The organism is Flagellimonas sp. 2504JD4-2, assembly GCF_053642935.1.
Window position 1 is genome coordinate 57672 of the sequence record NZ_JBSIOV010000002.1, and the last position, 115343, is coordinate 173014.

Here is a 115343-nt window from a genome sequence, read left to right on the forward strand (position 1 = left end):
ATGTATACAACCCTGAAAATCTTGAAAGAATCAAAAGTTTTACCTACGGTGAAAGCCGTGAAGGCTGGGGCCTCTGCAACGACGGTAGCAAATTGTTCAAAAGCGACGGCACGGAAAGGATCTGGTTCTTGGACCCTGCTACCTTGGAGGAACAGGGGTATATCGAAACCGTGACGAACAAATCCATTTTCAACAAGGCCAACGAATTGGAATATGTGGATGGAAAAATCTATGCCAACGTATATCAGAAAGAAAGCATGATGATCATTGATGCAACTTCCGGAGCCATTGAAGGGGTCATCAATTTTGGGGGATTAAAAAGCAAGGTGAAAAAAGGCGCGGACTGGGACGATACCAATTCCGTACTCAACGGAGTGGCCTACCATCAAGAACGCGGTACTTTTTTCGTGACCGGTAAAAACTGGGACAAACTCTTTGAGATCAAAATCCGTAAGAAAAACTAATGCATTCCTATACCGAGGTTTTTGAGGTAGCTTCTGAAGATTTGGATGAACTCGATCATGTAAACAACATCAGGTATGTAGAATGGATACAGGGTGCCTCTAAAAAGCATTGGTTCAAGGCAACGGACATTGCAACTAGAAAAGACTTGGTATGGGTAGTGAAGAATCATAATATCACCTACCTTAAATCGGCCAGATTGGGAGACAGCATACAAATACATACCTATATTAAGGAAACCAAGGGACCTATTTCAAAAAGAGTGGTAGAAATCAAAAACAATAAAACCGGTGCACTACTAGTTAAAGGTATTACGGAGTGGTGCTTATTGGATGCCACCACCTTCAAGCCCAAACGGGTTCCCAAAGCTGTCCAAGATCTATTCAACAAAGCATGAAATGTTCCCTGGTCAAATCTTCTGCCCTACTTTCCCTACTGGTTCTGGCCATTTCATGGAGCTCGTGCCGAAAGGATTTTGATTACGTTCCCAGCTCTGGCAATCTGCAATTTTCCAAGGATACCGTTTTTCTAGATACCATTTTCACCAATATTGGCAGTGCTACCTATACCCTAAAAGTATATAACCGCAGCAGCGAGGACGTTTTAATTCCGTTTGTAGGCTTGGAAACCGGGCAATCCAGCAGCTACCGACTCAATGTTGATGGACAAGCGGGAAAAGAATTCAATGATGTGCCCCTATTGGCGAAGGATAGCCTCTTTGTATTCATCGAGACCACCTTTGATGTATCCCAAACCCCGGAAAACGAGTTTTTGTACACAGAGGGCCTCTTGTTCGGCTCAGGAGATAGTCAACAAACGGTAGAATTGGTCACCCTGGTCAAGGATGCAGTGTTCTTGTATCCTGCAACCCTGTCCAATGGCACAAAGGAAACTCTGGTGCTTGGTCTGGATGAAAACGGCAATGAGATCCGTGTGGAAGGTTTTTATATGGAACCGGGTGAATTACAGTTCACCAACGAAAAACCTTATGTGATCTATGGTTATGCAGCCGTACCGGAAGGAAACACCTTGACCGTCGATGCTGGAGCCCGGGTACATTTTCATAACAATTCAGGTCTTTTGGTCAGTTCTGGTTCCTCCTTGCATGTGAATGGACTATTAAGCGATGATCCCGAGCTTCTGGAAAATGAAGTGATTTTTGAAGGTGACAGACTTGAGCCCACTTATGCCGATGTCCCGGGACAATGGGGAACGGTATGGCTTCGTGAAGGCAGTATCGATAACCAGATCAACCATCTGACCCTAAAAAATGCCACCATTGGACTCCGCGCTGAAGGTGACGGAGTACTTTCAAACCCCATATTGACCTTAAGGAACTCCCAGATAAGCAATAGCGTCAGCAACAACATTTGGGCGATTACCTCTTATATTGTGGCAGAGAATAGCGTTTTGGGTGGTTCCGGAAGCAGTTCCTTTTACGGCAACAATGGTGGAAAGTATCGGTTCACCCACTGCACTTTGGCCAATTATTGGAACAATGGCATCCGTACCTGGCCTACGTTGGCTTTGGACAACTTCTCCACCAATTCCACCCAAGCCCTGGAGGAAGCCACTTTTATCAATTGTATAGTTGATGGCAGTATGAGACTTGAACTTTCATTTCAGCGGGATTCTGGTGCTGACTTCAATATTAGCTTCGAAAATTCCATGATACAGTTTAATGATTCCGACAATCAGTTCGAAGGAAATCCACTTTATGATTTTTCAGATACAGGTTTGTATCAAAATATAGTGCTGAACGAAGACGCGGATTTTACCGCTCCTTTTCAAGATCAATTTACCATCGGAGAAAATTCTGCCGCGATCAATGCTGCAAATCCGAACATAATTCCTGCTATTCCGATAGACATTTTAGGAAATGACCGTAGCCCAAACCCTGACATTGGGGCGTACGAATTTGTTATAGAAAATTAGTTTTTCTCAAAATTTTATGAGAAAAATCACATGAAATGCCTGATTTTGAGGGAAATCCATAGTTTTTTTAAGGGAAATCTGCAATAGGTTTTTTCAACTCGTTAGTATCTTGCACCCAGTACGTTACCTATGGATTACACCTATGCCATAATCGATTCCTGTGCTGCCTCAAAGCTTCAGTTACAACTTCATATGGAAGAGTATGGAGATTTTAACTGTGTAGGACACGCTCGGGATTCTCAAGAGGGCATGAATACCATTTTAAAGTTTACCCCCGATATGGTATTGATCAACCTCAACGAAAATGGTATGGAACATTTTCAGATGGTAACCGAACTCAATCAGTACATGCCTTCCCTTCCACTGATCATTGGTTATGCAAGCACCAAAAAATATGCGTACAATGCTATTAAGAGTGGCTTTTTCGATTATTGGGTAACGCCGCACAACGAATTTGACATTCGTAAGACCATCTTGCGCTTACGAAAGCGATTCCCTAAGCAGAACGTACCATCCACGATCTGCTTAAAATCATACAGCGATTATAAGTATTTGGACACCAACGAGATCCTCTATCTAAAATCGGACAACAACGCCACGGACTTTTTTATGGCCAACGGTGCCGTGGTCAGTGCGTTCAAGACCTTGAAGTCTTTCGAGGAAACCTTGCCCAGCTGTTTTATACGTGTGCACCAGAGCTACATCATTAACAGCAGGTACGTATCGGGCATCAACTATGGTAAGTTTACCTGCACCCTTCGCAATGATAAAGAAGAGGAATTGCCCTTTACTAAAACCTATAGGGACAAAGTGGACGTGTTAAAACAAATGCTCTCCAAAACGGCCATAAAAACCCTTAATTAGGTCAATTCTAACAAATTCTGTTAAAATTCTAATACAATTGGTGTAAACACTAAATCTTTTGTGTCCGCACCCGCTCCTCCCATAGGTCTAAATATCTTGTCTTCGTTAACCAAAATATCTAATCGAAATACTTTTAATTATGAAAAAGACATTACTTATTTTAGCCCTTGCTGTATTTACTTTAGGATTTGTTTCTTGCGAAGCGGAAACTGACGTGGCTGAAACTGAGACACTTTTTGAGAGCCTTGATCCAGATTCAAATACGGGTCAAAACTCTCCTGATGATGATAGGAATTAATTAAACATCTTGAACCATTACAAATCAAGATGAAAAAATTAACCTCAACATTTGCCTTTTTAATTGTTGGTCTATGTCTATTGTCCTGTAACAGAAGTGATATTGAAGAGAATCCTTCAACTTCTGAAACTATGGCAATCTTAAAAGTAGATGCAACAAGTATTGATCAAAACAGTGTAAACAATTTTATCTCCGGCAACCATTTTTCGGCTGTGAAATCTGTGGCGGATGATGACAGGGAATTGTAATCATTGATACATTTTAAAACATAGCCCCTGACCCTATCTGGTTTGGGGCTTTTTTTATACCTTGTAGTAAAAGAAAACAAATAACCGCTTACTTTTAACCTATTAAGTTGAAAAACAAGAGCTTAATAATAATTTTTCTGCTTTTCGTTTGTTGTACGCAACAATCGAGGGATAAAAGTACTGTTGTTCTACCTGATTCGGCAGCAATAAACGATTGGATTGACATTGCCAGAGATAGTACGCAACTGGCTATGGGAGACAGAAAGCAGTATCTAAAGGATGCAGAATCCAAAGCCAACTCGCTTTCCAATGATACCATCCGTCTAGATCATCTTTCTCGTATTTCTTTGGCATACAAACGATTAAACGATTCTTTAGGGTTTAGACAAATGAACCTTAAAGTGCAACGGCTATCCGAAGAAGATGGTATTTATAAGGCTTTGGGTGAATCTCATTGGGATTTAGCTGCTTTCTTTAAATCCTATGGGGTAATGGATAGCGCCTATTTTCACTACAAAAGAGCTTACAGAAGTTTTAACCAGCTGCCCATGGATTCTACTTCCCTATCATTAAGAGGAAGAATTCTATACAGTATGGGAAGGATTCAGGATTATTTTATGGACCATTTAGGTGCAGAAGAAAATATTACTGAAGCTTTAAGAATTTTTGATGATTTAGAGGATTATAGGAGAATCTACAATTGTTATAATATTCTTGGCATTACTGCAAGCAATATGAAAAATTCTGAAAAGGCTCTGGAATATTACATTAAAGCTGGAGCCTACGTGAATAAATTCCCAAGCGCAAATAGGAACGATATTATTTGGAGGAATCAAAACAATATAGCTTTCGAATTTTTACGCAACGAAGAATACATGAAAGCAGAAACAACCTACAGTAGCCTTGTAAAGGATTCCCTTTTAAAAGCTAATAATCCTGGATTGTACTCAACTGCTTTAGTGAGTCTCGGTTACACGCTTTTTAAAAGCAAGGAAGATTACGACTCATCAGAAAAATTGCTTTTGGATGCAATTACAATAAATGACAGCATTGGATTTTCTGTAGATCAAGCTCGTGCTAAACAATATTATGCAGAGGTTTTGTCAGCTAGAAAGGACACAATATCTGCATTGAGGGTATCTCATGAGGCGTTGGCTCTTTCTAAGGAAACTTCCAACAATGACCATTTATTACAAGTACTTAAATTATTGACTAATTTGGATAGTGACAACGCTGTTTCTTATTCAAATCAGTATTATGAATTAAGTGAAAAACTAAAAGATGATGAAAGAGTAATTCGAGATAAATTTGCCCGAATTCGCTTGGAAACAGATGAAATTATCGAACAAAATGAGCTTCTTGCCCGCCAAAAACAGATTTGGATCGGGGCGGCGCTGGGATTGGTGGTCTTGGGTATTGCCTTTATCATTATTGTTTCGCAACGCATCAGTAACAATAGATTAAAATTCCAACAAAAACAGCAAGAGTCCAACCAAGAGATCTACAACCTTATGCTCTCCCAGCAAGGCAAGTTTGAAGAGGGCAAACAACTGGAGAAAAAGCGCATCTCAGAGGAGCTACACGATGGCATCCTAGGCCAAATGCTGGGTATACGATTAATACTCAGTGGACTGAACGATAAAGAGGACGAAGCTTCCATTCAACAGCGGGGCGAACTCATAGAAAAACTGCGTGAAGTGGAGGAGGAAATACGGACGATTTCGCACGAACTTAGCGACGCTTCTTACCAAAAAATTCATAACTTTATTGTTTCCATTGAAGAGTTGATCAACACTACGGGCAAGTCTTCCGGGATTGAATGTTCTTTTCAATTTGATGAGGGTGTGGAATGGGACAGCTTGGTAGGTGATATCAAGATCAATGCCTACCGAATTGTACAGGAATCCCTCCAAAATTGTGTGAAGCATGCGCGTTGCCAAAAAGTGGATGTCACTTTTAGTGCGGACGACGACAACCTTAAATTGGTGGTCGCAGATGATGGTGTTGGTTTTGATACCGGTAAGGGCAAACGCGGCATTGGCCTGAGAAATGTAATTTCGAGGGTCGAGAAATTAAACGGAACCTTGGGTTTCGATAGTAAAAAAGGCAAGGGCACCACGGTAACCGTTACGTTACCCACAGAATATGTAAAATTGGACAGTCCTGCCAAAGTTCAGGAGTACAGACAGATGTTAAACGTATAAATCGAAAACGTGAAAACAATCCAAATGAAGACATTACGAATTCTAGCAATTGATGACCATGAAATGACAATGCTGGGCTATAAGTTCATTCTTGAGCGCATTGTTTTTGATGGATACAGTATCATTGTTGATACCGCAAACACTTTTGAGCAGGGCAAAAGATTGATTGAGGAGTCGGTAAATTCATTTAAGTACGACATTCTTTTCCTGGATGTGCAAATGTACCCGCCCAACGAAGACCAGCCCCATTCGGGTGAGGAACTCGGAATTTTGGCGCGTCAATTGGTGCCTGAGACCAAGATTGTATTTATGTCTTCGTTCGGGGACAATTTCCGCATAAACAGTATTCTTACTTCAGTGGACCCTGATGGCTATTTGGTCAAGACAGATATTGACCCAAAAACGTTGGAAGAGGCTGTGAAGGTGGTCACCTTGAATCCTCCGTATTACTCATCCAAGGCGTTGGCGGCGATACGCAAAAAGTTGTCCAATGACATCAATTTGGATGAGAAGGACAAGAAGATTCTCTATCATCTGTCCATCGGCACCAAAAACAAGGACCTTGAAAAATTCATTCGTTTATCGCCTTCTTCCATAGAGAACAGAAAGCGGCATTTGAAGTCTCTTTTTGGAACGGAGAACGAGAACGATTTGGCCTTGATATTGGCTGCAAAAAACAGAGGATTTATATAAGTCCCGACATATTTGCTAAAAAGCTGGATGTAAGAAAAAAGTGTGTTTTTTGTCATTTTTGATTAAAAAAGTGGCCAAACACTAGAAAAACCCCATAATTTTTAAGGATTTCCTTCAATCTGAAGATAAAGATTCGTTTTAACTTTGGTAGAGAACATTATTACCAATCTGCCAAATATGCCATTCCAAAAAAAATCTGATTTTAATTTACCGCTCGACGGAATTAAAAGTTTCATCCTTGCGAGAGGCTTGGAAGAATTTACAAGAACGCTAGAAAAAGACTTTTTTGCTGAGGCTTCTGTTCAATGTAGATACAATACTGAAAAGTTCAGGGCCGATTTGATCGTAGAACTCCGTTGCAATTTTGGGCTTACGGAAAGTTTGCATTATTACAACTCCGGAAACTGGGGTGGATTTGCACAAAATAGTGGTAACACACAGCTGCCCTCCCCTTTTGATATATCCTATGAGAATTTAAGTGATCTTAACAAGGGAGCTATCGATATTGCTGAACTGTCATTGCATTTTAAAGACACCTCCATAATAGTTACAAGGATACACGATCAGAGTATTCCGCAACTACTTGGAGAAATCATCTCGAAGGTCAGCGAACACTTCGTTTACCTGACCAAGGGATTGACCGAGATGCCGTATGAAATATTTGTGCCTGTTTTTGAGGATGTCCCGCAGACATTCAATAAGGTATCGGAAACTGATTTAAGCTATTTTGACCATTGGGGGCTTTACTTTGATGATCAAGTAAACCATGACGCAATGGTATATAATTTAAACACCAAAAAACTGTTCAAAGAGGATTTCTTCCTTTTGGACTGACAACTTTACACCTTAGGCTTAGCCTAAGCGCACCTTTTAGTTAGTTTTAGGTATTGAACAAAGGTCGTGAGTTCATAAGCTCATGGACCTTTGTCTTTATTTGGGCTATGTTCTCCTGGTTTTCCGGGTCCGTGATCACCGCATCAATAAAGTCCACGATGGTTTCCATGTCGGCCTCTTTTAACCCTCTGGTTGTGATGGCCGATGTTCCAAAACGAATTCCCGATGTGATAAACGGTGATTGATCATCGAACGGCACCATGTTCTTATTGGCGGTGATGGCAGCGTTTTCCAAGGCTTTCTCCGCGTCTTTCCCAGTAATGTTCTTGTTTCTAAGGTCGATCAACATCATGTGGTTGTCCGTACCCCCGGAGATTACCTTATAATCGCGATCCATGAAAGCTTTGGCCATGGCATCGGCGTTTTTCTTTACTTGAAGCATATAATGCAAGAAGTCATCGGAAAGTGCTTCACCAAAGGCAACGGCCTTCGCGGCAATTATGTGCTCCAAAGGTCCACCTTGGTTGCCTGGGAAAACGGCCAAATCCAATAGAGCGGACATCTTTCTCAAGTTTCCGTTCTTCAATCGGATGCCGAATGGGTTTTCAAAATTCTTGCCCATCAAAATAAGTCCACCGCGTGGGCCTCTTAAGGTTTTATGCGTTGTAGTGGTAACAATATGGCAATGCGGAATGGGATCGTTCATAATTCCCTTAGCGATCAATCCAGCTGGGTGCGAGATATCGGCCAACAAAATGGCGTTCACACTATCAGCAATCTCACGGAATCGTTTAAAATCCATGTCCCGGGAATAGGCCGATGCTCCGGCAATGATCAATTTTGGTTGTTCCTTGGTCGCAATTTCCTGGACCTTATCGTAATTTATCGTACCTGTCTCTTCATCCACCCCATAAAAAACAGGATTATACAACTTCCCTGAAAAGTTTACCGGTGATCCATGGGTAAGGTGTCCCCCATGGGATAGGTCAAACCCTAAGATCGTATCTCCAGGCTTAAGACAAGCATGGTAAACCGCGGCATTTGCCTGAGATCCGGAATGGGGCTGCACATTGGCATACTCCGCCCCAAAAAGAGCCTTTGCCCGGTCAATGGCCAGTTGCTCTACCTGATCGACTACTTCACAACCACCGTAGTACCGCTTTCCGGGATAGCCTTCAGCGTATTTGTTGGTCAAAACAGATCCCGCAGCTTCCATGACCTGGGGACTGGTGAAATTTTCCGAAGCAATAAGTTCTATTCCTTCAATCTGTCTTTCTCTTTCACTCTCTATGAGTTCAAAAATCTGGTGGTCTCTTTGCATTTGCCTTTAAATTAAGAAGTCCCAAAATTACAAATAGAATGGTAAACAAAATCGAAAAAAATAAGTGCAGGAAAGGAATTTATCAAATGTCAATTAACAATGGATTTTTGCAACAAATTCACTGAAAAATCCCTCAATTTCGTGTATTTCATCGATAATATACTACCACTCATCCTTTTTCGTTACTAAACTATAGGTTTTTGGCACGGCTGTTGGAAACCACCTAAAAACCAGTAAAATCAAAAAGCCATGAAAAAAACATTACTCATTAGTTTATTGATCATACTAGCTGCCTGTGGCGGGGTCAAAAAAACCCAGGAAGCCCTAAACAGCGGTAACTATCAATCGGCCATGAATAGGGCCATTAAAAATTTGACCGATAATAAGACCAAAAAAGGTCATCAAAACTACGTTTTGTTATTGGAGGATGCGTTTGCCAAAAATGCTGCACGTGAAATGGAACAAATTGCATTTTTGCAGAATGATGGTAATCCTGCAAATCTGGAAACCATTTACAACAAGTATTTGCAGTTGAAGCAAATGCAAGAGCGAATTAGACCGTTGATGCCCCTTCCTATTTATGATGAAAACAGGAATGCTTCCTTCGACTTTGTAAACTACGATTCAAGGATTGTATCCACCAAGAACAACCTTTCTGAATATCTGTACAGCAATGCCGCAAATATATTGACCTCAGCTAAGGAAAAAGCGGATTATAGGGCTGCCTATGGTGAATTGAAGTATTTGCAGGAAATCAATCCAGGTTATAAGGAGACCATTGCCAAAATGGACGAGGCCTATACGCAAGGACTCGAATATGTGCGGGTTGAAATCGGTAACGATACCCAGCAGATCATCCCAGAAAGATTGGAAGAGGAGTTATTGGATTTCAATGCATATGGCATCAATAACTTTTGGATGGAATACCATGCCAATCCTGTAGCTGATATCACGTATGACTATGCGTTGAACCTCGACTTTAGGGAAATCAATGTTTCACCTGAGCAAGTAAACGAGAAACAGATCATAAAGGAAAAGCTGGTCAAAGACGGTTATGAATACGTGTTGGACGACAATGGAAATGTAGCCAAAGATAGTCTTGGTAACGACATCAAAGTTGATAAGTTCAAAAAAGTGAAGTGTAATTTCTATCAGTTCACGCAATTCAAGGCTGCCCAAATTGGTGCTAGAGTTAGCTTTACCGATTTGAATAGCGGTCAGGAACTCAATTCTTATCCGTTGAGCAGTGAATTTGTCTTTGAGCATATCTATGCCAACTATAGAGGCGACAAAAGAGCTTTGGATACCGATCTTATTACATTGCTGAATGTTAGGGCCGTTCCGTTCCCTACCAATGAACAAATGGTTTATGACGCTGGTGAGGACCTGAAGTTGAGATTAAAGTCAATTATTGCCCAAAACCGGTTTGTCGCGGACAATCAGTTCAATGACTAAATAAATTATCATATCGAGCGTAATCGATAGCCGTGTCCAACAAAGGATTCAATTATCGGATGCGCTCGAAGTGGTATACACTTTCCCTTAAACCAACGCTGCTAAATCCAAATCGGCAATTGCCCCATGTGAAGTATGGTAGCTAGCCGCTCCATTCTTAATGATCAATAGCTGCGGGGACTGGTGCATTACCTGAAATTTGGCAGCAACACCGTTCGACACATCCCTGTGTGCATGTAAGTCCAAAAAATAGATGTCTACATCCTCTTCCAAAGCATAGGACGAAGTGAACATGTTCAATACCATTCGGCTAATCCCGCAAGTTGTCGAATGCTTAAATATAAGCTGCGTCCGCGTGTTGGATTTTTCAGCGATTTCTTCGAGTTGATCAAGAGATACCAAAGGTATCCACGGAATTTGCTTTTTCTCGCTTTGTGTTTCTTCTTTCTTACCGAATAAGCTATCGAATATTCCCATGCTGCTAATTTAATAGTTATGTCGAGCTTGGACAAAAAGCTTACAAACTGACGAAATGTCCTTTGTTTTTGGGGTTTTACCGACATTTTGACGGTTCACTTTCAATGGTAAGGTTGTTGACATAAAGGAAATAAAACATTGAAAATGAACTTTAATAATTTCACTATAAAATCACAAGAAGCCATTCAGCAGGCGCAACAGCTTGCCCAAGGGCTTGGACATCAACAAATAGAGAATGAGCACATTTTCAAAGCCATTTCCGAGGTAGACGAAAATGTACTTCCCTTTATACTCAAAAAACTGAATGTCAATGTCTCGTTGATCAGTCAGATTTTGGAAAAAGAACTGGAGAGTTTTTCCAAAGTCTCTGGAGGTGACATCATGCTTTCCAGGGAAGCTGGAAAAGCGCTTAATGAGGCCAGCATCATCGCAAAAAAACAAGGAGACGAATTTGTTTCCATAGAACATTTGCTATTGGCCATTTTCAAATCCAAAAGTAAAATCGCACAGATCCTCAAGGACCAAGGCGTTACCGAAAAAGACCTGAAAGCCGCCATTGATGAACTCCGAAAAGGTGGCAAAGTGACTTCGCAAAGTGCCGAGGACACCTATAATTCGTTGGATAAGTATGCAAAAAATTTAAACCAGCTCGCAGACGGTGGGAAACTGGATCCTGTGATTGGAAGGGATGAGGAAATACGAAGAGTACTTCAAATTCTATCCCGAAGAACCAAGAACAATCCTATGTTGGTGGGGGAGCCCGGGGTGGGTAAAACTGCCATCGCAGAAGGATTGGCGCATAGAATTGTACAGGGCGACATTCCTGAGAATCTAAAGGATAAAATCATTTACTCCCTGGATATGGGAGCACTTATCGCGGGAGCCAAATACAAAGGTGAATTCGAGGAGCGGTTAAAAGCCGTAATCAAGGAGGTTACCTCATCAGACGGGGATATTGTACTCTTTATTGATGAAATACACACCTTGGTTGGCGCTGGAGGTGGCCAAGGGGCCATGGATGCCGCGAATATTCTGAAACCCGCATTGGCGAGAGGAGAACTCAGGGCCATTGGAGCTACCACGCTTGATGAATATCAAAAGTATTTTGAAAAGGACAAGGCTTTAGAGCGTAGGTTCCAAAAAGTGGTTATTGATGAACCCGATACCGAAAGTGCCATTTCCATTTTGAGGGGAATCAAGGAAAAATACGAAACACACCATAAGGTTCGCATTAAAGACGAGGCGGTAATCTCTGCAGTTGAACTTTCACAGCGGTATATCACCAATCGTTTTTTACCCGATAAAGCCATCGACCTTATAGATGAGGCTGCATCCAAACTGCGGATGGAAATCAATTCCAAACCTGAGGAGTTGGATGTGCTCGACCGAAAAATAATGCAGTTGGAAATTGAGATTGAAGCCATTAAGCGTGAAAATGATAAGGCCAAACTCCAGACATTGAATTTGGAACTGGCCAATCTCAAAGAAGAGCGCAACGAAATATTTGCCAAATGGGAAAGTGAGAAAACCGTTGTGGACAATATCCAGAAAACCAAGCAGGATATTGAAAACTTCAAACTGGAAGCTGAGCGTGCTGAACGTAATGGCGATTATGGGAAGGTAGCTGAACTGCGCTACGGTAAAATCAAGGAATCACAGGAAAACTTGGAAAAGTTGCAAGAGGAACTTGCTGCGCAACAAAGTGCGGGAACCCTGATCAAAGAAGAGGTCACCAATGAAGACATTGCCGAGGTAGTTGCCAAATGGACAGGAATACCGGTGACCAAAATGTTGCAGAGTGAGCGTGAAAAGCTGTTGCAACTGGAAGATGTACTGCACAAACGCGTTGTGGGTCAAGAGGAGGCCATAGTAGCTGTTTCGGATGCTATTCGAAGGAGCCGTGCTGGACTTCAAGATGCCAAAAAGCCTATTGGTTCATTCCTTTTCTTGGGGAATACAGGTGTCGGTAAAACCGAGCTTGCCAAAACGTTGGCAGCCTATCTATTCGATGATGAGAATGCTATTACCCGAATAGATATGAGTGAGTACCAAGAACGGCATGCAGTAAGTAGATTGGTAGGAGCACCTCCCGGATATGTTGGTTACGATGAAGGCGGACAATTAACCGAAGCAGTTCGAAGAAAACCCTATTCCGTAGTGTTGTTGGATGAGATTGAAAAAGCACATCCCGATACTTTCAACATTCTGCTTCAAGTGCTTGATGAAGGTAGATTGACCGACAACAAAGGAAGGGTAGCAGATTTCAAGAACTCCATTATTATTATGACGAGTAATATGGGGGGTCAGATCATTCAGGAGAAATTTGAAGACGCTTTGGATTTAGAGAGTGCTGCGGAAGCTGCAAGAGTTGAAGTAATGGGATTGCTGCGCAAAACCATTCGTCCTGAGTTTTTAAACCGGATAGATGATATTATCATGTTTACCCCGCTTGACAAATCCAACATCAAGGAAATTGTTCGTCTACAATTGGATCAGTTGAAAAAGATGGTTTCCAAACAACACATTACTTTGGATGCAACGGAAGAGGCCATAGTGTATTTGGCTGAAAAGGGATACGATCCGCAATTTGGGGCAAGACCGGTTAAGCGTTTGATTCAGAAGGAAGTGTTGAACAACCTGTCCAAAGAACTCTTGGCAGGTAAAATAAAAGCGGACAGCATCGTATTGCTGGATTCTTTCGATGACAAATTGGTCTTCAGGAACCAGAGCGAATTGGTAGAATAGAAATATACTCAGTCAGTTTTAGGCCCTTGCTTTCACCATAGCAAGGGCTTTATTTTTGGGTTGCCTCCAAATCCCGTCAAAAAATCAAATCCAAGACAGCCTAAGTATCCCTGCAAATCTTTATTTTAGGGGTTTTTATAAAAATCCAACCATGCCAATCGTCATCGCCATCTTGGGCATCTTAGTACTATTCTTGCTGATTGCCCGGGTAAAGTTGAATGCCTTCCTAGCTTTTATTATTGTCTGTCTTTTTGTTGGGATTTTCCAAGGAATGGAACTTTCGGACATTGTAAAATCTATACAACGTGGTATCGGAAATACCCTTGGTTTTCTTGTACTGATCTTAGGTCTAGGGGCCATGTTGGGTAAATTGGTGGCCGATAGCGGTGCCGCCCAACGTATCACCACCAGAATGGTGGAAGCCTTTGGTATTAAAAATGTGCAATGGGCCATGGTACTCACAGGTTTTATAGTTGGAATTCCCATGTTCTATTCTGTTGGATTCGTGATTCTAATCCCTTTGGTTTTTACCATTGCCATTTCCACAGGTTTGCCATTGCTATATGTTGGTCTACCCATGTTGACCTCATTGTCGGTGACCCATGGATATCTTCCGCCACATCCGGCCCCTACCGCTATAGCCGCCATGTTCAATGCGGATATTGGCAAGACACTGATTTATGGAATTATTATTGCCGTCCCTGCTATTTTGGTTGCCGGACCGCTCTTTGCCCGAACCATTAAAAAAGTGGAGGCAAAACCATTGGAAGAGTTTTATAACCCTGAACTGATCCCGGAAAATCTTTTGCCTTCTACAACAATAAGCGTGTTGACTGCCCTTCTTCCCATCATTTTAATTGGATTGGGCATAGGTGGGGAAAACTTGCTACAGGATGGCGTTACCAGAGATATCTTAATGTTTCTAGGAAATCCGGTAATCGCTTTGCTCATATCTGTGCTTGTTGCCATCTACACCTTGGGCTTAGCCCGAGGGAAAGATATGAAGTCAATCATGCAATCCATTTCGACTTCTGTATCCACCATTACCATGATTCTTTTGATTATCGCCGGTGCAGGAGCGTTGAAAGAAGTGTTGATCGACAGTAAGGTCAGTGATTATATCGCATCAAGTCTCGAAGGTTCCAGTATTTCCCCATTAGTATTGGCATGGCTCATTGCCACGGCCATTAGGGTGAGTGTCGGGTCTGCCACCGTAGCTGGATTGACCGCTGCTGGAATTGTGCTCCCCTTAGCTTCTGGGGCCGGAGTAAGTGCAGAACTTATGGTGTTGGCCATAGGGTCGGGAAGTTTGATGCTTTCCCATGTGAACGATACGGGATTTTGGATGTTTAAGGAATATTTTAATCTTTCCGTGAAAGAAACCTTATCCACCTGGACGGTGATGGAGACCCTTGTTGGGATCATGGGCCTTATTGGAGTCCTGGTAATGAATACAATAATTTGAAAAAAATATGAAAGCAACACCTTCAGAACGCGTAAAAGAATTGGGATTGGTACTGCCCCCTGCTCCACCACCCGCAGGGGTTTACAGGCCAATACTCGTAGTGGATAATTTCCTTTATGTCTCCGGCCAAGGTCCTGTTGAAACCGATGGTTCCCTTATGAAGGGGAGAGCTGGTGATGATTTGGACAAAGATGCCGCTAAACTGGCCGCAAGACAAGTAGGTTTGACCATGTTGTCCACCATTACCACCCATTTTGGGAGTCTAGATCAAATTAAAAGAGTAGTAAAGGTTTTGGGGATGGTAAATTGCACCCCGGATTTTGGAAAACAACCCTATGTAATCAATGGTTTTAGTGAATTAATGGCCGATGTATTTGGTAAGGAGAATGGAATTGGGGTTCGAAGTGCTGTCGGCATGATGCTCCCCGAAAATATTCCTGTAGAGATAGAGGCTATGTTTGAATTGCATCAATCTTAAAACTCAAAGAAGTTCATGTTTGTTTTTGATGCCCACTTGGATTTGGCCATGAATGCCTTGGAATGGAACCGCGACCTGCGCCTTCCTGTCCAGGAAATCCGGACTTCGGAAAAAGGAATGGATGACAAGCCAGACCGCGGTAACAACACAGTGTCGTTACACGCCATGCGCCAAGGCAATATAGGACTTTGCGTTGCCACGCAGATAGCAAGATATTCCGGGAGAAACAATCCTTTGCCGGGTTGGTCATCGCAACATCAGGCATGGGCACAGACGCAGGGACAATTGGCTTGGTACCAAAGTATGGTCAAAGCTGGTGAGATGGCCCAAATCACCAATTTGAAAGAGCTACATGCCCATTTGGAACTCTGGAAAAATGAAAATGGGCACAAACCCGTAGGTTTTATATTAAGCCTTGAAGGTGCGGATTCTATAGTGGACATGAGCTATTTGGAAGAGGCCCACAGTTCAGGATTAAGAGCAATTGGGCCTGCCCATTATGGTCCTGGCGTTTATGCGCATGGAACGGATTCCCTTGGTGGAATCGGTGCAAAGGGCAAGGAGCTTCTTAAAAAGATTGCGGAACTCAATCTCATTTTGGATGCGACACATTTATGTGATGTTAGCTTTTGGGAGACCCTAAAAATCTATGATGGACCCGTTTGGGCCAGTCATAGCAATTGTAGGGTTTTGGTTGACCATAACCGTCAGTTCTCGGATGAGCAAATTATGGAGTTAATTGGTAGAAAAGCGGTCATAGGAATGCCTCTCGACACGTGGATGATGATTCCCAACTGGATCAGGGGAGAGTCCGATCCAAAACAAATGGGAGTCACTCTGGAACTCATGGTGAACCAGATAGATCATATCTGTCAATTGGCCGGCAATACGGAACACGTTGGTCTGGGAACTGACTTGGATGGCGCTTTTGGTACAGAACAAAGTCCGGCAGACATGGACACCATCGCCGATTTGCAGCTCGTTCCACAACTTCTTTCCAAAAGAGGTTATTCAAAAGGAGATATTGAAAACATAATGCACAGAAATTTTATTCGGTTTCTGGAAAGGGTTTGGGATTGATGTTAAAAATTCAGGTCCGGAGATACCCAACAGTATATTTTTATATATTAGCTAGTGCCGGCTGAACCCGAACCAACCCGAACCACTATGACCAAAAAAGCAGAACGAACCACGGCATACATTATTGAGACCGTTGCGCCCATCTTCAACAAGTTTGGATATGTAGGCACTAGCATGAGTGACCTTACTGAGGCCACGGGACTTACCAAAGGCGCCATTTACGGAAATTTTGAGAACAAGGAAGCTCTTGCATTATCGGCCTTTGAGTATAACCGTAACCATTTGTTAGCTATTATCGATGAAAAATTGACTATCGAAGGCGGTGCCTTGGATAAGTTGTATTCACTCCTGAAATTCTACAAACAATATGATGTCTTTACAATCAATTTAGGTGGTTGCCCTATTATCAATGTGGGAGTGGATGCTCAAAACAACAATAAACTTTTGGCTGCAGCAGTCAAGGAAACCATCAAAGAGATTGAAGGTAAAGTAGCTTTGGTTTTGGAAAACGGGGTCAATCAAAATGAGATTTATTTACCTGTTCCCCCCCTTCAGTTTGCCAAACAGCTCTTTACGATGCTTCAGGGCGCCATTGCAATGTCCACAATGACCCGAGACCGTAAATATTTGATCAACACAATCGCTTATCTGGAACATTTGGTACAAAAGGAAATCAAAAAATAAGCACGGCCAAACTCATCTTTCTTCCCTACCTAAAGGATAAATCACCCTGAAAATTTGTCAATCCCGACGTGGATTAACAACCTATAGTCTTTTTATCTCTTCATTTGTTACACAATGTCAAATAAAGGTAATAGCTACTATGTCTTTCACCAAAGGCATCAATACTTCAAAAAATGAAACGAAAAGCTCAAGACTATTTTAAACAAACACTAAACCTTTTATTCTTCGCTCTAATTTGCGCATGTAGCTCAAGTGATAGCCCTCCAGATCACCCACCGACTCCAGATCCGGTATTGTCAAGTATTCAAATCAATTCTTCCAATGGTAATCAACTAGACTTATTCGGAACGAACACGACGACATTAAGTATTTCCGGCAGGGACCAAACAGGGCAGCCCATTGCTATTAGCGGAACTATAAATTGGTCTAGCAACAATGGTAATATTAGTGTCGATAATAGCGGTCTGGTCACTGGACTGACCGTAGGAAGTTCAACTGTAACGGCAAGTGTGGGAAGTATTTCCTCTACTTTCTCCCTTACAGTCATTGACTCAGAACCTGCACCCGGAACATATGTTTACGTAAGTGATGCTGCAGAATTCACCACCGGACCATGGAAAATTTTGAGATATGATGAAAATGGTCAAAACGCCATTACTTTTATTGACGACGATTTAGCTTGGCCTCAAGACATACTGTTCTTGGAAGATCAAGAACAGGTATTGATTTCCAATCTTAGTTCAAATAAAATAAATAGATATAACGCGGCAACAGGAAGTTTGATCGGAACCTTTGCTAGTGGTATAAGCGGTCCAACCCGAATGAAGATCGGTTCGGACAATTTATTGTATGTTTTACAATGGGAAGGTAATGGTCTGGTACGCCGCTATCAACTGGATGGTACTTTTGTGGATGATTTTACCGATACCGGGGTTTCTCAAAGTATTGGTCTTGATTGGGACTCCAGCGGAAACCTTTATGTATCTTCTTTTGATGGCGGTTCGATTAGAAAATTTGATGCAGATGGAAATGATATGGGAATATATGCCAATTCCGGAATTGCTGGGCCAACTGACCTATGGTTTGACGACCAAGACAATCTTTTTGTAAATGATTGGACCGGTGACCGAGTTGTACAATATGACGCTGATGGCAATTTAATTGGTAATTTTATTGCTACAGGACTGGTTGAACCAGAAGGTGTCGACTTTTTCCCCAATGGGGATTTCATAATTGGTAGTGGAGCAACTTCCGAAGTTAAAATGTATGATTCAAACGGGATGTTTATAAAGAATCTTGTGTCTATCGGTGCCGGCGGGCTCATACAACCCAATGCTGTCCGCATTCGCGAGATTGAATAACCAAGGATACTTTGATTTTAAACAAGAAGCTTGAAAGCCGTAATCACATTTCGATGTGAATTGGTGTAAGTTTTCTTCTGGCGAATTTCAGAATTAGTCTTTTCGTACCCTAAAAATCCAGGTTTTATCTGGGTATTTGCCAAAAAACTTACTGTCCCTAGCCTTTCTGGCTTCTTGCATCGTATCGTAACGTTCCAAATACACATAGTTGAATTTATTCTGCGTTCTGTAAAACGATTTTGGGCTTAATCCTTTCTTCTTTAGGGAAAGCATAAAGCTTTCATAATATCTTTTGGTGCCAAATACATTGGCAATCAAATAAAACCCGGACTCCAGCCCATCCGCGTCTGTAACCTCCTGATATCTTTCATTGGGTTTCACTTCAACTTTTTGACGTTGAAGCTGCGCTATGCTATCCTTCCTTTTCTGTTCCAAAAGAAGCCTTTGGGCTTCCAATTCAGCTTGTGCAATAGAATCGCGTTCTCGTCCTTGCATGGCAAGAAGTTGTTGTTGCTCTTCTGCAGCGAGCCGTTCTTCCTCTTCTATTTTCTGTTGCGCTTCCCTCGCTTTTTGCTCCGCTTCCGCCTCGTCAAGCTGCCTCTGTACTTCCTGCGCCTCTCGTTCTTTTTGTGCTTCTTCGGCCTTTATCCGCGCCAAAGCCAATGCGTCGTCTTTTTCAACATCGAACCCAACCACTTTCTTTCTGCTATCACTTTTTCCAAGATGGTAGGAAGCAATAATTTCGATAGTAGGGTCCTCTCCGCTCTGGGGCCATTCAGTTCCAACCTCAATCAAACCACCCACGGATAGTTTCTTGGCAAAAGTTACCCCCACTCCCCCTGATGGACCATAATAGTTGTTAAAGCCACCTTGAACCCAGAGTTTGTCAGAATAAAGCAGCACATTAATACCAAACTGCGTATCCACATCTGTGATGGACTTTACATATGCTATTGGCCTGACAAAAGTATCTCCCAATGCTGGAAGGATGGTTACCGGAAAGTCATAACTCAGCGTTCCAATTACACTTGTCACATCCCCTTCTTTATCACTATTGGATAGGTTAAAATCCACCGCATTTTCAACAGCCAGCCCTAGACCAAATCCATCGACTTCAAGTCGCACAGCAGGTGATATAGCTATTATAAAATCGTTGGTGTTTTCCAATGTTCCAGGATCAGGAACAAGGGCATCATCGGCCACCTCTTGCTGGAACCCATATACATTTGTCCCAAAAACCAATCTTACATCATCAAGGACAATTGCATGAACATAACTCAAATTGGCGCCCGTATTCAAATATATGCCCGTGTTATGTTGTAAAAACCCAATTCCAAAAGATGAATTTTGGCCAATCCCATGTGTATAATTGACAAATAAACTAGTAGGATCGCCATCAATGGTCTGCCATTGCCATCGCGACCATAGGGATAGTGAATTGGGATTGTTCCAGTTTAAACCATAAGTAGCATTTAACAAGCTAGCATTGAACTGAGAGAGATTATGTTGTCTAAAATCAGAAGGTAGGTTGGTTTCTTGAGCCCAAAAATTTATGGTCATAAATAAAAAGACAATAAAAACGAATGGTTTGGGCATACGAGAAAATGAAAATTAAACGTTATTTTAGGTACCAACAAAGTAAAAAAGGGGACTTTAGATCAACTATTATGCGAATAACCAAACTTCTGATTGCGGTTGCAATTTTTTTAATTGGAAATACTAGCTGCAATAATTCAAATAAAGATAGCGAAATTACCGATCCAATAGTTTCCACATTTTACTTTATTCGGCATGCGGAAAAAGATCGCTCCGATCCCGAAAACCACGACCCAGAATTGAATCAAGATGGCCTTATGAGAGCGGTCAGATGGGCCGAGGTTTTTGACCAAATAGATCTTGATGTCATTTATTCAACCAATTATGAGCGAACTTCTATGACAGCGGCACCTACCTCCGTTAAGAAAAATATCAATGTAAAATATTATGATCCAAGGGATTTGGACATTGATGTCTTTAAACTGGAAAACGAAGGAAAAAATGTACTGGTAGTAGGCCATAGTAATACCACGCCAACCTTTGTGAACAATATGCTGGGAATGGAAAAGTACACCCAAATGGATGATACTGATAATAGCAGCCTCTTTATCATCCGCATCATCGACGGTGAAGCTACCGATATTCGCCTAAGGATGGATTAATTTTCGGTTACCTCAATTTTTGAAAGTTCAATCTTGGACAAAAGATCCAATTCTCCTTTTTCGAATAACTGACCAATACTTAAAATATCAGTGCCCTTAGTTTTGGGTTTGTAGTTATTGTAATCCACAAAACGAATTCCATTCACATAGCGTTCATTATAGGCTTCACGAAAGCGCTGCCCCCCACCATTTACGTGAAAATCGTACGCCAGATAATCAGGCTTAAAAGTTTCCTTGTTGAACCAGTAGACATAGGTGTCATCAAAATCGTCTCCACCTCCTGCTTGATCAAACGTAACCTTTATCTTGTAATATTCCTTCCCTTTTAGGGTTTCTTCACCAAGTAATTCCTTGTTGACCGCCCTATCATTCAATCCAAAAGGTAATCTCGCAAAATAATGCACGGAATTAACCGAATTCGCATATCGGTTCGAAATGGAATCAGGTAAATCTGTCATCGTATTGTTCATATAACGCTCGAAGGATGTATTTGTCTTTATATCCAAGATCGTAACGGAGTCCAACATAGAGACCCGTTTCAATATTTTTTTCCCATCGACATTTTGAGAAATGTACTTCCGGTTGCGGAATTCAAACGAAGTACCATGGCTTGCATACATATCCCCGCCACTCACGTTGATGGATTTATCCACAATCTCCTGAACGGTTACTTCGTTCTTTGGTTTGTCTTTGCAAGACAATACAAACAGCGCTAAAATCCCAATCAAGGTTTTTCTCATCAATCTTATTTTTCTATACAATCGCAAAATACGCCATAACATTACAATTTTCTTTGCCAAGAGTTTCTATTTTTGCCAACAATGCAGAAAAATATCAACATAAAGAACAAGCGAGCCCGGTTCGATTACGAAATTCTCGATACCTATACCGCAGGATTGGTTTTGGGAGGCACCGAGATCAAGTCCATTCGATTGGGCAAGGCATCCATTTCCCAAAGTTTCTGTGAATTCAACGATAAAGGAGAGCTTTATGTGATCAATATGCAGGTGGATGAGTACAGTCATGGTGGGTACTACAACCACAAACCCAAGGCGGAACGCAAATTGCTCTTGAATAAAAGAGAGTTAAAAAAGCTGCGTAAAGAAGTAACCGCGTCCGGACTTACGATCATCCCCCTGAATCTTTTTATCAATGACAAAGGCCTGGCCAAATTGAACATTGGCTTGGCCAAGGGGAAAAAGTTATACGATAAAAGGGAAACCATTAAGGACAGGGATAACAAGCGCGACCTATCGCGAATCAAGAAAGACTTCAGTCGTTAGTTTTTGAAAAGTTTCAATGCGTCAAACGAACAATTGTTTAACGTCATTCCGAATTTATTTCGGAATCCCCTCAAAATTGATACGAATTCCCAGTCATGAGAACCCCGAAACTAGTTCAGGTTGACGAAATGCCCAACAATTGAACCAATTTCAAGCTAGTTCTTATTTTCCAACAAGGGAACAAAACGAAAAGAACCCAATTCTTGCTTTTCAAATTCTTTTTCAGATTTACGGATAAATAATGTCATTACTTGTTCATCCTCTCCAACCGGAATAACCAGCCTCCCTCCTATCTTTAGCTGTGACATTAAAGGCTTTGGAACCATTGGGGCCCCTGCCGTAACAATTATTCCGTCAAAAGGAGCTTCATCCGGCAATCCTTTGTATCCATCTCCAAAAATCACCTTTTTGGGCCTATAGTGCATTTTATTAAAAAAGAGCTTGGTCTTTTTGAACAGTTCTTGTTGCCGTTCAATGGTGTAGATCTTGGCTTTTAAGTGTAGCAAAACGGCAGTTTGGTAGCCACTACCTGTTCCAATTTCTAAAATCTTGGCATTTGGGGTTATCTGCAATAATTCGGTTTGAAATGCCACGGTATAAGGCTGTGAAATGGTCTGTTCTGCGCCAATGGGAAATGCTTTGTCCTGATAAGCATGATCTTCAAAACCACTATCCAAAAACAAGTGCCGGGGCACCGTTCTTATGGCGTCTAAAACCCCTTTATCCTGTATTCCCTTGGCAGACAACACTTCTGCCAATTTATTGCGCATACCGCGATGCTTCAATGTATCCTTCATGTCTTTGGTCTGGTACACGAATTTAAAAAGTTCTAGAGGATTTTATGGATAGAAGCAATCTTATTTTTATGGAAGAATGGTACCATATCCGTATTTTTGACAAAAACCGGAAGTATGCTAAAAGTAGGTGTCCTTGGTGCTGGACATTTGGGTAAAATTCACCTTCGACTATTAAACGAATCCGACAAATATGAACTCGTTGGCTTCTATGACCCCGATGAGATCAATGCCAAAAAGGTGGCTGACGAATTTGGTTATTTATACTTTGAGAACATAAACAATCTGATGGACGCAGTGGACGTTGTGGACATTGTAACCCCAACTTTGTCCCATTTTGATTGCGCAAAAAAAGCCATTGAAAAAGGCAAGCATATCTTTATTGAAAAACCTATCACCAACACGGCCCAAGAAGCTGAGGAACTGCTGGATTTATCCCAAAAACACAATATAAAGGGTCAAGTAGGCCATGTAGAGCGTTTCAATCCTGCATTTTTATCGGTAAAAGATAAAATTGAAGCTCCAATGTTCATCGAAACGCATCGATTGGCTGAATTTAATCCTAGGGGAACCGATGTTCCTGTGGTTTTGGATTTGATGATCCACGACATTGATGCAATTTTAAGTGTTGTGGGTTCTGAAGTGAAGAGAATCAATGCGAGTGGAGTTTCTGTAATCAGTAAATCCCCCGACATTGCCAATGCTCGAATTGAATTCGAAAACGGTTGTGTGGCTAATCTTACTTCCAGTCGAATTTCTTTGAAGAACATGCGTAAATCCAGGTTCTTTCAACGGGATGCCTATATTTCCGTGGATTTCCTTGAAAAAAAGGTCGAAGTGGTCAAAATGAAAGACGCTCCGAAAAACCCCGGGGATTTTGATATGATCTTACAAAACGCCGAGGGTGAGAAAAAGCAAATCTATTTCGAAAATCCAGAGATACGGATCAACAATGCGATACTGGATGAACTGGAAACCTTTGCGGATGCCATCAATAATGATACAGAACCGGTGGTGACCTTGGAACAAGGGACCAAAGCACTTAAAGTGGCTTTGCAAATTATAGAATCCTTTAAAAACTAAGTTGATGAATACAGTTGCTGTAATTGGTGCAGGCACCATGGGTAATGGAATAGCCCACGTTTTTGCACAAGGTGGATTTCAAGTAAGACTGATTGATATTTCACAGGCGTCTTTGGACAAGGGAATGGCCACCATCTCCAAAAACTTGGACAGAATGGTATCCAAGGAAATCATTGGAGAAAAGGACAAGGAAAATACACTCGGCAACATTACTACCTTTACCGACCTAAAAGAAGGCGTACAAAAAGCCGATTTGGTCGTAGAGGCGGCCACTGAAAATTTGGATATCAAGCTTCAAATTTTTAGGGATTTGGATGAAATCTGCGAGGCAAATACCATTTTGGCCACAAATACCTCTTCCATATCAATAACGAAGATTGCAGCGGCCACAAATCGACCTGAAAAGGTCATTGGCATGCACTTTATGAATCCCGTGCCCATTATGAAGCTGGTTGAAATCATACGAGGTTATAGTACTTCGGATGAAGTCACAACGACCATCATGGAACTGTCAACGCAGTTAGGCAAAACCCCAACCGAGGTGAACGATTACCCAGGTTTTGTTGCAAACAGGATTTTGATGCCCATGATCAATGAGGCCATTGAAACCTTGTACAATCAAGTTGCGGGGGTGCAAGAAATTGATACGGTTATGAAATTGGGAATGGCACATCCAATGGGCCCACTTCAGCTAGCTGATTTCATCGGGCTGGATGTATGTCTCTCCATCTTGAATGTAATGTACGATGGCTTTAAAAATCCAAAATATGCACCCTGTCCACTGTTGGTGAACATGGTCATGGCCGGGAAGTTGGGTATTAAGTCAGGGGAAGGGTTTTACGACTATTCCGAATCCCGAAAAGCCGAAAAAGTAGCTTCGCAATTCAAATAGACGCCGATGGCCCTGATAAAACCTTTTAAGGCCATTCGTCCGACTTCCGACAAAGCCGCTTTTGTCGCTTCACGTTCGTACGAGGAGTATTCAAAAGACGAGCTTAAATCGGTGTTGAAGTACAACCCTTTTTCTTTTCTGCACATCATCAATCCTGGATTTAAGTTTCATAAGAACATTTCAGGAAAAGAACGTTTTAAGCTCGTCCATAATCGATATTTGGAGTTTTTGGAGGATAACATCTTTCAAAAGGACGACCATCCCAGCTTTTATCTGTACCAGATCAAAAAGGGAGATTTGACAACATTGGGATTCTTCTGTGCTTGCAGTGTGACCGATTATCAAAAGGACATTATCAAAAAACATGAGGACACCATCCAAAGAAGGGAAAAGCTATTTGCTGATTATTTGAACACCGTGGGCTTTAACGCAGAGCCTGTACTAATGACATATACCGATGATAGTATCGTAGGTCCAATTTTGAAACAAGAGGCGTCCAAACGTCCTGATTACGATTTTACCACACCGGATAAGGTCAGTCATAAGCTCTGGCAAATAGAAGATGCTAAAGTCATAGTTAAGCTTCAGCAGTCCTTTGCAAAAATGGATGCCCTATACATTGCAGATGGGCACCACCGAAGCGCTTCCTCCAATCTCTTGGCGGAAAAAATGAAATCCAACAACAAAAAGCACTCTGGTGCGGAGGCCTATAATTTTTTTATGACCTATTTGATTCCTGAGTCCGATATCAAAATCTATGAGTTCAATCGGATGGTGAAGGATTTAAATGGATATTCGAAGGAAGAATTCCTTATTCAACTCGATTCCTATTTCAGAATAGAAAAAAAGGACGATGGCTTATACAAACCAACGCGCAAGCATCATTTCAGCATGTATTTGGACGGGGATTTCTATTCCCTATATCTGCGAAAACAAGTATATAAATTCACGGATGCCCTAAGTGAACTGGACACCCAAATTCTTTACAAGACCATATTGGAACCTATTTTAGGAATTTCGGATCTAAGAAACGATAAACGCATCTCCTATGGCTATGGAAAACACAATGTCATCCGGATGAAGGACAGTGTGGACAAAGGGGAATTTGCCGTTGGATTCAGTTTAGTTCCCATCAATATGGAAGAAATCAAGGCCATTGCCGACGCAGGATTGGTAATGCCTCCAAAAAGCACTTATATTGAGCCCAAGCTCCGTAGTGGGTTGACCATCTACGAGTTTTAATTTGAAGATTCAAAGTATGTCCATAAAAGATAACCTTATCACTCTTAAAGACAAGCTCCCCCAAACGGTTACCTTAGTAGCCGTTTCCAAAACCAAGCCCAACAAGGCTATTTTGGAAGCTTATGAGGCCGGGCACAGGGTTTTTGGCGAAAACAAGGTTCAGGAGATGACCCAGAAATGGGAAAGCTTGCCCAAGGATATTGAGTGGCATATGATTGGCCATGTACAACGCAATAAGGTGAAATACATGGCGGAATACGTTTCGTTGATTCATGGGGTGGACAGTTTCAGGTTGTTGAAGGAGATTGATAAACAGGCCAAAAAACACCAGCGGATAATACCTTGTCTGCTCCAAATGCACATTGCTGAAGAAGAGACCAAATTTGGACTGGACAAAACGGAATTGGAAGCTATTTTGTCCTCTGAAGATTTTGGGAATCTGGAAAACATTAAAATTGTCGGGGTGATGGGCATGGCCACCTATACCCAAAATCAGTCTCAAATACGAAAAGAATTTGCGCATTTGAAGTCCATATATGATTTTTTAAGTGAGAAACTACCGGACATTTCTGTGTTGTCAATGGGCATGAGCGGTGACTATCCCATTGATATTGAAGAAGGTAGCACCATGGTACGCATAGGAAGTAGTATCTTTGGTGCACGTAATTATTCGTAATCATACCATACAGTTGATGTACGCCATACTCGATATTGAAAGCACCGGAGGAAAATACAATGAGGAGGGTATCATGGAAATCGCAATCCACAAATTTGATGGACATAAGGTCGTGGACAAATTCATGAGTTTGGTGAATCCTGAGCGTGAAATCCAACCTTTTGTAGCAAAGCTCACGGGAATCAACAATAAAATGCTCCGTTCCGCCCCAAAGTTCCATGAGGTGGCAAAACGGATTGTTGAAATTACAGAAGGCGCCATCATTGTGGCCCATAACGCCCAGTTTGACTATCGAATCCTTAGAACAGAGTACCGACGGTTAGGTTATGATTTCCAAAGGAAAACACTTTGTACGGTCGATTTGGCCAAAAAGTTGCTACCAGAAGCGGAATCGCACAGCTTAGGGAAGCTGGTTAGATCTTTAGGTATTCCCATGAGTGACCGTCACCGTGCCAATGGTGATGCGATTGCAACTTTGAAGCTCTTTAAACTGCTCTTGGATAAGGACACAGAAAAAACCATCATCAGGGAAGTAACACGCGAAGAATCCCTGGGAGAACTGTCCCCTACCCAATTGGATATTGTTTCTGAATTGCCTTCGGAAACCGGTGTGTATTACATGCACGACAAGGAAGGTGAGATTATTTTCTTGGGCAAAACAAAAGATGCGAAAAGAAGGGTCAACCAACATTTTACCAACATTGGCCAATTGGCGCGAAAACTGCAAAAGGAGACTAAAAAAGTCACTTTTGAGCGCACGGGAAGTGAATTGATCGCTATCCTAAAAGAATATGAAGAGCTAAAGAAGACAAGGCCCAAACACAATAGTATTGCGAAAAAGAACCTCTTTTCGCATGTCATCAACTTTTCAAAGAATGGAAGCCCTTTTATTGAGCCCGAAATCGTAAAAAGCAGGTTTCAGAAGCACCCTAAAATGGGTTTCAACGGAGTTCCCTCGGCCAAAAGTTTCCTAAAGAAAATCAGCGAAGAGTTCAAACTCAGCCCTATTTCATTAGGGCTTGAACAGGTATTGGAACTCTCGCAAAATGGTTCTGTCCAAGACTATACAACAAGTGAAAATGCTCCGGAATACAACCAAAAAATTGTAAGCGCCCTGGACAAATACAGCCTTAAAAACAGGACTATCGTGTTGTTGGACAGAGGTCGTGAGTTAGGAGAGCACAGTTTAATATTAATCAAGAACGGTGTTTTGAAAGGTTTTGGTTATGTTGAGTTGAATCACCAAATAAATAATATTCATATATTAGAATCGATTATTACTCCAATGTCGGATGATGAAAACACCACTTTTATTATTGAATCTTATTTGAGAAAAAATAATAAACTCAAGGTTTTGGAGTTAACGCTTTCCCTTTGAAAAGACAAGAAGTACATTCTGGTTGGAAACATAGGCTGCATGAAGTTATTTATGAAGCAGATACCCCTTTAGGAAGGCTCTTCGATATTGTTCTTATTTTCCTTATCGTTTTAAGTGTTGTCCTTGTGATGCTGGAGAGCATTAAAGAGATAGACCTGCATTACCACAAAGTTTTACTTACGTTGGAATGGGTTATCACTATTTTCTTTACCCTAGAATATATTGCCAGGCTAATTAGCATTAAAAAACCTTGGAAATATGTCTTCAGTTTTTACGGGATTATCGATTTCGTTTCCACCATCCCTCTTTATCTGTCCTATATTTTGGCTGGATCCCAAGTATTATTGGCGGTAAGGGCTTTTCGATTGCTTAGAATTTTCCGGATTTTAAAATTAGTCAAGTTTATGGGTGAAGCCTCTGTTCTGAAGGCAGCATTAAAAGCAAGTAGGGCCAAAATTGCGGTTTTTATTTACGTGGTGCTTATTCTTTCTGTGATCATGGGAACGGTCATGTATCTCATTGAAAGCGATGAGGCCGGCTTTACCAGTATTCCTAGGAGTATCTACTGGACTATAGTTACTTTGACCACCGTAGGATATGGAGATATTGCTCCCCAGACCAATTTGGGGCAGTTCCTAGCCACGATTATCATGGTATTGGGTTACGGAATTATAGCGGTTCCAACGGGCATTGTCACGGTTGAATTTTCCAAACACAGAAATGGTGACAAGGCTAAAAGCGTGGTACACACCAACACCCAAGCATGTCCTAGTTGTACAGCGGAAGGGCATCGAGATGAAGCCTCCCACTGCTATAATTGTGGAGAATTGTTATGAGTTCAAAAACCTTGATTGCGGTTGTTGGGCCCACTGCCATCGGAAAGACCAGGTTGGGCATTGTAATCGCCCGGCATTTTCAAACTGAAATCCTATCCGCAGATTCCCGTCAATTTTTTAAGGAAATGAAAATCGGTACAGCAGTACCTTCAGAAGAGGAATTAAGCGCTGTCCCCCATCATTTTATCCAACATAAAAGTATTTCGGAATTCTACTCTGTGGGAGATTTTGAAAAAGAAGCCATTGTAACCCTAGAAAAGCTCTTCCAAGAAAAGGACCATGCCGTAATGGTCAGTGGAAGCGGTCTTTATGTGGATGCGGTTGTGAAAGGACTTGACAATTTTCCAGAGGTAGACCCCAAGCTTCGCGAACATTTGAATCTGGAGTACAATGAGAAAGGGATAACCTATTTGCAGGAGCAATTGAAGGTGAAAGATCCAAAATATTATGCCATGGTTGATCTAGAGAATCCGCATAGATTGATTCGGGCTTTGGAGGTCTGCATTAGTGCAGACAAACCCTTTTCGTCCTTCCTAAATCAAAAGCAAACAAAAAGAAAGTTTGATTCACTTTATGTGGGAATAGAGGCAGATAGGGAGATAATTTATGAGCGCATCAATCAGCGCGTTGACCTCATGATATCGGGTGGTTTGATCGAGGAAGCAAAGAAATTACTACCGCACCGAAACTTAAATGCATTACAAACTGTTGGTTATCGTGAACTTTTTGAATATTTTGACGGTAATTTCACCCTAGATTTTGCAATTTCCGAAATCAAAAAAAATACCAGACGATTTGCAAAAAGACAACTTACTTGGCTACGTAAAAATGAATCCATTTTATGGGTCAAGTACAATGAAGAACCTTCAGAAATCGTAACCAAAATAAAACAGCGACTCTCACATACCAATGGATAATTTCAACACAGTTTTGGTGGTCATGGGTGTTTCCGGTACCGGAAAATCAACCATAGGTAATTTGCTTTCAGAGGCATTGGACATTCCTTTTTATGATGGGGATGACTTTCATCCAGAAGCCAATGTCAAAAAAATGAGTGCAGGGCAGCCCTTGAACGACCATGATAGACAAGGGTGGTTAGAAAGACTGAACCTGTTGGCTAAAGAACATAGGTCACAAGGGGCAATCATTGCCTGTTCCGCACTCAAAGAAAGTTATCGGAAGTTGCTGCAAAATGATATGGGTGACACTTTGCGATTTGTTTATTTAGAAGGCTCATTTGAACTTATCAAATCGCGATTGGAAAATAGAAAAGGGCATTTTATGCCGTTGGAACTACTGAAATCCCAGTTTGATACGCTTGAGCCGCCATCCAAGGCGATAGCGGTTTCTGTTTCCCATACTCCCGAGAATATCGTCCAATTAATCCTAAATCAAATCCAATGATAGAGACCAACTTGATCATCGCCGTAGTCGGTGGTATTGCCGTATTGTTATTTCTGATTTTAAAACTACGTATCCATGCCTTCTTGGCGTTGCTCATAGGAAGTATCACGGTTGGTTTGATTGCGGGTTTGGATGCCAAGGAAATTATCGGAACCATTCAGGAAGGAATGGGAAGTACCTTGGGGTTTGTTGCCACCGTTGTTGGATTAGGTGCGATGTTCGGTGCCATCTTGGAATCCTCGGGAGGTGCCAAGACCATTGCAGACTTTATGGTCACCAAGTTTGGTTTGAAAAAGGCTCCTTCCGCTATGGTCATTTCAGGATTTTTGATTGCTATTCCCGTGTTTTTTGACGTAGCATTTATCATTTTGGTTCCCATGATCTATGCTTTGCAGCGGAAAACAGGAAAATCCTTGTTGTTATATGCAATTCCGCTGTTGGCCGGTTTGGCCATCACCCATGCCTTCATCCCTCCTACCCCAGGGCCTATTGCGGTGGCCGATATTGTGGGTGCAGACCTGGGATGGGTTATTTTAGTTGGTTTCTTAGCTGGAATTCCAACTGCATTGATAGCTGGCCTACTTTTCGGAAGATTAATCGCAAAAAAGATATTTGTAGCAGCTCCAGAAGAGATTGAACATTCAATTCCATCCGCATTGCCTCCCATTGGTCAAACCCTCTCGATAATTGCTTTCCCGATTGTACTGATTTTATTGAATACTATTGCTTCAACAGGAGCTTTGGGCATCACCTCTCCCGTGGTATTAAAAACAATTGCCCTTGTTGGCCATCCTTTTTCCGCGCTTATCATTGCAAATATCTTAGCTTGGTATTTCTTCGGACTCAAAAGAGGGTTTACCAAGGCCCAACTGTTTGAAATCTCCACCAAATCGTTAGCTCCAGCTGGCACTATCATCTTACTGACAGGTGCAGGAGGTGTTTTTAAACAGGTTTTGACAAATACTGGAGCTGGTGAACTTTTGGCCACTTCACTCAGCAACGCAGGATTTCCGGTGCTCGCCTTTGCATTCATAAGTGCTGCCATTGTTCGGATTGTACAAGGCTCATCAACCGTGGCGATGATTACCGCTGCCGGACTGGTGTCTCCCTTACTCATAAATGCCGCCTTAAGTCCAATCGAATTGGCCTGTATGGTCATTGCCATTGCTTCCGGTGCCAGTATCTTTTCGCATGTAAATGACAGTGGTTTTTGGCTTGTGGGTCAATACCTGGGCATTACGGAAAAACAGACCTTTAAGTCGTGGACCATGATGACCACAATTTTGGCTTTTACGGGAATGTTGACCGTCTCCATACTCTACTTTTTTGTATAAAAAAACCACCCAAAAAGGTGGTTCAAAATTATCGTAAGGGAAAAGTTATTATTGGTTCTCCGCTTTGATCACCAATCTAAATCCTTCCCCGTGAATATTCAAGATTTCAACAACGTCGTCACGCTTCAAATATTTTCGAAGTTTGGCGATGTAAACATCCATACTTCTGGATGTAAAGTAATTGTCATCTCTCCATATTTTGGTCAATGCCAATTCACGAGGCATTAAGTCATTTTCGTGGAGTGCAAGAAGTCGAAGCAACTCGTTTTCCTTGGGTGAAAGTTTAATAGGCTCTTCCTCCATATATTTTAAGAAACGAAGCTTTGAATTCAAATGGAAATTACCAATCTGAAATTCAAATTGTTTGCTGTCCGCCAAAGTGCTGGAAGCTTTTCTCTGAAGTATGGCTTTAAGCTTCATCAACAATACTTCCGAGTCAAAAGGCTTGTTCAAATAATCATCCGCTCCAGCCTTATATCCTTTTAAGACATCTTCTTTCATGGTTTTGGCGGTAAGGAAAATAATAGGGACATTTTCATTTTTTTCCCGAATCTCCCTAGCCAAGGTGAACCCATCTTTATATGGCATCATAACGTCCAAAATACAAACGTCATAATTGTCTTTTTTGAATTTTTCAAAGCCTTCCATACCGTTTTTGGCCAAAACGACATCAAAGTCGTTCATGGACAAATAATCCTTCAGCACAATCCCAAAATTGGGGTCATCCTCAACCAACAATATTTTCTTCTTTTCTGTTTCCATAATTTTGTTTTTCTATATTAAAGGAAGCTTTATAAAAAAAGTACTTCCTTTTCCTTTTTCACTTTCGGCGTATACTTCGCCTTGATGATCTTCAATAATTCGTTTTACATAAGCCAATCCCAATCCATGGCCTTTTACGTTGTGGATATCACCGGTGTGCTCTCGATAAAACTTTTCGAATACCTTCTTAAGCACCGCCTTGCTCATCCCAGCTCCCTGATCCTGAATCCTGATTATGATGTTGTTCTTTACCATTTCGGTGAAAACATCAATTTTGGGAGGCTCAGGAGAATACTTGATCGCATTGTCGAGCATGTTAACCACCACGTTCGTAAAATGCATATCGTTGGCCAAAACCTCTGATCTTTCCGCATCCAGATGCGAATTGATATACCCGCCTCTATTCTTGACTATCAGCTCCACATGGGTTATGGCATCCTGGACAATATCATGGGCATCTACCCTATCCTTGCTGATATCCAACTGATTTTTCTCTAGTTTGGATATTCGTAATACGTTTTCTACCTGTGCATGCATACGTTTGTTTTCTTCACGAATCATACCTAAATAGCGCAGCACTTTATCCTTATCTTCAATAGACTTTGGGTTCCGTATTGCTTCCACCGCCAAATTGATTGTTGCGATAGGAGTCTTGAACTCGTGGGTCATGTTGTTGATAAAATCCGTTTTTATTTCGGATATCTGCTTTTGTCTTATCAATTGATATATTGCACTTGAGTAAGCTACCAAGATTACCAGTGTAAAAACCAATGATAACATGGCCATGCCCATTATAGATCCGAATATGAATTTCTTCTCCTTCGGAAAAGTCAGCAACAACGAAAAGTTTGAGATGCCTTCACTATCCTTGAAAATTGGGGCCTTATACATTTTGGATTCGGAAAACTTGAATCTTTTTGATTTGATTTTTGTGGGATAGCCTTGGCTATACACCCCATATTCAAAATCGATATCAATGTTTCTGTTCCGAAGTTCCTGGTCCAACAATAATTCCAATTCCTTTTTTGAAATCCTTGTATGGATCGGTTGACTCTTGGCATATTCTGCAAAGACGTCCTCCAAAGCGGCTTTATCAATGCTTGAAAGTCCTCCAATTTTCTCGGCTCTCTGGATAGGGGTCAAACTATAGCTCTTCCCGTCCAAACCATATTCTTCCTTAAAAACAGCTCTGGTACGTTTACTGGTGTAATTTGTAATCGTGGTACTGTCTTCTCCACTTGAATTATCAAAGAACGTTGATGTTATGTTATAATCTTCTTCTAATATCCCATGGGAATAGAAGAGAATTTCATCCGAATTCACATCTCTGTCAACGAAAAAAAAGTTCCTGAACTGCGATGTTTTGGGCTCACCAATACTATCTGCCAGCGAAGCCACCCGGTCAAGGTAAAAATTGATCTCGCTCTTCTCCACCCTGCTCGCTACCTTGTCCAATATATCCGTAACCGTTCTCGAGAATTGCTCCTCTTTGTCGTCGACCGAAGTTCTTATCCAATAAACCTGAACAAAGATGATTCCTGTTAGGGACAAGCTCATGAGAATGACGAGAAGAACGAATAGCTTCTTGTTCATCGGGGTAAAATTAGAAATTTAACATTTAGACCTTCCACCGTTTAACCTAACCTTAACAAAAATGTTAAAATTTTGAACTAGCGGGTCAGTCGATTAAGTTTTCGGTGTAGTTTTTCCACCTCTCTTTTAGTCGTTTTTAGATTGATGTTCTTAATACAAAAATCCGTCAACTTCATTTTTCCATCATCATCCATCTGATTTTTCATACGGTCAAGAATCTCTTTTTCCGAGGCACCGTCCCTATCCATCACACGCTCCATTCGAAGCTCAATAGGAGCAGTGACCAGCAGCACATAATCATAGTTCTCCTGCACCCTGTTTTCAAAAATCAAAGCCGTTTCCTGAACGACATAATTGGAGGTTTGGTTTTCGGTCCAATCCAAAAAATGGTTTCTAACCTCGGGATGTACAATGGCATTCAGCTCTTGTAAAAGTGTTGGATCGTTGAACACCTTATCCGCAATATAACCTCTGTTCAACGCTCCTTCTACGTAGGCATTTTTTCCAAGAAGTGCTTTGACTGCCTTCTTTATTTTGGCCGATGTGTTCATCAATTGCTTGGCCTCTACATCTGAATCGTAAACTGGTACTCCAAGCTCGCGAAACATGTTCGCCACGGTACTCTTACCGCTTCCAATGCCTCCTGTAAGTCCAACAACAATCATTTTTGCTCCAAAACAAAGTTAACCTTATTTTCAAGCAGTCGGACTCCATAAGACTTTTGGGGTTTTTGGGTTACTTGTAGAAAAAGGACGTTGTCATTGGGATTGGTCAGTTGGCCATAATCCGCTACAACCTCAAAATTATTCGCATCCATACCTTTCAACTGCTCTATTGTGGCCTTACAAAGTACAGAAATTGTTGCAGGAAACGTTTTTACGTTATATCCTTCTGGAAAGTTTTTGACTATCACCGGAACCTCAAATACCCTCTCGGAAAACTTGACAACCTTTCCTGAAACATTGACTCTGCTACGAGAGAAAATACTATTTGTCATGTTTTTGGGAAATACCAAAGGGATATCTTGCGAAAAATCGGAGGAGATGTTATTAAGTTGAATTTTTGAAGTGAATACGTGTTGTAAAGTGTCAATCTCCGCAGGCGGTCCCTTAACGACCACAGTTTGCGGGTCAACAACCAGCATGCCCTCCAATATATAGTTTTGTTGAAATTGAATGTCCATTTCCGCCTTTATGGGAACTTCCTTGGAAGCCACTTTATACATGTCAACAAAAAGTTCATCACGATAAATGTCAATAAGGGAGATATTCTGCGAGAGCTGGCCCTCAATTTGCTTTTTGAGCAAGTCCTCGGTCAACTTATACCTTTGGTTCGCGTAAACGGCCTGGGAAAGGTCTATGTTGATTCTTTTGTTGAATACATTAAAATAGAAATGCCTGAATCCACTTGTCTTAATCTTGGCCTCCATGGAGTTCGCAGAATTGTTGCCCAACAACAGCGTGTCCGGTAAATTTCTATAGTTCAGGTTGAAATTCGCCCTAGATTCATAAGATTCTGACAAGTTGCTCAAAAACCAGGCTAAGAAAGAGCACAACAAAAAAAGCGAAAACACTTTCACCTTTCTGTTATTAGCTCCTGTCAGAAGTTTTTTGATCACCTTACTTTCTTTTGAAAAACAGCTTGGGGAACAGTTTTTCAGGCTCCTTGTTACTAAAATTAAGCAACATTGTCGATTTTAGAAAACCTACCCCATACCCTGTAAACTGAATAATGACCGCAAAAATTGCAAGAAAAGCTACTTTAATGTCTTTTGTATTGATGAGAGCGTCGACAAATAGTATCAAAAAGTAAGCTGAAAACAATAGCATGGGCGCCATTATTCCCACAGCCAGCAATATAAACGACAAGCATAATCCAACAATGAATACGGTCGGGAACCAATAGGTAATTTTGGCCGTGCCGGGATGCCATTTGTTCAATATGGGTCGTACCATACCAAATTTATTGACCTGGGTAAAGAACTTGTTCCAGTCTATCCGTCTTTTATGGTAGACATATGCTTTCGGAAACAATCTAGAATCGTACCCCGCTTTCCATATACGGAACGTCAAATCAGGATCCTCCCCAGGATGTATTCTGCCAAAACCTCCAGCTTTCTCAAAGGCCTCTTTGGAAATCCCCATATTGAAACTGCGAGGTTGGAATTTGCCCACAGACTTGCTTCCTCCCCTTATACCTCCTGTAGTAAAAAGGGAGGTCATCGCATAGTTGATGGCCTTTTGCACTGTTGTAAAAGATTCATCCGCTGCATCAGGTCCTCCAAAACAATGCACAAAATCGCTTTCCAACTCAGCGTTTACCTCAGAGAGGTATTGTTTGGGTAAAATGCAGTCAGAATCCAAAATAATGAAATAGTTTCCCAAAGCCTTTTTCATCCCATAGTTTCGGGAATCTCCTGGTCCAGAATTCGATTTGAAATAATAAGAAATCTGCAAATCTTGCTGAAATCGTTTCACAATCTCCTCCGAACTCTCACTAGAGCCATCCTCGACGATCACCACCTCAAAATCTTGCTCAAAAGTTTGCAAACAAAGACTTTCCAGCAATTCCCGAATTTCTTCAGGCCTGTTGTAAACCGGTACGATTATGGATAATTTCAACTGCATTTAGAAACACAAAAGCCACCCTATAACAGGATGGCTTTTACGATTATATTTTTTGATTATTCACTGAATTCGTCAATAACTTCCTGACTAACGCCAGTGTTTGAGAATCCGCCATCATGAAATAGGTTCTGCATGGTTACCTTTCTGGTCAAATCAGAGAACAGGCTGATGGTATAATCGGCACAATCCGCTGCGGAAGCATTACCCAAAGGTGACATCTTCTCCGCATAATTTATGAATCCGCCAAATCCTTTTACACCCTGTCCAGCCGTAGTTGGGGTCGGTGATTGCGAAATGGTATTCACCCTTACCTTCTTTTCTTTCCCGAAGAAATATCCAAAACTACGTGCCACGGACTCCAAATAAGCTTTGTTATCGGCCATGTCATTATAATCCGGGAAGGTACGCTGCGCAGCCATATAGGTCAACGCTACTATGCTTCCCCACTCGTTCATTGCATCTTCCTTAAAAAGCGTTTGCATTACTTTATGGAATGAAAGCGCCGAAACATCCCAACCCTTGGTTGTGAAATCATACTTTTCGTCAGTGTAGGCACGTCCTTTCCTTACATTGACGGACATTCCAATGGAATGCAAAACAAAATCCAGTTTACCCCCCAAGATTTCCATGGATTTGGTCACCAAATTTTGCAAATCTTCTTCGTTGGTAGCATCGGCAGGAATAATCTCTGAGCCTGTTTTTTTAGCCAGCTCATTTATCTGTCCCATTCGCATTGCAATGGGGGCGTTGGTAAGCACGAAAGTGCCTCCTTCTTCATGAACCCGTTCCGCTGTTTTCCATGCAATGGAATTTTCATCCAATGCTCCAAAAATGATTCCCTTTTTACCTTTTAAAAGATCGTATGCCATAGTGTGTGTATCGTTGGTTTTGCGGACAAAGATATTTATTCTAATCGAGTTTTACGTTTTTGATTTTCACGGAAGGAAAAGAAACAAAACTACTGCAACAATTGCTTCGCATGGGCCAACGCCGACTCTGACAAAGTCTTGCCCCCGAGCATTTCGGCCAGCTCGCTTATCCGCTCATCCGGGCTTAATTTTTTCATGCGTGTCGTGGTTCCCTGAGCGCTTTCTTCTTTGTACACCTTAAATTGTTGTTTCCCTTTTGAGGCCACTTGCGGTAAATGCGTAATAGAAAAAACCTGCATGGTATTGCCCATTTGTTGCATGATATCTCCCATTCGGTTGGAAATCTCCCCGGAAACACCTGTATCAATTTCGTCAAACATCATCGTAGGTAACTGCTCGTACTCTGCCAAAATTGACTTTATGGTCAGCATAATACGGGAAAGTTCCCCACCAGAGGCAACTTTTTTCAACTCACCATAATCAGAACCTTTATTGGCAGAGAATAAAAAAGTCAAATCATCACCCCCATTGGACTTAAAAGCGTCTGAAGGACTTACCGAGATATTGAATGTTGCCGAAGGCATGCCCAATCCATGCAGACTTTCTTGCAGAATGTTCTTCAATTTGGGAATAACGCCATTACGGGCATTCCTGATCTTCATTGTCCAGTTTTCAACCGCTTCCTTTAATTTGGCAACTTCCGCTTCTTTTTCCTTTATTTTGGATTCGATATTGGTCACCGCATCCACCTTCTGGGAAAGCTGGTCCCTGATTTCGATAAGTTCCTGAATGGATGCAACCTGATGCTTTTTCTGAAGATCATACAACTGTTGCAATTTTCCGTTGACGACATTCAATCGTTCTGGATCGGCCTCTATTCCATCCTTTAAATGTTCCAATTCGGTTGAGACATCATCCATCTCGATGAACACGGATTGTAGTCGCTGATTCAGTGTTTCATATTCCGGACCAAAGCCGGATAAATTCTGAAAAACCTGTTTCAAATCTGAAAACCGACCCAGCACTCCCATCTGCTCGTCGTTCAACAATTGATGCCCTTGGGAAAGTAATTCCAAAATGCTTTCCACATTGCTAAGTTGCCCATATTCGGTTTCGAGCTCTTCCTGCATCCCCTCTTTTAAGGGCACAGCCTCAAGTTCTTGCAACAGAAAACTATTATAGTCGTGCTCCTTTGTGGAATTGGATTGAAAATCCACCAATTCCTGTAATTGGCGCGAAGCTGTTTTGAACCCTTTTAATTGTTCGGCGTATTTCTCAAGGTTTTCCTCATTCCCTGCCAGCGCGTCAACCACCTTCAGTTGAAAATCGTTTTCCGTCAGTTGTAAGGTTTGATGCTGTGAATGCACATCTATCAATTGATTACCAAGTTGTTTCAATACATCCAAAACAACAGGTGAATCGTTCACAAAAGCTCTGGACTTACCACTTGGTAATATTTCCCTTCGGAGAATAGTGGCATCTTCATAATCCAAATCATTTTCCTCAAAAAAATTCGTCAATCTATATTTGGAAATCTCAAATTCTGCCTCAATAACGCACTTCTGTTCCTTGTTCTTCAATGAAGAAAGGTCAGCGCGCTTACCCAATACCAAGGAGAGTCCTCCCAACAAAATAGACTTACCAGCACCCGTTTCCCCTGTGATAGTGGTAAAGCCATCCGAAAACGAAACGTTCACGTCGTCAATCAAGGCATAATTCCGAATTGAAAGATTTGTAAGCAATATTGAAGATTTTCCCCGTAAATATAAATCTCTTTGGAGAAATGGACTAGTATTTTATGTCGTTCCATGTACTGGAATAGAACGGCGCCACATTGTTGAGCGTTTCTTTAAGCTGAACAACATCAACTTTAGGGCCGTCTGAGAAGATATTTCTGATTTCCTCTGACTTTGCATCGAAGAAGGTCTGTATTAAAAAGGCGTTGGGCCTTCTTTTAATGAGTGTCTCGAACAAACGCAAGCTTCCTGCTATAATTTGCTTGCCCGTACTATTGTTATCCCCTAAAATATCCAGTCCCTTTCTATGGTAGTTGTACATGGCGATACGATATTCCCTAAAGGAATTGTTCAAGAGGTTATCCACCAGCTCAAAACGGCTACGTTGCCCTGTTTCCTGACTCCAACCGGTAGAATTTGATCCTTGCGCCTGGGTTACAATATTCTGCGCTTGTCGATACATGTCGTCACCCCCTTCCAAAGAAAAAGTGTCTGCATCCAAACCAAGAATCACATAGACATAGTATGAAATCACAGCAACCAGATTGGAGCTAAATGCGTTCTCATTGTAAGCCAAAGGCTCGAATTCTTGATACTGAAAATTGAAAACGTCATCTTTATAATTGAAGATGGGGCTCTCATAGGATGTGTTATATACAGGTCTTGAGGATTGAATTTGGATGTTTGCTTCGAAACGATCCGATTCATATTGTGTGACCGTAATGAACATTCGGGCATTTACCCTTTCATTTTCACGATAGGTGCGGTTGGTCCATTTGTTCCTATTCACAAAATCATTAAGTGATCGCTCAAGGGTTCTGAAAATCTGCTGGTTGGTCTGGCTAACCTGGTCGGAATTTACGGTGATGGTGCAATTCAATTCCTGAGCAAGAGCTGCTTGCCAAAATGAGAGAAAAAAAGCGAAAATTAATAGGTTACGCATGGATTCTGGCGATGATTTCATTCCAAATATCCGAAGCTACTTCGGGCTTCGTCTTCAAACCAAACGTTTTTATATCCAAATTCTTATCAATAAAGGTGATTTTATTGGTACTTCCACCAAAGCCGGCACCATCGTCTTTTAAAGAGTTAAGAATAATGGCATCCAGATTTTTGCGCTTAAGTTTTCCTTTGGCATTTTCCAGTTCGTTTTCGGTTTCCAAGGCAAACCCGACCAAAAACTGATTTTTCTTTTTCTCCCCTAATGAGAACAGGATATCTGGATTACGCTCCAACTCAATTTTTAAATCTCCTTCTTTCTTTTTGATTTTCTCCTTAGCTACCTGTTTTGGGCGATAATCGGCTACGGCAGCAGCAGCAATTGCAACGTCAACATCATCGTAATGCTTGTGGCACGCATCGAACATTTCCTGGGCCGAGGTTATACGAACTAAATCAATGCGGCCATCATCACTTACGCTCAAGTTGGTTGGACCGGAAACCAAGATTACCTCAGCTCCCAAGCTTGAGGCTTGTTTCGCCAACTCAAAGCCCATGGTTCCTGAAGACCGGTTACCCAAAAATCGAACAGGGTCAATGGCCTCATGTGTTGGACCTGCTGTAATCAATACTTTTTTTCCGCTTAAGGGAAGGTCTTTGGTCAAATCCTTTATAAGAAATTGCATTATGGCTTCAGGTTCTGCCATTCGACCCTCGCCATGCAATCCACTTGCCAATTCACCGGATTCAGCCGGAATCATGATGTTTCCGAAAGATTCCAATTTATCAAAGGACGTTTTGGTCGAAGGATGCTTGTACATATCCAAATCCATTGCCGGGGCAAAATAAACAGGACATTTTGCAGACAAATATGTTGCCATCAAAAGGTTGTCACAGGTACCATGTGCCATTTTTGAAAGTGTATTGGCCGTGGCCGGTGCAATTATCATCATATCGGCCCACAGCCCTAACTCAACATGGTTGTTCCAAGATAAACTACCGTCTTCTTGGTTGACAAAATCCATCAAAACCGGATTCTTCGAGAGCGTGGATAGTGTAAGTGGGGAAACAAAAGAGCTGGCACTTTGGGTCATTACTACCTTGACCTGAGCACCAGCTTTTATCAAAAGCCTAACGAGAAATGTTGTCTTATATGCGGCAATTCCTCCGGTAATGCCCAAAAGGATGTTTTTACCGCTAAGCATTTCTTAGGCGTCTTTCTCTGTGTTTCTGTAATAGATTTTATCTTCCAACCATTCTAATACGGCCAAGGCATGAGGTTTTGGAAGCTTTTCGTAAAACTTGGAAACTTCAATCTGCTCCTTGTTCTCAAAAACCTCTTCCAAGCTGTCGCTATAAGTAGCGAACTCCTCCAACTTCTCCAACAATTCCTTTTTGATCTCAGAATTGATTTGGATAGCACGTTTTGAAGCTATTGAGATAGCCTCATAAATGTTATTGGTTTTTTCATCGAACTCATTTCTGTTATGGGTAACAGTAGAAACGGGTGCTTTGGTATTTTTCAAATCTTGCATGGATGCGTGTTTAAACTATTATTTGGAATTGGCATATTCGCCTAATTCCTTTTGGATTTTTTCAGATAAATTATCTGCTTTCTTTTTGAATTTTGTGTCTGGGTAGTAGCGCAGCAGCGTGTTGTAAGCCGCTTGGGCTTCTTCAAGACGTTCTTTTTTTCTTTCCTCCACACTGTTCATCGCCAAATTTGTGGTGGCCTCAATCTTATAATACAATGCTTCCTCTCTATAGATGGAACCCGGGTTATCAGAAATAAAATTATCCAAGGCCGTAATTGCGGAAACCAAAATCGGGTAGTTGAACACGCCCAATTTATTGAACTGCTTCGCAATTTCCAGCTGCTTTTTTTCCTTTTTGGCTGTAAGCTCTTTGGCCATTGCATTGGCTTCATCAAAAAACTCTGATTCAGGGTAAGTATTGATAAAGGATTGCAACTTTACTAAAGCCTTATCCGTATCGGTCTGGTCCAACGAGTATGCCGGTGAAAGCTTATAGTAACTTTTAGCTCCTAAAAATGTGGCTTCTTGAATCTTTCCACTCCTAGGATATGATTTGATAAAACGCTCAAATTGATATCCTGCTAAATAATAATCCTTTGTTTTGAAATAGGTATCCGCAAAAAAGAACATCACCCGCTCACCTTGTGGCTTGCCCACATAGCGAGGTGCAATTTGCTCATAAAGCCTTTTAGCTCTTTTGAAATCTCCCGAATCGTAATATTTTTGGGCTAAATCATACTTGGCCTTAACATCCTCGTTTTTAAGTACTTTTTGGTACTCGTTGCAGGACGAAAAGACAAATGCTACTAAAAGTAATAGGAATACGGACCTCATTCTCAAAAATATTTTGCAAAATTAGTGATAATCACCGGATATAAAAAATGGAATAATCACCGAAAATAAGGGCAAGATCCTGCTTCCGCTAAGGTTTTAGCGAACATTTAACATGCTTTACGCGTAAACCTTGTTGAACGACTTAAGAAAATCCACGATTTTGGTCTTTAACTGAGGGGTCGCTTCGACCAATGGCAATCTCACCACTGCACTTCCCAATCCCAGGGATTCGAATATGCTTTTGATACCGGCAGGATTTCCTTCTTCAAAAATCAACTGCATAAGCGGTTGCAAAGCATGATGCAATTGATAAGCTTCATCAGAGCCATTGTTAATCCCTAACTGGATCATTTTGGAGAAAGAATTGGGCAATCCTTGTCCCAAGACGGAAATAACCCCGGACCCTCCGGCCAAAACTGTTGGCAGGGCGGTAAAATCATCTCCGGAAATCACCATGAAATCCTCTGGTTTGTCCTTCAGGATCTTATCGATTTGAATCATATCCCCACAAGCTTCTTTAATCGCCACAATATTGTCGAAATCCCTGGCTAAACGAAGGGTAGTCTCGGGCAGCATATTGCTTCCAGTTCTCGCAGGAACATTGTACATGACAATAGGTTTTGGTGAGGCAATTGCCAAGGCTTTGAAATGTTGGTAAATCCCTTCTTGAGTGGGCCTATTGTAATATGGGGAAACTGAAAGAACAGCATCAAAATCAGACAAATCTGTCTGTGTAAGTTCTTCAACAACAGCTGCAGTGTTGTTTCCTCCTACTCCAACAACTAATGGCAATCTTCCTGCATTGGTGCGCACAATGACATCGATAACCAGCTGTTTATCTGCTTTGGAAAGCGTTGCTGATTCAGCTGTGGTTCCCAGCGCTACCAAATAATCGATCCCGCCTTGTACACAGTGTTCAACAATGCGCTCAAGAGCCTGCACGTCTACCGAAAAATCTTTGTTGAATGGCGTGACCAACGCAACGCCTGTTCCTACCAATTGTTCCATCACAATTCTTTTAAAACCTTTAAATACTTTTTTAGTTCGCTCTTAAACATCTTAAAATCTGCTAGGTTCGTATTTAGGATCAAATCGTTAATTTTTGGGTCCAAGGACCCAAAACCCACTTTTATTCTTGCCGAGGTTTTCACCGACAGCAACTTCATCATCAGATTGTCCTCTTCATAATAGTTTATCAGCATATCATATTCCCTTCCCAAAAACTCAAGTACGTATCCGTTTTCTATTACACCCTTCCATCCAAGGTCCTTATCCGAATATATTTGGATGGCATAGGGCGAGTTCTTGTCATATTCCCGCTTGTAGCCGATAATTTTAATTGCATTGGGTCTTAATGAAAAATCGTCGATAAGCTCGTAAAACAACTCCGCGTTCTGGAAGTTATCAACATCCACAATACACCCAATACTGGTAATCCCTTGGTCCCTAGCGACCGTTTTAGGAGGCTTTTCCATTTCCTCCCTTAAATATTTAAGACCTGATTTAACCTTAAATTTATCCTGGAACCCTTTTAAAAACATATTTTTTATGCATTTTTACAAAGGTAATTATTCCATCAAGATTACTTTACAAAGATAAGTACGTGTATATTTTAAAATTAAAACAATTTGTTGCATTCGTAACTTTTTGTTTGTTCATCTCCTGTCAGCAAGAGAAAGGACAGCTTTCAAAAATTCAAGGAAAACAATTAAAAATTGATACTTCTTTAGTTGGGGTCGATTCTATTACAAGCTATATAGCTCCTTTTAAGAATCGTATCAATGAGGTTTTGGACAGCACGCTGGCCTACGCACCTGAGACCATTCAATTGGATGATGCCGAACACAATACCTCCATGGGGAATTTAATGGCAGATATTATTCTCGAAGAAACTGGCCCACTTTTTAAAAAACAAACAGGGAAGGACCTGGACTTTGTTGTATTGAACCGAGGCGGTATCCGAACTATTATTTCCAAAGGAAATGTCAGTGCTAGAAATGCCTATGAAATCATGCCCTTTGAAAACTATATTGCAGTGGTGGAGTTAAGCGGAACTGCGGTAAGGGAACTCATTTCATATTTAATCAATGCCACCAGGGCGCATCCTATCGCTGGCATACAGATTATCTTGAACAAAAAAGGGGAACTGGAATCCGTAGATATTCAAGGAAGTCCTTTTGATGAAAGCCGCAATTATTACATCGCCACCTCTGACTATCTTGTGCAAGGTGGTCCCAGTATCGGGTTCTTTGACGAAATGGTGGATGTGACGGATACCGGTTATTTGGTGCGTAATGCAATCATTGACCATTTTAAGAAGATTGATACCGTAACAGCTTCGGTTGACAACAGATTCATTCAACTCAAATAAATGAAACGCAGGGATTTTCTACGAAATACAGCAGCCACTTCAACTTTTATCGGTCTAGGTGGATTGAGCCTTAATTCCTGTAAGGGATTTGGTACAAGACAGATTACCATATTGCATACCAACGATGTCCACAGTCACATAGATCCATTTCCGAGTTCCCATTCGAGATATGCCAACCTCGGTGGAGTTGCCCGTAGGGCCAGTCTGGTACAACAGATACGGAATGAAAACCCAAATACCTTGTTGTTTGATGCAGGAGATATTTTTCAGGGCACCCCGTATTTTAATTTTTATGGAGGTGAATTGGAATTTAAGTTGATGAGCAAGCTCAAGTATGATGCCGCCACCATTGGCAACCATGACTTTGACAATGGAATCGATGGATTGTTGGCGCAAGTGCCGAATGCAACCTTCGAATTGTTGTCGGCCAATTATGATTTTTCCAATACCGTAATGAATGGTTTTGTAAAGCCTTATAAAACCTATCTTATGGATGGAATCAAAATTGGGGTTTACGGTATAGGAATCAAATTGGATGGTTTGGTGACGAAACGTCTTTACAAGGAAACGGAATACCTAAATCCCTACGAAATTGCCTTGGATACCGAACGAATACTAAAAGAAGAGGAACGTTGTGACCTAATCGTCTGCCTCTCCCATTTGGGATACGACTATGAAAATCCCAATAGACCTTCCGACACGCAACTGGCCCAGCGCACCTATCATACAGACCTGATTATTGGGGGACATACCCATACTTTTTTGGATAAACCCGATGTTCATTCCAACCTAAATGGAAATTCCGTATTGGTCAATCAAGTTGGGGCCTATGGCATTAACTTAGGAAGGATTGATTTCTATTTTGACCCAGACAAAAATGCCGCGGCCAATGGGGTGAGCATAGCGGTTTAGATAATAATCACCTCATTGTTGCCATCATAGGTATAGCAATGGATAGAAAATTTTATTTGTGCTTTGTCTCCTAATTAATCTAAAAGCAAATTTGTCCTGCTTGTAAACCATTGTCCATGATAGTCCATCCCGAATTATTAATCAACATGTTTCGCGCATCAACGGCTATACATAAATACTCCAGGTTATCGGATCGAAGCGAAATAACATTTGTTGGGTTTTGATCCGCCCAACCGATTAGGGTGTCAGAATAATTTTGAGCGGACAGCCCAGAATAGGCAAGCATGAAAGACATGTTACTTACATTACTGATATCCCAAGCACCTAAGTCCTGATCAAACATATCTGCTGAAAAAAACATTCGGCTCATATCAGTTACATTGGAGGTATCCCAATTACCAATGTCCGCATTAAATGAATTGGCGTAAAAAAACATTTCACTCATATTAGTTACATTGGAGGTATTCCAATTGCTAATGTCCGCATTAAATGAATCCGCGCTGCTAAACATTTCACTCATATCCGTCACTTGTGCGGTATCCCAGCTTCCGATATCTTGGTTAAATTGAGAATTTGAGGCAAACATAGAACTCATATCGGTCACATTTCCTGTATCCCACTCGCCTATATCTTGATCAAAGCTCGTATGCATAAACATGCTTGACATATTGGTCACATTTTCCGTGTTCCAGTTTCCGATATCTTGGTTAAAGCTGGAATTCCCAAACATGTTTGACATATTGGTCACATTGGAAGTGTCCCAATTCCCAATATTACCATTGAACAAAGTAGCAGCTAGAAATGTTCTATACATGCTTTCGACATTACTCAAATTGGGGGTGTCATTTGCGTCGTATTCGGCTAGACTTGTACAAAAAGTAAACGCGCTTTCAAAACTTTGCCATGATATTTCACCCCATTGTTCTATGCCTATCAAAGCCGTTCGAGAGGCACTCAATTCATCATCTAGTGCATTGAACATTCGAATGGCTGGAAAATTACCTACAATGGCAACTGAATAGGTCCCTGCCGATTCATAAATATGTGATGGGAATGCTTGCAGGTCCGAGAAGTTTTCCTCGGCGCTTCCATCACCCCAATCGATGGTAAAGTCATATCCAAAATCGTTATTGGTGCCAATAACCAACTCAAACCCATCAGAAGGTATTTGCCATTTGGTCTTAAAAGATGCAGGGTCATTTAAAAGATCGCCTATTACATTAGCAACTTCAACGGTTACCGTGGCCTCCACGGCTTCATTTACACCATTGTTCACAGCAATGGTTAACTGGTGTTCAGTATTGGTTTCAAAGTCCAATGCCTGTCCTGTGGCTAAACTAAGTTGTCCGTCTTCGGTAATCTCAAACAAATCATTGTCATTAAGCGCAATGGAATACGTCAAGTTTCCGCCAAAATCTTGGGCTACAACTGTTCCTATGATCTCTGTATCAGCAATGTCTTCAGTGGCCACAAAGATTTGATCCTCCATTATTGGGGGTTCGATTACATCAAGCACCATAACGGTAACCAGATTAAAGAACTCACCCTTCCCATCGGTAACACGTACCGTAATTTGATGTTGTGTTGCAGTCTCATAATCCAATTGTTTGCCTTGGTCAAGACGCAACTCACCAGAACTGGAGAGTTGAAATAGATTGGACTGATCCATTGCCAGCCTGAAGTTCAAAACGTCTCCATTTGGATCCTCTGCGATAACGTTTCCTATAAGTTCTGTATCGGAAATATCTTCAGCGACTTCAATCGTATGAGGGTAAAAAGCAGGTATACCCCTTGTGTATTGTTCTTCTTCATTACTGCAAGAGAGCAGTATAAGCATGAAAAAGAAGCTGTAAGCACCTTTCCTAAATTCCATCTTCTTCAATTTTTAGCTTAGAATATCCGTATTAATGTGGCTGTGATATCTCATAAATTGACGGATGTGGTATTTGGATTGATGCCTAATGCGCTAAGTCAGTACCCAATTTCTTTTTTGATCGAGACAAAAATGCCCTTGACAATGGGGAAACATAGCCCTATTGTTACCATTCATAGTTTATAGCGGCCATTCCATACAAAATTTGGGTTGAATATGATATTTCGCTCACTTTTTCTGTAAGAATTTATTACCTTGATAAGGCAACCTCTATCTAAAATCAAATGGCTATCAAACTAAGTGAAATTGAACTATATATGGGACCCCAACAATTAGGAGGTCCAGATAATCTAAAACAAACAATACTCGACTTTATTAATGGTGCCAAAAGAAGTTTGGACATAGCTGTTCAAGAATTGGACGACATTGATATCGCCCAAGCCATAATAGACGCTAAAAAAAGAACTTATCTGACCAGCACTGGAAAAACAAGATTGCTCACTGTCGGAATTATTCTGGAAGGGGATTACCTTCACGCCAACAAACCGCAAATAGATCCGTTCACACCAACAGGTTCTTTAGAACCCAACAGAAAAATCATAAATGCGCTATATCGAAGCGCCGTCAGTCTAAAGACCGACTACAATGGAAAAATATTCCATCAAAAATTTGTCATCCGTGATGGCAAAGAGGTATTAACGGGGTCCACGAACTTCACGGTAACCGGTACTTCCAAAAACCTGAACCATCTTGCGATCATACGAAACGAAAAGGTCGTGAAAGCCTATAAAAAAGAATATCGCGAAATGCTCGCCGGAAAGTTCGGAAAACGCTCCGACACCACGGAAAAACCTATCGAAGATAGATCAGATGGCGTGCGATTAAAACCATTGTTTGCGCCCAATCACAGTCCAGAAATGGAAATTATGAAGCAAATGGCAAAGGCAAAGGACCGTGTAGATTTTGCCATTTTTACCTTTTCCGAAAGTTCAGGTATAGATGACCAAATGAATGTGGTCGCAAATGCAAATATTAAGGTATCCGGATTGATCAATGGGGACCAAAAAAACCAAGCGTGGTCCGCTTCGCACAATCTAGATCCAAAGGTGGATATTCTGTTCACCAAAAAAGGGCAAAACGGTTTGGGAAAACTGCACCATAAGCTTATGGTTGTGGATAAGAAAGTGGTCATCATAGGCAGTTTTAATTATACAGATCCGGCCAATCGCTTAAATGATGAAAACATTATAGTCATTGGTGATTTGGATGAAACCTCAACTACAGGGAAACAAAATCAGTCCAAACTTGGAGAATTTGCCTTTAAAGAGATAGAACGTATCCAATCACAGTTTACCTAAAATAAGGTGCTGTTTTACTTGAAAACCAATGGGGAGCGATTAATCACCGCCTTCAAATTTGAAGAACAATCGGACAAGAAAAACAGTCCTATTACAAATAGAAGATTGATGATGATGGGGAATTTCATTTGTGCTGATTGCCATACCTTTAAGTAGAAACGCTTGACCATTCAACGAAAAAAATCCCTTATCGAAAAAAACAATTGAATTTACTTGTTAATTTTTTAACATTTTTTGTACATTGTGTGCATTCCTTAACACAAACATTACTATATGAAAGAAAAGACTATTACCCCACAAACCCAACCATTATCTATAATACTTGCCTTCTTTTTCACTTTGTTCCTTGCCTTATTTTCGTTCGGGCAAAGTGAGTATGAATTACCAGGCCCAATAAGCCAGCTGACCGTTAACGAAAAGGGAGAGATTGCTTGCAACATTCATACAAGCGATGCGGTGGCTGTTGGTCATCACCAGATGGGAAGTGCAAAGAATGGACTTCAGATGAACGGGGCCCAAAAAGTAGCCTCATCCTCTAAAAAGACGCCAAGTGGCGCTACCATTTTTGTTGACTATTTCAATTTTGACCCAACCTTTCCAAATGAGGATTTTGTCATCGCTGCCACAGCATTTCAATCTGCCGTGGATGCCTGGGCGGCAAATCTATCTTCGGATACACCAATTTTTGTAGCCGCGGTTTTCCAGCAATTAGATCCGGGAGTTTTGGGTTCTGCAGGACCAACAAGAATTTATGCCAATTCACCAGGTCTTGAGCGAAACACATGGTATGGTAACGCTCTCGCTGACAAACTTAGCGGAGAAGATTTGGGACCCGGACTTTATGACATTGTAGCCAATTTCAGTACGGTATTCCCTAATTGGTACTATGGAACCGATGGAAATACCCCTCCTGGCGACTTTGATTTTAAGACCGTTGTGCTGCACGAACTAGGCCACGGGCTCGGATTTTTCGGATCTATGTTTGTTGACAATGCATCAGGTATTGGTGATTATGGCTTCGGCATTCCGAATCCTGTTTTTCCAGCAATCTACGATCGTTTGGCAAATTCCTCTGATGGGAAATCCATCCTTAAGGAAAACAGATATGGTAATTTTACCACAGAACTTGGTGATGTGCTATTATCTGGCCCATTAACAGCAAAAGGGCCAAGAATCAAAAAAGCAACACAGGGAAAAGGTGCTCAATTATTTACCATTCTTGATTCGGAAATCTTTGGAGACATTCCAGGTTTGACTGATTTATGGTTACCTGGATCCAGTTATTCACATCTTGATTTTGTAACCTATGCTGGAGGTCCCAACGGATTGATGGTTCCATTTTTATTTAGGGGACTTTCCTTTGCAGGACCCGATAATATTGTGCTTTCCATATTTGATGATATGGGATGGAATGGTCAAGTAAATAGAGAAGTTATGGAAGATCGGAGCAATGATGGCAACGGCGGTGACGATCCATTGGCAGAAGCCCAAAATGTAGTATCGCTCTACCCTAACCCTTTTACCTCCAATGTTAATATTACACTAGCCGAAGGCAGAACTATAAAAAAAGCCTCTATTTCTGATTTTGCAGGAAGCCTATATTCAGTGCCTAACGGAAAAATAAGAGGTGGAAGTGACGCATCCATCGATCTTTCAAATTTTAGAGGTAGGTCTGGACTATATTTTCTACAATTGACCTACGATGACAATAGCTCTGAAGTAGTTAAAATTTTTAAGCAGTAACTCAAATAAACTAGCTGATAGAGAAGTGCCGGGTATTTGCCCGGCATTTTTTTATTTGTTGATTACATATTCAACCATTTGCCGTAGTTCCTCTTCCAAGGTTAGATTCGGAAATGGCCTTCCAGCTTGCCTGTACCAATAGCCCGCATTCCATTCGTCTCCCTCCTTGCGATGTAGATAGGCATGAATCCAATTGCCCATAGTATTGTGGATATCCTGGGCGATATCATGAGAAGCATTCCAATTTCCTTTGGCATCCCACCAAAGTGATTGCAGCTCCAGTGTCCAACTCACAGGAGGTTGTTGTAGGCTTAGCGTTTCTTTGAAAGCATTAAAATCGGATGGAATCATGCTACAAATTTAGGGACGAAGCCAAACATCTGGATTCAGATAGAACATTTTTTTCCAACCCTGAATGACTTCCGAATCCCATAAATGAAAGTACGGAAATGGGGTTGTAATGGCATAATGTAAATGTGGGGGCTTTCCTTTGGCATTTCCGGTATTACCGACAGTGCCCAAAACCGAACTTCTTTTAACCGGTTTTAGTGGGAAAGTATGTATCTCATCTAGGTGTGCATAGTAATGAAATCGCCATTTTGGCCCAAGGACCATCACAGATTTACCTCCTTTACCACCATCATAGGTGTAAACAACGATACCATTGGTGGATGCAATTACCGGAGTCCCTTTCTCGGCAAAAATATCAATTCCCTTATGTGTTATGGAGCTTCCCCACGGATATGCCCAGAATGACTTTTTGTCCCAACTGTTCACATTTGCCCCTTCAACGGGGATGACCATGGATTGGGGTAACAAAAAACCTATGAAAAGAACAAGCAGTGGAAGCCAAAACCACCTCTTGAAGTATCTATAGCGTACTAAAAATGCAAAGCTTGAAAGCAGAAAATACCAAAAACGCCTGGTGGTATTGGTTATCATGCTTCAATTTTGGACATAAATTCCTGCTCCGATATAATGGGAACACCTAAGTTTTCTGCCTTGGTCTTCTTGCTGGGCCCCATATTGGCTCCGGCTACCAAAAAACTTGTTTTCGACGAGATGGATGAGGCAACCTTGCCCCCATTGTCCTCAATCAGCTTTTTCAACTCAGTACGCCCTATAGATTCAAATACGCCTGAAACCACAAAAGTTTGCCCTTTTAATTTATCGGATTGATTTTCCAGTTGTTCTTCCGAAAGTGAAAATTGCAGTCCAAACGATTTTAGCCGTTCCACTATCCCAACGTTGGTCGGATTGGCAAAAAACTGTACCACACTTTCGGCAATTCGTTCACCTATTTCGTCCACACTAACCAGTTCTTCCTGAGATGCGACCATCAAGGCATCAATGTTTTTATAGGCCTTTGCCAACTTTTTTGCCACCGTTTCGCCAACATATCGGATTCCCAACGCAAAAAGTACCCTTTCAAACGGTATGGCCTTTGAAGCTTCTACTCCATTGACCAAATTTTCAGCTGATTTTTCCGCCATTCGTTCCAACGGCATTACGTGTTCCTTTGTCAACACAAACAAATCAGCATAATTGGTAATCAGACCTTCTTTGAACAATAATTCCACAGTTTCACTACCCATACCCTCAATATCCATGGCCTTCCGCGATATGAAATGCTGAATGCGTCCCGTGATTTGAGGTGGACAACCTGTATCGTTAGGGCAGAAATGCTGTGCCTCGCCTTCATTTCGAATCAATTCCGTACCGCATTCTGGACAATGCCCAATATATTTTGTGGGATTGGAAGTGGCTGATCGTTTTGTGAAATCCACCGCAATAATTTTCGGAATGATTTCTCCCCCTTTTTCAACAAAAACCGTGTCACCTTCCCGGATATCCAATTTTTCAATCTGATCGGCATTGTGCAAGGAGGCCCTTTTTACCGTAGTGCCAGCCAAAAGTACCGGTTCAAGATTTGCAACAGGGGTTATGGCTCCAGTTCGTCCCACCTGATAGGTTATCTCATTTAAAACGGTAGATACTTGTTCCGCTTTGAATTTATAGGCCATTGCCCATCGAGGAGCTTTGGCGGTATACCCCAACTCCTCTTGGTATCGGAGGCTATTTACTTTTATGACGACACCATCAGTTTCATAGGGGAGATCATGTCGATGCACATCCCAATGCTCAACAAACTGCATTACCTCATCTGTTGTTTTGCACAATTTGTTCACGGTAGGCACTTTAAATCCCCAGGAGCGCGCTTTATCCAAAACTTCGTACTGCGAGGTGACATCAAGGTTTTTACCCATAATGCTATACAACAAACATTCTAGGGGACGCTCGGCAACCAACGCACTGTCCTGTAACTTTAAACTTCCGGAGGCTGTATTTCTTGGATTCATATAGGCCTCTTCGCCATTGGCAATTCGCTCTTGGTTCATTTTGGCAAATCCTTCCAAAGTCAAAATAATTTCACCACGGATATCAAATTTAGGCGGGTAGTCACCTTTTAATTGTAAAGGGACCGATTTTATGGTCTTGATATTTGTGGTGACATCATCTCCTTGATACCCATCACCTCGGGTAACCGCTCTTACCAATTTTCCTTCCTCATAGGTCAAGCTGATGGAAGCTCCGTCATATTTCAATTCGCAGGTGTATTCAACCGGAACATCGCCCAAAATGCGCTGGATTCGTCTTTCCCAATCCTCCAAGTCATCTTTAGAATAGGAATTGTCCAATGAATACATTCGATGTTCATGTTGAATGGTCTCAAAGTTTTTTGTGACCGCACCTCCAACCCTTAAAGTTGGTGAGGTTTCATCATAAAACTCGGGGTGTTCTTCCTCCAGCTTTTGAAGCTCCTTTAGTTTAATATCGAATTCATAATCTGAAATCGTGGGATTATCCAACACATAATAATTGTGGTTATGTCCCCTTAGTTCATCCCTTAGGGATGTTATTTTTTCTTGGATGGTCATGGTTTCTTTCCTTTGAGCATTCTATCGTTTCCAAAAAGGTCTTTGCGGAGTTCAATTTCCAAAAAATTATGCGCTTCTAAAAGTGCTTTTGTACCATTTCCCAAATATTGATTGATTTCGAAGAATAAGTACCCGTTATTCTTCAAATTATGCTGAGCGAACCGGGTTATCGCCCGATAAAAAACAAAGGCGTCATCATCTGGGACAAAGAGAGCCAAATTAGGTTCGTAATCCACCACATTTTTCTTCATTTGCTCTTTTTCCTGTTCTCTCACATACGGTGGGTTGGACACGATAATGTCAAACTGCAATCCGAAATCTAGTTTTGGGTCTAGAATGTCATGTGCTAAAAAAGTGACTTCAGCATCATTCAGTGTGGCATTTTTACTGGCAACTTGCAAGGCTTTTTCCGAGACATCAACAGCATACACTTTTGCATTGGGTAAATGTTTGGCCAAGGCGATAGCTATACATCCGCTGCCGGTTCCGATATCGAGAATTTGTAAAGCGTGGTCATTGAGCGGAGTCGAAATGACACTTCGGCTACGCTCAGTGTCCAAAATCCATTGTACAAGTTCTTCGGTTTCGGGTCTTGGAATGAGTACATTTTCATCGACACGAAACTCCAAATCCATAAAGTGGGTCTTACCTAATATATATTGTATAGGTTTTTCTTTTTTTAGCTCCGATAAGGCTTCAAAAAGGAGCTGTTCTTCTTCTTTAGTCAGTGTCAGGTCGGGTTGAAGCGCCAAAACAAAGCGTTCCAAACCTAAATAATGTTCTATTGCCAGGTAGAAAAAGGCATCAACCTCTTCCGCAGGAAAGATTTCATCCAACTCATGGTGAAAAATATTTTTGATATCCCTTAACAGCACCCTACAGTTTTTTAAGCATCCAAACAGGGCAGGCGTAATGACCGGTATCCCCAAGTCTGGCATCTAAATACTCAAAGCCCTGCTTGTTGTATAATTTTTGAGCGGCTTTCATATACGGCATAGTTTCAAGATAGCACTGTTCAAATCCAAATTCCTTTGCTTTTTCCATACAAATGGAAATCAATTTTGCGCCAACTCCTTTTCCCCTTGCATCTGGAGAAACATACATTTTTTGAAGCTCACAGATATTTCCTTTATAATTTTCCAATTGTGCTACCCCGGCGCATCCTATAAGCTGTCCTTCATCTTCCACGACATAATAAACTGCACGGGGAACATTGTATGTTTCATACATATCATCAAGTGCCTTATCGGCATAGGCCGAGCCTACTTTGGGCACACCCATTTCCAATAAAATCTCTCGAATTAATTCGGCCACCCGCTCATTGTCCCCGGGGGTTATTTCCCGAATAACAACATCACCCATATTGTATTTTATTATCCTATTTTTGCTAGGTGAAGATACATGAAAAATACATGTTGCGGTGCATCCAATTGGGCAAAAAAGGACTTGGAAGTACTGCACCGAATCCCATGGTTGGAAGCGTTATCGTGTATCAGAACAAAGTTATTGGTGAAGGCTTTACAAGTCCCTATGGAGGTAATCACGCCGAAGTCAATGCCATTCATTCGGTGAAGGATAAGTCCCTTCTCTCCAAGTCGACCTTATTTGTAACATTGGAACCCTGCAGTCACTATGGCAAGACACCTCCTTGTGCCAATTTGATTATCGAAAACCAAATTCCGGAAGTGGTCATTGGGCTTAAAGACCCTCACTCCAAAGTGGCCGGAAAAGGCATCGAAAAACTGAAAACAGCTGGTGTAAAGGTAAGTATCGGTGTTTTGGAGAATGAATGTCGAGAACATCACCGACGATTTCTGGCTTTTCATGAAAAAAAACGACCTTACATCATTTTAAAATGGGCCGAAACCACTGATGGTTTTATAGCCCCTGAAGCATCAGAAAGGACGCAAAACCCAGAGCCTTTTTGGATTACAAATACATATTCCAAACAAATAGTGCATCAATGGCGAAGCGAGGAGCAGGCCATTTTGGTTGGAACCAATACCGTTTTAGAGGACAACCCCAAACTAACTACTAGAAATTGGAAGGGAAAAAGTCCAATAAGAGTGGTTTTGGACCAAAGCTTGAAGATTCCAAAAGAGTTTCATGTATTCGACAATAGTGTAAAAACCATTGTACTGACCGGGGTAACCGAGAAGTCAAAATACTTGGATGGTGTCGATTACGAGGTCATTGATTTCTCAAAGCCTTTGGCTTCCCAAATTTGCGCAGTACTTTATACCTATAATATAACCAGTGTATTGATCGAGGGTGGTTCCCAAACGCTTCAAACTTTCATAAACGAAGATTTATGGGACGAAGCCAGGGTATTTACAGGGGAATCTATTTTTAACAATGGAACATTGGCCCCAAAAATTTCTGAGGAACCAAAAGACAGCATTCATATTTTAACGGACACTTTATCCACTTATACCAATGATTAAGAACATTATTTTTGATTTCGGGGATATTTTCATTGATTTGGACAAACCCGCTACCGCTAGAGCTATGGAGAAATTCGGGTTTGAACAGTTGACTCCAGAACTTGATATTCTTTTCAAGGATTATGAAAAAGGACTCATTAGCTCGCCAAAGTTTTTAGAAGAGGTTTCCCGGTTTTTTCCAAATGTCAGTCAAAAAGAACTTGTTGATGCTTGGAACGCCGTCTTGAAGGACTTCCCTGATTCGCGTTTGGAATTTGTGGAAAAATTGGCCCGAGAAGGTAATTATCGTCTTTTCCTGTTGAGTAATACCAATGACATACATATTGAATATGTAAAAGAGGTAATGGGAAGCGAAAAATTTAATCGATTCAAAAATTCGTTTGAAACATTTCACCTGTCTTATGAGATGGGAATGCGAAAACCGGATGCAGAAATATTCGAATTCGTTCTGAATGCAGATAATCTTACAGCTTCGGAAACCCTCTTTATTGACGATACCAAGGAAAACACGGATGCAGCTTCAACTCTAGGAATTCAGGTTTGGAATCTACAGGTTGGCCAAGAAGATATTACTGAATTAAAGGCCCGACTATAAATGATCTACTTAATTCTAAGTGTTTTATGTACCAGTTGCCTGTTTGTCATCTTCAAACTTTTTGATGTTTACAAGATTCAAACATTGTACGCCATCGTGGTCAATTATGTTGTAGCCTGCACAGTCGGCCTTTTGCTTTCAGAAACTGATTTTCATTTTGAGGAAATGACCCAGAAATCATGGTTTTTGGGAGCCATTGCGTTGGGCATCTTCTTTATTCTGGTATTCAATCTGATGGCCAAAACATCCCAAGTTGCAGGAGTTTCAGTAGCTTCTGTGGCCACTAAAATGTCATTGGTGATTCCTGTGGTTCTTGGAGTGGTTCTTTATCAGGAAAAACTCTCTGGACTTCAAATTGTCGGTATTTTTTTGGCACTCGCAGCGGTGTATTTTGCTTCCATGAAAAATGGCGGTATGGAAATTTCCAGAAAAACACTGGTTTTGCCCCTATTGGTCTTTTTAGGGTCCGGAATCATCGATGCCAGCATCAAATACTTTGAAACCGAACATTTGGACCCTGAGGAAGTTTCCATTTTTTCAGCAATGCTCTTTGGATTTGCAGCTATTTCGGGGTTTTGTTTTATCGGTATTAAGGCGATAAAAAAACCGTTGAAATTGAACTTCAAAAATGTGGTTGGAGGGATATTCTTAGGTGTACCTAATTATTTTTCCATTTTCTTTTTACTGCGTGCGCTTCAAGAAGGGGGAATGGACAGTGCCGCCATTTTCACCTTGAATAATGTGGCCATTGTAATGCTCACCACACTTTTGGGAATTCTTTTGTTTAAGGAGAGGATGAGTTTGAAGAATTGGGGAGGAATAGCACTAGCGGTGGCAAGTATAGTATTGGTAGCTTTATTTTAATGAAAGAGGATGTTTACAAAACACTTTTGAAGCCTTCCCCGGAGATGCTATTCAAGGATAGGAAAAGTAAATTCTTTGGCTATGCATTTCCAATTTCAAGCGAAAGCGACGTAAAACCAATCGTGGAAAGCTTGCGAAAAAAATATCATACTGCAAATCATGTCTGTTATGCCTGGCAATTGGGCACAAAAAAGACCTTGTATAGAGCCAATGACGACGGAGAGCCTAATAATTCCGCAGGAATGCCAATTTATGGCCAGATCCAATCCTTTGAGGTGACAAATGTGCTTGTTGCTGTCGTTAGAATCTTTGGTGGCATAAAGCTCGGAGTCGGCGGATTAATTCAAGCCTATCGCACTGCAGCCCAAATGGCACTCGAGGATGCGACCATCATAGAGAAAATTGTAGAAACCCACTTTACCCTTCTTTATGACTATCCCGAAATGGACAAAGTAATGCGCACCATTAAACAAAAGGGAATTACAATTGTTTCACAAAAAATGGAATTGAAATGCGAATTGGTCATTTCGGTACGTGAAAGCGAGGCAGAATCAATCTTCCAAATCTTTGAAGAGATGCAGGGCGTGGAGATTAAGGTAAAAGAGTGAACTAGTAGGATGGTGTATACCAAACTAATAAATCGTAATACTTTACTCCAACATCAGACACCAGACATCAGAAATCAGATTTTAGAATTCGGAAATCAGAAATTAGAAATCAGAAAACCAGTTTTTCCAAGATGTCTTGCGGACATTTCATGGGTTTATTGGTTTTCTTATCCATAAATGCCAAAACGGTATTGGCAGTGGCCAATAATTCGTTTCTCTCATTATAAATTTTGTAGTCAAATTCAATCTTGACCAACGGAGGTTTTTTAATTGTGGTCTCCACTGTAAGTAGGTCGTCGAACAGCGCGGATTTTTTATAATTAACTTGTAAGGAAATTACAGGGAGTATGATACCATTTTCCTCCATCCTACGATACGAGGTTCCAATACTCCTTAACCACTCAATCCTTCCCATTTCTAGATATTGTGCATAGTTGCCGTGGTGTACCACGCCCATCTGGTCGGTTTCAGCGTATCTCACGCGAAAAGAAAACAAATTTTGGCTCATATTTTAAGCGAAAAATTATATATTTAAAGTCTTGGTCATTCACTAGGGAACATGCGAAAAAAAAACAGAAAATTCAACGGTGAAATCATTTTTTTTTTCAAAGATTTGTTCACATATTTGTCGCTATCAAAAAACATCTGATACCCCCTCGGATGACTGAATCAAAAGCTTAAGGCTAACCAACAAAAACTAAGGAAAGACTTTTATGAGTGTTACTGCAAATTCCGTATGGAAAAACTGTTTGGCTTTTATCAAGGATAATATCCAACCGCAGGCATTCAAAACTTGGTTTGAACCTATTAAGCCTATCAAGTTAACCGACAAAGCGCTGAGCATTCAGGTTCCCAGTAAATTTTTCTACGAGTGGCTCGAAGAGCATTATGTGAAACTCTTAAAGGTTGCCTTGACCAAGGAGTTGGGCAACAACGCCAAATTGATATACATCATAAAGATGGAGAACAAGTACGGGAACAAAGAGCCGTTCACGGAGCAGATTCCAAGTTCCAATCGTACCGCTGTTGGTCCACAAGAGCTGGATGTGCCGATTACCTCTAAAAGTCCAGAGCTTAAGAATCCATTTGTAATTCCCGGTATTCGAAATATAAAGATTGAATCCCAGCTAAATCCAAACTATAATTTTGAGAACTTTTTAGAAGGTGATTCGAATCGTTTGGCACGTTCGGCAGGGATGGCAGTTGCGAACAAACCCGGAGGAACTTCCTTCAATCCCTTATTGGTTTTTGGAGGAGTAGGATTGGGCAAAACACATTTGGCACATGCCATTGGTGTCGAGATCAAGGATAAATATCCCGAAAAGACCGTCCTATATATTTCAGCGGAGAAATTCACACAACAGTATATTGAATCTGTAAAAAAGAATACTCGAAACGATTTTATCCATTTTTACCAACTCATCGATGTCCTTATCATAGATGACGTTCAGTTTTTATCCGGTAAATCTGGAACTCAAGATGTATTCTTCCATATATTCAACCACCTGCACCAAAACGGAAAGCAGGTGATCCTAACTTCTGACAAGGCTCCTGTAGATATGCAGGACATAGAGCAGCGCCTACTTTCCCGCTTTAAATGGGGATTGTCCGCAGAATTGCAAAGCCCAGATTATGAAACAAGGGTTTCCATCTTAAAAAACAAGCTATATCGAGATGGGGTTGAAATGCCAGAGGACATTATTGATCATGTGGCAAAGAATATCAAAACCAATATTCGGGAATTGGAAGGTGCCATTATCTCCTTGATCGCGCAATCATCGTTCAACAAACGAGAGGTCACTTTGGAATTGGCCCAACAAGTGGTCGAGAAATTTGTAAAGAATACAAAAAGAGAGGTTTCCATCGACTACATTCAAAAAGTGGTTTCCGATTATTTTGAAATGGATGTGGCCACTTTACAATCCAAAACCAGAAAAAGGCATATTGTACAGGCCCGACAGCTAGCTATGTTCTTTGCGAAAAAATTCACCAAGGCTTCCTTGGCAAGTATCGGTTCACAAATTGGAAAACGGGACCATGCTACAGTATTGCACGCTTGTAAAACAGTGGATAATCTTGCCGAAACCGATAAGCAGTTCAGAAAGTATATTGAGGATCTGAACAAAAAATTCTCCTAATATCATTTCATGAAAACCAAAGTTTTGATGATCTGCCTAGGTAACATATGCAGATCTCCTTTGGCAGAGGGCATTTTAAAATCAAAGGTTGATTCAACAAAGATTTTTGTGGATTCAGCAGGAACCGCAGGTTACCACGTAGGCAACCCTCCTGATGAACGTTCAATTGCGGTAGCCCGTAAATATGGAATCGACATAAGCTCGCAGAAATGCCGAAGATTTTCAGCTTCCGATTTTCAAGATTTTGATTACATCTACGCCATGGATAGGAGTAACTTTTCCAATATCGTACGGTTGGCCAGCGGTCGAGAGGACGAAAGAAAAGTCAGATTATTGTTGGACGAGGTGGATTTAGGGATAATCGAAGTGCCTGATCCTTATTACGGTGGTGCAGATGGATTTGAAAAAGTCTTTGAAATGGTCGACCTTGCATGCGAAGCTATTGCAAAAAGATTGAGATGAATGGAAGAAAATAAACCAAGTCTTGTTTCGGGAAAGGTCTACTTGATACCCACCGCCTTGGGTGATAATGCTCCTTTGGAAGTCCTCCCTATTTCTATAAAGAGAGCCATCGAAAACATTGACCATTATATTGTGGAAAATGAAAAAACAGCTCGAAGGTTCATAAAAAGAATAAGTCCCAGCAAGGCACAACCAAGCCTGCATATCGAAACTCTAAACAAGTTTACAGATTCGGCCATCATACCCAGTTATTTGGATCCCTGTATATCAGGACATAATATCGGCATTCTATCTGAAGCCGGTTGTCCTGGGATTGCAGACCCTGGAGCGGCAGTGGTAAAGGTTGCCCATGAAAAAAGAATCCAAGTGGTTCCCTTAATCGGGCCTTCTTCCATTTTAATGGCCATGATGTCGAGTGGAATGAATGGGCAAAATTTTGCTTTCAATGGCTATCTCCCCATCGATGCCAACGAGCGGAAAGCCATGATCAAAAGCTTGGAAAGGCTTTCCAAGGAAAAAGGACAGTCCCAGATATTTATGGAAACCCCTTATCGAAACGACAAACTGCTCAAGGAACTCACCAGAACCCTGCACAAAAGCACCCGATTGTGCATTGCTGCGGATATCACACTACCTACGGAATTCATTAAGACCAAAATTGTGCACGAGTGGAAGGAAATTGAACTTGACCTGAACAAGCGTCCCGCAATTTTCATCATTCAGGCATAAAAAAAGCCCGGAACATATTCCGGGCCTCTATCCAAATCGTAAAATAATTTACTTAAACTTTCGCGTTTCTTTTCTGCTGAATTGTTGAAATATCAAATCCAGCAAATTTTCTCATGTAGTACGAAATACTACTTCCATAGGCATCGGCCACATCACTCTGACCATAGGAGCGCAAATACTTTTTAACGTTCCCAGCACCAGCTAAATGAGCAGCTGCCAAAATACCGGATTCGGTTATCACCACACCTCGTATTCTCTTTCCATTAAAACGCTTGATGTCTCGTCGCAATATCCACTTGTTTCTAGCAATATTGGTTTCGAACGTTCTTTCTTGAAGTTTGGGGTCATTCAAAAAAGAATTGGCATCATAAACGCCCATCAGATTCAAGGTGCTCAATCCAAATTGGTACTTTCCTAGGTAACCTAATGTGTTGACCACACGGTACCTTCCTTGCGATTCTTTGAATGCAAGTGCTTCTTTAAAACCATTGTAGGCATTTCCTAAGTAGGGAGGTTTGACCATTGCATCTACCGTTACAATCGAATCTTGCGAAACGAAAGCCTGTACATTGGTCACAGCTTTTAACGAATCCGGGATATTATTATCCACATGCTTCGTTGCGGTATAAGAACCAAAGCTTGTTAAAATTACAATCATGGCAAGATGCAAAATAAAACTTATCCATCTTTTCATAACTCAAATTTTTAATGTCTCCAATTGCTCGAAAGCAATCAAATCAAATTTGGCCGGCAAATATAGGGGGAGACATTAGATTAACAAGGATAAAGCTCCTAAGATTTTCTTAAATAGGTCTCAAATTGCGTTAAATCGCTGAAAATTAACGACAAACTACACTATCTATATACTTTCTTAGCATTTAGCCATTTGACGTATTGCACCTTATTTCGGTTGTGTTGCACTAACGTTTTAGCGAAAATATGGTATCCAAAGTTGGAAACATCGGCTACGAAATAGAGATAATCGTGCTCTTCAGGGTTTAAAACAGCCTCAATGGAAGAAATGTCGGGCATAGTGATTGGTCCAGGAGGCACACCTGAGTATTTATAGGTGTTGTACGGGGATTCCATTTCCAAATCCCGATACAAAACACGTTTTATAATAGTGTCATAATTGCCCGTTTCTTTTTTTATCGCAAAAATCACCGTGGGGTCCGCTTGCAAAGGTATCCTTTTCTTTACCCGGTTTAGGTAAACACCTGCCACACGGGGTTTTTCGTCTGCTTTTACCGTTTCTTTTTGTACAACGGCTGCCAAGGAAATTACCTGCGTTGGGGTCAAATTCAGTACTTCAGCCTTCCCCAATCGCTCTGCATTCCAATACTTCTTATATTCTTTTAGCATTCTATCCCTAAAGTTCTGAGCGCTGGTATTCCAAAAAAACTCGTAGGTATTGGGCAGATACATGCATAATTTGGTATCCTGGTCAAATCCGGAGGCTTCCAAGAATTCTGTATCACTGAATGCATTCAGCAACGAAAGACTATCGGCTTCAATCTGGTTGGAAATCCTTCCTGCCAAGGTCTCCAATCGTTCTTGATTGTTGAATGAAACCTTTACCGGAATATTTTGGCTGCGAAGGGTATTGATAATCTCATTGTTGTTCATGCCCTTCCTGATGGCGTACTTCCCTCCTTTTATATTAGTGGAATAACCCTTCCTGTCAGCGACAGATTCAAAGGTTGAAACGTCCTTCAACAAAGGTTCCAGACTCTCTTTGACATCCGATAGGGAAGCATTGGAAGCAATATAAATATAGGCTTCGTCATTGCTGAATTGGGTGTTGGGACTAAAAATGGCGCTATAAATCTGATACACCACAAACCCACAGACCAAAAGACCCAAAATCGCTACGGCCCAAAGTATTTTCTTAAGATACACTTGAATTAATTTTTTGGAACATTATTTCGTTCTTGAAACCATTACTGGTCCGAATCCATTCCTTTTTTAAACCTATCCTTTCAAAACCGAGCTTTTCAAATAGATGGATACTGCGCTCGTTCTCTTCCAAAATATTGGCATATAATTGATGGAGATCTAAAATGGAAAAGGCATAATTGCATAGCAACGTTAAAGCTTCCGCTCCCCTGCCCTTGTTTCTGTCACCAGGTTTTGTTATTACGATTCCCACTCCAGCCCGTTTATTTTTTGGATCAAAATCGAACAGGTCAATCAGGCCGATGCAATTATCCTTGAGGTCACAGATACATAATCTTAACTGTTTTACATCATAAATGTCACGATGCGCATTGTCTAGATAAAGCCGGAGTACCTTTTTGGAATATGGTTTCAAGGTACCACTGATTTCCCAAATGGACGTATCGTTCTCCAGTTGATAAAGAAAGTCAAGGTCCTTGGGTTCCAAGGCCCTGAGATAAACTTGTTTTCCCTTTAAATCTAACATTCCACTTCACCTTTATAGACCTGCTTCGCTGGTCCTTTCAAAAATATGTTGGAGTACGAACCATTTTGTTGTTCAAAGCTAACCGACAAATTCCCTCCCGGCATATTTATTCTGACCGAATTGGAGTTTGTTTTTCCCATTTTATGCATGGCAATGGCCACTGCAGTAACGCCAGTTCCACATGAAAGTGTCTCATCCTCAACACCCCTTTCATAGGTGCGGGCATTAAAGGAGTCGTGATCGGCCTGCGAAACAAAATTAATGTTGCTCCCTGGCTTTCCGTACATTCCATAACGTAGTTTGGCTCCCACGTTCTTTACATCCACCTCTTCCAAGTTATCGACTAGCTGCACATGGTGGGGCGAACCGGTATCTAAAAAAGTATATGTTGCTTTTTCCTTTATTTCTTCAACATTCCCCATTTTTAGATTCACTTCGTCACCTTCAATCGTCGCATAGTGAAGTCCATCAATAGCGCTGAACGTGGTTTCCTTGCCTATCATTCCTAAAAAATGTGCAAAAGCAACGGCACATCTGCCTCCATTTCCGCATAGACTTTGGCTTGCATCAGAATTGTAATAGATCATATTGAAATCTGACTTTTCGTCATTTTCAACCAGGATAAGTCCGTCTGCACCTATGCCAAATCTTCTATCACACAGATCAACAATCAATTTGGTATTGTTTTTGGGAAAAACATCCTGGCGATTGTCAATAATGATGAAATCGTTGCCCGTTCCTTGATATTTGTAAAACTCTAGTACCATAATCGCTTACAAAGGAACAAATATAGGGTATTCTTTAAGGAATATTTTGTAGTTAAAAACGAGTTAAACCGACCAAGTCAAAAACGAATTCATTTAATTTTGTTGAATCAGAATGTTAAATTATTATTGAAATATGAAGAAAATAGCCAGTTTGTTCCTTGTATCGCTTTTTGCAGGGGCAATTACGTTAGGAGCATATAAATTATTTTTTGAAAAAGATACGTATCAAATTGTCGAATCAGCTGGGGAAACACCATTCCTTAGAACAAGCTCTTTGGCCACATCGGCTAAAGGTGCTGGAATCAATGAGGTTGATTTTACCATTGCGGCCGAAAAAACGGTAAACGCGGTGGTGCACGTTAAAAATTTGAGTGCAAGCAGAGGTAATAACAATCTTGCCGATTTCTTTTATGGGTTTGAACGCAAACAAACTCCTCAGATCGGGACCGGGTCAGGAGTAATTATCTCTCCTGACGGATTTATCGTTACCAATAATCATGTAATAGCCAATGCAAGTCAGTTGGAGGTTACCTTGAACAACAAAAAAACATATGAAGCAGAAGTTATTGGGGCGGATGCAAGTTCAGATATTGCACTTCTCAAAATTGATGTGGATAAACCACTACCTTACCTGGCTTTCGGTGATTCTGATAATGCCAAGGTAGGAGAATGGGTCTTGGCGGTTGGAAATCCATTTAGTTTGACCTCGACGGTAACGGCTGGAATAGTTAGCGCCAAAGCCAGATCATTAACGGTAGGACAACAGTCCTTTATTCAAACCGATGCCGCAGTAAACCCTGGAAACAGTGGTGGTGCCCTGGTCAATACCAATGGAGACCTTATTGGAATCAATACGGCAATCACATCCCAGACCGGATCTTACGTAGGGTATTCTTTTGCTGTACCTAGTAACATCGCCAAAAAAGTGGTCGAGGATATCATGGAATTTGGAAACGTACAGCGAGGGCTATTGGGAATCAGAGGAGGTGATCTTAATGCCCAAAGCGCAACTGAACTTGGACTAGATGAAATTGAAGGGGTTTACATCTCAGAAATTACCGAAGATTCGGGAGCTGAAGCTGCTGGATTGGTAAAAGGCGATGTAATCAAGAAAGTGGATGATATTAATGTGCGTAAATTTTCCGAATTAACCGGATACTTAAGGTCTAAGAGACCAGGTGATGTTATTAATGTGACCGTTGAACGTTTGGGTCAAAGGCTTACAAGAAAAGTTACCTTGAGAAAGGATCAGACTACTATTCTTCCTGCTACAGGTTTTACAGTTAAGAATCTATCTGATAAGGACAAGAGAACTTACGGAACCAAAAAAGGAGTAAAAATTATAGATGTTCCCCAAGGTTATGAAAGATATGGTCTTGAAAACAAAATCATCGTAGCCGTTGATGGAAACGAAATAGACAACATCGATGATGCGAAAGAACACTTTGGTGAAATCTCCAAATATGGACGAACCAGTTTTACCATGATCAATGAAAAAGGTGAAAAAGAACGCCTAATTCTGCAATAGGAACTCCAAAAACATAACAAAAATGGCACCTTAAACAAGGTGTCATTTTTTTTGCAACATTGTTTTACGAAAACGTTTGAAATATATAATTTTGCCGAAAATTTAAAGACACCTTCAACCAAAATCAATGAGTGATATTAAGTCTTACGAAAAGGAACTAGCTTTTCAAGCGGATAGAAGAAAAGCCACAACGGAATTCATTAAAATAATTAGTGATCTGTGGTATGACAAAGCCATAGAAGTAGTGCTTTTCAAAAATCAAATTATTGATAAAAATGTCAGTGACATTATCAACCTGCATGAGTATGCCGGGGAGTTTGTGCAAAAACCGATCTCCATATTTGACTCTGTTGAAATTTTAAGGGCCATTAACGATATAAGCCTTCCTCCAGCCAAATTGGATATTGGTAAGTTGACTTATGAATATCACTCAGATGATAATAACCATTTAAATGTCAAGGCCTTTGTCTTGGAAAAATTGAAGGATGCCCAGTCTTCCAAAGAAATCAAGCCAAAAGATGTGGTCTTATATGGTTTTGGTCGGATTGGTAGACTGGTTGCCCGCGAACTGATGGCAAAGACTGGAAGAGGAAGCCAGCTTCGATTGCGAGCAATTGTAGTAAGAGGTGAAATCAACGAAGAAATTCTTGAAAAAAGAGCAGCCCTTCTTAAGACAGATTCCGTTCACGGTCAATTTTTGGGCACCGTGGATATTGATGTGGAAAACCAGGCACTTATCATTAATGGTACCACGGTAAAGTTCATCACTGCCGATAAACCGGAGTCGATAGACTATACCAAATATGGCATTTACAATGCCTTGATCATCGATAATACTGGTGCATTTAGGGACAAATTGGCTCTGTCAAGACATTTAGAGGCAAAAGGAGCTGGCAAAGTATTATTGACCGCGCCAGGAAAGGAAGTTCCGAATATTGTTCATGGTGTAAACCACTCAGAATTTGACCCTGATAAAACAAAAATTTACTCAGCAGCTTCGTGCACTACCAACGCCATAACGCCTGTGCTTAAGGTAATCGAAGATTCTCTTGGAATCAAGAAAGGCCATTTGGAAACCATACACGCCTATACCAATGATCAAAATTTGGTGGACAATATGCACAAAAAATATCGCCGTGGCCGTGCAGCTGCACTTAACATGGTGATTACCGAAACTGGAGCAGGAGCGGCAGTTGCCAAAGCACTTCCTTCATTAAAAGGAAAGTTGACCTCCAATGCAATTCGCGTTCCTGTACCCAATGGTTCTTTAGCAATCTTACACCTAGAAGTCAAGAATAAGACCTCCAAGGATAGCATAAATACTATTTTAAAGAAATACGCACTTGAGGGAGACTTGGTTGAACAGATAAAATATTCGTTGAGCAATGAATTGGTCTCTTCGGATATTGTAGGCGCCTCTGCCCCATCGATTTATGATAGCAAGGCCACTTTGGTCTCTTCTGATGGGAAAAGCATAGTACTATATATATGGTATGATAATGAATATGGCTATTCGCATCAAGTGATAAGGTTGGCCAAGTACATTGCCAAAGTAAGAAGGTATACGTATTACTAGACTAAAATTTCTTCGGTTTAGGAGTTGAGTATTCACGATTTTCTTTTGATTTTTAGTTTATTGGCGTAATTTCGCCCTACCCTTAATCAAAATTAAACGCGCATTAACCATGAAATGTTTGAGAATTCTATTTACCCTAACCCTACTAACCACCTTTTATACCACAACTGCACAACAACAGGATGCCCAATCTGAAAAGGACAATACCTTGGTTGCGCAATTTGAAGAACTGGAACGAAAGGGAGGCAATTATAGGGCCAACGGTTTTAGATATGAGGTAATTAAAATAGGCGACCTATATCGGATAAAGAACAACATTTTCGATTCCATTAATACGGCCAACACCACGATTAAGAACCTCTCTTCGACCATCACCAGTAATAAAGCAGAGATAGAGGACCTTAATGCCAAATTGCAGGATACAACGAATAATCTAAGAAATGTAAGCGAAGAAAAAGACAGCATGTCATTTTTCGGGGCCTTGGTGAGCAAAGGAACGTATAAGCTTATTCTTTGGTCCATTATCTTAGGTTTGTTATTGTTCCTATTGTTTTTCATTTACAAATTCAGAAATAGCAATTTTCTTACCCATCAGGCGAAAACGGCTCTTGCAGATTTGGAAAAAGAGTATGAACAACACCGCAGACGTGCTTTGGAACGGGAACAAAAAATCAGTCGTCAATTACAGGACGAGCTGAACAAGCAAAAAAACAAATAGCGGTTTTCGCTCCCATAGTTTCATCCCTAATTTACGTCCGTTCAACTAAAGTTGAGCATTGCTCCGCTAATAATTACTTTTGAGCATGGAAATCAGAAAAGCTTCCTTGCAGGATTTGGAATTGATAACTCCCCTATTCGATGCCTATAGGGTATTTTATGAACAACAGTCCAATTTGGATGCGGCACGTAGTTTCCTAAAGGAACGTTTCACGCAGTATGAAACCGTTGTATTCCTGGCTGTAGACAAAGACAAGCCGGTTGGATTCACTCAACTTTACTCCACCTTTTCATCCGTTTCCTTACAACCATTTTTTATCTTAAATGATCTATTTGTTTCTCCAGAGGCTAGAAAAAAAGGGGTTGGGGAAGCATTGTTGCACAAAGCCAAAGAACATTGCAGAGAACTAGGACACAAAGGTCTTGCTCTGGAGACGGCAATTACCAATCCTGCACAAAAACTTTACGAAAGATTGGGCTGGACCAAGGATGAAGCTTATCTTCATTATTTTTGGTCCAACACTTAAGTGTTGTTATAAACTGTTGCTTTCATGCGGATAGACATCATTACCGTTTTACCAGAACTTTTAAGGAGTCCTTTCGAAGCTTCCATTCTAAAGCGAGCCATCGAGAAGAAATTGGTTGAAGTCCATATCCATAACCTCCGGGATTATACCACCGGCAACTACAAACAGGTAGATGATTACCAATTTGGTGGTGGAGCCGGTATGGTATTGCTGATTGAACCTATAGATAAGTGCATATCTAAGTTGAAAAAGGAAAGGGAATATGATGAGGTTATATATATGACGCCAGATGGCGATACCTTGAACCAGGCAACGGCCAATGAGATTTCCCTCAAAAAAAACTTGATCATCCTTTGTGGTCATTACAAAGGAGTGGATCAACGTGTGAGGGATTTATTTGTCACCCGTGAAATCTCCATCGGGGATTATGTGCTCTCGGGAGGGGAACTTGCAGCAGCAGTGCTGAGTGATTCCATAATACGTTTGCTACCGGGCGTCTTAAATGATGAAACCTCTGCGCTCACCGATACTTTCCAAGACAATCTATTGGCTCCCCCGGTCTATACACGACCCTCGACCTATAAAGGGATGGAGGTCCCCAAGATTTTATTGAGTGGGGATTTTCCAAAAATTGAAAAGTGGCGTGAGGAGCAAGCTTTGGAGCGAACCACAAAAAAACGACCTGATTTATTACATTAATTATGGATTATAGCGACTCTATAAGTTACATCATAGGAAGCCTTTTATATGGCATTACCAATCTATTGATTATCATAACCTGCATTGTACTTGTGGTAAAACACAAAAACATTGGAACAATATTAATGCTGATCGGAAGCATTTCCATTCTTCTTTTTTCCATTTTCAATATTGTGTGGACCCAAGTGGCAGCAAGGGATGGTAGCGAATCACTCGTACAAGCAACAAAACTATTGAGCATTATAGGTCCATTGCCCAATACCTTATTTGCTATTGGACTTCTTTTGTTTGCGGTTCGCTATGTTAAAAAACAACGGATGGATTAAACCCGTTCAAAAAACGTAAAAACATCTTGCCATTTCTAAATATTGCATTACTTTTGCAATCGCAAAATTAACCTCTGACGAAATCCGTGAAAGTTGATCTTGTTAAAACTTTAAAAAAACAGCAAAATGGAATCCTTAATAAAATTTGTCGAAGACGAATTTGTTCCAAAAAAAGACTTCCCTGAATTTTCTTCTGGTGATACTATCACAGTTTATTATGAAATTAAGGAAGGTGAAAAAACAAGAACACAGTTCTTTAAAGGTGTAGTGATACAACGAAGAGGAACTGGGGCAACCGAAACCTTTACCATCCGTAAAATGTCAGGTACTGTTGGTGTGGAAAGAATTTTTCCAGTAAACATGCCAGCACTTCAGCGTATCGAGGTAAACAAGAAAGGTAAAGTGCGTAGGTCTAGAATCTTCTACTTCAGAGGACTTACCGGTAAAAAAGCCCGTATAAAAGAAGTTAGAAAGTAATACACCCGCTTATAGCGCAACAAGAAAGCACCTTTTTCCAAGGTGCTTTTTTTATGAACAATTGTTAATAACCATCGTTCATATAATGTTGATTTTTAATTCCTTACAAAATTTGGATATCTCAGACTTTATCCTAATTTAGTCAAAGAAATATGAAGGAGATTATATCAAATTGATGTTTCGAATTTAAAGTTGACGTTCTTTAAACTAATGACTCCCTTTTTAATTGGTAACACTACTAATCACAAAAGGAATTTCGAAACTGGGGAAGCCTCGGCAGAACCAAGGAAGAAATAATGGGCTTTATGTGCGAACGGGAGAGCAATTTTCTGTTTTGATAGAGTTCAGGAATCCATTAGACACTTTGCAAAATGTTGTTTAGTTGAAAAATTAAGGACATAGTGTTGAGTAAACGTCAAAGGGGCAACGGACGCAGCCAATGGTTGCGGTTTTGTGGCAACACAAAATGATGTCTTTTAGCCCTTTTCAGAAAGCCATATCAATGTGCAAACATAGATATGGCTTTTGTTTTTTAGCATTTCCTTAAAAAACCATCCCATTTTTTAGCAAAATCTGCTAGTATCGCAACAGCCATAAATTGTATATTTGCACCGCTCTAAAAAAATACCTTAATGGCTAAGATTTTTTACACGAAGACCGACGAGGCTCCCGCCTTGGCAACACTTTCCTTTTTGCCCATTGTAAAAGCATTTACCAACACCGCCGATATTGAGATTGAAACAAAGGACATTTCCCTTGCAGCCAGAATCATGGCCGTCTTTCCAGAGTTTTTGGAAAAAGGACAGCAAGTGTCGGATGATCTGGCCCTTCTTGGTGAATTAGCCAAAACTCCAGAGGCCAATATTATTAAGTTGCCCAATATTAGTGCCTCTATTCCCCAGCTTAAAGAAGCTATCGAGGAATTGCAACAAAAAGGATTTGGGCTACCTGATTATCCAGACGAGCCTAAGACTGACGATGAAAAGGCCATCAAGACAAAATATGACAAAATAAAGGGAAGCGCCGTTAACCCAGTACTCCGTGAAGGTAATTCGGACAGAAGAGCTCCAAAAGCTATTAAAAATTACGCCAAGAAGAATCCACATACCATGGGAGCATGGGCATCTGATTCCAAAACCCATGTGGCGACCATGTCGGAAGGTGATTTCAGGAGCAATGAGCTGTCGACCACCATGCAGAATGCCGACGACGTTCGAATCGAACTGGTCGATGCCAATGGAAACACCACTGTCTTGAAAGACAAAATTGCCCTTCAAAAAGACGAAATTATCGATGCCACGGTGATGAGCAAAAGAGCTTTGGTAAACTTCCTTCAAAATGTAGTAGCTGACGCCAAGGAAAAGGGGCTTTTGCTATCGCTTCATTTTAAGGCGACCATGATGAAGGTTTCAGACCCCATTATTTTTGGACATGCCCTTAAGGCATACTTTTCAGATTTATTTGAGACCCATGGCGATACTTTTGAGCGCTTGGGCATCAATGCCAATGATGGATTGGAAAGTCTATTCGATAAACTACAAGAGCTTCCAGATAGTGAAATAACCGCTATAGAAAAAGCGATCGCCGAGGGTATAGAAAATGGACCGGATTTGGCCATGGTAAACTCCGACAAAGGTGTTACCAATCTTCACGTTCCCAGCGATATCATTATAGATGCTTCCATGCCTGCCATGATCAGAAATTCTGGGAAGATGTGGGACAAAGATGGAAAGCTTCAAGATACCAAAGCCGTTATTCCTGATAGCAGTTATGCTGGAATTTACCAAGCCACCATCGATTTCTGCAAAGAACATGGTGCATTCGACCCGACCACCATGGGAACTGTCCCCAATGTTGGTCTTATGGCCCAAAAAGCCGAAGAATACGGCTCGCACGACAAAACCTTTGAAATTCCAACCCAAGGAACTGTAAAGGTGGTGAGCAACAGTTCAAACCAAACCTTTATCGAGCACAAGGTTGATGAAGGTGATATTTGGAGAATGTGCCAAGTGAAGGATGCACCGATCCAAGATTGGGTGAAATTGGCGGTATCAAGAGCAAAGGCTACCGATACCCCAGCAGTTTTCTGGTTGAACGAGGAACGCGCCCATGACAGGGAATTGATTTCCAAGGTCAATGAATATTTGAAAGACCATGATACGGATGGATTGGATATTCGCATCCTATCCCCTATCGAAGCAACCAAGTTCACGCTGGAACGTATAAAGCAGGGTAAAGACACTATCTCTGTTTCAGGGAATGTATTACGGGATTACTTGACTGATTTATTTCCGATTCTTGAAGTTGGTACAAGTGCCAAAATGTTGTCCATAGTTCCTTTGATGAATGGTGGAGGTCTCTTTGAGACCGGTGCTGGTGGTTCCGCTCCAAAACACGTAGAGCAGTTTTTGGAAGAAGGTCACCTTCGTTGGGATTCGTTGGGAGAATTCTTGGCATTGGGAGTTTCCCTTGAGCATTTTGGTGAGAAATATCAAAACCAAAAAGCGGCTGTTTTAGCAGATGCCTTGGACAAAGCAACCGAGAAATTCTTGGATAACGACAAGTCTCCTTCTCGTAAAGTCAATGAACTTGACACAAGGGGGAGTCACTTTTATTTAGCACTGTATTGGGCAGAACAGTTGGCAAATCAAGATGCTGACGCTTCGCTAAAATCCACTTTTGCTAAAGTCTTTGAAGCATTAAATGCGAGTGAGGGGCAAATTGCCCAAGAACTTATTGATGCGCAAGGAACTTCTATGGATATAGGAGGATACTACCTTCCAGATGCTTCTAAAGCTTCCACTGCAATGCGCCCAAGCAACACCTTGAACACAATTTTGGATTCCATAGCCTAAACTGTTTCAGCCAAGAAACTGTTAAATTTTGTGTTGTTTTGAAATGATGAACGTCTATTTTAGACTTTTATATTCAATAACACTTGGTTTGAGGTACGGTCTATTCTTTGTTCTTTTCCTTTGGGTATGCTCAAGTTGTGAAGAAGCCATTAGTTTGGATCTACCTACTTCGGACTCCAGGTTGGTCATTGATGCCTTATTGGGATATAATGAAAATAGCGGTAATCCTCTTGTTGCAGGGCAAGTCAAACTTACGCTGACCGCTCCTTTTTTTGCTGACGAAGTTGCACCTGCGCAAAATGCAAGTGTGACCATCATTGATGAGCAAACGGGAGAATTGTTCAACCTTGTCGAAAGTGAACCAGGTGTATTTGGAATCAATTTTCCTGAGTTACAGTTCAATAGGGAGTATACCTTGGTGGTTACCTATGACAACGAAGTGTATACTGCCACCCAACAAATGTATCATGCCCCGCTTATTGATAATGTTGTGCAAGGGGATGGTTTTTTATTTGATGAGGATGAGACTGAGGTTGAGGTAACCTTTTCCGATATTCCAGGTGAGACAAACCATTATTTATTCTCTTTTGGTTTCGGCAACTTTTTGGTGATTGATGATGAATTTTTCCAAGATAGCCAATTGACATTTTCCTATTTCTACGAAGATGTCGGCCCCGGTGATTTACTTTCCATTACTGTTTTTGGCATAGACCAAGATTTTGCCAACTATGCCAATATTGCGTTGATCCAATCTGGAGAGGACACGGGAGATGGTCCATTTTCAGTTCCTCCGGCAAATATCAGGGGAAACATTGTCAATACTACTGATTCGAACAACTTTCCATTCGGGTACTTTGCCATAGGTGAGTTTGATACAAAATTGTTGACGTTGGAATAAGCGTCATTATTACCATTTTTATTTCTCACATCCAATGTGTACTTTTAAGAAAATAGCTGCTATGCTCAAAAAATTACTATTCACCCTCCCACTCTTTTTTCTTAGCCTCAACCTACTACAAGCTCAACAAAAATACACCCTGAGCGGCACCATTTCAGAAGCAAGTAGCAACGAGACACTAATTGGTGTTACCATTGCATTTCCAAGCTTACAAACTGGAGTTACAACCAATGAATATGGCTTCTATTCCATTACTCTCCCAAGAGGAACTTATGAAATCACCATAAGTTATTTGGGATATCAAGACGTTCAGGAGACCATCAACCTAACAAGGGATATCAAAAGAGATTTCAACTTAAGCGAAAAAGCTGAAGAATTGGAAGAGGTTGTAGTTACCGATGACGCTAAACAGCTCGATATCAGAAAACCTCAAATGAGTGTGAATACCCTTGCTGTGCAGACCATAAAGCAAATTCCAGTCGTACTTGGCGAAGCCGATGTTATTAAATCCCTCTTGCTCCTGCCAGGGGTAACCAGCGCTGGTGAGGCGTCATCAGGGTTCAACGTACGTGGAGGAGCTGCTGACCAAAACCTTATTTTGTTGGATGAGGCCACTATTTTTAATTCCTCACATTTGTTCGGTTTTTTCTCGGTATTCAATCCTGATGCCATCAAAGATGTAAAGCTTTTCAAAGGTGGAATCCCTGCACGATATGGCGGACGGGTTTCTTCTGTGCTCGAGATATTTCAGAAAGAAGGAAATAGCAAGGATTTAGAGGTCAATGGTGGTATCGGAGCTGTTGCCAGTAGGCTTTTGGTTGAAGGTCCTATTACTAAGGACCGAACAGCTTTCCTAGTGGGTGGAAGAGCATCATATGCTCATTTGTTCCTCCCACTCTTCGATGTGGACAACAAAGCATACTTCTTCGACCTCAACACCAAATTCAATCATAAAATCAACGATAGAAACAATATTTACCTCTCTGGGTACTTCGGTCGTGATTTGTTCAGTATCAACGAAAGCTTTGTAAATACGTATGGGAACGCTGTTGGAAATTTCAGATGGAACCATTTATTTTCGGATAAACTCTTCTCCAATCTTTCCCTAATCTACTCCGATTATTTCTATGGATTGGAACTGGATTTTGTAGGGTTTGAATGGGATTCAGGAATTCAGAATTTCAACCTTAAATATGACCTGAAACACTACATCAACGATAAATTTCAAGTAAACTACGGGCTTAATAATATTTACTATGTCTTTAATCCAGGTAAAATAAAGCCCAATAGTCCCGATTCAGGAATTGTGGAGGAACAGCTTACCAAAAAATATGCTAACGAAGCCGCAGCTTATGTTGATGTTGAGCAGAAAATCACGGAAAAATTAAGTGTAAATTATGGTTTAAGAGTCAGTCTTTTTAACAGATTGGGGCAAGATGAGCTATTTGTCTACGAAAATGACCAACCTGTGGTATTCGACCCATTTCAATTGGTATATCGAGAGGCGGTGCCTATAGATACCATCAATCCCGGAAGGGGGCAAAACCTGTCCACGTTTACCAATCTGGAACCAAGGGTTTCCATGGCATACACCATAAATGAAAATACCTCAGTCAAAGCCAGCTTTACAAGGTTGGCACAGTATCTTCATTTATTGTCCAATACAAGCTCCCCTACTCCCTTAGATGTCTGGACCCCCAGTGGACCCTTTGTCGAGCCACAATTGCTGAATCAGTATGCCCTGGGTTATTTTAAGAATATTAAAAGTGGAGAGTTCACTTTGGAATTGGAAGGATTTTACAAGGATATTGAAAATCGAATCGATTACATTGATGGTGCAGATTTAATCGCCAATAATGCCATCGAACAGGTCATCTTGAACGGAGAGGCCAGAGCCTATGGATTAGAACTGTTGTTTCGAAAAAATGAGGGGCGTTTTCAAGGTTGGTTGGCCTATACACTCTCCCGTTCAGAACAACGAACTCCGGGTAGGGTCCCAACCTTCGACAATGGTCGGTCCAACCAAGAGACGGGAATAAATTTTGGGGAATGGTATAGCACTCCTTTTGATAAAACCCATGATGTAGCGCTCTATGGCAGTTATGATTTGAACGACAGGTGGAATTTCAACACCAATTTTGTTTTTCAGACCGGTCAACCCACCAATTATCCGATAGGTCAGTTTGAGTTTCAGGGCTTGGTGGTTCCTTTCTTTGGGTTACGCAATCAAACTAGATTGCCAGACTATCATCGACTGGATATATCGGCAACCCTCAAAAACAAGAAAAAACCAAACCGGACTTTTCAATCGGAATGGATATTTAGCGTTTACAACGTATACAATCGAATGAATGCTGCTTCCATCAATTTTAGGCAGAACCAAGATACGGGCCGAAATGAGGCCATAAGGACCTCCATTTTTGGAATTATTCCTGCGATAACCTATAATTTTAAGTTTTGATATGAGGTACAAGTATTTGATCATAGGATTATTGGTTGCCCTGGTGGGATGCGAGGATGTTATTGATGTCGAAGTACCCACCACTGAACCTCGGCTGATTGTAAACGGATTACTGAGAGTTGATGAAAGTCTCGAATTTATCCCTGTAGAAGTAAAAGTTACCGAAACCAATAACTTTTTTGAGGAGACCCCGGTAACCCAACTTGAAAATGCCATTATAATTTTTGGGCAGCCAAGACCAAATGCTCCCGAGATACTGGAAAACCTGGCTACATCTTCTTTGGCCGAATCGGCTCCCGGTTCTGGAATTTATATTCCGGACCCTACGTTTGATGCAGATCAACGCATAAGAACTTCTTCACTATTACCTGGAACCGTATTCATTTTGATAGTGGAACATAAAGGCAGGAGATACGCTGCTAGGACTCCGTATTCCAAAACGGTGACCTTTGACGATCTAGAGCAAGGAGATGAAACTTTATTTGATGAGGATGATACAGAAATTAAAATAACCATTACCGATATTGAAGACATCGAAAATTACTATGTTTTTGATTTTGGTTTTGGTGAATTTCTGGCACTTGATGATCAATTTATTGATGGACAACAATTTGAATTCTCATATTTCTATCAGAAGGATTTAGAAGCTGGTGAGCAAGTGGAGATTAGCATATTGGGTGCTGATCAGCAGTTTTTTAATTATATGGACTTGCTTGTAGAGCAAACCCAAAATGACGGAGGTGTATTTGAGACCCCGGCAGCAACCGTGCGAGGCAATATTTTTGATGTCACCGGATTGGACAACAACCTGCTCTTTGACAATGTAAACAGACCTGAAGCTTTTCCATTGGGTTATTTTGCAGTTGTAGAGGAATTCAAACAAAGTTTGACGATAGAATAAACACATTGACAATCTGCTTTATAGCTTAAACTTTCATACGATGATTGGAAGATTAGCAGCGCTTTTATCTTTAATTCTTTTTTGCTCCTGCGAAGATGTCATAGACGTTGACTTACCAGAAACGGAAACAAAGCTTATTGTAAATGGCGTTGTTCGCACCGACAGATCCCAAGAATTCTTACCCGTTAAAATTTGGGTTACCGAGACCAATGGTTTTTTCGACGAACCCATCATTACAGCATTGGAAAGTGCTGTAATCTTGGTTGGAGAAAGAGATCCAGACTATCCGGACATCTTTAACCTATCTCCGAAAATTTTAAAGGAATTTGTGCCAGGTACCGGCCTTTACGAACCGGACACCATAAACGTGGATGAGCGAATTCGTATGGAATTTATAAATCCAAATACATTATTTTTCTTAATTCTGGAGCATAAGGGAAAACGATACGCAGCACAGACCATGTATTCACCATCAGTTCCAATCGATGGAATAGAACAAGGCACCGAAACACTGTTTGACGAGGATGATACCGAGGTAAAGATTACCATTACAGATGTCCCTGACGACAAAAATTATTACGTATTTGACTTCGGCTTCGGGGAGTTTTTATCCTTGGACGACCAATTCATAGATGGGCAAGAGTTTGAGTTTTCCTATTTCTACCAAAAAGATTTGGAAGCCGGACAAGAGGTTCAGATAAGTATTTTGGGAGCGGACCAACAATTTCATAACTACATAGACTTATTGGTTGAACAAACCCAAAATGATGGTGGGGTTTTTGAAACACCAGCTGCTACAGTAAGAGGTAATGTTTTTGACGTTACGGGGCTGGATAACATCAATATTTTTGATAACGTGGGAAGGCCAGACTCATTTGCTTTGGGCTATTTTGCCGTAGTGGAAGAATTCAAACAGACTTTGGTTGTTGAATGACTAAAGTATGGCATGAAGGATTAGAATAACCAATATTCCTGTCAATCCTTGAAAGAAAGTGGCAACTGTATGGCCTCTTAACGCCGTTTTCATATCCATATTGGAAAACTGGGAAACCACCCAAAAATAGCTATCGTTGATATGCGATACCGTCATAGCGCCTGCGCCAACAGCCAAAACACTTAACGCTTTATCCGTTAAGGATTCCAGTCCAAAAGTACCTAGCAAGGGAGCCACAATGGCGGCACTGGTTATTATGGATACGGTTGATGAGCCCTGAGCTGTCTTTAACACCGCTGCGATTGCGAAGCAAATCAATAACCCTGTGGTGCCCGAAGCTGCGCTTATGTCAAAAATTGAAGCGATATCCATGGTTCTCAGTATAGCGCCAAAGGCACCTCCTGCTCCGGTTATAAGGACAATTGCCCCTGCCTGTTTTAAAGCACTGGCGACCCATTCATTTCTTTCCTTGGATTCTACCCCTTTGGCCAATGGAAAAGCAAAGAATACTCCAATTAGCAATGCAACTATTGGACTTCCAATAAATCCGAAAATCTTAAAAACAGTCCCCTCGCCAAAAGGATGTGTTGGATAGTCCGCTATGGACTTTAACGCTATCAACAAAACTGGGACCAACAAGGGCAAGAAGGCCATAAAGGGTTTAATTTTTGGAGCTTCTTCGGTTACTTCTTCTTCTTCTTCTTCAGTTATCGGTTTTTGCTCTTGTTCCTTTAAGGATTTACCAATAACCTTGGCCCAAAAGTAGCCCGCTAAAGAGACGGGTATCGCTGTTGCCAATCCTAAAATCATGACCATTCCCAAATCTGCTTCAATGACAGCGGCAGCAGCCAATGGTCCAGGTGTCGGAGGAACAAAAACATGGGCGGAGTACAATCCAGTAGCCAATGCAATCGCAAAAACCATTACTGGCAATCCTGACCTTTTGCTCAGCGCTTTATTCAAGGACGATAGAATCACAAAGCCAGAATCACAGAATACCGGAATCGATATCACAAAACCTGCCAAGTTCAAGGCCAAAGGTGAACGTTTCAATCCTATAAGTGACAAAATAGCGTTGGCCAATACTTTTGTGCTTCCAGTTTTCTCCAAAAAGATTCCTATTATGGTTCCAAACGCAATTACCAATCCAATCCCCGAAAGTGTCTTGCCAAATCCTTCACCTAATGTGGAAACAATTTTGGTCGAATCCAGCCCCAACATCAACCCTGAGAAAACCGCAGCAAGGGTAAGGGACAATACTGGATTCATTTTAAATCGGACGGTGGCCAAAATAATAAACAGTATGGCCAAAAAAAGCGTAAGTAGTTCCATGTTGGTTTAATAGGTTTCACCTAAATATAAAGTATTCTTGCTACTTTTGAACCCATGGGAACGGATAAGCAACTTTTGGTAAAGGGAATAAAGTTTATAGGGTATACCGTTGCCTTAATGTTTCTAGCTCCTTTTGTTATCTATCAGGCTTTCAAGAACCAAGAACACGCCGCTTATATCCCTGTTTTGGTCATTGGATTGACCCTGGCCATTGCAGCCATTGCCATGGGGTTCTACACCATTAAGATTTTTATGGATTCCCTTTTCGGGAAAAAGAACAAAAACTAGTTCTTCTCGGCAGGAGTATTCTTCCACTTATTGCTCAATTGCGCATAGTCATAATCCAAAACAGATTTCTGACGTTCCAATTTTTTTGAAGCGAAAGCACGTTGTAAAATATCTTCAATCAAGTAATCTTCATGAATACTTTCAGGATGAAACTCCTCCTTTATACTTATTTTGAAGGCTTTGGCAGTAGTATTGTACCAAAACGCACGCCAGCCATTTCTAAGCTCCTTTACTAAGTCGAAAGCAGTTTTTCCCGTCTGACGGTATATTAATTTAATTAATATCTGTCCTTCAGTGCGTGTCAACTTTTTAAGTTCATCCGAAAACTCACCCTCTACGTATTTTTGAACCGTTTTGGTGTATTTTTTACGATGACGTCTCTTTGTGATTTTCACCAGGCTGTCATTCATCTCTTCCAGCCGCTCTGCGGCCAACTTGGCATAGGGATACACCTTTAACGTCTTTCGGCGGAGAATATAATATCGCAGCTTCTCTTCCCTGCTTGCAAATTCCAGTTTACCAAAAATATAGACCTCGTCAAGCTCTATGGAACTTCTCAAGATGGAGTCCCCTTCAAACCGAACATAATAGTCAGCAATAGAATCCTTTCCAATTTCTTGCGAAAAACCAAGAGTGCCAATCAACAAAAAAGTTAAAACTAAACTATATCTATACATCCAAGATTTGGTCTAAAATCAATCCAAAATTAAGGATAAACCCACGATTAGGCTATTAAATAAAAGTGAATATTGTTATGTTTGTGGACTAAAATTACTTCATGGCAGCTTCAAAAATAATTACCGCTAAGTCTCTAAAATTCTTTGAAAAATATCTAAATAACGCTTCTCCAACGGGTTATGAGTGGGAAGGGCAAAAGATATGGATGGATTACCTTAAACCTTATGTAGACGATTTTATTACGGACACTTACGGTACTGCGGTAGCTGTTGTAAACCCCGATGCACCCTACAAAGTTGTCATCGAAGGGCATTCAGATGAGATTTCATGGTATGTGAACTATATTACCGATAATGGGTTGCTCTATGTAATCAGAAATGGAGGAAGTGATCATCAAATCGCTCCATCAAAATGGGTGAACATCCATACCAAGAACGGTATTGTAAAAGGTGTTTTCGGATGGCCTGCCATTCATACTCGGAATAGAGCCAAGGAAGAACCGCCAAAGCTGGACAATATTTTTATCGATATCGGTGCAAAGGATAAAGAAGAGGTTGAAAAAATGGGCGTACATGTTGGATGCGTCATCACTTATCCAGATGAATTTCAGGTGTTGAACAAAAATAAATTTGTCTGTCGTGCCCTCGACAATCGTGCTGGAGGATTTATGATTGCTGAAGTTGCCCGTTTATTGCACGAAAATCAAAAGAAACTACCCTTTGGATTGTTCATTACAAATTCAGTTCAGGAAGAAATTGGGTTAAGAGGTGCTGAAATGATAACCCAGACCATTAAACCTGACGTGGCTATTGTTACCGACGTTTGCCATGACACCACTACCCCGATGATCGATAAAAAGAAAGAAGGAGAGACTTCGATTGGTTCAGGACCCGTCATTTCATACGCTCCGGCCGTACAAAATAAACTTCGGGAGCGCATCATAGAAACAGCAGAAGCTAAAAAGATTCCTTTCCAAAGGTTGGCTTCATCAAGATATACCGGGACCGATACCGACGCCTTTGCCTACAGTAATGGAGGTGTCGCATCTGCCTTGATTTCTTTGCCGCTGCGTTATATGCATACCACTGTGGAAACCGTGCATAAGGATGATGTAGAGAATGTAATTAGATTAATCTACGAAACGCTACTTACGATCAAAGCTGGAGAGACTTTTAGTTATTTTGACTAAAAAGGAATCCCTATCCGGTTAATTTAACCCTAAGAGTGTTTTATACGACCTCTCGACTGTGCTCGAGGTGGCAAATTATGTAATTTTGGCACTGTGGATGAGTTGGTCGACATTTTGGATGAACATGGAAACCCTACTGGGCAGACTTGCTTGAAATCCGCAGCGCATCGTAAAGGGCTCTTTCATCCTACCATCCACGTGTGGTTCTATACCCCTGAAGGACAAGTTTTGTTCCAAAAACGGGCAAAAAACAAGGATACCTTTCCATCTTTATGGGATGTCTCGGTCGCGGGACATATTGGTGCAGGAGAAGATATAAAAGAAGCTGCGGTTCGAGAAATCGAGGAGGAAATAGGGCTTTCTGTAGTCGCCTCCCAGCTTGAAGGGATTGGTCTATTCAAGTCTATGCAAAAGCATTCGGAAACCCTTGTTGACAATGAATTCCATCACAACTTCTTGTGCGAATTGAAAGTCCCTCTTGAACAACTTTCAAGACAACAAAGTGAGGTTGATGACCTTCAGCTATTTCCATTGGATGATTTTAAAAATCGTTTGGAAGAAAATCGTTTGGAAGGATTTGTTCCCCACACAAAATCCTATTACATGGAAACTATGGATGCTATTTCCAAAAGATTAAAAGCTTGATAGAAACCCATCGAGATTATTCAAAGGGTACACTTGTTGCTCTCCTGTAGCCATGTTTTTTACCACAAACTCTCCTTTCGAAAGCTCTTGGTCACCGATCATTACAACATAGGGCACATTCCGGTTGTTGGCGTACTTCATTTGCTTTTGCATCTTCGCTGCGGTAGGATAAACCTCAGCCTTCACCCCATTTGCCCTTAGCCTTCCAACCAATTTTAGAGACGCCAAGCTTTCTTCCTTTCCAAAATTGATACAGAGCACATCAATGGATTTATCCAAGGTTTCAGGGAATAGGCCCAATTCCTCAAGCACCAGATAAATGCGATCCAATCCAAAGGAAATCCCTACTCCACTGACGTCTTTTAATCCAAAAATACCGGTAAGGTCATCATAACGTCCGCCCCCACCTATTGAGCCCATTTTTACCCTTTCTGGAGCACTTACTTCAAAAATGGCACCTGTATAATAGTTGAGCCCACGAGCTAAGGTTACATCCAACTGTAAAGAAGCGGACCGTAATCCGATGGAATCAACTGTTTGAGTAATCTCTTCCAACTCAGCAACACCTTCCATTCCAATTTCAGATTGTACCAAAAAGGTTTTCAACTGTTCCAACTGTTCGGAAGTCGAACCAGACATGGCAAACAAAGGTTCGGCATTTCTAACCGCCTGCTCAGAAATTCCCTTGGCCATCATTTCTTCCTTAACCTTATCAGCGCCTATCTTATCCAACTTGTCCAAGGCGACAGTGAAATCAACCAATAAATGCTTTGCCCCTATCACCTCAGCTATCCCAGATAATACTTTTCTATTATTAAGTTTGATAGTTGTTCCCTTTAACCCCAAATCGGTAAAAACGGCATCATATAGTTGTACAAACTCAACTTCCTGTAATAAGGAATTGGCTCCCACTACATCGGCATCACATTGATAAAACTCCCTAAAACGTCCTTTTTGGGGTCTATCTGCACGCCAAACAGGTTGAATTTGATAGCGCTTAAAGGGAAAATCTATCTCATTTTGATGCATGACCACATAACGCGCAAATGGAACGGTAAGATCATATCGCAATGCTTTCTCTGAAATTTTTGGAGTCAAAGATGAGGAATTCTTTGAGCTGTAAGTAACATCATCCACCTTGGAAATAAAATCCCCTGAATTCAGTATTTTAAAAATCAAACGGTCGCCTTCATCACCATATTTACCCATTAAAGTCTCCGAATTTTCAAAAGACGGAGTTTCTATGGGTTGAAAACCATAAGCCTCAAAGTGTTTTTTTATGGTCTGGATAATGTGGTTGCGCTTGGCAACCTCGGTTGGTGAAAAATCGCGCGTCCCCTTGGGAATGGATGGTTTTTGTGGCATTTATTCGTAATTCTGCTGCAAATATAAGTGGTTTGAAAAGACATCGGGTATCAGATAGCGGATATCAGTCGTCAGAAATCAGTTGTCGGAAATCAGGTATCAGATATCAGATGGCAGATATCAGACTTCTGTCCTCTGACAACTGAAGTCTTACGCTATTCCATAATTTGCTCAAACCACTGGTAAAGTTCGCCTTTAGTGATTGCGGCGCCTTGCTGGATCAAATCAAATTTATCCTTGTTCTTATCTTCAGAATAAGCTTTGGAAGCGGCCAGATACTCTACAAAGTCGGATTGAAAATTCCGTTTGAACCAACCGAAACCTTCCGCTGTACGCAAATCGATTTCAGGGTTCATCACTTTAACGGAGAACAGTTTCATCTCTTTTTCGGTCAAATGGAACAAATGCATATGTAATTCGGAGATATTTTCCAGGTATTCCACCTTGGAAAGCACTCCTTCCCAAACCAAATCACTGAATACATCTATTTCCTCTTCCGCTACATCGGGCTTTTCTTCTTTAATTGTGGCCCATTCGTCGGCCGTAATGGACTGGGTGGCCAAAAAGTTGATGAACTCCGGATGCAGCTCTTCCAATTGTTGCTGGGTCAATCGCGCGTACTTCATTGAATCATATTCATTTAATCCGGCAAAAATAAAAAAAGGCCGCGCTTTTGCGCAGCCTTTTACCATATAAATTGTTGACTTTTAGTTGAAGATATACCTCACTCCAAATTGGGCCTGCCATCTAGACAACAAGCTTGTATCCGAGCTAAAAGTTTCTGTTAAATTCTCATCGAAACTGTAGGTTGGGTTATTGTTATCATCAATGCTAACCCCCAATACCTGTTGGTTGGTCGGAATTTCAACAATTCCCCAGTCAGAACTGATCAAGTTCCCCACATTCAATACATCCAAGCTCAACTGGATCGTATTTTTATTGGTAATCTTGATATCCTGCAGCACCTTTAGGTCCCAACGACCTCTCCAAGGAGCCAAAGCACCATAACGTTCAGCATAGGAGCCTCTGTTCTCACTTAAATAATCATCTTGTTGGATGAAAGCTTCAAACGCAGCGGCATCCCCAGGCTCCGCAAAATTCATCTGACCGACTTCCGCAGCGGTCGGAATATATAATAGGTCATTGATGCTAGAACCATCCCTATTAATGTCCCCACCATAGATATAATTGAACCTTCCGCCTTGTGCGTACTCAAAGAAAGTGGATACCGTAGTACCGGTTTTAAAAGCTTTGGAAATTACACCAACAAATCTGTGCGTATCACCATATCTTGAATAGGAAAGGACATCTGCATTGGCATCATCGACAATAGCATTGGCGGCGAATGCATCACTGGTGATTTCTGCTTCAATCGAGTTCACATCCTTGGAGTTCAAATAGCTATACGCCAAACTTGCATACAATCCATTGTCCCAAGTTTTCTGTCCTTTAAATACTGCGTTCCAAATTCTTCCCTCATCAGAATTGGAGAACACATAAGCATTGTTGATCAAATCAGTAGCAGCATAAACTGGTCTGTTGTCAACCCCTTGAAGGTTCTGCGACGGAGGTAACAAGCCCCAGTTTTGGACGTGTGGACCGTTAAAATCCTTGGAATAGGAAAAGTCAGCGGTCAAAATCCAACCGTTTTCCAGTCGTTTGTCAGCTCCCAAGCTCGTTCTCCATACCTGAGGCCATTGAAAATCTGGATCAACAGCAGTAAGGAAAAATACGTTGGGGTTGGCTATTTGATTTCCTAACCATACAAATGGGAAACGACCCGTAAAAATACCTGAACCACCTCGAATCTGCAGGTCGTTTGCATTTTCCACGTCCCAATTAAACCCAACACGTGGTGAAATCAACCAAGCATTAGTTGGCAATTGGGTATTATCTATCAATACCGTTTCGCCGTTGTTAGGATTTACATAAGGAATATCAGGAACTACGGCAGGTGCCCTATCAATAACATCCTGTGCTTTTGCTGCTGAGTCAAAATATAGGGGTCGATCTACGCGAATACCATAAGTCAATTTAAAGTTTTCAGTAGCATTCCATTCATCTTGTGCATAAAATGCCATTTGTCCCACATTGGTCTCTGCCAAGGCCCATCCACCAGCATTTCCTTCTCCTGCAGCATTCAAGGCATTATTAGCAGCGATTGCAGCATTAAACTGACCTTGATAAACATTTACCAAAGCAGCTTCTCCTGCAGCATCCAAATTTCTGAAATCGGCGATGGAACCTGAAGGGAAAAATACCCCTTGTGCTCCATAAACACCAAGGTTGAACGAATTATCGAACTCAAATTTCTCGAAAGAGAACCCAATGGTAAAGGTATGATCTCCTTTAAAGAAATTTAGGTTATTGGTCAATTGAAACACTTTCTGGTCCAATCGGTTATTGATGGAAAAAGGTTCGTGTCCTGCGATGATATAGTTAGACGCCCCGTTTTCATCCAATAAGGTGATGGTTGGCGCAGGAGTAGAAAGCGGATTTCTAAAATCATCAAAATGCGTATACCCTACCTGCAATTTGTTAATGGCCTCATCGGAAAGGGTTGAGTTCAATTCGATCTGCACTGAACGAATCTGGTTGTTAATTTCATATCCAGCGTTTTCAAACTGCAATGTGGATAAATTTGGCCCTCTAAAGCCCAAAGCTGTAGGGTGGGCAGGCTTTTCCTTGGAAGCATTCAAGAAATTATAGATAATCGCCAATCTATTGTTGTCGTTTATGTTCCAGTCCAGCTTAAAAATACCTTTGGTAGATTCTTGGTCGTAGTTAAAACCTTCGAATCGTCCAGGATTATAAAACTGCCCATCGCCGATGGAAACCTGGCTCAAAATATTGGATACCAATTCGAAATCCGATGCAAGCACCCTTGACTCATTAATGGAACCTGAATTTCTATTTGGTATGAAACCATTGGAACCCAAATCTGTGCGATCATCCTTCTCAAAATTAGCAAAGAAGAACAATTTGTTCTTTATGATAGGACCTCCAATACTTATTCCATACTGCGATTGGCTTAAATCTGCCTTGAACACATCATCTCCGGCCACTTTACCACCGGTTAAGCTTTCATTTCTAAAAAAACCATATACGGTACCATAGAACTCATTGGTACCACTTTTGGTAACTGCATTGACAGAAGCTCCGGTAAATCCGGATTGGGTCACATCATAAGGCGCTGTGGTCACTTGAATTTGGTCAATCGCATCGATTGAAATCGGATTCGCCTCTGTTTGTCCTCCAGGCTGTGCCGCATCCAAACCAAATGGATTGTTGAAAATGGCACCATCCAGCGAAAAGTTATTGAATTGGTCGTTTCTACCTCCAAAAGATCCTGCACTGGCCGTGGGTTCCAAGCGGGTGAAATCGTTTGTAGATCTTGAAATTGTGGGTAATCTGGTCAATTCGCGTCTCCCTACACTGGTTTCAGCTCCAGTCCGGTCACTTCCAAAGGTGCCTGTCTGATCTGAAACAACGATCACCTCATCCAGAGCTTGGCTATCCGATTGTAGAACTACATTGTGGTTGAATGTCTTACCCAATGAAAGAAAGATGTCGTTCTTTACGTTGCTTTTAAACCCTACATAAGATATGGTAACCTCATAAGGCCCTCCTACTCTAAGGTTAAGCAAATTATATCTTCCTTCTTCATTGGTAATGGCTCCGTAGCGTGTACCTGTTGGGGTGTGTATTGCTACTACGTTCGCTCCCAAAAGCGGAGCTTGTTGGTCATCAACAACCGCTCCACGGATGTTGGATGTGGTGACTTGTGCAAAAGTCGATGAGAACACCATAAAGAACAGTATTCCCAAGGGTAAAAGTTTCTTCATATTGAGTGAGTTAATTAAGTGAGTACCTACAAACATAAATAAAAAAAAGAGCTATGCACGCATAGCTCTTTATAAGTTATTAACCGAATTTTCTTACCTACTACTTGGCTTCGGCTATTACTTCAAAAGGAAAATCAACAATCACTTCTCTGTGAAGTCTGATTTGGGCGTCGTAAGGCCCAACTCTCTTGATTGTTCCACCTTTAATGTTTATAAACTTTCTTTCGATTTGGTGACCTGCTTTATCCAAAGCAGCGGCCAAATCGATATTGCTTACAGAACCAAACAATTTATCTCCGGCACCAACTTTTGCTGGGATACGGACTTCCAATTGTTTTATTGCTTCAGCCAATTTATTGGCCTCATCGATAACCTTCTTTTCTTTATGGGCTCTTTGCTTTAAATTTTCTGCCAACACCTTTTTTGCTGAAGGGGTCGCCAACGCAGCCAATCCTTTTGGGATAAGGTAGTTTCTTCCATAACCGTTTTTAACCGTTACGATATCGTCCTTAAATCCCAAATCCTGTATATCTTCTTTTAGAATAAGTTCCATTCTTCAGTATTTTTTATTTCAACATATCGCCAACGTACGGCATTAAGGCTAGGTGACGTGCACGCTTAACAGCCTGCGCCACTTTTCTTTGATACTTCAATGAGGTTCCGGTAAGTCTTCTAGGAAGCAATTTGCCTTGCTCGTTTACCAACTTCATCAAAAAGTCCGGATCTTTGTAATCAATGTACTTAATACCTGACTTCTTGAACCTACAATATTTCTTTTGCTTGTTGGTCTCAATGTTCAACGGGGTCAAATATCTGATTTCCCCGTCTTTTTTTGATTTTGCTTGTTGTTCTATTGATGACATAGCCCTATGCGTTTGCTTTTAATTTGGTTCTTCTTTTCTCTGCCCAAGCAATTGCATGCTTGTCCAATTTAACGGTCAAAAAACGCATAACACGTTCATCTCTTCTGAATTCAACCTCATAAGGTTCGATAACCTCACCAGGAACAGTGAATTCGAATAAGTGGTAAAAGCCACTTTTTTTGTGCTGAATGGGATAGGCCAATTTCTTAAGTCCCCAATTTTCCTTGGAGACCATTTTGCCACCATTCTTAATCAAGAAATCCTCGAATTTCTTGACTGTTTCCTCTATCTGGGTCTCAGATAGAACGGGATTCAAAATGAAAACAGTTTCGTAATGGTTCATATATTATTATTTTAAAGGAGCGCAAAATTAGTAATAAATGTTAACCTCCGCAAGAAAAGGCAAAATTCTTCGTTTAATGCTATGAGTTATTAACATTAGTGAACCTTTTAAACCTACGTATCGTATATGGTAATATACACAACAAAATAGACCATGTTTACATCTTTTGTTGCAGTTAAACGTCATTTTTGTGTAATTTGCCGATGATTTAAAACCCTACAAATCACCCCATTCTATGAAATTAAAAAGTATAATTGTAGACGACTCCTCAATGCAACGGATGGCCGTTGCAAAATTGGTCAACAATCACCCTCATCTTGCCTTGGTAGCCGAGTACAGTAATGCTATTGAAGCCAAAAACGGACTTAAGAACCATGAAATCGATTTGATTTTCTTGGATGTTGAAATGCCAATCATTAGTGGCTTTGATCTTTTGGAGGCCCTTGACAACCCTCCACAAGTAATTTTGATTACCGGTAAACCTGATTATGCACTCAAGGCATTCGATTATGACGTAACCGATTACCTACACAAACCTATTACTTTGGCTCGATTTGAGGCTTCTGTAAAAAGGGCGGTTGCAAAGTATGAGCAGATGAATAGGGTTGATGAAGACGAGGAGCATATTTTTGTAAAGAGTAACCTTAAAAAGCGTAAGGTTATATTAAACGATATTAAGTGGATTGAAGCTTTAGGAGATTACATCAAATTAGTAACCGACGAAGCAAACATTGTAATTCTTTCCACGATGAAGGCTTTCGAAAAGCAACTTCCAGCAGAGAAGTTCCTTAGAATCCATAAATCCTATATTGTGAATCTGGAGAAAATCGAAAAGTTCAACAGTAAAAATGTTGAAGTAAGCGGTAGACAGATTCCATTAAGTAGAAATAAAAAGACTGAGTTGGCCGAAGCGCTGGCCAATGTATAGCAGCATTTAAATGTGGTCCACATTGTAGACCAATCTGACACTTTTATACTTGGAAATAGCATTAAAAGATTTTTCAATTCTTTTAATGCTATTTTTTGTTTGGGCCATGGACTGCGTCCTTGGAATTTTCACCACAATGTTCTTTAGATAATCTCTCCGTATTCGTGCTACAGGTGGGTACTCCGGACCTAATACTTGTTTCCTTAGGACGTTTTGAAGCGAATTGGCGAACCACTGCGCAGCTTCATTGAGTTTATTAAAATCCTTATCCTTAAGTGTCAATTTAATAATTCGGACAACCGGTGGGTACTTAAACTGCTCCCGCTCATACACTTGTTCCTTGAACATTTTAGTGTAATCGTTAGTGGTTACCTGTTGCAATATCTGATGGTATGGATTATAGGTCTGTATCAATACCTTTCCTCTTTTCTTCGAGCGCCCCGCCCTTCCCGCAACCTGGGTCAACATTTGAAAACTCCGTTCATGGGCACGATAGTCAGGGAAATTCAATAGGGAATCGGCATTCATTATGCCCACAAGGCTCACATTTCTAAAATCCAATCCTTTGGTTACCATTTGCGTTCCCACGAGAATATCCATCTCTTGTTGCTCAAAAGCGGATATTATCTTCTCATAGGCGTATTTGCCTCGTGTGGTGTCCAGATCCATACGTCCCACTTTGGCCTCCGGGAACAACTCTTTTAATTCTTCCTGAATCTGTTCGGTACCAAACCCTTTTTTATCCAAGGTAAAACTGCCACAAGCACCACAGCTATGCTGCAAAGCCATATGATATCCACAGTAGTGGCAACGCAATTGATTTCTATGTTGATGATAGGTAAGGCTGACATCGCAATTGGGACATTGGGCAACATGTCCACAAGTAGTACATTCCACTATGGGCGAAAACCCTCTTCGATTTTGAAACAATATTACCTGTTCCCCTTCTTCCAAAGTTTCAGTTATAGCGTTGAACAAAGTTTCTGAAAAATGCCCTTTCATACGTTTTTTTCGAGTGGCTTCCTTGATATCCACCAAACTGACATCGGGTAATAGCACATTGCCATATCTATTGGTAATAGTGGCGTAGCCATACTTTTCTTTTCTAACATTGTCCATGCTCTCAATGCTGGGGGTAGCGGACCCAAGCACGCAATTTGCGCTGTGGTAGGCAGCCAAAACAATCGCAGCATCTCGCGCATGGTATCTAGGAGCAGGGTCAAATTGTTTGAAGGAGCTCTCATGTTCTTCATCCACTACAATCAAACCAAGATTTGCATAGGGCAAAAACAAAGAAGATCTAGCGCCTATTACAATTTGGGCCTTTTCCTCATTGTTAAGGACATTGTTCCATGCCTCTACGCGTTCATGTATACTGTATTTGGAGTGATAAACAGCTACTTTATCCCCAAAATATTGCCGCAATCTATTGATCAGTTGCGAAGTCAGGGCAATTTCAGGTAATAGATATAATGCCTGTTTACCTTGTGCAAGACATTTCTCGATCAGCTTTATGTAGACCTCGGTTTTCCCAGAAGATGTGACACCATGCAATAATGCGGTTTTGTCGGATGCAAAACTGTTGCCAATAGCATCCAATGCTTCTTGCTGGGATGCGTTGAGCTCAATATTTTTTCCGGAAAAGGTTTCCTGATGTTGGACGCGATCTGTTCGAATGTGATATTCTTCCAAAACCGACTTGTCGATCAAGGCCTTGATCACAGCCCTGGAACTGCCACTTTCTTTTTCTAAATTGGCTATACGAACAGGTTTTTTTGATGTAGCCTGAATCTGGAACAAAGACAATACCACCTGACTTTGTTTGGGAGCCCGTGTAAGATTGTTCAATAATTCCTCCAATTTGGCCTCATCGTCAAATTCATTTGAAAGTTTGACATATCTGACCATTTTGGGCTTGTACTGCTCGTAGAGCTCCTCCTTTTGGCGAATAACCCCCTTTTGCACCAGTCTGTTGACCAATGGAAGTACATTCTTTTTGTCCACAATACCGCTGATCTCGCCAACTTTCAGTGCGGACTGATGTTGTAAGGCCTCAAAAACCAAAAACTCGTCATCCTTTAATTCAAGGTCATTGACCTGTTGGTCCTTATTCAATAAAATCAAAGTTTCACTTTCCAATAAAAAAGCACTGGGCAAAGCACTGCGCACCACTTCACCAAGGGTGCACATGTAATATTTTGCAATCCACTCCCAATGCTGAAACTGAAATTGATTCACCAAGGGTTTTTCATCCAAAATCTGATAGATTTCCTTGGGTTCATAGGCCTCAGGAGCATTTTGATGAATATCGTAAGCAAGTGCAGTGTAAATTTTGGACTTTCCAAAGGGAACGGCTACTCGCATTCCTTTTTGGATGAATTCCGCTTCCTGTTGACTGATCGAATAGGTAAAAAGTCTTTCCAGCGGAATCGGAAGCACAACATCTAAAAAATACCCCATATTCCTATTCGCCTATTTCCCTGTGCCAAGTCTGTGTTCTAAAGAAAAAGGCAAGATAACCTCTTACCTTTAGTTTATCCTTATCATCGGAATCCAACCAAACCTTCCCCCGATAAACAGAGCCACTTTCTGGATCTAACAAATAACTTCCTTTGTATTCCCCATTCTTGGCAGATTTGAAGTTGCGTATGATCTGCATTCCCTTAACAGGCTGATCCTTAAGTTCTCCCTTACATTTGATACAAACTGCATCTTCCCTTCCTTTTTCAAGGACCTGTAAAATTTTTGCTTGTACCAGACCATTTTCCTCATAGACCTCAACAATTCCTTTTTCTTTTCCTGTTTCGTCATCTATGGTTCGCCACTTTCCAAAAATCGTTTGGCCCACACATAGCTGGGTGCAAAACAAGAAAATTATCCCAATGAAGATTCGATTATGCATTCTTCTGTTTTTCATGCTTCTTTTTTAAAGAATTTAAGGTAGCATTCAATTCAAATCCAAGCAGCAGGATGTTTGAATTCAACCAGATAAATACCATCAAAATCAATAGCCCTCCCAAGGCACCATAAAACTCATTGTATCTAGCAAATTTTTCCACATAAACCCCAAAAAGATAAGAGGTCAGTAAAAACAAAAGCGTTGTCATCAATGCCCCTGCCGAGAAAAACCGTGCCTTTCTCCCCTCGGCTGTTCCAAAATAATATAGGATTGCCGTAGTAAAATATGAGAGCAGGGTAAAGAAGAATACTTTTGCGATCTGTATTCCTATGGCATCTCCTTTTGCAACATCATACCCCAAGGTCTTTCCAAAATATTCACTTGTATATTCCACGACATAGAATTCAAAATACACGAAGGCCACGGCTCCCATAATCAATAAAACGGATAGAATGAGTCCCACCATAAGGGCATAGGCATATTGCCGGAAAAAGTTGCGGGTCAGTTCTACATGATAAGAATGCTCAAACCCTCCAAAAATGGCATTCACGCCATTTGCAACAAGAAAAATAGACACAAAAAATGCCGAAGACAAAATCCCTCCACTCTTTTGGTCTTTAATTTGTTGGTAAATATCCCCAAAATAATCGCCGGTTGCGCTTGGAAGAAATGATTCTAAAAACAACAAAAATTGAGCATCAAAATTTTCATTTCCCACACTAGCATATGGTATGATCCATGGAAGTAGGGTTACAAGAAATATCATTAAGGGAAACAAGGCCATGAACAAGCTAAAAGCAATGGCACTTGCCCTGGTGGATACCGCTCCCTTTACAATGCCAAGTACGTACATTTCCAACAGGTCATAAAAAGAAAGACCTTCGAAAGCTCGTAATTTGATATTCTTTAGCAATCGAACCAGCCAATTGATTACCGGAATCTTTTCCAATTGTTCCTCTATGGCTACTGACATTATACTGCTTTTAAGCTTAAATCCATATTGTGGACGGAATGAGTCAATGCACCCGAGGAAATGTAATCAACCCCACACTCGGCATATTTTCGAATGGTTTGTTCATTGATCCCGCCGGAAGATTCGGTAAGTGATTTATCTCCTATCATTTTTACCGCCTTTCGGGTGTCCTCGTAATTAAAGTTATCCAAAAGAATTCGGTATACCCCATCTGATTTTAATATTTCTTCCACTTCGCCCAAATCACGGGCTTCAACGATAATTTTTAAGTCCCGTCCGGTGTCGGAGAGATATTGCTGCGTTTTTTGAATGGCTTTGGTAATTCCGCCAGCAAAATCGATATGGTTATCCTTAAGCATGATCATATCGTAGAGCGCAAACCTATGGTTCTCTCCTCCCCCAATCTTTACCGCCCACTTTTCCAGTGCCCGAATTCCCGGGGTCGTCTTTCGCGTATCCAAAATCTTGGTATTCGTGCCTTCAAGTAAATCCACAAAACTCTTTGTTTTTGTAGCTATGGCGCTCATACGTTGCATGGCATTCAAAACCAGACGTTCTGCTTTTAGGATATTTTGCGAACTCCCTTCCACATAAAATGCCACATCTCCATATTTTACTTGCGACCCATCAGAAATACGAACATCAATCTTCATACTTTGGTCTACATATGCAAACACCTGTTTTGCAAAATCAATTCCAGCGATAATCCCCTCATCTTTTACCAAAAGTTTTGCCTTTCCGGTTGCTGAAGTGGGAATACATGCCAGGGAACTATGGTCACCATCACCCACGTCTTCGCGAATGGCATTGGCAATTATTAAAGCTATCTCTTTTTGGAATTGATCCTCGGTAATCATCAAATTGGGGTTTTGACGAAAATAATAAAAACATTGTTCCCAATCTATCGACATTTACCATTGTTTAGTTTGAAAAAATTACTTTTGAACATGCAAATTACTGTACTAGCTATTGGCAAGACGGATAGTTCCGAATTGGCGAAACTTATTGCCGTTTACGAAAAAAGGTTGGGGCATTATATTAAATTCAAGTTTGTTGTAATTCCCGATCTTAAGAACAGTAAAAACCTTTCTGAAAAGCTTCAAAAAGAGAAAGAAGGCGAATTGATTCTTAACCAAGTTCATTCTTCGGATACCCTATTGCTTTTGGATGAGAACGGAAAACAATTTTCATCTGTGGAGTTTGCCCAATTTCTTCAAAAGAAAATAAACAGTGGCCTTAAGCATCTTGTTTTGGCCATTGGTGGTCCTTACGGATTTAACGATAAGGTTTATCAAAGATGTAACGGACAAATCAGCTTGTCAAAAATGACCTTTTCGCATCAAATGGTACGTTTATTCCTGATTGAACAATTATATAGAGGGTTCACTATTTTGAGGAATGAACCTTACCACCATCAATAGTTTCGGTATAAGGGGTCAGCAGCTTATGTTTTTCAAGAAAATCCTCCACTTTTTTAATTACCAAATGATGAGGTTTGGGATTTTCAACAGTCTTTTCCAGCGAATTTTCCATGTCCCTTGAGACCTTCTTAAGGTGGTCCAGCTCTTCCATTACAAATCCATAAATTTCCCGTTGTCGCTCAGGATTTTTTTCAACTTTCAAAACATACTGTAAATCGGAGATGTTCTTCATATGTGAGCGAAACACGTGGGATTGATGCCAAGCAATCTCGGTGAGCTTCTTCTTTTGGTCCAAAATCCTTCTAATAATTGGGTTAACTATAAAGAAGATTTCGAAGAGAATGATTACAATGGAAAAGATGGCCAGTTCCAATTCAATAATCATCATCGTCTTGATATCCTTTTCAGCTTTCTTCTGAAACTGGGTAACAATGCCGTCCATAAGAACTAAAAAGCGATCTACCCTGAACCGAACATCGTTAAAGGATACGGTTTGATATTTCTTATAGCTATTTAGCTCACTGTACAACCATTCAAGATGGGGCTCCAAACGTGCAAATTCTGCTAAAATCTCCTCATCTTCCAAGGGTTCTATTTTAAGGCTCTCATTCCCACGCTGCAAAAACCCGTTCATTTGATAAAGCTTGGTCAATACCAGTTTTAACTCTGCATAGTCGCAATTATGGTACCTACAGGAGTATAACTCATTTAGAATCCTTTGACTCAACATACGCTGCTTACCGGCCAAGTTCACGATCATGGCCGTACTACGCTGTTTTCTTAAGGAATACTGCGTCATGGACTGAATTGTGATGGTCAGCACCACAATGGAAATAACCAATAAATAATAGGCTCTGAATCCTTTTTGAAATGGTCTGAATTTGCTAATCTTCATTATAAGCTATAAACAGGTAAGAATTAGCCTACAATTTAATTCAAAAAAATACTAGATACTGAATAAATGTTGTGAAACGGGTATTTGCAAAGGTGAAACCCCACTTGAACTTAGGTAGCCAAAAGGCTTAATACAATACCCTAAACTTAATTGTGTTCTCGACGTTTTTAAGTGCCTTTACAACTTCCTTATTGTATTCCTTATCCAAATCGGTAATTACATATCCGACCTCCCTATCGGTCGATAGGTACTGGCCTGTGATATTCATTTCATATTCTGCCAATACCTTATTGATCTCTGCCATAATACCAGGTACATTTTTGTGGATATGAAGGAACCTGTGCGCCTTGTTCTGCTTAGGCAAACGAATATTTGGGAAATTTACGGCATCCACAGTATTTCCTGAATTGATATAATCCATGATCTTGTTAGGCACAAAATCGGCGATATCCCGTTGCGCCTCTTCAGTACTTCCACCAACATGGGGTGTAAGGATAACGTTTGGAATTCCCTGCAAAGATGTTTCGAAGGTTCCATTGCTTCGTGGCTCCGCAGGATAAACATCTACTGCCGCTCCGCCTAGTTTTCCACTTTTGAGCGCTTCGGTAAGAGCTTCGATGTCCACAACAAAGCCTCTTGAAAGGTTGATCAACATCGCTCCATCCCTCATTTGGTTGATTTCACGTTCTCCAATAAAATTCCTGTTGGCCTTATTGTCATCCACATGAAGCGTAACCACGTCGGAAACTGAAAGCAAATCCTCTAGGCTGCTGCATTTTATGGCATTACCCAATGCCAATCGATCCTCTACATCATAATAGTAGACTCTCATACCGACAGCTTCGGCCAAAACGGACATTTGTTTTCCTATGTTACCATAACCCACAATGCCCAGGTTCTTGCCTCGGACCTCTCTGGAGTTTATAGCGGTTTTGTTCCACTCCCCTTTATGGATCTCCGTACTTCGGGTAAATACATTACGCATCAACATAATGATTTGACCCAACGCCAACTCTACCACAGAACGGGTATTGCTGTAAGGCGCGTTGAACACCACGACCCCCTTCTTTTTGGCAGCTTCCAAATCAATTTGTTTGGTTCCGATACAAAATGCTCCGACGACCAATAGTTTATTGGCAGCTTCCAATACTTTTTGCGTCACCTGCGTCTTTGAACGGATTCCAAGGACGTGGACACCTTTTATTTTTTCAATAAGCTCCTCCTCGGGCAAGCTATGTGAAACGAGCTCTACGGAGAAACCATCTTCCGAAAGGTTGTCAAATGCTGCTGGATGCACATTCTCGAGCAACAAAATCTTGATTCTGTTCTTTGGATATGAAAGGTTTCTAGGCAAATCGTTTACAAATAAAAATTCATCCAAATTGGGTGTTACGTGATCCGCATTATTGGCCGCTTTTTCTCGATGTACATTCTCGGTATAGGCGAAAAACTTATCAGCTATTCCAGCTTCACGCATTACATAATCGCTATAGCCATCGCCAATCACCTGTACCTCGCCATCAAGGTCCAGGTTTTTAAGGCATTCTATTTTACCATTGTGTGACGCTAGCACATTTGCTTCATCAAATCCAACGATATTTCCGCTATCATCAAACTTGAAGGTATTGGCATATACACGATCCGATGGGATGTTATATTCTTCAACAATAGGATCAATAAATTCCTTGAAGCCACATGAAATTACATAAATATCATCAGAAAATTTCTCAAAGAACTCTTTATTGCTAGCAATCGACTTGGAAATCTTTTGACGCAATTCGCTGACCAAACCATCCAAATCATCCCTATGTGCATTCAAAAGGCGAATTCTCCTTTCCAAGGATTCCGTAAACGAAATATCGCCGTCAATACCCAAATTGGTAATATCCTGGATTTCTTGAATGATTTCTTCTTTGTTGGATTTGCCCTGTAGTGTCATTTCTGCCAAAACATCCAACGCTTCCACCCGCGTAAGGGTACTATCAAAATCAAAAACGTACTTGCGTGCCACCTCTATCATGAATTGCTTCAAAAATTAAGGCGTAAAATTATAAATTAATTCTATCCACGGAATCGGAAGCCCTCAAAATGGGCCCATAAATGCGGATATATCAAAAATCTGGGGCAAAAAGTTTCAAATATTCTGTTTTCAGGCCTTTTTTCATCTCAAAACCAGCGACGGGTTGCTTTGCAATAGGTGCTATATTCTTTTCCAAAAAGCTCATTTAGTGCCGTTTCCTCCTTTTTTATCTGAAAATGGTTCATATAATACACAAATCCCGCAGCCAAAAGGGTATTGAAGGCATTGCCCAGTTTCAATCCGAAGGCGAGCAAAATGAGCAACATGGCCAAATACATGGGGTTTCTGGAATATTTAAAGATTCCGCCGGTAACCAACTTGCTCGTTTTTGACAAATCAATGGGATTAGTGGTAGTTTTTGCCTTTCTAAATTGAAAAAGTCCTAAAAACATGACCAAAATGGCCAATCCAAATAGAAAAATGGCCAATTCCCTTCGGCCAAAAAAGTCAAAATCGCCAACAGGTAAAAATTTAGCGAGGAAGTACATGAAAAATCCAAAAATAAGCATCACCAAGGGTGGTAAAATCTTCATACGAAAGCTAATATCTTGAGGTTCGAAATTACTACTTTTACCCCTTGTATTTAAAAACCCTGTCTTGAAAATCGTTTTTGCCACCCATAACGAAAATAAACTGCGCGAAGTCCGAAAACTTCTACCTCCAAACATAGAACTCCTATCTCTTGGGGATATTGATTGTTTGGAAGAAATTCCTGAAACCGGAACCACCTTAGAAGAAAATGCCAAAATAAAGGCTGATCATGTTACCAAAAATTATGGTTTCAATTGCTTTTCTGACGATACAGGTCTTCTTATTGATGCACTACAGGGCGCACCAGGCGTATACTCAGCCAGATATGCAGGACAACAAAAAAATGCTCAGAACAATATGGCCAAAGTGCTTGATGAATTGCAGGGAAAAAGCAACAGGGATGCCCATTTTAAAACCGTCATCCATTTAAACCTCAATGGTGAGAGCCTTGTATTTGAAGGGGTTGTAAACGGTGAAATGACCAAAGAACAACATGGAACCGGTGGTTTCGGTTATGATCCCATATTTAGACCTGAAGGGTTTGGTCAAACTTTTGGTGAGCTTTCCATGGACATCAAAAACTCCATCAGCCATAGAGCTAGGGCCGTGCGAAAACTGGTCAAATTCCTTAAAAACCAAACAAGCTAGTTACAGATCTTTAAATAAGTGTACCTTTGCGCCTTTATTAACGCCGCCGGTATGGGCAAGGTGTTGCGAGGGGCTCAAATGGGTATGATATAATCGCTCTATGCAACACAACATATTTGCGATTTAAGGTATATACCAAAAATGACAAAATTTGAAACCCTGGGGTTGGACAAACCCCTATTGGATGCTATTTCCGATCTTGGATTTGAAACACCGTCCGAAGTACAAGAAAAATCAATCCCAATTTTATTGGAGCAAGAGACCGATTTGGTCGCTTTGGCACAAACTGGAACAGGAAAAACAGCTGCTTTTGGTTTTCCGATGATTCAAAAAATCCATGCGGAAAGCAGAACCACCCAAGGACTTATCCTCTCTCCTACCCGTGAGCTTTGCTTGCAGATTACCAATGAGTTGAAGCTCTATTCTAAATACATTAAGGGACTCAACACGGTCGCCATTTATGGGGGAGCCAGCATTACGGAACAGGCTAGACAAATCAAACGCGGAGCCCAAATTGTGGTGGCCACTCCTGGGCGTATGAAAGATATGATCGGACGAGGGATGGTCGATATCTCCAAAATCGATTATTGTGTACTCGATGAAGCCGATGAGATGTTGAACATGGGTTTCTATGAGGATATCAAGGATATTCTTTCCAATACTCCAGAAGAAAAATTTACGTGGCTGTTCTCTGCAACCATGCCAAAGGAAGTGGCTTTGATTGCCAAGAAGTTCATGCATAAGCCCCAAGAAATTACAGTGGGGACTAGAAACGCTGGTGCTTCTACTGTACAACATGAATATTATATGGTAGGAGGCCGTGACCGCTACGCTGCCCTTAAGCGCTTAGCGGATGCAAATCCCGGGATTTTCTCCGTTGTTTTCTGTAGGACCAAACGCGATACGCAAAAAGTCGCTGAAAAACTTATAGAGGATGGCTACAACGCAGGTGCGTTGCATGGGGATCTGAGCCAAAACCAACGGGACCTTGTAATGAATGCTTTCCGGAAGAAACAAGTCCAGATGCTAGTCGCCACTGACGTCGCGGCCCGGGGGATTGATGTAGACGATGTTACCCATGTTATCAACTATCAACTTCCTGATGAGATAGAAACCTATACCCACCGTAGTGGACGAACTGGAAGGGCCGGAAAATCCGGTATTTCAATGGTCATAGTCACCCGATCGGAAGCTCGGAAAATTAAGGCTATTGAAAAGAAGATAAAGCAGGATTTTATCTCAAAAAAGATTCCAACGGGAATTGAAATCTGTGAAATTCAACTATATCATCTGGCCAACAGAATCAAAGAGACCGAAATCAACACAGAAATTGACAACTACCTTCCAGCCATAAATGATGTACTTGATGGCCTTGACAGGGAAGAATTGATCAAGAAAATTGTTTCCGTAGAATTTACCCGATTTTACAACTACTATAGCAAAACCCGCGACCTGAACACATCCGAAGATGGTCGCGAAAGAGGTGAAAAAGGTTCAAAAGGCGACATTCCCTCTAATGGTTCAGTTCGCTATTTTATCAATGTGGGTGAACGTGACGGTTACGACTGGATGTCTCTAAAGGATTTTCTTAGAGAAACCCTTAATCTAGAAAAAGACGATATTTTTAACGTAGACACCAAGGATAGTTTTTCATTTTTCAACTCAGATGCCCAGCTCACCGAGTTCATATTACAAACATTTACCGATTTCAAAGTAAAGGGACGTTATATCAATGTTGAAGTATCCAAAGACCCTGGAGGGGCAAGAAAAGGTAGAAAACGGGATAGAAAAAGAGGACACCGAAAAGGAGGAGACGGTGGATTTAGAAAAGGTGGCGACAACAAATCGTTTAAGGGCGGTAAAAAAGGAGGTTCCCGCAAAAAAGGAGGCAAAAAAAGACCCGGTTTCTATTAGTTAATTCTATATTAAATAGGTAGACTCTCAGGTTTATTTTTGTTTGTTTAGTACTTTTATACCTACAAAGATTGCATGAGAAGAAAGCTACTTATACTATTTGCTCTAGTTTCAACCGCTGGTTTTGCCCAAGATGTAGATGAAACTCCTGTTGAGGGTGAGCTAAATGCCACCGTGGTCAATGCCCAGACCAGTTTTCCTTTGGAAAGCGTTCATATCATCAATCTGAACAGAGTTCTTGGTACCATTACAAATCAAGATGGAAAATTTAGCATTCGGGCTGCGGTTAACGATACCTTATATCTTTCTTATTTGGGTTTTAAATCCCAAAAAGTACGGGTAACCAACGATATGTTCAAATTTGAGGGTACGGAAATCGCGCTCACAGAGCTGGCCTATGCCCTCGAGGAAGTCATTGTGAGGCCATATCAGTTAACGGGTTATCTTGAAATTGATGTGAAGAACCTTCCTATTAACAACGCCTATCAATACAGCATCTCGGGACTTTCCAAAAGTTATGAGGCAGGTAACAAAAATCCTAGTGCCGTTACCAAAGTACTTGGAGCAATATTGAACCCGGCAGACCTTTTGCGGAACCTCTTTGGCAAAAAACCTAGGCAAATGCGCAAGTTAAGGCAGATGAAAGAGGACGATGACATTAGAAATCTATTGGCTTCCAAATTTGATCGGGAAACCCTCACTGAACTCCTGCAGTTGGAAAAGGTGGATATCGAAGATATCTTGAACAACTGCAACTATTCCAAATCCTTCATAAACACCGCTAATGACTTGCAGATCCTTGATGCCATATCCAGCTGCTATGAAGAATACAAAGTGCTGAACAGAGGATAACAACCAGGGCTTTTTTCAATATTCCATTAAATGTTACAACGGTAAATAAATTTTATATTTCCGTATTCATTTTATAGTTTTAGACAAAATCCCAACAAATGAAAAAACTACTTGCTATCATGTCCCTATTGTCTTTTCTTTTGGGTTGCAAACAAGTTGATAAAAAACCTCTTGAGGATGCCAAGGTCGCAGAAAGTGAAATAGATACCAAAGAGGTTCCCTTTGTTTGGGAAGGCGCCAACGTCTATTTTCTTTTAACCGATCGCTTTAATAAGGGTAAAGAATCCAAGGTATATTTTGATAGAAATGAGGAAACCGCTGTTCTCCGAGGTTTTGAAGGAGGTGATTTGGCGGGAATCACAGAAAAGATAGAAGAAGGTTATTTCACCAATTTGGGTATCAATGCCATTTGGTTTACCCCAATTGTCGAACAGGTGCACGGGGCCACAGATGAAGGCACTGGAAACACTTATGCCTATCATGGCTATTGGGCAAAGGATTGGACCGCTATTGACCCTAACTTTGGAACCCGGAAAGATTTGGAAAAGTTGGTCAAGACTGCACATTCCAAAGGAATTAGGGTTTTGTTGGATGTGGTGTTGAACCATACCGGACCGGTTACAGATGAAGATCCTGTTTGGCCTGAAGATTGGGTTATAACTGGACCCAAATGTGAGTTTACCACCTACGAAAATACTACAGCTTGTACTTTGGTTGAAAACCTTCCCGATATTTTAACTGAATCTGATGAGCCTGTGGAGCTACCTGACGCCCTTTTGGCCAAATGGAAGGAAGAAGGCAGATTGAGTCAGGAATTGGATGAACTTCAGTTGTTCTTTGAACGTACCGGATATCCACGAGCTCCTCGTTTTTACATTATTAAATGGCTCACGGATTACATCAATGATTTTGGTGTAGATGGCTTTCGTGTGGACACCGTTAAACATGTAAACGAAAATGCATGGACCGACTTATATAGCGAAGCAACCTACGCTTTTGAAACGTGGAAGAAAAAGAATCCGAACCATATTTTGGATGAAAATCCATTTTATATGGTGGGTGAAGTGTATAACTATGGAATTTCAGGTGGACGTGAGTTTGACTTTGGGGATAAAAAAGTGGATTACTTTGATTTTGGCTTTAAAAGTCTCATCAATTTCGATCTAAAGAACGACGCCCAAAAGGACTACGAAACCATTTTCAAGAAATACAACAAGTTGCTAAATACCAAATTAAAGGGCAAAAGTGTATTGAACTACCTTACATCACATGATGATGGAAATCCGTTTGACAAGGAGCGTAAACGACCTTTTTACGCGGCCAATGTGTTGCTTCTAACTCCTGGCGCTTCACAAGTATACTATGGCGATGAAACTTCCAGAAGTTTAATCATTGAAGGTACAGAAGGAGATGCCACGCTTCGTTCTTTTATGAACTGGGAGGAGCTGGACAGTTTGCCGCAGACCCAAAAAATTCACAAACACTGGCAAAAACTTGGGCAATTTCGCAGAGATCATCCAGCCGTGGGCGCTGGACGTCACAAAAGATTGGCCAAATCACCCTATGTCTTCTCCAGGACCTATATGGATGGGGATTACAAGGACAAAGTTGTTGTTGGATTGGATTTGCCTAAAGGCAAAAAATCCCTCTGGGTAAAGGGATTCTTTGGGGATGGCACTAAATTGTATGATACCTATTCCGAAACCGAGGTAATGGTTAAAAATGGCAAGGTCATGCTAGAGAATGACCATGACATTGCATTACTGGAATTGGTGGAATAACTATCCTCTCGAATGCAAGGCAATTCTGTTGCCTTCGGAATCTGAGAATACACCCATATAGCCAACCTCAGGACTTATTTGTGTTTTGGGCCGTAATATTTTTCCTCCGGCACTTTCAACCCTATCCAGTTCATTTTGCACATCTGCGCTTGCAAAATAAACCAATACCCCGTGGGTCTCACTAGGATTATAGCTTTCGTGCTGAATCAGGGAGCCATTCGCTCCTGGTTTACCTTCGGCCCAAGGAAACCAACCCATCAACGTACCTCCAAAATCCTGCACCTGAATCTCTATTTGAAAAACTTTGTTATAAAAAGTGCTGGCCCGCTCCATATCCGTTACTGGAATCTCAAACCAGCTTACCATATTTTGTTCCATGCCTATTTCTCTAATAATGCTTTTAAACTGACCAATCCTTCTTCAAAATCACCACCAACGGCCTTATCCATATTCATGAACAACATCATAATGCTCATTGGAAACTTATTCTTTCCAGAGAATCCCCAGGTTACCTTAGTATTGCCTGCACCAGCGTCCTCGGTGATCAAATAGGCATCTGAAGTGGATTTCCAAGGTTTCAGAAAACGTAGTTCAGATTCGATTCGTTCTCCATCCACAATCTTGGTAAGTTCTTGCTCGCCCTCGCCTACATCCTTATTGCCATTCCAATAACTTGTTGCTCCAACCTCGCCATCGGTTCCCGTAAATTTCTTCTCCATGTTCGGGTCTTTCTTGTTCCAAGGAGACCAGCCATCTTGATTTTTCAAAAAACGAAGGTTTTCGAAAACCTCGCTCCGAGGTTTTGCAATTTCTATGGATCTAGAGACATCATAACTTTTTGGCGCGATCATGGCCAAAATCAAAATCAATAAAACAATTCCAGCTAAAATGTAAAGTAGTGTAGTCATCTGATTTAAAAATTGGTTACCTCCTAAAATACAAAAAACTTCATTTTGAACAGTATCTCTCGATAATACCTTCCACATCCTTTATGGACTTTTTGGTCCAGTCGAAGCGTTTCTCAAGAATCTCAGCTTGGGACAACCTCCAATCAACATCCGATTTTCGTAGTTCCTGGCTCAAGTATTGGATGATAACTGCCGCGGAAACCGAGATGTTGAGGCTTTCCGAAAAACCTACCATGGGTATTTTTAAATAGCCGTCAGCTTTTTGCATCACCTCATAGCTTAATCCTTCCTTTTCAGTGCCAAAGAAGAGCGCTGTTTTAGCTTCCAATTTGAAATCCGCTAAATATCTCGAATCGTTGTGCGGAGTCGTTGCTATGATCTGATAGCCCATATCTTTTAACCTACCCACACATTCCGAAGTGGTCTGATAACGGGTAACATCTACCCACTGCTCCGCCCCCATGGCGATGTTTTTATCCAAACGTTGACCGAACCGGTCCTCTATCACATGGACTTCCTGCACCCCAAAAGCATCGCAACTTCGAATAACCGCACTCGTATTGTGTAATTGAAATACATCTTCAATCGCCACCGTAAGATATTTGGTCCGGTTTTGAAGCACTTCCAAGAAACGCTGTTTGCGTTCTTCGGTCAGAAATCCTTCGAGGTATGTCAACAGGTCATGATCAAACATAAATACCAAAATAACGAAAATTGAATTTCTTATTTTAGCTACCATGAGCAAACAAAAAGTAGTTGTCCTCACAGGTGCGGGAATGAGCGCTGAAAGTGGATTGAGAACATTTAGGGATGCCAATGGCCTATGGGAAGGTCATGATGTAATGGAGGTCGCTTCTCCCCAGGGTTTTGCAAAGAACCCAGAATTGGTGCTGGAGTTTTACAACCAAAGGAGAAGACAGCTGCTGGAGGTTTCACCCAATGAAGGCCATAAAGCCCTGGTGAATCTTGAGGAACTTTTTGATGTTAGTGTCATCACACAAAATGTGGACAACCTGCATGAGCAAGCAGGAAGTTCCCATGTTGTTCATTTGCATGGCGAATTGTTCAAAGTTCGAAGTATTGTTGACGAGAGTCATGTACTGGATTGGAAAAAAGACCTTGTTTTGGGGGATTTGGATGAAAATGGCCATCAATTAAGGCCGCATATTGTATGGTTTGGTGAAATGGTTCCCATGTTGGAAACCGCAGTATACATTACCCAACAGGCCGATATTTTGATTATCATTGGTACTTCCATGCAGGTATATCCGGCCGCCAGTTTGATCAATTATGCTCCACAGGCGACACCCATCTACTTTGTGGATCCCAAACCAACGGTAAGTGATTCGGACTACAGAAACCTTGAAGTGATCGCAACAACTGCCACTGAAGGGGTGCCACCTCTAGTGGTTGACTTATTAAAATCGAATCGTTAAGGTAGCTATTGTGACAACTCAGCAATTGCATATCGCATTAAATTCGGGCCGCCTTTCCAAACCTCAAATTGAACAACTTGTTGACCAATTGGTAACACTACCCGAGTTGACCGAATCCTTGCTTAAAGAGATATTTGATCAAGATAAAACCGATTCCTTCAACGCAAGTTGGGTGTTCGACCATTTGATGCGTAAAAAACTCGTATACCTGCTACCCCATTTTGAAAAATTTACCGCAGGTCTGGACAAATTAACATCAGAATCCATCATACGTCCCATGGCGCATGTATGCGAAATGTCCATGGAGGCTTATTTTAAAACAAAAGATCCCGTTTTTGTCCAAAACATAACCCCTGAACAGTTGGAGCGCATTTTGACGGTTTGTTTTGATTGGTTGATCGGACCACACAAAGTAGCTCCTAAAGTGTTTGCAATGAGTAGTTTGTATTATTTAGGGATGAAATTTGATTGGGTACACCCTGAATTAAAAATGGTCCTGGAACAACAACATCACCGAGATAGCGCGGGATATAAATCAAGGGCAAAAAAAACCTTGGCAAAGTTGAGGAAACTCGGCTTTTAAACTCCTTAACTAATAAGTATCTTTGCGCTTTCATAAAAACCGGTCAATGTCTTTAAATCAACTTAATGCCATCTCTCCCATCGATGGTAGATATCGAAACAAAACGGAAGCTTTAGGAGGTTATTTTTCAGAGGAAGCACTGATAAAGTATCGTGTACAGGTTGAAATTGAATATTTTATCGCCCTTTGTGAGATACCGCTACCTCAATTAGCTGATTTTGATGCTGCCCTGTTTTCTGAGCTTCAGAAAATCTATCAAGATTTTTCCGAGGAAGACGCTACCGCTATCAAAGACATTGAAAAGACCACCAATCACGATGTAAAGGCGGTCGAGTATTTTATCAAACAAAAGTTTGATGCGCTTGGATTGGAAAAATACAAGGAGTTTATCCATTTTGGATTGACTTCGCAGGACATCAACAACACGGCCATTCCACTGTCTATTAAAGAGGCCATGAACGATGTTTATGTTCCGCTTTATTTTGAAGTTTTTGAGAAACTTAAAGCTTTGGCTTCTGAATGGGCTGAAATTCCGATGTTGGCCCGCACCCATGGACAGCCGGCATCCCCCACCCGATTGGGCAAGGAAATCGATGTTTTTGTGGAGCGACTAAAAGAGCAGTTCAATTTATTGAACGACATTCCGAGTGCAGCTAAGTTTGGCGGTGCTACTGGAAACTATAATGCACATAAAGTAGCTTATCCTGCCATCGATTGGAAAGCCTTTGGAAAGCAATTTGTGCAGGAGAAATTAGGCTTGTATCACTCCTTCCCTACCACACAGATTGAGCATTATGATCATATGGCCGCATTGTTCGATTGTTTGAAGCGTATCAATACCATTTATATTGATTTGAACAGGGATATCTGGACCTATATTTCCATGGATTATTTTAAACAGAAAATCAAAAAAGGAGAAGTGGGTTCATCGGCCATGCCGCATAAGGTAAATCCTATTGATTTTGAAAACTCTGAAGGAAATTTAGGCTTGGCGAATGCTATTTTCGAGCATTTGTCCGCTAAATTGCCGATTTCCAGATTACAACGGGACTTAACTGACAGTACTGTGCTCCGAAATGTTGGCGTTCCCTTTGCACATACGCAGGTAGCTTTTTTATCCACGCTCAAGGGATTGAACAAATTGGTATTGAATGCCGAAAAATTTGAACGGGATCTAGAGGACAACTGGGCCGTGGTTGCCGAAGCGATTCAAACCATATTACGGCGCGAGGGTTATCCAAATCCATATGAAGCGCTAAAGGGCTTAACCCGCACCAATGAAAAGATTACTCAAAAATCCATCGCGGATTTTATAGACACCCTAGAGGTTTCCGATGCCATTAAAGGGGAACTTAAAAAAATAACCCCTGCCAATTACACCGGGGTTTAACTTGTTTTTGTTCGATATGAGCGTCGGCTAACAAACAGGTTTAACTTATTTTAGGGTAGCATTTCTCGTTTAGAAATAAACTTTCATGGACAGACATTGGACCGACAACGTTCAATTAATACTGCCATCTGTTCATGCATGTCTGAATATATGTTTACACCTGCTAAGAGGGTTCTAAATTTATTGTTGTCTTTAGCCAATTTCGATACTCGATCATAGTACATCTCTTCGTGGGTGGTTATGATATCTTCAACAATACCCGCGCCAAGGGCTTCCAACACAGCAGTGGAATCCGTTCTTTTGAAAATGTCCATGGCTATACCCCATACATATTCATGACCTTCAAAATAAATCATGTCACGCAATTTTTGATACGCCCAAAATAGATTCTTTGTGGTTGTCATGGGATCGTGATATTGAATCCAAGCGGTTATTAATTTTTCCCTTTCCTCAGCATGCATGGTCAGGATATGAACCTTTAGTGATTAATATTCCGAGATGAGTGAAGTTCTAGAGCTTTATGACAAAAACCCAAGTTAAATTGATAAATGGTTGCTATGGATTGATTGAATGTATTTTCAATGAACCATAACATTTAACCTTTCCAATTTTGAAGACGGTCGATATACAAATAGCTTTCCACAAATTTTCGGTGTTCCGTATCTGTCATTTTTTCCAATAAATTCAGCGCAGAAATATAGCTGGTCAAATTTCCATTGGATGAACTGAATTTTCCATCCTCAACAAAGGTCACCAAGCTGTCGTTTTGAACTTGTAAGTTCGGGTAATCCTTCTGTAACTGGTCTCCTCCACCAATGTAGGTCACAATTTTATGCCCATCTGCAATTCCCGAGGCCCCGATTAGCTGCGCACCTGCACAGTTGCTTACAATGTACTCGGTTTCCCCATTTTTCCTTTTGATAAAGTCCACCATGTTTTGGTTACGCACCTGGGCATACATATCATAACCACTGGGAACGAACAAGGCTGTCAACTTTGGGCAATTGTCAAAGGTATAGTCGGGAACAAAATGCAGGCCTTCCTCAGTGGTAATCGGATGCAAGGTTTCCGCTATGGTGATAACATTAAAAAGTTGTTCCATGTTTTGATTGGGCTTGCCAAAAACATCTGATGTAGCCACCACTTCCCCTTGTAAAACCCCATTGAACATCAAAAGTCCTATGGTAGGTAATTCGGGATTAAAGGGTTTTAAATGCTTTGTTAAAGTGTCAGTCTGTGCTTCAGCTTCGCTGATATCCCCGTTTTCTGATTTTTGATTCGAAGTTTTGGTGTCACAACCGATAAGTATGGTTGCGAAAATTATCGTGGCCATAGCGCTAAAAGTTTTCATACTGTTCTGTTATTTGTTGATTCTATCTGTAGGTTTAATAATCATTCTAAAATATTGGTCCTTGTGTATGTAGTACCCCAACCAGTTATATAGGGTTCTTACCTTATTTTTAAAGTTGACAAGTCCCATTATGTGGACAAAAATCCAGACCAACCAAGCCCCAAAACCTTGAAAGGAATATTTCTGTCCTGGAAAATCCAATACAGCTTTATTTCTGCCGATGATGGCCAGAGAACCCTTGTCTCGATATTGAAATGGCTTCCAATTATTGTTTTTTCTACTCAAATTATCCCCTAAATTTTTGGCCTGTTGCAAAGCAGGTTGTGCCAGTTGAGGGTGTCCATTAGGGTAGTTCTTATCCCCAAATACCAAGGAGCAGTCTCCCAAGGCGTAAATGTTATCGTAGGAATGCACCCGATTGAATTCATCGGTCTTTAATCGCCGTCCAGCTCCATAACAGTCGTCAGAGAAGCCTTCGAAGGTTTTGGCGGATACTCCTGCGGCCCAAATCAGATTTTTTGATTGGATTTTCTGTCCATCGGACAAAAACACGATCTCCCCATCAAAATCCTTGACCAAGGTGTTCATGATCAAGTTAACACCCAACTTGGATAGTTTATTGCTGGTATAGTTTTGAGCGTTTTTGGACATAGCGGCCAAAACCGATTCTTGTCCATCAATCAAACTTATTTCCCCTAGATCCTCTTCCTCAAGTTCAGGGTAATCTTTTCTAATGATTGAACTTTTCATTTCTGCAAGAATGCCGGAAAGCTCAACACCTGTTGGTCCTGCACCTGCTATTACGAACGTTAGATGCTTTTTTCTTTCTTCTTCGTCTTGGATTCTTGTCGCACGGTCCAAGCGGGTGAGAATTACATTTCGAAGCGATAACGAATCACTTATGGTCTTCATCGGCAGGCTTTTTTCTTCAATGTTCCTATTGCCGAAAAAATTCGTTTCCGTGCCGGTTGCCATTACCAGAATATCGTATTCCAGCGCTCCATTGCTCAATATGATTTTGTTTTCTTCTGGCACTACCTTCAGAAGAGAACCTAATCGAAAACGTGCATTTTTGTATTTGCGAAGAATCTTCCGAAACGGGTAACTAATTGCGGAAGGTTCCATAAAACCGGTGGATACCTGATAAATTAAAGGTGGAAAGAAATTATAGTTATTGCAATCGACCAGGGTAATCTGATAATCTTTTGAATTCCCCAATCTTTTTATCAATTCCAAACCTGCGAAACCACCGCCAACAACAACTATTTTCTTCATATTTCAATCACCCTTTATGTATTGAAAAACAAAGGTAAGAAGCACTAATCCATAAAAAATTAAGCTGGCTTAAGAAAGTTGTTTTTTCTTGATTTCACTCAGATATTCTGGGGTCAATCCGAGAAAACTGGCCAAAAGGTACTGTGGCACACGTTGCACAAATTCAGGAAAATTATCACGGAACATACAAAACATTTCTTCCTTGGAAAGACTGTTCATGAATTTAATGCGTATTAAGGCCGCTCCATACCCCGTTTCATATATCATGCGGAAGTATTTTTCCATTTTGGGGTATTTCTCCAACAGTGCTTCATGCTGAGCGTAGGAAATGGACAAAACTTTCGATTTTTCGACCGTCTCGACATAAAAATTGGATGGTCTTTGGTTTTGAAATGATAAAAAATCTGTCAGCCACCAATTTTCCATAGCAAATTGGGTTGTCTTATGGTTCCCCAAATCATCTATAAAGTACAGCTGCAAGCATCCTTTTTCAACAAAAAATAGCTTATCACATGGTTTACCTTCTAAAAGCAGGATTTCTTTTTTCTTGTAAGAAGCGTAATCAAAAAAACGTACGACTTCAGTTAATTCTTCTTCTGAAAGCGTTACGTACGATTTAATATGCGCGATTAATCCGCTTTTACTCATTTTTAGTATTGGCTGAAACGGTAATAATTCGATTTTAATGATACATATTCAACAATAAGTGAAGTTCGGAAGTTTTGGCTTAAAAACCTATACCAAAAGAAAACACCCCAAAAATTTTTGGGGTGCTAATTTGTGCTTTGAAAAGTATAATGTGTGTTTACCCTTCTTTATGGATCTCCACCTGATGTGGGTATGGAATTTCGATTCCAGCATTATCCAATGCCAATTTGCAGTTTTCATAGGTTGCAAAATAGACATCCCAATAATCTTCCGGTCTACAAAACGGACGTACCGCAAAGTTTACTGAACTATCAGCTAGTTCCATCACATTTACGGACGGAGCGGGGTCTGTTAAAACCTGCGGGTTTGAGGTTAAAACATTCATCAACACATCTTTGGTCTTCTTGATGTCCTCTCCATAACCGACACCGATAACCGTATCCACACGAATCTTCCCTTCAGCGGAATAGTTCACAATGTTTCCATTCGCCATGGCGCCATTGGGGATAATCGCCAATTTGTTTTCCGGGGTGGTCAGTTTAGTCGTGAAAATCTCGATTTCCTTCACGACACCCAAAACCCCTTGGGCCTCAATCAAATCGCCAATGCGATAGGGTTTAAAAATCATTAACAGAACACCTCCGGCAAAATTGGAAAGGGATCCCTGAAGCGCCAATCCAATGGCTAAACCTGCTGCAGCAATTACAGCCGCAAAGGTTGTGACATCGACACCAAGTCTTGATATTACAATAATGATCAAGAATACCTTGAGTGACCAGGTGATCAAGTTGAGCAAAAACTTCTGCAAGGATTCGTCATACTTGCTTTTGGACATCACATTTCGTGTGGCTTTTGCAATCTTTTTAATAACCCATGAACCGACAATATAAATAAGGATTGCCGTGAGTAGTTTTGGACCAAACTCTTTGGCAAGATCAAGTCCGTAGTTCATCCATTCTTGTGCTTTCTCCATAGTTGTATGCTTGTTATGTTAGTGTTCTTACTGAGAGTGAGACACTAAGATAAAAAGAAGGTCACATAAAACCCATGAAGGTTGTGTTTTGAGCAAAAAAAAGGGTAACTAAAAGTTACCCAAATCCCGTTTTTTGATTTTATATCGATTATCCCTTTAGGAACTCCCCTATTTCGCCAAGGCCCTCTCCTTTGTAATCTGATTTTTGGATGGCTTGCATGAGCTGTACAATATGGGCAGGATTCATGTCTTTCCCCAAAACCCGAACCAAAGCGAAGCCTTTGTCCTTGCTATCGCCATAAATGATTACTTCATCAATGGCATCTTCATCGCCCAAATATTTTATCACTCCTTTTCCATAGGAAGAATTGATCTTCATGAGTTCCACAAACTCGTCATCCTTAAGAATCTCTTTGACCTTCGTTTTCTCAGCCTTGTATTCCGCCGCATTGTCTGCATTCTTTTTAAAGGCCAATAGATTGAATTTTCTAAGCGATTCCACAGCCTTTTGTTGCGTCTCCGTAAGATCTACCCCATCCATTTTCAAGATACTTGCAGGAACGTCGACCACTATGAAATTAGGGTTCTCTGAATTGTCCACGTAGTACTCCTGTAGACTTTGCTGTGACGAGCAGGAGGCCAAAAGTATGGCCCCTGCTATCATTAAACTTTTAACTATATTTTTCATCTGCTCTTTTTTGATTGGTGTTAATTCTCATCCAATTTCTCCAACCCTTTGTGAAGCTTCATCTTTCTTGTCAATGAACCCACCTTGGCCAGGTCAATATCGCCTGTCATGGTCAAGAGAACGGTTTCTATATCGCGATGATGGCCTTTTCCATGGTTCTTGTCATCGATTCCGGTAACGAACATTAATAGTTCCTTTACCGTATTATCATTTCTTCCATGCTTAATGTAGAAACCAACATTGGCATCCCCATCTTTAACCTTCATCAATTCCTCTAATTTGGAAGACCTAACATATTGCTTCATGGTCGCGGCCATGTCAGCGGAAGCTCCCTCATCTTCAGACATAAAAATCTTGATGTTCTTTATGCTTTTTGCCAACTCTATGAACTCTTGGGTTTCCTCATCCTTATCATCGGCCATCATTTCTGCAGCTAATTTGAGCATCCCATTATTTATAGTCACCGTTCCGATTCTCTCAGAATCTTCGAACTTATCGAATATGGATTGTGAAACTCCCATAATAGGAAGCATTCCAATCATCATTATTAAAATTACTTTTTTCATCTTGATGTTTTTTGATTGATTTTTATTTCAGTTGTCAACTATCAGAAGTCAGAGTTCAGATACATACCTTATTCCATCCACATAAGTCAGACTACTGCCAACTGAAAATTATTTATTGTTTTTTACCGGCATTGTTCAGTTCCTGGGGCAAGTTCATCTTGTTGGTCAACGAATTGATCTTGTTCAAATCGATGTCTCCAGTAAGTGAAAGCAATACCGTCTCAAACTTTCTGCCATCAGCCTCAACTTCCTTCAATCCCGTTACGAACATCAACAACTCGCTCACATGATCATCGTCTTTTCCTGATTTGATGTAGAACTTCACATTGGCATCCTTGTCCTTTACCCGCATCAACTCTTCCATGGTAGAGGATTTCAGGTATTTGTTCACTGACGACTTCATATCATCGCCTATTTGCTTATTGTCCGTGGTAAATACCTTCAAGCTTTTAAGACTGCTGGCAATATCCATAAAATCCTGTGCTTCTTTGTCATCTACCTCTACATCAATCTTAGCCAACAGGTTGAACATGCTTTTGTTTACCACTACCGAAGTTACATCATCCAAATCCTCATATTTATCAAACAGCGATTGTGAAAAACCTGAAAGTGGTAGAACAGCTATTAAAATGATTAAAATATTCCGTTTCATTTTTTACGATTTAATTATTGTTATAAATTTTCTGTTTTGCGACTTCAAACTCTTGTAAATAGGCTACTTTTTCTGTGCCTTTCCCAAAATTCTCCGCTAAGAGCTCAAAAGCCTTTTTGGTTTCTTGATAGGCAAACTCCGCCTGTCTTTTCTCCTGGTATTGATTACCAAAATAGATGCCAAAGGACAAAACTGCTACGGCCGCAACGGAAATCCACTTGTAATAGTTTCTTCTAGGTTTTAATGGTACCTGCTTGGTATACCGTTCTTCCTTGGCGTTGGAAAAGTAGTTGAACATGGGCTTATATTGCTCCAGATGTGTTGCTACACTTTCTTGGGAAAAATAAGCTTGTAGTGTTTTTTCTTCGGCGACCGTTGTGGTTGCCTCAAAATACTTTTCCAATAATTTTTCTATGTTATCCAATTCCATAGCTATGTTTTTTAACTAATTCTTGTCGTACTGTTTTTCTCGCTCTTGATAGTGCTACCCGCACCGCTGTGGGTTTCATGTCCAAAAGCTCGCATATTTCTTCAAACTCGTATTGTTCTACATCCCTCAATTGCAAAACCATTTTTTGCTGTTCCGGCAATTCTTCCATAATGCGCTCCATCCATCGAACACTGTCCTCTGCTTCAAGCTGTCCTTGCAAAGAGGTGCTT

General features: G+C 41.0%; 119 protein-coding genes (2 of these 119 cut by a window edge). 62 read left to right on the plus strand and 57 right to left on the minus strand.

Features of this window, described 5'->3' with window-relative positions:
• The 9 genes from ACULLH_RS06925 to ACULLH_RS06965 all read left to right on the plus strand — a co-directional run.
• Positions 1 to 464 carry the end of a glutaminyl-peptide cyclotransferase gene (locus ACULLH_RS06925; protein WP_454088013.1) on the plus strand. 586 nt of this gene lie to the left of the window's left edge, so 464 of the gene's 1050 nt are visible here — the last part of the coding sequence; its start codon lies beyond the left edge, outside the window; its stop codon occupies positions 462 to 464.
• Positions 464 to 859, plus strand: coding sequence for an acyl-CoA thioesterase (locus ACULLH_RS06930; RefSeq protein ID WP_454088014.1), 396 nt, complete (start codon positions 464 to 466; stop codon positions 857 to 859). The genes ACULLH_RS06925 and ACULLH_RS06930 overlap by 1 nt, the downstream gene beginning before the upstream one ends.
• Positions 856 to 2397 (plus strand): choice-of-anchor Q domain-containing protein, encoded by a 1542-nt coding sequence (locus ACULLH_RS06935; protein WP_454088015.1) that lies wholly within the window; start codon positions 856 to 858, stop codon positions 2395 to 2397. The genes ACULLH_RS06930 and ACULLH_RS06935 overlap by 4 nt, the downstream gene beginning before the upstream one ends.
• Positions 2398 to 2526: 129 nt before the next feature.
• The gene (locus tag ACULLH_RS06940; protein ID WP_454088016.1) at positions 2527 to 3261 is read left to right on the plus strand and encodes a LytR/AlgR family response regulator transcription factor; all 735 of its coding nucleotides are present in this window, start codon (positions 2527 to 2529) and stop codon (positions 3259 to 3261) included.
• A 139-nt stretch (positions 3262 to 3400) separates the two neighbouring features.
• Complete coding sequence (locus ACULLH_RS06945) at positions 3401 to 3559, plus strand: hypothetical protein (protein WP_454088017.1); 159 nt, start codon at positions 3401 to 3403, stop codon at positions 3557 to 3559.
• Positions 3560 to 3588: 29 nt separating this feature from the next.
• Positions 3589 to 3807 (plus strand): hypothetical protein, encoded by a 219-nt coding sequence (locus ACULLH_RS06950; RefSeq protein ID WP_454088018.1) that lies wholly within the window; start codon positions 3589 to 3591, stop codon positions 3805 to 3807.
• Between the two features lie 107 nt (positions 3808 to 3914).
• Positions 3915 to 6011: a tetratricopeptide repeat-containing sensor histidine kinase gene (locus ACULLH_RS06955; RefSeq protein WP_454088019.1), complete on the plus strand. Its 2097-nt coding sequence runs from the start codon at positions 3915 to 3917 to the stop codon at positions 6009 to 6011.
• Between the two features lie 24 nt (positions 6012 to 6035).
• The gene (locus ACULLH_RS06960) at positions 6036 to 6704 is read left to right on the plus strand and encodes a histidine kinase (RefSeq protein ID WP_454088020.1); all 669 of its coding nucleotides are present in this window, start codon (positions 6036 to 6038) and stop codon (positions 6702 to 6704) included.
• 177 nt (positions 6705 to 6881) lie between these two features.
• Entirely contained in the window at positions 6882 to 7538 is a 657-nt protein-coding gene (locus ACULLH_RS06965) for a hypothetical protein (protein WP_454088021.1), read from the plus strand.
• Between the two features lie 46 nt (positions 7539 to 7584).
• Here the strand turns inward: ACULLH_RS06965 and glyA are convergent, their stop codons facing one another.
• Positions 7585 to 8859, minus strand: a complete 1275-nt coding sequence (glyA, locus tag ACULLH_RS06970; protein WP_454088022.1) for a serine hydroxymethyltransferase — start codon at positions 8857 to 8859, stop codon at positions 7585 to 7587.
• Positions 8860 to 9108: 249 nt separating this feature from the next.
• Between glyA and ACULLH_RS06975 the strand changes: the two genes are divergently transcribed.
• On the plus strand, positions 9109 to 10314 hold the full coding sequence (locus tag ACULLH_RS06975) for a hypothetical protein (protein WP_454088023.1): 1206 nt from the start codon (positions 9109 to 9111) through the stop codon (positions 10312 to 10314).
• A gap of 87 nt (positions 10315 to 10401) precedes the next feature.
• Here the strand turns inward: ACULLH_RS06975 and ytxJ are convergent, their stop codons facing one another.
• On the minus strand, positions 10402 to 10791 hold the full coding sequence (ytxJ, locus tag ACULLH_RS06980) for a bacillithiol system redox-active protein YtxJ (RefSeq protein WP_454088024.1): 390 nt from the start codon (positions 10789 to 10791) through the stop codon (positions 10402 to 10404).
• A gap of 144 nt (positions 10792 to 10935) precedes the next feature.
• On the opposite strand from ytxJ, the gene clpB reads away from it, so the two are divergent.
• From clpB to ACULLH_RS07010, 6 genes are all read left to right on the plus strand, one after another.
• Positions 10936 to 13536: an ATP-dependent chaperone ClpB gene (gene clpB, locus ACULLH_RS06985; protein WP_454088025.1), complete on the plus strand. Its 2601-nt coding sequence runs from the start codon at positions 10936 to 10938 to the stop codon at positions 13534 to 13536.
• Between the two features lie 151 nt (positions 13537 to 13687).
• The gene (locus ACULLH_RS06990; protein WP_454088026.1) at positions 13688 to 15001 is read left to right on the plus strand and encodes a gluconate:H+ symporter; all 1314 of its coding nucleotides are present in this window, start codon (positions 13688 to 13690) and stop codon (positions 14999 to 15001) included.
• A gap of 7 nt (positions 15002 to 15008) precedes the next feature.
• Positions 15009 to 15479 carry a RidA family protein gene (locus tag ACULLH_RS06995; RefSeq protein ID WP_454088027.1) on the plus strand — a complete coding sequence of 157 codons (471 nt, stop codon included), beginning with the start codon at positions 15009 to 15011 and terminating at the stop codon, positions 15477 to 15479.
• 15 nt (positions 15480 to 15494) lie between these two features.
• Entirely contained in the window at positions 15495 to 16559 is a 1065-nt protein-coding gene (locus ACULLH_RS07000; RefSeq protein WP_454088028.1) for a dipeptidase, read from the plus strand.
• Positions 16560 to 16646: 87 nt separating this feature from the next.
• The gene (locus ACULLH_RS07005) at positions 16647 to 17243 is read left to right on the plus strand and encodes a TetR/AcrR family transcriptional regulator (protein ID WP_454088029.1); all 597 of its coding nucleotides are present in this window, start codon (positions 16647 to 16649) and stop codon (positions 17241 to 17243) included.
• 173 nt (positions 17244 to 17416) lie between these two features.
• Entirely contained in the window at positions 17417 to 18604 is a 1188-nt protein-coding gene (locus ACULLH_RS07010) for a hypothetical protein (RefSeq protein ID WP_454088030.1), read from the plus strand.
• A gap of 93 nt (positions 18605 to 18697) precedes the next feature.
• Here ACULLH_RS07010 and ACULLH_RS07015 read toward each other — a convergent pair whose 3' ends face one another.
• On the minus strand, positions 18698 to 20200 hold the full coding sequence (locus ACULLH_RS07015) for a PorP/SprF family type IX secretion system membrane protein (RefSeq protein WP_454088031.1): 1503 nt from the start codon (positions 20198 to 20200) through the stop codon (positions 18698 to 18700).
• Positions 20201 to 20271: 71 nt separating this feature from the next.
• Here ACULLH_RS07015 and ACULLH_RS07020 point away from each other — a divergent pair, with 71 nt between their 5' ends.
• Entirely contained in the window at positions 20272 to 20802 is a 531-nt protein-coding gene (locus ACULLH_RS07020) for a SixA phosphatase family protein (RefSeq protein ID WP_454088032.1), read from the plus strand.
• On the opposite strand, the gene ACULLH_RS07025 is transcribed toward ACULLH_RS07020, so the two are convergent.
• A complete protein-coding gene (locus tag ACULLH_RS07025; RefSeq protein ID WP_454088033.1) occupies positions 20799 to 21542 on the minus strand; it encodes a DUF6503 family protein in 744 nt (247 codons plus the stop codon). The genes ACULLH_RS07020 and ACULLH_RS07025 overlap by 4 nt on opposite strands.
• An 81-nt stretch (positions 21543 to 21623) precedes the next feature.
• Between ACULLH_RS07025 and smpB the strand changes: the two genes are divergently transcribed.
• The gene (gene smpB, locus ACULLH_RS07030; RefSeq protein ID WP_454088034.1) at positions 21624 to 22085 is read left to right on the plus strand and encodes an SsrA-binding protein SmpB; all 462 of its coding nucleotides are present in this window, start codon (positions 21624 to 21626) and stop codon (positions 22083 to 22085) included.
• 155 nt (positions 22086 to 22240) lie between these two features.
• Here smpB and ACULLH_RS07035 read toward each other — a convergent pair whose 3' ends face one another.
• On the minus strand, positions 22241 to 22882 hold the full coding sequence (locus ACULLH_RS07035) for a protein-L-isoaspartate(D-aspartate) O-methyltransferase (protein WP_454088035.1): 642 nt from the start codon (positions 22880 to 22882) through the stop codon (positions 22241 to 22243).
• Between the two features lie 114 nt (positions 22883 to 22996).
• Between ACULLH_RS07035 and ACULLH_RS07040 the strand changes: the two genes are divergently transcribed.
• Genes ACULLH_RS07040 through ACULLH_RS07080 form a run of 9 tightly spaced genes read left to right on the plus strand, consistent with a single transcriptional unit; the run spans position 22997 to position 31724 of the window.
• A complete protein-coding gene (locus tag ACULLH_RS07040; RefSeq protein WP_454088036.1) occupies positions 22997 to 23962 on the plus strand; it encodes a Gfo/Idh/MocA family protein in 966 nt (321 codons plus the stop codon).
• Positions 23963 to 23966: 4 nt separating this feature from the next.
• Positions 23967 to 24854: a 3-hydroxyacyl-CoA dehydrogenase family protein gene (locus tag ACULLH_RS07045; protein ID WP_454088037.1), complete on the plus strand. Its 888-nt coding sequence runs from the start codon at positions 23967 to 23969 to the stop codon at positions 24852 to 24854.
• 6 nt (positions 24855 to 24860) lie between these two features.
• Positions 24861 to 26096 carry a DUF1015 domain-containing protein gene (locus tag ACULLH_RS07050; RefSeq protein ID WP_454088038.1) on the plus strand — a complete coding sequence of 412 codons (1236 nt, stop codon included), beginning with the start codon at positions 24861 to 24863 and terminating at the stop codon, positions 26094 to 26096.
• 16 nt (positions 26097 to 26112) lie between these two features.
• Positions 26113 to 26772, plus strand: a complete 660-nt coding sequence (locus ACULLH_RS07055; protein ID WP_454088039.1) for a YggS family pyridoxal phosphate-dependent enzyme — start codon at positions 26113 to 26115, stop codon at positions 26770 to 26772.
• Positions 26773 to 26788: 16 nt separating this feature from the next.
• A complete protein-coding gene (locus ACULLH_RS07060) occupies positions 26789 to 28150 on the plus strand; it encodes an exonuclease domain-containing protein (protein ID WP_454088040.1) in 1362 nt (453 codons plus the stop codon).
• Positions 28147 to 28986, plus strand: coding sequence for an ion transporter (locus tag ACULLH_RS07065; protein ID WP_454088041.1), 840 nt, complete (start codon positions 28147 to 28149; stop codon positions 28984 to 28986). Before ACULLH_RS07060 ends, ACULLH_RS07065 begins: the two co-directional genes overlap by 4 nt.
• Complete coding sequence (gene miaA / locus ACULLH_RS07070; protein WP_454088042.1) at positions 28983 to 29903, plus strand: tRNA (adenosine(37)-N6)-dimethylallyltransferase MiaA; 921 nt, start codon at positions 28983 to 28985, stop codon at positions 29901 to 29903. Before ACULLH_RS07065 ends, miaA begins: the two co-directional genes overlap by 4 nt.
• Positions 29896 to 30390 carry a gluconokinase gene (locus tag ACULLH_RS07075; protein WP_454088043.1) on the plus strand — a complete coding sequence of 165 codons (495 nt, stop codon included), beginning with the start codon at positions 29896 to 29898 and terminating at the stop codon, positions 30388 to 30390. The genes miaA and ACULLH_RS07075 overlap by 8 nt, the downstream gene beginning before the upstream one ends.
• Positions 30387 to 31724, plus strand: a complete 1338-nt coding sequence (locus ACULLH_RS07080) for a GntP family permease (protein WP_454088044.1) — start codon at positions 30387 to 30389, stop codon at positions 31722 to 31724. Before ACULLH_RS07075 ends, ACULLH_RS07080 begins: the two co-directional genes overlap by 4 nt.
• Positions 31725 to 31772: 48 nt before the next feature.
• Here ACULLH_RS07080 and ACULLH_RS07085 read toward each other — a convergent pair whose 3' ends face one another.
• The 13 genes from ACULLH_RS07085 to ACULLH_RS07145 form a co-directional block, all read right to left on the minus strand.
• Positions 31773 to 32486, minus strand: coding sequence for a response regulator transcription factor (locus tag ACULLH_RS07085; RefSeq protein WP_420602036.1), 714 nt, complete (start codon positions 32484 to 32486; stop codon positions 31773 to 31775).
• Positions 32487 to 32498: 12 nt separating this feature from the next.
• A complete protein-coding gene (locus ACULLH_RS07090) occupies positions 32499 to 34079 on the minus strand; it encodes a sensor histidine kinase (protein ID WP_454088045.1) in 1581 nt (526 codons plus the stop codon).
• A 77-nt stretch (positions 34080 to 34156) separates the two neighbouring features.
• Positions 34157 to 34744, minus strand: coding sequence for a dephospho-CoA kinase (coaE, locus tag ACULLH_RS07095; RefSeq protein WP_454088046.1), 588 nt, complete (start codon positions 34742 to 34744; stop codon positions 34157 to 34159).
• Complete coding sequence (locus ACULLH_RS07100) at positions 34741 to 35697, minus strand: CdaR family protein (protein ID WP_454088047.1); 957 nt, start codon at positions 35695 to 35697, stop codon at positions 34741 to 34743. Before ACULLH_RS07100 ends, coaE begins: the two co-directional genes overlap by 4 nt.
• A gap of 1 nt (position 35698) precedes the next feature.
• On the minus strand, positions 35699 to 36706 hold the full coding sequence (locus ACULLH_RS07105; protein ID WP_454088048.1) for a glycosyltransferase: 1008 nt from the start codon (positions 36704 to 36706) through the stop codon (positions 35699 to 35701).
• Positions 36707 to 36762: 56 nt separating this feature from the next.
• Positions 36763 to 37575, minus strand: coding sequence for an enoyl-ACP reductase FabI (locus ACULLH_RS07110; RefSeq protein ID WP_454088049.1), 813 nt, complete (start codon positions 37573 to 37575; stop codon positions 36763 to 36765).
• Positions 37576 to 37664: 89 nt separating this feature from the next.
• Entirely contained in the window at positions 37665 to 39317 is a 1653-nt protein-coding gene (recN, locus tag ACULLH_RS07115; RefSeq protein WP_454088050.1) for a DNA repair protein RecN, read from the minus strand.
• A 46-nt stretch (positions 39318 to 39363) separates the two neighbouring features.
• Complete coding sequence (porD, locus tag ACULLH_RS07120; RefSeq protein WP_454088051.1) at positions 39364 to 40254, minus strand: type IX secretion system protein PorD; 891 nt, start codon at positions 40252 to 40254, stop codon at positions 39364 to 39366.
• Positions 40247 to 41455: a bifunctional phosphopantothenoylcysteine decarboxylase/phosphopantothenate--cysteine ligase CoaBC gene (coaBC, locus tag ACULLH_RS07125; RefSeq protein WP_454088052.1), complete on the minus strand. Its 1209-nt coding sequence runs from the start codon at positions 41453 to 41455 to the stop codon at positions 40247 to 40249. The genes porD and coaBC overlap by 8 nt, the downstream gene beginning before the upstream one ends.
• A 3-nt stretch (positions 41456 to 41458) precedes the next feature.
• Entirely contained in the window at positions 41459 to 41785 is a 327-nt protein-coding gene (locus tag ACULLH_RS07130) for a DNA-directed RNA polymerase subunit omega (protein ID WP_136465602.1), read from the minus strand.
• A gap of 18 nt (positions 41786 to 41803) precedes the next feature.
• Positions 41804 to 42619, minus strand: a complete 816-nt coding sequence (locus tag ACULLH_RS07135; RefSeq protein WP_454088053.1) for an outer membrane protein assembly factor BamD — start codon at positions 42617 to 42619, stop codon at positions 41804 to 41806.
• Between the two features lie 117 nt (positions 42620 to 42736).
• Positions 42737 to 43627, minus strand: coding sequence for a 4-hydroxy-tetrahydrodipicolinate synthase (gene dapA, locus ACULLH_RS07140; RefSeq protein ID WP_454088054.1), 891 nt, complete (start codon positions 43625 to 43627; stop codon positions 42737 to 42739).
• On the minus strand, positions 43627 to 44160 hold the full coding sequence (locus tag ACULLH_RS07145; protein WP_454088055.1) for a DUF6913 domain-containing protein: 534 nt from the start codon (positions 44158 to 44160) through the stop codon (positions 43627 to 43629). Before ACULLH_RS07145 ends, dapA begins: the two co-directional genes overlap by 1 nt.
• A 62-nt stretch (positions 44161 to 44222) precedes the next feature.
• Between ACULLH_RS07145 and ACULLH_RS07150 the strand changes: the two genes are divergently transcribed.
• Complete coding sequence (locus ACULLH_RS07150; RefSeq protein WP_454088056.1) at positions 44223 to 44990, plus strand: 5'-nucleotidase C-terminal domain-containing protein; 768 nt, start codon at positions 44223 to 44225, stop codon at positions 44988 to 44990.
• A complete protein-coding gene (locus ACULLH_RS07155) occupies positions 44991 to 45902 on the plus strand; it encodes a bifunctional metallophosphatase/5'-nucleotidase (RefSeq protein ID WP_454088057.1) in 912 nt (303 codons plus the stop codon).
• Positions 45903 to 45981: 79 nt separating this feature from the next.
• Here the strand turns inward: ACULLH_RS07155 and ACULLH_RS07160 are convergent, their stop codons facing one another.
• Complete coding sequence (locus tag ACULLH_RS07160) at positions 45982 to 47775, minus strand: BspA family leucine-rich repeat surface protein (RefSeq protein WP_454088058.1); 1794 nt, start codon at positions 47773 to 47775, stop codon at positions 45982 to 45984.
• 284 nt (positions 47776 to 48059) lie between these two features.
• On the opposite strand from ACULLH_RS07160, the gene ACULLH_RS07165 reads away from it, so the two are divergent.
• Positions 48060 to 49133, plus strand: coding sequence for a phospholipase D-like domain-containing protein (locus tag ACULLH_RS07165; RefSeq protein WP_454088059.1), 1074 nt, complete (start codon positions 48060 to 48062; stop codon positions 49131 to 49133).
• Positions 49134 to 49406: 273 nt separating this feature from the next.
• Positions 49407 to 50876, plus strand: a complete 1470-nt coding sequence (locus ACULLH_RS07170) for a T9SS type A sorting domain-containing protein (RefSeq protein WP_454088060.1) — start codon at positions 49407 to 49409, stop codon at positions 50874 to 50876.
• A gap of 51 nt (positions 50877 to 50927) precedes the next feature.
• Here ACULLH_RS07170 and ACULLH_RS07175 read toward each other — a convergent pair whose 3' ends face one another.
• The 5 genes from ACULLH_RS07175 to ACULLH_RS07195 form a co-directional block, all read right to left on the minus strand.
• The gene (locus ACULLH_RS07175; protein WP_454088061.1) at positions 50928 to 51227 is read right to left on the minus strand and encodes a hypothetical protein; all 300 of its coding nucleotides are present in this window, start codon (positions 51225 to 51227) and stop codon (positions 50928 to 50930) included.
• A gap of 9 nt (positions 51228 to 51236) precedes the next feature.
• On the minus strand, positions 51237 to 51680 hold the full coding sequence (locus tag ACULLH_RS07180) for a M23 family metallopeptidase (protein ID WP_454088062.1): 444 nt from the start codon (positions 51678 to 51680) through the stop codon (positions 51237 to 51239).
• Positions 51681 to 51814: 134 nt separating this feature from the next.
• On the minus strand, positions 51815 to 53815 hold the full coding sequence (gene ligA / locus ACULLH_RS07185; protein WP_454088063.1) for an NAD-dependent DNA ligase LigA: 2001 nt from the start codon (positions 53813 to 53815) through the stop codon (positions 51815 to 51817).
• Positions 53812 to 54753, minus strand: coding sequence for a peptide chain release factor N(5)-glutamine methyltransferase (gene prmC / locus ACULLH_RS07190; RefSeq protein ID WP_454088064.1), 942 nt, complete (start codon positions 54751 to 54753; stop codon positions 53812 to 53814). Before prmC ends, ligA begins: the two co-directional genes overlap by 4 nt.
• Positions 54692 to 55177, minus strand: coding sequence for a GNAT family N-acetyltransferase (locus tag ACULLH_RS07195; protein WP_454088065.1), 486 nt, complete (start codon positions 55175 to 55177; stop codon positions 54692 to 54694). The genes prmC and ACULLH_RS07195 overlap by 62 nt, the downstream gene beginning before the upstream one ends.
• A 29-nt stretch (positions 55178 to 55206) precedes the next feature.
• On the opposite strand from ACULLH_RS07195, the gene ribD reads away from it, so the two are divergent.
• From ribD to ACULLH_RS07215, 4 genes are read left to right on the plus strand one after another with little or no spacing between them, the layout of a single operon-like run.
• The gene (ribD, locus tag ACULLH_RS07200) at positions 55207 to 56259 is read left to right on the plus strand and encodes a bifunctional diaminohydroxyphosphoribosylaminopyrimidine deaminase/5-amino-6-(5-phosphoribosylamino)uracil reductase RibD (RefSeq protein WP_454088066.1); all 1053 of its coding nucleotides are present in this window, start codon (positions 55207 to 55209) and stop codon (positions 56257 to 56259) included.
• A complete protein-coding gene (locus ACULLH_RS07205; RefSeq protein ID WP_454088067.1) occupies positions 56252 to 56854 on the plus strand; it encodes an HAD family hydrolase in 603 nt (200 codons plus the stop codon). The genes ribD and ACULLH_RS07205 overlap by 8 nt, the downstream gene beginning before the upstream one ends.
• Positions 56855 to 57718, plus strand: a complete 864-nt coding sequence (locus ACULLH_RS07210; RefSeq protein ID WP_454088068.1) for an EamA family transporter — start codon at positions 56855 to 56857, stop codon at positions 57716 to 57718. It abuts the gene before it with no gap.
• Positions 57718 to 58326: an IMPACT family protein gene (locus ACULLH_RS07215; protein WP_454088069.1), complete on the plus strand. Its 609-nt coding sequence runs from the start codon at positions 57718 to 57720 to the stop codon at positions 58324 to 58326. The genes ACULLH_RS07210 and ACULLH_RS07215 overlap by 1 nt, the downstream gene beginning before the upstream one ends.
• A 109-nt stretch (positions 58327 to 58435) precedes the next feature.
• Here the strand turns inward: ACULLH_RS07215 and ACULLH_RS07220 are convergent, their stop codons facing one another.
• A complete protein-coding gene (locus tag ACULLH_RS07220; RefSeq protein WP_454088070.1) occupies positions 58436 to 58834 on the minus strand; it encodes an acyl-CoA thioesterase in 399 nt (132 codons plus the stop codon).
• Between the two features lie 205 nt (positions 58835 to 59039).
• Here ACULLH_RS07220 and dnaA point away from each other — a divergent pair, with 205 nt between their 5' ends.
• The 3 genes from dnaA to ACULLH_RS07235 are packed head-to-tail and all read left to right on the plus strand — an operon-like array spanning position 59040 to position 61655.
• Positions 59040 to 60464, plus strand: coding sequence for a chromosomal replication initiator protein DnaA (gene dnaA / locus ACULLH_RS07225; protein ID WP_454088071.1), 1425 nt, complete (start codon positions 59040 to 59042; stop codon positions 60462 to 60464).
• A gap of 9 nt (positions 60465 to 60473) precedes the next feature.
• Positions 60474 to 60926: a low molecular weight protein-tyrosine-phosphatase gene (locus tag ACULLH_RS07230; protein WP_454088072.1), complete on the plus strand. Its 453-nt coding sequence runs from the start codon at positions 60474 to 60476 to the stop codon at positions 60924 to 60926.
• Positions 60927 to 61655, plus strand: coding sequence for an SAM-dependent methyltransferase (locus ACULLH_RS07235; protein WP_454088073.1), 729 nt, complete (start codon positions 60927 to 60929; stop codon positions 61653 to 61655).
• A 52-nt stretch (positions 61656 to 61707) separates the two neighbouring features.
• On the opposite strand, the gene ACULLH_RS07240 is transcribed toward ACULLH_RS07235, so the two are convergent.
• From ACULLH_RS07240 to dapF, 4 genes are all read right to left on the minus strand, one after another.
• A complete protein-coding gene (locus ACULLH_RS07240) occupies positions 61708 to 62349 on the minus strand; it encodes a hypothetical protein (protein ID WP_454088074.1) in 642 nt (213 codons plus the stop codon).
• Between the two features lie 161 nt (positions 62350 to 62510).
• The gene (gene mltG / locus ACULLH_RS07245) at positions 62511 to 63554 is read right to left on the minus strand and encodes an endolytic transglycosylase MltG (RefSeq protein WP_454088075.1); all 1044 of its coding nucleotides are present in this window, start codon (positions 63552 to 63554) and stop codon (positions 62511 to 62513) included.
• Positions 63544 to 64077, minus strand: coding sequence for a GNAT family N-acetyltransferase (locus ACULLH_RS07250; protein ID WP_454088076.1), 534 nt, complete (start codon positions 64075 to 64077; stop codon positions 63544 to 63546). The genes mltG and ACULLH_RS07250 overlap by 11 nt, the downstream gene beginning before the upstream one ends.
• Entirely contained in the window at positions 64071 to 64844 is a 774-nt protein-coding gene (gene dapF / locus ACULLH_RS07255; protein ID WP_454088077.1) for a diaminopimelate epimerase, read from the minus strand. The genes ACULLH_RS07250 and dapF overlap by 7 nt, the downstream gene beginning before the upstream one ends.
• 133 nt (positions 64845 to 64977) lie before the next feature.
• Between dapF and ACULLH_RS07260 the strand changes: the two genes are divergently transcribed.
• From ACULLH_RS07260 to ACULLH_RS07315, 12 genes are all read left to right on the plus strand, one after another.
• Positions 64978 to 66372 (plus strand): S1C family serine protease, encoded by a 1395-nt coding sequence (locus ACULLH_RS07260; RefSeq protein WP_454088078.1) that lies wholly within the window; start codon positions 64978 to 64980, stop codon positions 66370 to 66372.
• Between the two features lie 127 nt (positions 66373 to 66499).
• Complete coding sequence (locus tag ACULLH_RS07265) at positions 66500 to 67948, plus strand: glyceraldehyde-3-phosphate dehydrogenase (RefSeq protein WP_454088079.1); 1449 nt, start codon at positions 66500 to 66502, stop codon at positions 67946 to 67948.
• A gap of 109 nt (positions 67949 to 68057) precedes the next feature.
• Positions 68058 to 68666 carry a tRNA (guanine-N1)-methyltransferase gene (locus ACULLH_RS07270; protein ID WP_454088080.1) on the plus strand — a complete coding sequence of 203 codons (609 nt, stop codon included), beginning with the start codon at positions 68058 to 68060 and terminating at the stop codon, positions 68664 to 68666.
• A gap of 85 nt (positions 68667 to 68751) precedes the next feature.
• Entirely contained in the window at positions 68752 to 69192 is a 441-nt protein-coding gene (locus ACULLH_RS07275) for an N-acetyltransferase family protein (RefSeq protein ID WP_454088081.1), read from the plus strand.
• A gap of 24 nt (positions 69193 to 69216) precedes the next feature.
• On the plus strand, positions 69217 to 69891 hold the full coding sequence (gene trmD, locus ACULLH_RS07280) for a tRNA (guanosine(37)-N1)-methyltransferase TrmD (protein WP_454088082.1): 675 nt from the start codon (positions 69217 to 69219) through the stop codon (positions 69889 to 69891).
• Positions 69892 to 69893: 2 nt separating this feature from the next.
• Entirely contained in the window at positions 69894 to 70217 is a 324-nt protein-coding gene (locus ACULLH_RS07285; RefSeq protein WP_454088083.1) for a hypothetical protein, read from the plus strand.
• A gap of 126 nt (positions 70218 to 70343) precedes the next feature.
• Positions 70344 to 70694, plus strand: a complete 351-nt coding sequence (gene rplS, locus ACULLH_RS07290) for a 50S ribosomal protein L19 (RefSeq protein WP_454088084.1) — start codon at positions 70344 to 70346, stop codon at positions 70692 to 70694.
• A 632-nt stretch (positions 70695 to 71326) separates the two neighbouring features.
• Positions 71327 to 73549 (plus strand): NADP-dependent isocitrate dehydrogenase, encoded by a 2223-nt coding sequence (locus tag ACULLH_RS07295; RefSeq protein WP_454088085.1) that lies wholly within the window; start codon positions 71327 to 71329, stop codon positions 73547 to 73549.
• A gap of 88 nt (positions 73550 to 73637) precedes the next feature.
• Positions 73638 to 74447 carry a DUF4249 family protein gene (locus tag ACULLH_RS07300; RefSeq protein WP_454088086.1) on the plus strand — a complete coding sequence of 270 codons (810 nt, stop codon included), beginning with the start codon at positions 73638 to 73640 and terminating at the stop codon, positions 74445 to 74447.
• Positions 74448 to 74508: 61 nt separating this feature from the next.
• The gene (locus tag ACULLH_RS07305) at positions 74509 to 76908 is read left to right on the plus strand and encodes a TonB-dependent receptor (RefSeq protein WP_454088087.1); all 2400 of its coding nucleotides are present in this window, start codon (positions 74509 to 74511) and stop codon (positions 76906 to 76908) included.
• A gap of 1 nt (position 76909) precedes the next feature.
• A complete protein-coding gene (locus tag ACULLH_RS07310; RefSeq protein ID WP_454088088.1) occupies positions 76910 to 77809 on the plus strand; it encodes a DUF4249 family protein in 900 nt (299 codons plus the stop codon).
• Positions 77810 to 77849: 40 nt separating this feature from the next.
• Positions 77850 to 78743 carry a DUF4249 family protein gene (locus tag ACULLH_RS07315; RefSeq protein WP_454088089.1) on the plus strand — a complete coding sequence of 298 codons (894 nt, stop codon included), beginning with the start codon at positions 77850 to 77852 and terminating at the stop codon, positions 78741 to 78743.
• Here the strand turns inward: ACULLH_RS07315 and ACULLH_RS07320 are convergent, their stop codons facing one another.
• Positions 78744 to 80075, minus strand: coding sequence for a GntP family permease (locus tag ACULLH_RS07320; protein WP_454088090.1), 1332 nt, complete (start codon positions 80073 to 80075; stop codon positions 78744 to 78746). It abuts the gene before it with no gap.
• A 54-nt stretch (positions 80076 to 80129) separates the two neighbouring features.
• On the opposite strand from ACULLH_RS07320, the gene ACULLH_RS07325 reads away from it, so the two are divergent.
• Positions 80130 to 80363 (plus strand): DUF6095 family protein, encoded by a 234-nt coding sequence (locus ACULLH_RS07325; RefSeq protein WP_454088091.1) that lies wholly within the window; start codon positions 80130 to 80132, stop codon positions 80361 to 80363.
• Here the strand turns inward: ACULLH_RS07325 and ACULLH_RS07330 are convergent.
• Entirely contained in the window at positions 80360 to 81040 is a 681-nt protein-coding gene (locus ACULLH_RS07330; protein ID WP_454088092.1) for a DUF4294 domain-containing protein, read from the minus strand. The genes ACULLH_RS07325 and ACULLH_RS07330 overlap by 4 nt on opposite strands.
• Positions 81041 to 81141: 101 nt before the next feature.
• Between ACULLH_RS07330 and ACULLH_RS07335 the strand changes: the two genes are divergently transcribed.
• A complete protein-coding gene (locus ACULLH_RS07335) occupies positions 81142 to 82230 on the plus strand; it encodes a M42 family metallopeptidase (protein ID WP_454088093.1) in 1089 nt (362 codons plus the stop codon).
• Between the two features lie 93 nt (positions 82231 to 82323).
• Positions 82324 to 82875 (plus strand): NUDIX hydrolase, encoded by a 552-nt coding sequence (locus ACULLH_RS07340; protein ID WP_454088094.1) that lies wholly within the window; start codon positions 82324 to 82326, stop codon positions 82873 to 82875.
• On the opposite strand, the gene hisS is transcribed toward ACULLH_RS07340, so the two are convergent.
• From hisS to rpsF, 6 genes are all read right to left on the minus strand, one after another.
• Positions 82864 to 84240, minus strand: a complete 1377-nt coding sequence (hisS, locus tag ACULLH_RS07345) for a histidine--tRNA ligase (RefSeq protein ID WP_454088095.1) — start codon at positions 84238 to 84240, stop codon at positions 82864 to 82866. The genes ACULLH_RS07340 and hisS overlap by 12 nt on opposite strands.
• Positions 84241 to 84395: 155 nt before the next feature.
• Positions 84396 to 84866 (minus strand): DUF6495 family protein, encoded by a 471-nt coding sequence (locus ACULLH_RS07350; protein ID WP_454088096.1) that lies wholly within the window; start codon positions 84864 to 84866, stop codon positions 84396 to 84398.
• An 81-nt stretch (positions 84867 to 84947) separates the two neighbouring features.
• Entirely contained in the window at positions 84948 to 88085 is a 3138-nt protein-coding gene (locus tag ACULLH_RS07355; protein WP_454088097.1) for a TonB-dependent receptor, read from the minus strand.
• A gap of 100 nt (positions 88086 to 88185) precedes the next feature.
• Entirely contained in the window at positions 88186 to 88638 is a 453-nt protein-coding gene (gene rplI, locus ACULLH_RS07360) for a 50S ribosomal protein L9 (RefSeq protein WP_454088098.1), read from the minus strand.
• 13 nt (positions 88639 to 88651) lie between these two features.
• Complete coding sequence (rpsR, locus tag ACULLH_RS07365; protein WP_054557866.1) at positions 88652 to 88948, minus strand: 30S ribosomal protein S18; 297 nt, start codon at positions 88946 to 88948, stop codon at positions 88652 to 88654.
• Positions 88949 to 88952: 4 nt separating this feature from the next.
• On the minus strand, positions 88953 to 89291 hold the full coding sequence (gene rpsF / locus ACULLH_RS07370) for a 30S ribosomal protein S6 (protein ID WP_454088099.1): 339 nt from the start codon (positions 89289 to 89291) through the stop codon (positions 88953 to 88955).
• Between the two features lie 235 nt (positions 89292 to 89526).
• Between rpsF and ACULLH_RS07375 the strand changes: the two genes are divergently transcribed.
• Entirely contained in the window at positions 89527 to 90219 is a 693-nt protein-coding gene (locus ACULLH_RS07375) for a LytR/AlgR family response regulator transcription factor (RefSeq protein WP_136465557.1), read from the plus strand.
• 6 nt (positions 90220 to 90225) lie between these two features.
• On the opposite strand, the gene priA is transcribed toward ACULLH_RS07375, so the two are convergent.
• The 4 genes from priA to nadC are packed head-to-tail and all read right to left on the minus strand — an operon-like array spanning position 90226 to position 94948.
• On the minus strand, positions 90226 to 92679 hold the full coding sequence (gene priA / locus ACULLH_RS07380) for a replication restart helicase PriA (RefSeq protein WP_454088100.1): 2454 nt from the start codon (positions 92677 to 92679) through the stop codon (positions 90226 to 90228).
• Between the two features lie 4 nt (positions 92680 to 92683).
• Positions 92684 to 93136 (minus strand): DUF2147 domain-containing protein, encoded by a 453-nt coding sequence (locus tag ACULLH_RS07385; protein ID WP_454088101.1) that lies wholly within the window; start codon positions 93134 to 93136, stop codon positions 92684 to 92686.
• Positions 93114 to 94091: a YihY/virulence factor BrkB family protein gene (locus ACULLH_RS07390; protein ID WP_454088102.1), complete on the minus strand. Its 978-nt coding sequence runs from the start codon at positions 94089 to 94091 to the stop codon at positions 93114 to 93116. The genes ACULLH_RS07385 and ACULLH_RS07390 overlap by 23 nt, the downstream gene beginning before the upstream one ends.
• Positions 94091 to 94948, minus strand: a complete 858-nt coding sequence (gene nadC / locus ACULLH_RS07395; RefSeq protein ID WP_454088103.1) for a carboxylating nicotinate-nucleotide diphosphorylase — start codon at positions 94946 to 94948, stop codon at positions 94091 to 94093. The genes ACULLH_RS07390 and nadC overlap by 1 nt, the downstream gene beginning before the upstream one ends.
• A gap of 90 nt (positions 94949 to 95038) precedes the next feature.
• Between nadC and rlmH the strand changes: the two genes are divergently transcribed.
• Positions 95039 to 95512 carry a 23S rRNA (pseudouridine(1915)-N(3))-methyltransferase RlmH gene (rlmH, locus tag ACULLH_RS07400; protein WP_454088104.1) on the plus strand — a complete coding sequence of 158 codons (474 nt, stop codon included), beginning with the start codon at positions 95039 to 95041 and terminating at the stop codon, positions 95510 to 95512.
• On the opposite strand, the gene ACULLH_RS07405 is transcribed toward rlmH, so the two are convergent.
• The 3 genes from ACULLH_RS07405 to ACULLH_RS07415 form a co-directional block, all read right to left on the minus strand.
• Positions 95478 to 96407 carry a type IV pili methyl-accepting chemotaxis transducer N-terminal domain-containing protein gene (locus tag ACULLH_RS07405; protein WP_454088105.1) on the minus strand — a complete coding sequence of 310 codons (930 nt, stop codon included), beginning with the start codon at positions 96405 to 96407 and terminating at the stop codon, positions 95478 to 95480. The two genes, rlmH and ACULLH_RS07405, sit on opposite strands and share 35 nt — an antisense overlap.
• A 127-nt stretch (positions 96408 to 96534) precedes the next feature.
• The gene (gene serA, locus ACULLH_RS07410; protein WP_454088825.1) at positions 96535 to 98427 is read right to left on the minus strand and encodes a phosphoglycerate dehydrogenase; all 1893 of its coding nucleotides are present in this window, start codon (positions 98425 to 98427) and stop codon (positions 96535 to 96537) included.
• 146 nt (positions 98428 to 98573) lie between these two features.
• Entirely contained in the window at positions 98574 to 99020 is a 447-nt protein-coding gene (locus tag ACULLH_RS07415; protein WP_454088106.1) for a methyltransferase family protein, read from the minus strand.
• Positions 99021 to 99084: 64 nt separating this feature from the next.
• Here ACULLH_RS07415 and ACULLH_RS07420 point away from each other — a divergent pair, with 64 nt between their 5' ends.
• The 4 genes from ACULLH_RS07420 to ACULLH_RS07435 all read left to right on the plus strand — a co-directional run bounded on the left by ACULLH_RS07420 (position 99085) and on the right by ACULLH_RS07435 (position 104213).
• A complete protein-coding gene (locus ACULLH_RS07420; protein WP_454088107.1) occupies positions 99085 to 99666 on the plus strand; it encodes a non-canonical purine NTP diphosphatase in 582 nt (193 codons plus the stop codon).
• A gap of 141 nt (positions 99667 to 99807) precedes the next feature.
• A complete protein-coding gene (locus ACULLH_RS07425) occupies positions 99808 to 101580 on the plus strand; it encodes a DEAD/DEAH box helicase (RefSeq protein WP_454088108.1) in 1773 nt (590 codons plus the stop codon).
• 75 nt (positions 101581 to 101655) lie between these two features.
• Positions 101656 to 102432 carry a carboxypeptidase-like regulatory domain-containing protein gene (locus tag ACULLH_RS07430; RefSeq protein ID WP_454088109.1) on the plus strand — a complete coding sequence of 259 codons (777 nt, stop codon included), beginning with the start codon at positions 101656 to 101658 and terminating at the stop codon, positions 102430 to 102432.
• 98 nt (positions 102433 to 102530) lie between these two features.
• Positions 102531 to 104213 (plus strand): alpha-amylase family glycosyl hydrolase, encoded by a 1683-nt coding sequence (locus ACULLH_RS07435; protein WP_454088110.1) that lies wholly within the window; start codon positions 102531 to 102533, stop codon positions 104211 to 104213.
• On the opposite strand, the gene ACULLH_RS07440 is transcribed toward ACULLH_RS07435, so the two are convergent.
• From ACULLH_RS07440 to ACULLH_RS07450, 3 genes are read right to left on the minus strand one after another with little or no spacing between them, the layout of a single operon-like run.
• Positions 104214 to 104579 carry a VOC family protein gene (locus ACULLH_RS07440; RefSeq protein ID WP_454088111.1) on the minus strand — a complete coding sequence of 122 codons (366 nt, stop codon included), beginning with the start codon at positions 104577 to 104579 and terminating at the stop codon, positions 104214 to 104216. It lies immediately after the preceding gene.
• 14 nt (positions 104580 to 104593) lie between these two features.
• On the minus strand, positions 104594 to 105121 hold the full coding sequence (locus ACULLH_RS07445; RefSeq protein ID WP_454088112.1) for an SRPBCC family protein: 528 nt from the start codon (positions 105119 to 105121) through the stop codon (positions 104594 to 104596).
• Positions 105122 to 105161: 40 nt separating this feature from the next.
• Positions 105162 to 105815 carry a TrmH family RNA methyltransferase gene (locus ACULLH_RS07450; protein WP_454088113.1) on the minus strand — a complete coding sequence of 218 codons (654 nt, stop codon included), beginning with the start codon at positions 105813 to 105815 and terminating at the stop codon, positions 105162 to 105164.
• A 43-nt stretch (positions 105816 to 105858) separates the two neighbouring features.
• Between ACULLH_RS07450 and ACULLH_RS07455 the strand changes: the two genes are divergently transcribed.
• Genes ACULLH_RS07455 through purB form a run of 3 tightly spaced genes read left to right on the plus strand, consistent with a single transcriptional unit; the run spans position 105859 to position 108530 of the window.
• Complete coding sequence (locus tag ACULLH_RS07455; protein ID WP_454088114.1) at positions 105859 to 106557, plus strand: SIR2 family NAD-dependent protein deacylase; 699 nt, start codon at positions 105859 to 105861, stop codon at positions 106555 to 106557.
• Positions 106558 to 106567: 10 nt separating this feature from the next.
• On the plus strand, positions 106568 to 107140 hold the full coding sequence (locus ACULLH_RS07460; protein ID WP_454088115.1) for a hypothetical protein: 573 nt from the start codon (positions 106568 to 106570) through the stop codon (positions 107138 to 107140).
• Positions 107141 to 107186: 46 nt separating this feature from the next.
• The gene (gene purB / locus ACULLH_RS07465) at positions 107187 to 108530 is read left to right on the plus strand and encodes an adenylosuccinate lyase (protein ID WP_454088116.1); all 1344 of its coding nucleotides are present in this window, start codon (positions 107187 to 107189) and stop codon (positions 108528 to 108530) included.
• A gap of 83 nt (positions 108531 to 108613) precedes the next feature.
• Here purB and ACULLH_RS07470 read toward each other — a convergent pair whose 3' ends face one another.
• From ACULLH_RS07470 to ACULLH_RS07515, 10 genes are all read right to left on the minus strand, one after another.
• A complete protein-coding gene (locus ACULLH_RS07470; RefSeq protein WP_454088117.1) occupies positions 108614 to 108991 on the minus strand; it encodes a DUF6869 domain-containing protein in 378 nt (125 codons plus the stop codon).
• A 134-nt stretch (positions 108992 to 109125) separates the two neighbouring features.
• Positions 109126 to 109863 carry a DJ-1/PfpI family protein gene (locus ACULLH_RS07475; RefSeq protein ID WP_454088118.1) on the minus strand — a complete coding sequence of 246 codons (738 nt, stop codon included), beginning with the start codon at positions 109861 to 109863 and terminating at the stop codon, positions 109126 to 109128.
• A gap of 27 nt (positions 109864 to 109890) precedes the next feature.
• Positions 109891 to 111156: an NAD(P)/FAD-dependent oxidoreductase gene (locus tag ACULLH_RS07480; protein ID WP_454088119.1), complete on the minus strand. Its 1266-nt coding sequence runs from the start codon at positions 111154 to 111156 to the stop codon at positions 109891 to 109893.
• Between the two features lie 69 nt (positions 111157 to 111225).
• The gene (locus ACULLH_RS07485; RefSeq protein WP_454088120.1) at positions 111226 to 111804 is read right to left on the minus strand and encodes a Crp/Fnr family transcriptional regulator; all 579 of its coding nucleotides are present in this window, start codon (positions 111802 to 111804) and stop codon (positions 111226 to 111228) included.
• A gap of 157 nt (positions 111805 to 111961) precedes the next feature.
• On the minus strand, positions 111962 to 112777 hold the full coding sequence (locus tag ACULLH_RS07490) for a mechanosensitive ion channel family protein (protein WP_454088121.1): 816 nt from the start codon (positions 112775 to 112777) through the stop codon (positions 111962 to 111964).
• 148 nt (positions 112778 to 112925) lie between these two features.
• Positions 112926 to 113465 (minus strand): DUF4252 domain-containing protein, encoded by a 540-nt coding sequence (locus ACULLH_RS07495; RefSeq protein WP_454088122.1) that lies wholly within the window; start codon positions 113463 to 113465, stop codon positions 112926 to 112928.
• Between the two features lie 20 nt (positions 113466 to 113485).
• Positions 113486 to 114031, minus strand: coding sequence for a DUF4252 domain-containing protein (locus ACULLH_RS07500; protein ID WP_454088123.1), 546 nt, complete (start codon positions 114029 to 114031; stop codon positions 113486 to 113488).
• 112 nt (positions 114032 to 114143) lie between these two features.
• Entirely contained in the window at positions 114144 to 114683 is a 540-nt protein-coding gene (locus tag ACULLH_RS07505) for a DUF4252 domain-containing protein (RefSeq protein ID WP_454088124.1), read from the minus strand.
• Between the two features lie 10 nt (positions 114684 to 114693).
• The gene (locus ACULLH_RS07510) at positions 114694 to 115113 is read right to left on the minus strand and encodes a hypothetical protein (RefSeq protein ID WP_454088125.1); all 420 of its coding nucleotides are present in this window, start codon (positions 115111 to 115113) and stop codon (positions 114694 to 114696) included.
• On the minus strand, positions 115100 to 115343 hold the end of the coding sequence (locus ACULLH_RS07515; protein WP_190809072.1) for an RNA polymerase sigma factor. 266 nt of this gene lie beyond the right edge of the window; the window shows 244 of its 510 coding nt (coding positions 267-510); its start codon lies off the right edge, out of view — the gene reads right to left on this strand; it ends in the stop codon at positions 115100 to 115102. The genes ACULLH_RS07510 and ACULLH_RS07515 overlap by 14 nt, the downstream gene beginning before the upstream one ends.

Excerpts from the sequence above, each read along its gene's own strand:
- ACULLH_RS06930 (WP_454088014.1), top strand. The coding sequence starts at position 464 with ATGCATTCCTATACCGAGGTTTTTGAGGTAGCTTCTGAAGATTTGGAT.
- ACULLH_RS06935 (WP_454088015.1), top strand. The coding sequence starts at position 856 with ATGAAATGTTCCCTGGTCAAATCTTCTGCCCTACTTTCCCTACTGGTT.
- ACULLH_RS06940 (WP_454088016.1), top strand. The coding sequence starts at position 2,527 with ATGGATTACACCTATGCCATAATCGATTCCTGTGCTGCCTCAAAGCTT.
- ACULLH_RS06945 (WP_454088017.1), top strand. The coding sequence starts at position 3,401 with ATGAAAAAGACATTACTTATTTTAGCCCTTGCTGTATTTACTTTAGGA.
- ACULLH_RS06950 (WP_454088018.1), top strand. The coding sequence starts at position 3,589 with ATGAAAAAATTAACCTCAACATTTGCCTTTTTAATTGTTGGTCTATGT.
- ACULLH_RS06960 (WP_454088020.1), top strand. The coding sequence starts at position 6,036 with ATGAAGACATTACGAATTCTAGCAATTGATGACCATGAAATGACAATG.
- ACULLH_RS06965 (WP_454088021.1), top strand. The coding sequence starts at position 6,882 with ATGCCATTCCAAAAAAAATCTGATTTTAATTTACCGCTCGACGGAATT.
- glyA (WP_454088022.1), bottom strand. The coding sequence starts at position 8,859 with ATGCAAAGAGACCACCAGATTTTTGAACTCATAGAGAGTGAAAGAGAA.
- ACULLH_RS06975 (WP_454088023.1), top strand. The coding sequence starts at position 9,109 with ATGAAAAAAACATTACTCATTAGTTTATTGATCATACTAGCTGCCTGT.
- ytxJ (WP_454088024.1), bottom strand. The coding sequence starts at position 10,791 with ATGGGAATATTCGATAGCTTATTCGGTAAGAAAGAAGAAACACAAAGC.
- clpB (WP_454088025.1), top strand. The coding sequence starts at position 10,936 with ATGAACTTTAATAATTTCACTATAAAATCACAAGAAGCCATTCAGCAG.
- ACULLH_RS06990 (WP_454088026.1), top strand. The coding sequence starts at position 13,688 with ATGCCAATCGTCATCGCCATCTTGGGCATCTTAGTACTATTCTTGCTG.
- ACULLH_RS06995 (WP_454088027.1), top strand. The coding sequence starts at position 15,009 with ATGAAAGCAACACCTTCAGAACGCGTAAAAGAATTGGGATTGGTACTG.
- ACULLH_RS07000 (WP_454088028.1), top strand. The coding sequence starts at position 15,495 with ATGTTTGTTTTTGATGCCCACTTGGATTTGGCCATGAATGCCTTGGAA.
- ACULLH_RS07005 (WP_454088029.1), top strand. The coding sequence starts at position 16,647 with ATGACCAAAAAAGCAGAACGAACCACGGCATACATTATTGAGACCGTT.
- ACULLH_RS07010 (WP_454088030.1), top strand. The coding sequence starts at position 17,417 with ATGAAACGAAAAGCTCAAGACTATTTTAAACAAACACTAAACCTTTTA.
- ACULLH_RS07015 (WP_454088031.1), bottom strand. The coding sequence starts at position 20,200 with ATGCCCAAACCATTCGTTTTTATTGTCTTTTTATTTATGACCATAAAT.
- ACULLH_RS07020 (WP_454088032.1), top strand. The coding sequence starts at position 20,272 with ATGCGAATAACCAAACTTCTGATTGCGGTTGCAATTTTTTTAATTGGA.
- ACULLH_RS07025 (WP_454088033.1), bottom strand. The coding sequence starts at position 21,542 with ATGAGAAAAACCTTGATTGGGATTTTAGCGCTGTTTGTATTGTCTTGC.
- smpB (WP_454088034.1), top strand. The coding sequence starts at position 21,624 with ATGCAGAAAAATATCAACATAAAGAACAAGCGAGCCCGGTTCGATTAC.
- ACULLH_RS07035 (WP_454088035.1), bottom strand. The coding sequence starts at position 22,882 with ATGAAGGATACATTGAAGCATCGCGGTATGCGCAATAAATTGGCAGAA.
- ACULLH_RS07040 (WP_454088036.1), top strand. The coding sequence starts at position 22,997 with ATGCTAAAAGTAGGTGTCCTTGGTGCTGGACATTTGGGTAAAATTCAC.
- ACULLH_RS07045 (WP_454088037.1), top strand. The coding sequence starts at position 23,967 with ATGAATACAGTTGCTGTAATTGGTGCAGGCACCATGGGTAATGGAATA.
- ACULLH_RS07050 (WP_454088038.1), top strand. The coding sequence starts at position 24,861 with ATGGCCCTGATAAAACCTTTTAAGGCCATTCGTCCGACTTCCGACAAA.
- ACULLH_RS07055 (WP_454088039.1), top strand. The coding sequence starts at position 26,113 with ATGTCCATAAAAGATAACCTTATCACTCTTAAAGACAAGCTCCCCCAA.
- ACULLH_RS07060 (WP_454088040.1), top strand. The coding sequence starts at position 26,789 with ATGTACGCCATACTCGATATTGAAAGCACCGGAGGAAAATACAATGAG.
- miaA (WP_454088042.1), top strand. The coding sequence starts at position 28,983 with ATGAGTTCAAAAACCTTGATTGCGGTTGTTGGGCCCACTGCCATCGGA.
- ACULLH_RS07075 (WP_454088043.1), top strand. The coding sequence starts at position 29,896 with ATGGATAATTTCAACACAGTTTTGGTGGTCATGGGTGTTTCCGGTACC.
- ACULLH_RS07080 (WP_454088044.1), top strand. The coding sequence starts at position 30,387 with ATGATAGAGACCAACTTGATCATCGCCGTAGTCGGTGGTATTGCCGTA.
- ACULLH_RS07085 (WP_420602036.1), bottom strand. The coding sequence starts at position 32,486 with ATGGAAACAGAAAAGAAGAAAATATTGTTGGTTGAGGATGACCCCAAT.
- ACULLH_RS07090 (WP_454088045.1), bottom strand. The coding sequence starts at position 34,079 with ATGAACAAGAAGCTATTCGTTCTTCTCGTCATTCTCATGAGCTTGTCC.
- coaE (WP_454088046.1), bottom strand. The coding sequence starts at position 34,744 with ATGATTGTTGTTGGACTTACAGGAGGCATTGGAAGCGGTAAGAGTACC.
- ACULLH_RS07105 (WP_454088048.1), bottom strand. The coding sequence starts at position 36,706 with ATGCAGTTGAAATTATCCATAATCGTACCGGTTTACAACAGGCCTGAA.
- ACULLH_RS07110 (WP_454088049.1), bottom strand. The coding sequence starts at position 37,575 with ATGGCATACGATCTTTTAAAAGGTAAAAAGGGAATCATTTTTGGAGCA.
- porD (WP_454088051.1), bottom strand. The coding sequence starts at position 40,254 with ATGCGTAACCTATTAATTTTCGCTTTTTTTCTCTCATTTTGGCAAGCA.
- coaBC (WP_454088052.1), bottom strand. The coding sequence starts at position 41,455 with ATGCTTAGCGGTAAAAACATCCTTTTGGGCATTACCGGAGGAATTGCC.
- ACULLH_RS07130 (WP_136465602.1), bottom strand. The coding sequence starts at position 41,785 with ATGCAAGATTTGAAAAATACCAAAGCACCCGTTTCTACTGTTACCCAT.
- ACULLH_RS07135 (WP_454088053.1), bottom strand. The coding sequence starts at position 42,619 with ATGAGGTCCGTATTCCTATTACTTTTAGTAGCATTTGTCTTTTCGTCC.
- dapA (WP_454088054.1), bottom strand. The coding sequence starts at position 43,627 with ATGGAACAATTGGTAGGAACAGGCGTTGCGTTGGTCACGCCATTCAAC.
- ACULLH_RS07145 (WP_454088055.1), bottom strand. The coding sequence starts at position 44,160 with ATGTTTTTAAAAGGGTTCCAGGATAAATTTAAGGTTAAATCAGGTCTT.
- ACULLH_RS07155 (WP_454088057.1), top strand. The coding sequence starts at position 44,991 with ATGAAACGCAGGGATTTTCTACGAAATACAGCAGCCACTTCAACTTTT.
- ACULLH_RS07160 (WP_454088058.1), bottom strand. The coding sequence starts at position 47,775 with ATGGAATTTAGGAAAGGTGCTTACAGCTTCTTTTTCATGCTTATACTG.
- ACULLH_RS07165 (WP_454088059.1), top strand. The coding sequence starts at position 48,060 with ATGGCTATCAAACTAAGTGAAATTGAACTATATATGGGACCCCAACAA.
- ACULLH_RS07170 (WP_454088060.1), top strand. The coding sequence starts at position 49,407 with ATGAAAGAAAAGACTATTACCCCACAAACCCAACCATTATCTATAATA.
- ACULLH_RS07175 (WP_454088061.1), bottom strand. The coding sequence starts at position 51,227 with ATGATTCCATCCGATTTTAATGCTTTCAAAGAAACGCTAAGCCTACAA.
- ACULLH_RS07180 (WP_454088062.1), bottom strand. The coding sequence starts at position 51,680 with ATGGTCATCCCCGTTGAAGGGGCAAATGTGAACAGTTGGGACAAAAAG.
- ligA (WP_454088063.1), bottom strand. The coding sequence starts at position 53,815 with ATGACCATCCAAGAAAAAATAACATCCCTAAGGGATGAACTAAGGGGA.
- prmC (WP_454088064.1), bottom strand. The coding sequence starts at position 54,753 with ATGCCAGACTTGGGGATACCGGTCATTACGCCTGCCCTGTTTGGATGC.
- ACULLH_RS07195 (WP_454088065.1), bottom strand. The coding sequence starts at position 55,177 with ATGGGTGATGTTGTTATTCGGGAAATAACCCCCGGGGACAATGAGCGG.
- ACULLH_RS07205 (WP_454088067.1), top strand. The coding sequence starts at position 56,252 with ATGATTAAGAACATTATTTTTGATTTCGGGGATATTTTCATTGATTTG.
- ACULLH_RS07210 (WP_454088068.1), top strand. The coding sequence starts at position 56,855 with ATGATCTACTTAATTCTAAGTGTTTTATGTACCAGTTGCCTGTTTGTC.
- ACULLH_RS07215 (WP_454088069.1), top strand. The coding sequence starts at position 57,718 with ATGAAAGAGGATGTTTACAAAACACTTTTGAAGCCTTCCCCGGAGATG.
- ACULLH_RS07220 (WP_454088070.1), bottom strand. The coding sequence starts at position 58,834 with ATGAGCCAAAATTTGTTTTCTTTTCGCGTGAGATACGCTGAAACCGAC.
- dnaA (WP_454088071.1), top strand. The coding sequence starts at position 59,040 with ATGAGTGTTACTGCAAATTCCGTATGGAAAAACTGTTTGGCTTTTATC.
- ACULLH_RS07230 (WP_454088072.1), top strand. The coding sequence starts at position 60,474 with ATGAAAACCAAAGTTTTGATGATCTGCCTAGGTAACATATGCAGATCT.
- ACULLH_RS07235 (WP_454088073.1), top strand. The coding sequence starts at position 60,927 with ATGGAAGAAAATAAACCAAGTCTTGTTTCGGGAAAGGTCTACTTGATA.
- ACULLH_RS07240 (WP_454088074.1), bottom strand. The coding sequence starts at position 62,349 with ATGAAAAGATGGATAAGTTTTATTTTGCATCTTGCCATGATTGTAATT.
- ACULLH_RS07250 (WP_454088076.1), bottom strand. The coding sequence starts at position 64,077 with ATGTTAGATTTAAAGGGAAAACAAGTTTATCTCAGGGCCTTGGAACCC.
- dapF (WP_454088077.1), bottom strand. The coding sequence starts at position 64,844 with ATGGTACTAGAGTTTTACAAATATCAAGGAACGGGCAACGATTTCATC.
- ACULLH_RS07260 (WP_454088078.1), top strand. The coding sequence starts at position 64,978 with ATGAAGAAAATAGCCAGTTTGTTCCTTGTATCGCTTTTTGCAGGGGCA.
- ACULLH_RS07265 (WP_454088079.1), top strand. The coding sequence starts at position 66,500 with ATGAGTGATATTAAGTCTTACGAAAAGGAACTAGCTTTTCAAGCGGAT.
- ACULLH_RS07270 (WP_454088080.1), top strand. The coding sequence starts at position 68,058 with ATGAAATGTTTGAGAATTCTATTTACCCTAACCCTACTAACCACCTTT.
- ACULLH_RS07275 (WP_454088081.1), top strand. The coding sequence starts at position 68,752 with ATGGAAATCAGAAAAGCTTCCTTGCAGGATTTGGAATTGATAACTCCC.
- trmD (WP_454088082.1), top strand. The coding sequence starts at position 69,217 with ATGCGGATAGACATCATTACCGTTTTACCAGAACTTTTAAGGAGTCCT.
- ACULLH_RS07285 (WP_454088083.1), top strand. The coding sequence starts at position 69,894 with ATGGATTATAGCGACTCTATAAGTTACATCATAGGAAGCCTTTTATAT.
- rplS (WP_454088084.1), top strand. The coding sequence starts at position 70,344 with ATGGAATCCTTAATAAAATTTGTCGAAGACGAATTTGTTCCAAAAAAA.
- ACULLH_RS07295 (WP_454088085.1), top strand. The coding sequence starts at position 71,327 with ATGGCTAAGATTTTTTACACGAAGACCGACGAGGCTCCCGCCTTGGCA.
- ACULLH_RS07305 (WP_454088087.1), top strand. The coding sequence starts at position 74,509 with ATGCTCAAAAAATTACTATTCACCCTCCCACTCTTTTTTCTTAGCCTC.
- ACULLH_RS07310 (WP_454088088.1), top strand. The coding sequence starts at position 76,910 with ATGAGGTACAAGTATTTGATCATAGGATTATTGGTTGCCCTGGTGGGA.
- ACULLH_RS07315 (WP_454088089.1), top strand. The coding sequence starts at position 77,850 with ATGATTGGAAGATTAGCAGCGCTTTTATCTTTAATTCTTTTTTGCTCC.
- ACULLH_RS07320 (WP_454088090.1), bottom strand. The coding sequence starts at position 80,075 with ATGGAACTACTTACGCTTTTTTTGGCCATACTGTTTATTATTTTGGCC.
- ACULLH_RS07325 (WP_454088091.1), top strand. The coding sequence starts at position 80,130 with ATGGGAACGGATAAGCAACTTTTGGTAAAGGGAATAAAGTTTATAGGG.
- ACULLH_RS07330 (WP_454088092.1), bottom strand. The coding sequence starts at position 81,040 with ATGTATAGATATAGTTTAGTTTTAACTTTTTTGTTGATTGGCACTCTT.
- ACULLH_RS07335 (WP_454088093.1), top strand. The coding sequence starts at position 81,142 with ATGGCAGCTTCAAAAATAATTACCGCTAAGTCTCTAAAATTCTTTGAA.
- hisS (WP_454088095.1), bottom strand. The coding sequence starts at position 84,240 with ATGCCACAAAAACCATCCATTCCCAAGGGGACGCGCGATTTTTCACCA.
- ACULLH_RS07350 (WP_454088096.1), bottom strand. The coding sequence starts at position 84,866 with ATGAAGTACGCGCGATTGACCCAGCAACAATTGGAAGAGCTGCATCCG.
- ACULLH_RS07355 (WP_454088097.1), bottom strand. The coding sequence starts at position 88,085 with ATGAAGAAACTTTTACCCTTGGGAATACTGTTCTTTATGGTGTTCTCA.
- rplI (WP_454088098.1), bottom strand. The coding sequence starts at position 88,638 with ATGGAACTTATTCTAAAAGAAGATATACAGGATTTGGGATTTAAGGAC.
- rpsR (WP_054557866.1), bottom strand. The coding sequence starts at position 88,948 with ATGTCATCAATAGAACAACAAGCAAAATCAAAAAAAGACGGGGAAATC.
- rpsF (WP_454088099.1), bottom strand. The coding sequence starts at position 89,291 with ATGAACCATTACGAAACTGTTTTCATTTTGAATCCCGTTCTATCTGAG.
- ACULLH_RS07375 (WP_136465557.1), top strand. The coding sequence starts at position 89,527 with ATGAAATTAAAAAGTATAATTGTAGACGACTCCTCAATGCAACGGATG.
- priA (WP_454088100.1), bottom strand. The coding sequence starts at position 92,679 with ATGGGGTATTTTTTAGATGTTGTGCTTCCGATTCCGCTGGAAAGACTT.
- ACULLH_RS07385 (WP_454088101.1), bottom strand. The coding sequence starts at position 93,136 with ATGAAAAACAGAAGAATGCATAATCGAATCTTCATTGGGATAATTTTC.
- ACULLH_RS07390 (WP_454088102.1), bottom strand. The coding sequence starts at position 94,091 with ATGTCAGTAGCCATAGAGGAACAATTGGAAAAGATTCCGGTAATCAAT.
- nadC (WP_454088103.1), bottom strand. The coding sequence starts at position 94,948 with ATGATTACCGAGGATCAATTCCAAAAAGAGATAGCTTTAATAATTGCC.
- rlmH (WP_454088104.1), top strand. The coding sequence starts at position 95,039 with ATGCAAATTACTGTACTAGCTATTGGCAAGACGGATAGTTCCGAATTG.
- ACULLH_RS07405 (WP_454088105.1), bottom strand. The coding sequence starts at position 96,407 with ATGAAGATTAGCAAATTCAGACCATTTCAAAAAGGATTCAGAGCCTAT.
- serA (WP_454088825.1), bottom strand. The coding sequence starts at position 98,427 with ATGATAGAGGTGGCACGCAAGTACGTTTTTGATTTTGATAGTACCCTT.
- ACULLH_RS07415 (WP_454088106.1), bottom strand. The coding sequence starts at position 99,020 with ATGAAGATTTTACCACCCTTGGTGATGCTTATTTTTGGATTTTTCATG.
- ACULLH_RS07425 (WP_454088108.1), top strand. The coding sequence starts at position 99,808 with ATGACAAAATTTGAAACCCTGGGGTTGGACAAACCCCTATTGGATGCT.
- ACULLH_RS07430 (WP_454088109.1), top strand. The coding sequence starts at position 101,656 with ATGAGAAGAAAGCTACTTATACTATTTGCTCTAGTTTCAACCGCTGGT.
- ACULLH_RS07435 (WP_454088110.1), top strand. The coding sequence starts at position 102,531 with ATGAAAAAACTACTTGCTATCATGTCCCTATTGTCTTTTCTTTTGGGT.
- ACULLH_RS07440 (WP_454088111.1), bottom strand. The coding sequence starts at position 104,579 with ATGGTAAGCTGGTTTGAGATTCCAGTAACGGATATGGAGCGGGCCAGC.
- ACULLH_RS07445 (WP_454088112.1), bottom strand. The coding sequence starts at position 105,121 with ATGACTACACTACTTTACATTTTAGCTGGAATTGTTTTATTGATTTTG.
- ACULLH_RS07450 (WP_454088113.1), bottom strand. The coding sequence starts at position 105,815 with ATGTTTGATCATGACCTGTTGACATACCTCGAAGGATTTCTGACCGAA.
- ACULLH_RS07455 (WP_454088114.1), top strand. The coding sequence starts at position 105,859 with ATGAGCAAACAAAAAGTAGTTGTCCTCACAGGTGCGGGAATGAGCGCT.
- purB (WP_454088116.1), top strand. The coding sequence starts at position 107,187 with ATGTCTTTAAATCAACTTAATGCCATCTCTCCCATCGATGGTAGATAT.
- ACULLH_RS07470 (WP_454088117.1), bottom strand. The coding sequence starts at position 108,991 with ATGCATGCTGAGGAAAGGGAAAAATTAATAACCGCTTGGATTCAATAT.
- ACULLH_RS07475 (WP_454088118.1), bottom strand. The coding sequence starts at position 109,863 with ATGGCCACGATAATTTTCGCAACCATACTTATCGGTTGTGACACCAAA.
- ACULLH_RS07480 (WP_454088119.1), bottom strand. The coding sequence starts at position 111,156 with ATGAAGAAAATAGTTGTTGTTGGCGGTGGTTTCGCAGGTTTGGAATTG.
- ACULLH_RS07485 (WP_454088120.1), bottom strand. The coding sequence starts at position 111,804 with ATGAGTAAAAGCGGATTAATCGCGCATATTAAATCGTACGTAACGCTT.
- ACULLH_RS07490 (WP_454088121.1), bottom strand. The coding sequence starts at position 112,777 with ATGGAGAAAGCACAAGAATGGATGAACTACGGACTTGATCTTGCCAAA.
- ACULLH_RS07495 (WP_454088122.1), bottom strand. The coding sequence starts at position 113,465 with ATGAAAAATATAGTTAAAAGTTTAATGATAGCAGGGGCCATACTTTTG.
- ACULLH_RS07500 (WP_454088123.1), bottom strand. The coding sequence starts at position 114,031 with ATGAAAAAAGTAATTTTAATAATGATGATTGGAATGCTTCCTATTATG.
- ACULLH_RS07505 (WP_454088124.1), bottom strand. The coding sequence starts at position 114,683 with ATGAAACGGAATATTTTAATCATTTTAATAGCTGTTCTACCACTTTCA.
- ACULLH_RS07510 (WP_454088125.1), bottom strand. The coding sequence starts at position 115,113 with ATGGAATTGGATAACATAGAAAAATTATTGGAAAAGTATTTTGAGGCA.